This window comes from Streptomyces sp. NPDC015032, from assembly GCF_043080425.1.
Classification (GTDB): domain Bacteria; phylum Actinomycetota; class Actinomycetes; order Streptomycetales; family Streptomycetaceae; genus Streptomyces.
Genome location: NZ_JBIBVN010000013.1, coordinates 78,134 through 193,476 on the forward strand (window position 1 = coordinate 78,134; position 115,343 = coordinate 193,476).

Consider the following 115,343-nt stretch of genomic DNA (forward strand, 5'->3'; position numbering starts at 1 on the left):
CTTCCCGCCATGGCTGCACACCCGCGATCACCACCGCGACACACCGCGCTCGCGGGCAGACCACCCGCCGGCCGCTTTTGCCGGGGGCTCAGCCCGATCTGCACCGGCGACCGGAAAGGCCCTCACGACGCGACGCCTTCCCGCCATGGCTGCACACCCGCGATCACCACCGCGACACACCGCGCTCGCGGGCAGACCACCCGCCGGCCGCTTTTGCCGGGGGCTCAGCCCGTTTCTGTGACCGGCCCCCCGGCCCCGCCCGCCCGCCATCCCCGGCGGCGCCCTCTGGGCAGCACGAACGCGAGGAAGGCGACGAGCACCGTGACCCCGGCCGCCCCGCCGGCCACGGCCAGCGCACGGTTGCGTGCCTCCGGCGGGTCGAGCGGCGGGACGGTTGGGGCCGGGGCATTCCGCGTTCCGGACGGGGACTGTGCGCGTTCCTCGGGAAGTACGGCGGAGAGCGCCCGCACCGGATCGACGATCCCCAGCCCGATGCCGGGGTCCGGCGTGTCACCCACGGCCCCGTAGGCCGTGGACTCCAGCCGGTGCGCGAGCTGCTCGGCGGTCAGCCGGGGGTGGTAGGAGAGGACCAGGGCCGCCGTACCGGCCACGAAGGCGCCGGCCACCGAGTCGCCGCGGCCGGTGAACTGGCCGCGGCCGCCCGGCCCCGGCCCCACCACCGAGACGCCGGGAGCGCTCAGCCTGGGCTGTGAACGCCGCCCCTTCTCCGTGCCCGGCGCTTCCGGCATGCCGCCCGGCCCCACCGAGGAGACGGCGAGCACCCCGGGCAGCGCCGCCGGATAGGCGGGCCCGTTCTCCGCCTGGGATGCCCCCGCCCCGCTCTCCCACTCCCGCGCCGAGGCGGGCGCCACCACCAGAGCACCGGCCTTCTGTGCGGCGCGGACGGCGTCCTTCAGCTGCTGTGGCGCGGAAGGGACGCTCAGCGCCACATGGACGATCTGCGCCCCGGATTCGGTGGCCGCCCTGATCCCCTTGGCCAGCGCCTCGGGCGTGGTCGCGCCATGTTTACTGGTGGCCCGCACCGCGATCACCTCGGCCTCCGGGGCCACCCCGGCCGCTTTGAGACCCTGCTGCTGCCTGCCCGCGACGATGCCGGCGAGGAATGTGCCGTGTCCGACGCAGTCGTCCCGCACGGTGCCGCCCGCCACCACATCCGGGCCTCCGGTGACCCGGCCGTCCAGCGCCGGTACCCGGCGCAGATCCGCTCCGGTACCGACGACGGCGACCTTCACCCCCGCGCCCCGGCTGAGTTCCCAGGCTCTGTCGATCCCCAGGAAGCTCTGCGCCCAAGGGACTTGGGCCGATTTCTTGGCGGACCCCGGAGTGCACGGGCGGCCGTCGGCGACAGTGGCGGGCATTCCCGGCAACGAGGGGCTGTCCGCGTCCCCCGCCGCACCGGCGGGAGCCGCGGTGCCGGGTATCAGGAGCAGAGCGGCCAGTGCTGCCGGTCCGAGTGCGCGGGACACCGAGGACCTCGAAGATCGCATGCGCCGATGGTAGCGACGCTCCCCGTACCACCGGTACCTGCCCCGGAACGTCCCGAACCGGTGCTCCGGCGGCGCCGGAACGCCGACCACCATGGCGGGCGACCTGCGGCAACAGGCATGATGGCCACAGCAGTTCCCCACGCCCTACATGCCGCGCGTCTTTGCCCCGTATCTACGGCGCAGGGGTCCGGGAGGTCAGAACGTGTCACGCCAGATGCTCACCGTCGCCGCCGACGGGACGGGCGACCACCGCACCGTCGGGGAGGCCGTCGCCAGGGCCCGTGCCGGAGCGGTCGTCAGGATCGCTCCGGGACGGTACGAGGAGAGCCTGACGATCTCGGCCGCGATCACCCTGACCGCTGCCGAGGGCGAGGGGACGGTGGAGCTGGCGCCGCGGCGCGGGACGGCGCTGACGCTCACCAGGGACGCGGTGATGGTCAGGGACCTCGTGCTGCGCGGGCACGACGACGAACTGCCCGTGGTCGACGCGCCGCGCGGGCAGCTCGCGATGGACCGGTGCGACATCCACGGTTCGGCCTGGTCGGCGCTCTTCGCGCGGGACGGCGGGTCGCTGGCGCTGCGTCAGTGCCGGATCAGCAACCCGGTGGGCGCCGGTGTGGTGTCCACCTCCTCGGCCGAGAGCTTCCTCGAGAACTGCGTCGTCGAACACCTTGGGACATCCGCCGTGGTGGCCGGTGAGCGGGGCAGGATCACCGCGCGCTTCAGCCGGCTCAGGGACACCAAGGGCAACGGCGTCCTCACCAACGGGCAGGCGCACGTCCTCCTGGAGGAATGCGCGATATCGGCGACCGGCAAGCCGGGCGTCGCCGTCGAGGAGGAGAGTTCGGTCAGGATGGTGCGCGGCACGGTCCGCAAGGCCGTCGTCGGCGTGTTCGTGAACAGCGCCGGACTGGTCGTCCTGGAGGACGTCGCCGTCAGCGATGTCACCGGGCACGGGTTCGTCCTGGGCGGCGGCAGTTCACCGACGCTGACCCGGTGCAGTACCGAACGGACCAGCGGGCACGGCCTGCTGGTGACCGAGCGCAGCCGCGGTACGTTCGAGGAGTGCGTGTTCGCCACCGCCGAGGAACCCGCTGTACGGGTCACCGGCTTCTCCTCACCGGTGCTGACGGACACCGCCGTCCATGACTCCAAGGGCATCGGTGTGCTGCTCGACGAGGATTCGGCCGCCGAGTTCAACCGCCTTGAGGTGCGCGACAGCGCCGGGTCCGGAATCGTGATCCGCAGCGGCGCCAACCCGCTGCTGCTGCGGGCCACGGTCACCGGGGCAGGCGCACACGGCGTGGAGGTCGTCAAGGACGGCAGGGGGCGGCTGGAGGAGAGCGTCGTCGAGCGGTCGGGCGACTCGGCGGTCCATGTCTCGGGCCACGGCAACCTGTTCGTGGGCAAGGGCCGGCTGCGCTCCTCCGCCGGGGCCGGAATCCACATCGGGGCGCTCGGCGTGCTCACACTGCGGGACACCGAGGTGGAGGAGTCCGGTGGCGCGGGCATCCACATCGCGGCCGAGGGCGAACTGGCGGCCGTGCGCGCCGTGTTGAAGGGGGCCGCCGAGCACGGCGTACTGGTCGCCGCGGGCGCCCGCGCCTCCCTCAACGGCTGCGAGGTGACCGGTTCGGGCGCCGACGGCATACGGGTGGAGGGCACCGACGCCGTGTCGCTGACCGGCTGCACCGTCCGCGCCAACCGGGGCAGCGGAGTGCGCCAGACGGTGCCCGGCGACCGGCTCGCCGTCGAGGGGCTGGCCAGTGCGGAGAACGGTGCCCCGGACGCCTGGGGCACCGCGGAGGACGCGGGGGCGGCGGGCGACGGGCGGCTGCCCGGCGGAGCGGCCCCGGCGGCGGCCGAAACCCGGTCCGGTGCGGGCCCGGTGGCCGAGCTGGAGTCGCTGATCGGCCTCGACGAGGTCAAACAGCAGGTGCTGACGCTGATCAACCTCAACCGGATGGCGCAGCGCAGGGCGAGCATCGGCATGCCCGCTCCGCCGATGAGCCGCCATCTGGTCTTCGCGGGCCCGCCCGGCACCGGCAAGACCACCGTCGCCCGGCTGTACGGCTCCATCCTCGCCTCGCTCGGCGTGCTGCGTTCCGGACATCTGGTGGAGGTCTCGCGTGCCGACCTGGTGGCACAGATCATCGGTGGGACGGCCATCAAGACCACCGAGACTTTCAACAAGGCGCTGGGCGGGGTGCTGTTCGTCGACGAGGCGTACACCCTGCTCTCCGACGGCGGCGGCAGTGGCGCCGACTTCGGGCGCGAGGCGATCGACACCCTGGTGAAGCTGATGGAGGACCACCGCGAGGACGTGGTGGTGGTGGCGGCCGGATATCCGAAGGAGATGACGGACTTCCTGGCGTCCAACCCGGGTCTCGCCTCGCGTTTCACCCGCAGCGTCGAGTTCAGCGACTACACCTCCAACGAGCTGGTCACGATCGTGGAGCGGATGTGCACCGGCCACCACTACGAGCTGGATCCGGCGGCGCGGGCGGCACTGCTCACCCGCTTCGAGCAGATTCCCCGCGACGCGGGCTTCGGCAACGGCCGTACCGCCCGCAAGGTCTTCGAGGAGATGGTGGACCGGCAGGCGTCCCGGCTGGCCGCCCTGCCGGAGGCCGGCGAGCGGGAGCTGGCCGTGCTGACCGCGGAGGACGTGGGCGTCCCGGCGGGCGGCGCGCAGAAGGACGGGCAGGGCGAGGATCCGCTGCTGCGGCTGGACGCCCTGGTGGGCCTCGCGGCCGTCAAGCGCGAGGTGGGCGACCTGGTCAATCTGCTCGCCACCGCGCGCCGGAGGAAGGAGGCCGGGCTGCCCGCGCCCAGGATCAGCAACCATCTGGTCTTCGCGGGCCCGCCCGGCACCGGCAAGACGACGGTGGCGCGGCTCTACGGCGAACTGCTGGCCTCCCTGGGCGTACTGCCGCGCGGCCAGCTCGTCGAGGTCTCACGTGCGGACCTGGTGGGCCGCTATGTCGGGCACACCGCGCAGCTGACCCGAGAGGTGTTCGAACGGGCTTTGGGAGGCGTCCTGTTCATCGACGAGGCGTACACCCTGACGCCTCGCTCGGGCGCCGGTTCCTCAGACTTCGGCCAGGAGGCGGTGGAGACACTGCTGAAGCTGATGGAGGACCACCGCGACGAGATGGTGGTGATCGTGGCGGGGTACACCGCGGAGATGAACCGGTTCCTGGGCTCCAATCCGGGTCTCGACTCACGCTTCCCGCGGCGTATCGAGTTCCCCGACTACTCCTCGGACGAACTGGTCACGATCGTCCGCATGCACGCGGCCGACAACGGCTACGAGTGCGCGCCCGGCACGGCCAACGCGCTGCGGGAGCACTTCGACGGCATCCCCAGGGAGGCGACGTTCGGCAACGCCCGGCTGGCCCGGCAGACGCTGGAGCAGATGATGACCCATCAGGCGGGACGGCTGAGCGCCATCGCGGTACCGAGCCTGGACGACCTGCGGCTGCTCCTCCCCGAGGACCTCTCCCCACGCTGAGGTCGAACGAGGCCCGGGGCCGCGTACTCGACGAGCCGATCCGGCCCAGGTGAACTGCGGGTCCCCGGCCGGGGGTTCTGTCGCGACGCCCACAAGGTTGCGTCGCACCCTGGTCGGGGTGCCGATGCCGAGGGCGGCGTTTGGCCGACTGGTGCCGGCGCCACCACCAGCGCAGGACGACTGGCCCCGCCGCCCGTGCGGGCGCGCTCCCGCCGGACGTGCTGCCCGCCGCCTGAGCCCGTCCCTCCGGGCGTCCGGCACGGATGCTTAGGATGACGCCGTGAACACGGTGAGCGGAACAGGGGCCGAGTCCGAACACGGGCCGCCGGGCAAGGTGCAGCCGCGGCAGCTGATCGTCACGGTCTACGGGCTGTACGCGCGCGACACCGGCGGCTGGATGTCCGTGGCCTCGCTGATCCAGCTGCTCGACGGCCTCGGTGTCGAGGGGCCGACCGTACGGTCTTCGGTCTCCCGGCTGAAGCGCGCCGGACTGCTCGAAGCCGAATCGGTGTCCGGCGCGGCCGGTTACCGGATCTCGCCCGAGACCGAGCGGATGCTGCGCGACGGCGATCCGCGCATCTTCGCGGCCCGAAGGGCCACCGTGGACGAGGGCTGGGTGCTGGTCGTCTTCTCCGTGCCCGAGTCCGAGCGCGCCAAGCGGCACACCCTGCGCACCCAGCTGACCCGCCTCGGCTTCGGTTCGGTGTCCGCCGGGGTGTGGATCGCACCGGGGCATGTCCACGGAGAGGCGGAGGACATGCTGGCCCGGCACGGGCTGCGCTCGTACGCCGATCTCTTCCGGGCCGACTATCTCGCCGTCGCCGGGGACAAGGGCGAGGACGGGCACGGGGATCTGCCCGCGAAGGTGCGTTCCTGGTGGGACACCGCCCGGCTGCAGCAGCTGTACGTCGAATTCCTCGCGGCACACCGGCCGGCGGCCGCGCGGATCGCGGGCGGCTGCCGGGTGACGGACAGTGAGGCGTTCACGACCTACATCAGGGTCCTCACCGACTGGCGCCGGCTCGTCTATCTCGACCCCGGCGTCGCGCGCGAACTGCTGCCGGCCGAGTGGAGCGGAACCGAGGCGTCCGAACTCTTCGACGAGCTGCACACCCGGCTGGCCGGTCCCGCCCATCGGCATGTCGAACGGGTCCGGTCCGGCTGATCCGCCACGCGGCCGGGGCCGGTCGTCCCCGGCCCGGCGGTTCAGCGAGCGGTCGACCGTACGATCGTGAACACCGCACCCTCCGGGTCCGCCACGGTCGCCACCCGGCCGCCCGTCCCCTCCCGGGGCGGCTGCAGGACGTATCCGCCGATTTCCACCACGCGGTGCGCTGCCTCGTCGGTGTCGTCGACCTCGAAGTACGTCATCCAGTGGGGACCGCGGTCGCGCGGCAGGGCATGGCCGACGCCGTGCAGCGAGGCCACCGGACGACCGTGCAGGTGGAGGGTCTGGTAGTCGAAGTCGGCCGAGACGACCGCCTCCGCCTCGTAGCCGAAAACCGTCTGGTAGAACTTGCAGACCGTTGAGGTCTCGCGGGTCATCAGCTCGTTCCAGACCGGTGTGCCGTGGGTCCCCGCGAGGGCCGTGCCCAGGTGCGCGGCGGCCTGCCAGATCCCGAAGACCGCGCCGCTGGGGTCGGAGGCGATGGCGAGCCGGCCCGCGTCACCCCTGTCACCCGAGTCGAGCGGCCCGACGGCGACGGTGCCGCCGCAGGAGCGGATCACTTCCGCCGTGGCATCGGCGTCGTCGGTGGCCAGATAGGTCGTCCAGGCGACCTGCAGATGGCGGTCGAGCGGCAGTTGCCCGATGCCCGCGACCACTTTTCCGTCGATCAGCGCCCGGACGTAGGGGCCCAGCTGGTCCGGACCCGGCACGAACTCCCAGCCGAACAGGCGGGAGTAGAAGTCCTGGGTCGTGCTCAGGCCGTGCACGAGCAGACTCACCCAGCAAGGTGTTCCGGGCGTGCGCCGGGCGGCAGCCTCGGTCATCGTCACTCTCTCCTCGGACCATCGTGGTGGCCGTACGGGGGGAACGGGGCCGGTGTGCCGTCATGCGGTACAGGATGTGTGCGCCCCGTGCAGATGTTGCACCACCCGGCCCACGATGTGCCCCGGCCGCGCCGCACTTTCCGGGATCTCGACGGAGGGCCACCGTTTTGGCGAGAAACGTCCTCTTCGGCGTTGTTACGGGTGGGGAGCTCGCTGCGCGAGGATGGCACTCATGAAGCCCATCATCACGACATCCGAATACGCGAGCGAGTCGGCGGGGCCACGTCCGCCGGTGCTCCTGGACGTACGTTGGCAGCTGGGCGGCCCGCACGGCCGTCCCGACTACGAGGCCGGGCACATTCCCGGGGCGGTCTTCGTCGATCTGGACGCGGAACTTGCCGGTCCGGCAGGCCGAGGAGGCCGTCATCCGCTGCCCGATCCGGAGGAATTCGGTGCGGTGATGCGCCGGGCCGGTGTCTCCCGGGACACTCCGGTGGTCGTGTACGACGGCGGCCAGGGCTGGGCGGCGGCCCGCGCGTGGTGGCTGCTGCGCTGGACGGGACACGAGGACGTCCGGGTCCTGGACGGCGGTCTCGTGGCCTGGAAGGACGCGAAGGGGGCGCTCCAGACGGAGGTCCCGGCACCGGCCGAGGGCGACTTCCGGCCGGTTCCCGGCGCACTTCCGCTGCTGGACGCGGACGGGGCGGCGGCGCTGGCCCGCTCGGGTCTGCTGCTCGACGCGCGGGCCGCGGAACGATACCGGGGCGATGTGGAGCCGGTCGACCGGGTGGGCGGCCACATTCCTGGCGCGGTGTCGGCACCGACTTCCGAGAACACGGGGGACGATGGCCGGTTCCTGCCCGCCCCGTCGCTGGCGGCACGCTTCAAGGACCTCGGTGCGGACCGGGCGCCGGAGATCGGCGTCTACTGCGGTTCCGGTGTCTCCGGCACCCATGAGGTGCTCGCCCTGGCCGTAGCCGGGATCCCCGCGGCGCTGTACGCGGGCTCCTGGTCCGAGTGGTCCGCCGACGAGTCCCGCCCGGTCGCCAAGGGCCCCGACCCCCGGTAACGGGATCCGCGCCGACCGCCGGGACCGGAACCGCCCCAACGGAATCCGGGCACACGTAACAGGGGCGGCACGCATGGCACGCACGGCGCATCGGGGCGATACGACACGAGGGCCCGTGCGCAGCGGCGTACGGGCCCTTGTCATCCTGTGGTCGCCTGCCTCAGTCCTGCTTCTTACGGCGCGTACCGAAGACGATCTCGTCCCAGCTCGGCACGGCCGCCCGGCGGCCCGGCCGGACACCGTCCGCCTCGGCCTGGCGGTCCGTCGTCCCGGTCAGCCGGTCGCGATGACCGGCCACGGCCCGTGGCATCAGTACGTCCGCATAGGCAGAACCGGCGCCCGCGGAGGCGGCGGCCGGCGGTTCGTCGGCCTCCGGCTCCTGTGCGGCCGGTTCGATGGCGGGCGGCTCGGGCGGTGCGGGACGCTCCGGCACCACCATGTCGCCGCGGAAGCTCGGTACGGCCTCCAGCAGACTGGTCAGCGAATCACGCTCGCCGGCCGAGATGCCACCGATGTATTCCTCGGGCTCGGGCACGGGGGCCGGGGCCGTGGGCCGCTCCATCTGGCGGTCCAGGGCTCGGTCCAGCGGCCGGTCGCGGGGCAGCCGGGCGATCCGGGGCACGAACGGGAAGCTCGGCTCGGGCGCGGCGACGTCATCGGTCTCACCGATCAGCGAACGCGCCTCGTCGTCCACCGCCTGGACCAGTCGGCGCGGCGCGTCGTACGTCCAGCTCGCCGAGTGCGGCTCACCCGCGACCCGGTAGACCAGCAGCACCTCCCAGGTGCCGTCGTCACGGCGCCAGGAGTCCCATTGGACGGTCTCCTTGTCGGCGCCGCGCAGCAGCAGCCGTTCCTGCACCGCCTCGCCGAGCTGGGGGCCGGTGTTCTCGCCGGGACGGCGTACGGGAGTCTTCCGGGCCCGCTCGGCCATGAAGGCGCGCTCCGCGAGCACGGGGCCCTCGAAGCGGCGGACACGGTCGACCGGAATCCCGGCGAACTGAGCGACCTCCTCCGCGGAGGCGCCGGCTCGTATCCGCGCCTGGATGTCGCGGGGGCGGAGGTGGCTCTCCACCTCGATCTCGATCTGGCCGAGCCGCGCGCGGTCGTTGCGCACGGCGGCTCGCAGCCGCTCGTCGATCGGAAGCGTGTACTCCGTGCTGTCCGCAGCCTTGAGCACCAGTCGTGTGCCGTCGTTGGAGACGGCCACGACACGCAGTTCGGGCATGGGGACCTCCCGGGTGGTGCCTGCCGACGTCACGTGCGTCGCTGCTTCCGCTAGTCGAGTGTGGCCTGCCCGGGTGCAGCCTGCCACAACATTGCCGTGTTACCCGGCGTGTCGGGCGTGAGCCCTTGATCGCCGGTATGACACGGTGACCTATTGTGCAACACAAAGTGACCGATGGTCACCTCGTGTAGCCAGTCCCCGTGCGATGACGTGGCGCCGCCGGATCGAGTGCCTCCTTCGGCCCCCTCCCGAAGATCCCGGACACCCATGGTGGGAGTCCGGCCCCAGGGCTCGCCACAGTACTCCATTCGGGCCATGTGGGTGGACCGCCGCGCCGCCGAACTTCTCGTGAGGTGCGGGAGTTGAGTCACTCCATGGGGTGCGGGATGCCCTTCGTGCGTGTCCTGCTTCACAGAATCTCCTGAAGTGGAACTATTCGCTTCGCTCAAATGTCCCTTCCTGTTGCATGGTGGGAGAGATGTCAATCAAGGGCTGGAAATGGTACAGAAGCCGGAAAGTGACATAGAACCCAAAGAAAGGCGTATAGACCTGAGCGTGCCTCAGGTGGCGGGCAGCGCCGTGGCGGCAGTCGCGGCAGCGGTGGCGGCCTCGCAGCTGGGTGTGTACGGAACGATCCTCGGCGCCGGGGTCATGAGCGTCGTCGCCACTTGTGGCGGTTCGGTCTTCCAGCACTTCTTCCGCCGCACGGGGGAGCAGATCCGCGAGGTGACGGTCCAGGCGAAGCAGCCGGGCCGTGAGGTGACCGTGCACACGCGGGAGACCGGAGCCGCGCGGGCCCCGGGGCGATCGGCGGCCGGAACACCCGACGGAGCCACGGACGCCACCATGATGATGCGCGCCGTGGACGCCACGGCCGCGCGGGACGAGACGGACGCCACGACCGTGCTGCGCAACGTGACGGACGACCCGGACCGTACCCGGCTGCTCAGGCCGCTCGGCGGGACCCCCTCACTCGCGACGACCCCTCCGGACCCGGACGAGGAGTTCTCCACAGCCACCACCCACGGCACCCGCATCCGCGGCTGGAAGCGGTCGGCGCTCGCAGCGGTCGTGGTCTTCGCCGTGACGATGGCCGGGATCACCACGTTCGAGCTGGTCTCCGGCAACGGCCTGAGCGGTGGCCGGGGAACCACCGTCGGCTCCGTCGTACGCGGCGGGGAGCGGGGCTCCGGGGCGGACGACCCGGCACCGCCGGCCGGCACCGACCCCGGCCGGGAGCAGAGCCCGGGGCAGGGGAGTGGCGCGACGCCCGGTACGGAGCCGCAGGGCGGGCAGAGCCGGAACCCGGACTCCGGCCAGGGCGGCCACTCCTCGGCGGACCCGGTCCCCAGCACCACGCCGTCCGATGGCACCGGCGCCCGGACGAGCCCGTCCCCGGAGGTCACGCCCTCCCCGTCGGCGCCCGGTGACGGCGGCGGCTCGAACCCCGTGGGTCCGGGCGACGCCCCGGCCCAGGGCGACCACGCCACCACGGGCACGGGCACGGGAACCGGGCAGTGAACGGCGCGGCGCTCAGTCGCCCAGCACCCGGCGCAGATAGTCGTTGCCGAAGAGCCGGCCCGGGTCCAGCCGGTCGCGTACGGCGGTGAACTCGCCGAACCGCGGGTATACCCCGGCGAGGTACTCGGCGTCGCGGGTGTTGACCTTGCCCCAGTGCGGGCGGCCGGCATGGGCGGTCATGATCCGCTCCACCGCGGTGAAGTACGCCTGGTAGGGCGTGCCCCGGTACAGATGGACGGCGATGTACGCGCTCTCCCGGCCCGAGGCCGTGGAGAGCGCGATGTCGTCCGCGGGGGCGGTACGGACCTCCACCGGGAAGCTGATCCGCAGCGGCGAACGCTCGACCATGGCCTTGACCTCGCGCAGCGCCTCCACGGCGGCCTCGCGCGGCAGCGCGTACTCCATCTCCACGAATCGGACCCGGCGCGGACTGGTGAAGACCTTGTACGGGATGTCGGTGTACGTACGGGCCGACAGGGCGCGACTGGAGAGTTTGGCGATCGACGGAATGGTGGCGGGCACCGCCCGGCCGAGGGAGCACGCCACCTGGAAGATCCCGTTGGAGAGGAGCTCGTCCTCGATCCAGCCGCTGACCTTTCCGGGCGGGGCGGCGGGGCCCGCGCTGCGGTTGTTGCGCTTGGTGTTGCAGTTGCCGGTGTGCGGGAACCAGTAGAATTCGAAGTGCTCGTTCTCGGCGACCAGCTCGTCGAACCCCGCCGTGACCCGGTCGAAGGTCATCGGCTCCTCACGCGCCGTCAGCAGGAAGATCGGTTCCACCGCGAAGGTGATCGCCGTGACAACGCCCAGGGCGCCGAGCCCGATCCGGGCGACGGCGAAGATGTCGGGGTTCTCCTTCTCCGAACAGGTCAGCACCGTGCCGTCGGCCGTGACCAGTTCGAGGGCGCGGATCTGCGCGGATATGGACGCCGAGTCGCGGCCGGTGCCATGGGTGCCGGTCGAGGTGGCGCCGGCGACCGTCTGCTCCATGATGTCGCCCATGTTGGTGAGCGACAGGCCCTCCCGGGCCAGGGCGGCGTTCAGCCGCTTCAGCGGGGTGCCGGCCTCGACGGTCACCGTCATCGCCTCGCGGTCGATCTCCCGGATGCCGGTGAGCAGATCCGGGCGGATCAGCACACCGTCGGTGGCCGCCGTCGCCGTGAAGGAGTGCCCGGTGCCGACCGGCTTGACCCGCAGACCGTCCTCGGACGCCCGGCGCAGCACCTCGGCGAGTTCCGCCACCGAGGCGGGGGACACCGCCCGTACCGGACGGGCGCTGACATTCCCCGCCCAGTTACGCCACGCGTTCGTCGTCGTCCGTGCGGTGTCGGTCATCTTCCCCGCGTCCTTCCGTAGGAACCGGCCCGCTGAGCCGGCGGTATCCCAGGAACGCCACCGCGGCCGCGAGCGCTCCCGCCACGGCGGGCACCGCGTACCCCGCCTCGGCCCCGGACGCGTCGACCACCCAGCCGGCGGCCGAGGAGCCGAGCGCCACACCGACGGCGAGCCCGGTGCTGGTCCAGGTCATGCCCTCGGTCAGTTTCGTGCGCGGTACGTGCTGCTCGACGAGGGCCATGGTGGTGACCATCGTCGGTGCGATGGCGAGGCCCGCGACAAAGAGCGCCACGGCCAGAAACGGGAGGTCCCCGGCCAGTTGGAGGGGGATCATACTCACGGCCATCGCGCACACACCCACCAGCCACCGGACGGACGCCTTCCCCGTGAGGCGCAGCAGGCCGAAGACAGCTCCGGCCAGGCAGGAACCCAGCGCGTACACGGCCAGCACGAGGCTCGCCGCGGCCTTGTGGCCCTGCTCCTCGGCGAAGGCCACCGTGACCACGTCGACCGCCCCGAAGATCGCACCCGTCGCCACGAATGTCACCACGAGCACCTGGAGGCCCCGGGCGCGCAGCGCGGTGCCGCCGGTGTGCTGCGCGCGCGGATGCGGCACCGGCTCGGTGGCGCGCTGCGCGGTCAGCCAGCAGACACCGACCAGCAGGAACCCGGCCGCGAGGAGCGGCCCCGCCTCCGGGAACCAGGCGGTGGACAGACCGATCGAGATGATGGGCCCGAAGATGAAGCACACCTCGTCGACGATCGACTCCCACGAGTACGCGGTGTGCAGTTGCTGCGGCGAACCGCGGTAGATCTCCGCCCAGCGCGCCCGGATCATCGAACCCACGCTGGGGACGCAGCCCGCGCCCGCCGCGAAGAGGAAGAGCGACCAGTCCGGCAGCCGTTGCTGCGCGCAGATCAGGAGACCGGCCACCGCCGCCAGCGCGACGAGGGTGGCGGGACGCAGGACGCGGCGCTGTCCGTGCCGGTCGACGAGCCGGGAGATCTGCGGCCCGATCACCGCCGCCGACATCGCCAGCGTCGCGGAGAGCGCGCCGGCGAGCCCGTAGCGGCCGGTGAGCTGCGAAACCATGGTCACCACACCGATGCCCATCATGGACAACGGCATCCGGCCGAGAAATCCGGCCGCCGAGAACCCCTTGGTGCCGGGGGCGGCGAATATCGCGCGGTAGGGACTGGGCAAGGAAGGCTCCGGAACAGCGTGATCGCACGCGCCTGTAATGCATGAATGTGGCCGGTACAGCTTACGGTCGGGGTGGTCGGTCCGACAGCGGGCCGGGTGGGGTAATCGATGTCGGTGGGAGCGCTGTCCGAGACGAGTGGCAGGATCGGTGTCATGTCCGATCTGCGCGATCCCGCTCCCTACGACGCCCTACTGCTGCTCTCCTTCGGCGGCCCCGAAGGCCCGGACGACGTGGTCCCGTTCCTGACGAATGTGACCCGTGGCCGCGGCATCCCCGAGGAGCGGCTGAAGGAGGTCGGCAAGCACTACTTCCTGTTCGGCGGCGTCAGCCCGATCAACGCCCAGAACAGAGCCCTGCTGGAGGCGCTGCGCAAGGACTTCGCCGAGCACGGACTCGACCTGCCGGTGTACTGGGGCAACCGCAACTGGGCGCCGTACCTCACGGACACCCTGCGCGAGATGGTCACAGACGGACACCGCCGCATCGCCGTACTCGCCACCAGCGCCTACGCCTCCTATTCGGGCTGTCGGCAGTACCGCGAGAACCTTGCCGAGTCGATGGCGGTCCTGGAGGCCGAGGGGCTGCCCGTGCCCCGGGTCGACAAGCTCCGGCACTACTTCAACCATCCCGGATTCGTACGGCCCATGGTGGACGGCGTGCTCGCCTCCCTGGCCGACCTCCCCGAGGACGTGCGGGCCGGGGCGCACCTCGCCTTCACCACGCACTCCATCCCCACCTCCGCCGCCGACACCTCTGGCCCCGTTGAGGAGCACGGCCAGGGCGGTGCCTATGTCGCCGAGCATCTGGACGTCGCCCGCCTGGTCGTCGACGCGGTGCGCGAGGAGACCGGCGTCGAGTACCCCTGGCAGCTCGTCTACCAGTCGCGCAGCGGCGCCCCGCACATCCCGTGGCTGGAGCCCGACATCTGCGACCACCTGGAGACGTTGCACGGCGAAGGTGTCCCCGCCGTGGTGATGGCCCCCATCGGGTTCGTCTCGGACCACATGGAAGTGCTGTACGACCTCGACACGGAGGCCACCGCGAAGGCCGCCGAGCTCGGACTTCCGGTGCGCAGGTCCGCAACCGTGGGCGCCGATCCGCGATTCGCCGCGGCCGTGCGCGAACTGGTGCTGGAGCGCGCCGCCACCGAACAGGGGCGTGGAGCGCAGCGGTGCGCGCTGGGAACGCTCGGCCCGAGTCATGACCTCTGCCCGGTCGGCTGCTGTCCGGCCCGGGCCCTCAAGCCCGCTGCCGCGGGCGCCGACAGCCCGTACGCATAGCCCGTCGTCCGCCTGGAGACCTGGAGCGCCGTGACCGACCCGAACCTGTCCGAACTGCTCGACCTCGCCCTGGAGGCCGCGCGCCGCGCCGGTGCGCTGCTGCGCGACGGCCGCCCCGCCGACCTGGGGGTGGCCGCGACCAAGTCCAGCCCGATCGACGTCGTCACCGAGATGGACATCGCCGCCGAGAAGCTGATCACCGGCTTCCTCACCGAGCGGCGCCGGCAGGACGGTTTCCTCGGTGAGGAAGGCGCCAGCGCGGAGGGCAGCAGTGGTATCCGCTGGGTCATCGACCCGCTCGACGGCACCGTGAACTACCTGTACGGACTGCCCACGTGGGCCGTCTCCATCGCCGCCGAGCGGGACGGCGAGCGGGTCGTCGGCGTGGTGGAGGCCCCGATGCGCCGTGAGACGTACCGGGCGGTGCTCGGCGGCGGCGCGTACGCGGTCGGCGGTGTGTACGGCGAGGGCACCGCGCTGCGCTGCCGGCCTGCGCCGCCGCTCGACCAGGCGCTCGTCTCGACCGGTTTCAATTATGTCGGCCATGTGCGTGCCCACCAGGCGGACGTGGCCCAGCAGCTGATCCCGCGGCTGCGCGACATCCGGCGCAGCGGCTCCGCCGCAGTCGACCTCTGCGATGTGGCCGCGGGGCGGCTCGACGGCTACTACGAGCGCGGGCTCCACCCGTGGGACCTGGCGGCCGGCGATCTCATCGCCCGCGAGGCGGGGGCGTACACCGGCGGCCGTCCGGGGCTGCCCGCCGACGGTGACCTGACGATCGCCGCGACACCGGGTGTCTTCGAGCCGCTGCAGGCCCTGCTGGAGGAGCTGGGCGCCTGGCACGACTAGGGAGCCCCCGTCCGGGCCCCTCCGGCACGCGAGAGGGCCCCTGACGCCGGATGCGGCATCAGGGGCCCACAAGTGGTTCAGACGCGCGTGGCGCCGATCTCGACGCCGTGCTCGGCGGCGAGGCGGTGCAGGTCGTCCAGCTCGCCCTGCTCGACATCCGCGAGGAAGTCGTCGCCCGTCTCGCGAGCTTTCGTGAGGTCGGACTCGGTCGTCTTGATGCGTTGCAGCAGACCTGCGGTGAAAGCGTCCATAATGCGCCCCCTCATCGTGGGTCGGTGGCACGGGGGTGTGCCCGGGTTTCCCTCCGCACGGAGGCGGTAGGGCGGGTGATCACGCACTCTCCGGGGACGGAGTGGCCGGTGGCGCGCCACATTCAAGGCGTGATCGCGGGTGTGCATGCGTCCTCCCCGGCACCGAGCTCGGAGAAACCTCAACCGGCCCGGAAATCCCGTGGCTTCCCCGGGGGTCCCGGCCGGCCAGCGCCGCCTTACCGCCGGTTTATACGCGTTGCGGGCAGGATGGAGCAGCACAGACCGATGCCGATGAGCGGCCCGCATCGCGGACCGTGAGCGCATCGTGACATTCCGAAGTTTCCACGTTCTGAAGTTTCTAGGGAAGGAAAGCGCCGTGCGCGTACTCGTCGTGGAGGACGAGCAGCTGCTCGCCGATGCGGTGGCCACCGGATTGCGCCGTGAGGCCATGGCCGTCGATGTCGTGTACGACGGAGCCGCGGCCGTGGAGCGCATCGAGGTCAACGACTACGACGTCGTGGTGCTGGACCGGGACCTCCCCCTGGTGCACGGCGACGACGTCTGCCGCCGGATCGTCCAGCTGGGCATGCCCACCCGGGTGCTCATGCTCACCGCGTCCGGGGACGTCAGCGACCGGGTGGAGGGCCTGGAGCTGGGCGCCGACGACTATCTGCCCAAGCCGTTCGCCTTCAGCGAGCTCACCGCGCGGGTCAGGGCGCTGGGCCGGCGCACGACGGTGGCGTTGCCGCCCGTCCTGGAGCGCGCCGGAATCAAGCTCGACCCCAACCGCCGCGAGGTCTTCCGGGGCGAGGCGGAGATCCAGCTCGCGCCGAAGGAATTCGCCGTACTGGAGGTGCTGATGCGCAGCGAGGGCGCGGTCGTCTCGGCCGAGCAGCTGCTGGAGAAGGCCTGGGACGAGAACACCGACCCGTTCACCAATGTCGTCCGGGTGACCGTCATGACGCTGCGGCGCAAACTCGGCGAGCCGCCGGTGATCGTCACCGTGCCCGGTTCCGGGTACCGGATCTGACGGCCGATGCCCACCGTCCCGGCGCCGCCGACAGCGCCCCCGAAGCCCACCTGGGCGCCCAAGCAGCAGGAGCCGCCCTACTGGCTGCGTCCGACCATCCGGATACGGCTCACGCTGCTGTACGGCGGCATGTTCCTGATCGCGGGCATCCTGCTCCTCTCGATCATCTACATGCTGGCCGCCCAGGCCCTCCATGTCGGCAGCGAGCTGCCGTTCAAGATCGTGAGCGGCCAGCTCACCAGTGACGTCTGCAACTTCAACGGCGTGTCCACAGCGGACGCCGTCAACGCGGCCATGAACACCTGCGTCAACCACCAGCGCCAGCAGGCGCTGGACACCCTCCTGAACCGGTCGCTGCTGGCTCTGGTCGGCCTCAGCGTCATCGCCTTCGCCTTCGGCTTCGCCATGGCGGGCCGGGTGCTCTCCCCGCTGGGCCGGATCACCCGCACGGCCCGCCAGGTGGCCGGAACCGATCTGTCCCGCCGGATCGAGCTGGACGGCCCGGACGACGAGCTGAAGGAGCTCGCCGACACCTTCGACGAGATGCTCGACCGCCTGGAGCGCGCCTTCACGGCTCAGCAGCGGTTCGTCGGAAACGCGTCGCACGAGCTGCGCACCCCGCTCGCGATCAATCGCACGCTGCTGGAGGTCCATCTCTCCGATCCCCAGGCCCCGCCGGAGCTCAAGCAGCTCGGCAAGACCCTGCTGGCCACCAACGAACGCAGTGAGCAGCTGGTCGAGGGCCTGCTGCTGCTCGCCCGCAGTGACAACCAGATCGTCGAGCGCAAAGCCGTCGACCTGGCCGAGGTGGCCTCGCGGGCGATCGACCAGACGCGAGGCGAGGCAGAGGAGCGAGGCGTGGAGATCCGCGGCGAGCGGGCCCCCGCCGTCGTCCAGGGCAACGGCGTCCTGCTGGAGCGGATCGCGCTGAACCTCGTGCAGAACGCCGTGCGCTACAACGTCCCGGAGCAGGGCTGGGTGGAGGTGACGACCGAGCTGCAGTCCGGCCACGCCGTGCTGGTGGTCACGAACACGGGCCCCGTGGTGCCCGCGTACGAGATCGACAACCTCTTCGAGCCCTTCAGGCGGCTGCGTACGGAGCGAACGGGCAGCGACAAGGGGGTCGGGCTCGGCCTGTCGATCGCGCGGTCCGTGGCGCGCGCTCACGGCGGACGTATCCTCGCGGAACCCCGTGAGGGCGGTGGCCTTGTGATGCGTGTCTCACTGCCGGTCTGACGGTCCGGACGGGGGCGATCCGCAGGCGCATCACTTTGTTCGCTTTGAGCGGAATTTTCGGGACCTGAACCCGGAATGGCCGTGTGTGATCGATCACAGAGTCGAATCGGGGGGCGCCAACGCTCCGTGATCAGGGTCTTCGCCGGAAAACCCGCAAAAGTCGGGGTTTTCGGGGCCAGATATCACGGGAAGTACACGGGGTGGCGCCCGTGAAGCGCGACACCGGGACCGTGTACGGTCCCCATCGCCACCTAAGCAGATCGCTCGCGAGCGGTCCTTTTGGGTGTCGATTGAGTAACAGACCTTGATGTGAGGCAAAATCTCCGCCTCGGGTCGGGCACAAGTCCGGCCTCTCACGCGTTACGAGCGCTGAGACACCGCAGACACCCAGAGGGGGAGAGCGACATGGCAACGGATTACGACACCCCACGCAAGACCGATGACGACGTCGACCAGGACAGCCTTGAAGAGCTCAAGGCGCGCCGGAGCGACAAGACGGCGTCCGCCGTCGACGTCGACGAATTCGACGCGGCCGAAGGACTGGAGCTGCCTGGCGCGGACCTGTCCAACGAAGAGCTGGCCGTAAGGGTCCTGCCCAAGCAAGCCGACGAGTTCACGTGCATGAGCTGCTTCCTCGTGCACCACAGGAGCCAGCTGGCACGGGAGAGGAACGGCCAGCCGATCTGCCGCGACTGCGACTAGGTCGAGCCGACCGTGGCAGGCGACACACCGTTCCGGAAGCGACGCTTGCGGCGCAGAAGGTCGTCGGAGGCGAATCAGGGCGGTACAGGCCCGGCAGAAGGCGTAGCAGCGCCTGCCGAGCGGTCCGCCCTGCCACCCTCCCCGGGTGAGCGGGACGACGAGCGGGGCCTGTCGGCCTCGCTCGAAGCAGTCACGGCAATCGAAGTGCATGAGCATGAAGAGCGTGAAGAGGTCGACACGGCCGATGGGGCCGGACAGGTCGACAGGACGGAGCCCGCGCCCGGGACAGGCCGTCTGAGTTCAGTGAAACGGGGAGCACGCAAGGGCGGGGAGAGCGCCAGGGCCGCGATCGGTCATATCGCCGACCTGATCATCGAGAACGCTCCCCGCATCCCCGTGCGCGATCTCGCGACCCTGCGCAAGCAGTTCCCGGGCCTCGGGCCCGAGGAACTGGCCGACAAGCTCATCGCGGGAGCGGGCAGAGCCACCGCCACCGTCGGCGCCGGTATCGGCGCGGCGGCCATGTTGCCCGTACCGCCCGCCATGCTCGCCGAGCTGACGGCGGAGATCACCGGAGTGGCCGCGATCGAGATGAAGCTCGTCGCCGAGCTGCACGAGGTCTACGGGCTGCGCCCACCGGGCGGGATCGCCCAGCGCTCCGGCGCCTACCTCACCTCCTGGACGGAGGAGCGCGGCATCGACGTCGGTCACCCCACGACGGTCAACGCGGCGCTGGGCGGCCAGATGAAACGTGAGCTGCGCCAGCAGATCATGAAGCGCATGGCGCGCGATCTGCCGAACCTCGTCCCGTTCATGGTCGGCGCCGTCGTCGGTGCGACGATGAACCGGCGCGACACCAGAAAGCTGGCCGAGCGGGTCAGGAAGGACCTGCGCAAGCGCCAGATCTCCTGGGACCGGCTTCCGCAGCTGCCGCCGCTGGAGCGGCCGGCCGCGCCGCGCAAGGGCCTGCCGGGCGAGCCGGAGAGCTAAGGGCTGTCCCGTAATCCCTGGCGGGCGCACGACGTCAGCCAGGGATTACGGGACAGCCCTTAGGGCCTCTCGTTCGGATCATGCCGGGCTCGCGGGGGCTGTGTGCCTCAGGCCCGTACCGCACCGAGTGCCGCGACCAGGGCCTGCGGCTCGCGGGTCGACAGATAGACGTACGGCGTCGGGTCCTGCGGGTCGGTGACCTCCACCCGGACCGCCGTCGGGATGTAGCTGCGCAGCAGCATGAACGCGCGGGTGTCCGCCTTGTACGAGCGCCACGCGCGCGCCTCGTCCGCGTCCAGCACCTCGGCCTCGCCGAGCGCCGTCACCGGAATCCGCGCGTCACCGGCCACCAGGGCGCCCGCGACCACACGGATCCTGGCCGAACCGTACGAGCTCACCGCGGCCGCCGACAGGGCCGTACCGACCACCAGGCCGGCCAGCAGCGGCAGGGTGCCGAGCGGCAGCAGCATCAGGGCGCAGGCGATGCCGACCAGGAAGGCGATGAGCCACCACGAGCGGGGCGCAGTCAGTCGTTCGTCGAAAGGCGGGGTGGAAGGCTGCATGCACCCAAGCTTGGCACGGCGCGACCCGCGGGTGGCCGCGCGGGTAAGGTCTGCGCCTGTGAGTGGAACATCTGCGGCTCTGAAGCCCCCGGTCGGCGCGGTGAAACCGGTCCGGCACCCCGAAGCCCCGGCGCCCGGCGAACTCCTCGGCGCGCACTACGAACACTGTTTCGGCTGCGGTGAGGGACAGCAGCACGGGCTGCACCTCCAGGCGCGGGCCGGTGAGGGCGTCAGCGTCACCGCCGAGTTCACCGTGAAGGCAGCCCATCAGGGTGCCCCGGGGCTGGCGCACGGGGGCATTCTGACCACCGCGCTGGACGAGACGCTCGGCTCGCTGAACTGGCTGCTGCGGGTGATCGCGGTGACCGGACGGCTGGAGACCGATTTCGTGCGTCCGGTGCCGGTGGACACCGTGCTGCACCTCGACGCCGAGATCACCGCGGTGCACGGCCGGAAGCTCTACTCCCGGGCGACCGGCCGGATCGGCGGGCCGGACGGGCCCGTGGCGGTCCGAGCCGAGGCCCTTTTCATCGAGGTCAAGGTCGACCACTTCATCGAGAACGGCCGCCCGGCCGAGATCCAGGCCGCGATGGCCGACCCGGACCAGGCCAAGCGTGCCCGTGCGTTCGAGGTGAACCCCTGATGCGCCGTCCCGTGGACGTACTGATCCGCCGTGTCGACCCCGAGGTGCCGATTCCGGCCTATGGGCATCCCGGCGACGCCGGGGCCGATCTGGTGACCACCGAGGCCGCCGAACTGGCCCCGGGCGAGCGAGCGGTGCTGCCCACCGGAGTGTCGATCGCGCTGCCCGACGGGTATGCCGCGTTCGTTCACCCGCGGTCCGGCCTCGCCGCACGCTGCGGAGTCGCCCTCGTGAATGCCCCGGGGACGGTTGATGCCGGGTACCGTGGAGAGATCAAGGTGATCGTCGTCAATCTCGACCCGCGCGAGCCCGTGCGGTTCGAGCGGTTCGACCGGATTGCCCAACTGGTCGTACAGCAGGTCGAGAAGGTTCGCTTCCACGAGGTGGCGGAGCTGCCCGGTTCGGCCCGCGGCGACGGAGGGTTCGGATCCACCGGAGGTCATGCTTCCGGTGATGTTGATGGCGTCAGGGGCGGGATCACCCAGGGCGGGAACAGCTACGCTTCGGTCGTACCCGACCGGGAAGGACAGTGACGTGTTCGGACGTCGCAAGAAGAGTGGTTCCGCCGAGGACGCGGCGGACGAAGCGCGCGAGGCCGAGCAGGTCGTCGACGAGCTCGATGACGCCGATGGGGCCGATAGCGGCTCGCGTCGGGTGAATCTTCCGCCGGCGCCGCGGCCGGACGGACCGTGGGACATCACCGAGGTCTCCCAGCCCGGCGAGGGCCGGGTCGACCTGGGCGGCATCTTCGTGCCCGGTGTCGAGGGCATGGAGCTGCGTGTCGAGGTGGCCGGTGACGCGATCGTCGCCGCGACCGTGGTGCTGCGCGACAGCGCCATCCAGCTGCAGGCCTTCGCCGCCCCCAAGAAGGAGGGCATCTGGGGTGAGGTCCGCGAGGAGATCGCCGGGGGCATCACCCAGCAGGGCGGGATCATCGACGAGGTCGAGGGCCCGCTGGGCTGGGAGCTCCGTGCCCAGGTCCCCGTACAGCTCCCGGACGGGACGAACGGCGTGCAGCTGGTGCGCTTCGTCGGCGTCGACGGGCCGCGCTGGTTCCTGCGCGGAGTGATCTCCGGCCAGGGCGCCGTGCAGCCGGAGGCGGCGGGGCTGCTGGAGACGGTCTTCCGGGACACCGTGGTCGTCCGTGGCGAGGGCCCGATGGCGCCGCGCGACCCGATCGTCCTCAAGCTTCCCAACGACGCCCAGATGATGCCCGAGGGCGTCCAGCAGGAGAGCCAGGAGGGCTCGAAGTTCTCCGGTGGCATGGGCCAGCTCCAGCGCGGGCCCGAGATCACCGAGGTGCGCTGAGACCAGACGCGCCGAACCGAGGTGCGCTGAGCAGGTACGGGCTGCCGCCCGGCACAGCTGAAGGCCGGTGGGCCGTATCCCCTTCCCAGGGGGTGCGGCCCACCGGCCTTTTCGCATGCCGTCCAGGGCCCGGGACGAACTCCCCGGGCGCACGGCAGGAGCGCGTAAGGGGCGCGTATGGGGCACGTATATGCGCCGTCAAGGGCCTGCCCCTGCCCGTAAGGAAGCCATCAACACAGGCCAAGACGGCCGAAACGCGAGGTTTGCTCAAGCAGTCAGTGATTCCGAACCTCATCTAGGAGCACACGATGGCCGACGTGGCCTTCGTCGTCACCACGATCGCGGTGTTCGCGTTGGTGGCTCTCATCGCCAAGGGGGTGGCCAAGCTGTGACCGCCGAAAACGTCGTCGGCCTCGTCGTGGCCGTCGCCCTGCTGGGCTATCTCATCCTCGCCCTTCTGTACCCGGAGAGGTTCTGAGCCCGAAATGAGCCCCGTCCTCGCTGGTGTGCTCCAGGTCCTCGCGCTCGTTGCGGCGCTGGGGCTGGCGTACCGACCGCTCGGCGACTACATGGCCGGCGTCTACTCCTCGAAGAAGCACCTGCGCGTCGAGAAGTGGATGTACAAGGCCATCGGTGCCGATCCGAACACGGAGATGCGCTGGCCCGCGTATCTGCGTGGTGTGCTCGCCTTCTCCGCGGTGAGTGTTCTCTTCCTGTATCTGCTGCAGCGGCTCCAGGGCAGTCTGCCCGGATCGCTCGGCTTCTCCTCGATCGACCCCGACCAGGCGTTCAACACGGCGGCGTCGTTCGTCGCGAACACCAACTGGCAGTCGTACTACGGCGAGCAGGCCATGGGCCATGTCGTACAGACCGGCGGCCTCGCGGTGCAGAACTTCGTCTCGGCCGCCGTCGGCATCGCTGTCGCGGTGGCGCTGGTACGGGGCTTCGCCCGCTCCCGCACGGGTGAGCTGGGCAATTTCTGGTCCGACCTGGTGCGCGGCACCGTACGGATCCTGCTGCCCATTGCCGTGGTCGGCGCGCTGGTGCTGGTCGCCTGCGGCGCCATCCAGAACTTCTCCGGCATTCACGAGGTCGGCCAGTTCATGGGCGGTTCGCAGCAGTGGAACGGCGGCGCCGTGGCCTCCCAGGAGGTCATCAAGGAGCTGGGCACGAACGGCGGCGGCTACTTCAACGCCAACGCGGCCCACCCGTTCGAGAACCCCAACGGGCTGTCCAACCTGTTCGAGATCTTCCTGATCCTGCTCATACCGTCGGCGCTGACGCGGACGTTCGGCCGGATGGTCGGCTCGCTCAAGCAGGGTTACGCGATCCTGGCGGCGATGGGCGTCATCTGGCTCGGCTTCACCTCCCTGATGATGTGGACCGAGTTCGCCCACCACGGGCCCGCCTTCGACGTCGCGGGCGGGGCGATGGAGGGCAAGGAGACCCGGTTCGGCATCGCCGGCTCGTCGATCTTCGCCGTGGCCACCACGCTGACCTCGACCGGTGCGGTGAACTCCTTCCACTCCTCGTACACGGGATTCGGCGGCGGGATCACGATGCTGGGCATGCAGCTCGGCGAGATCGCGCCCGGTGGTGTCGGCTCCGGCCTCTACGGCATGCTGATCATGGCGATCATCGCGGTGTTCATCGCGGGTCTGATGGTCGGCCGCACACCCGAGTACCTCGGCAAGAAGATCGGCACCCGCGAGATCAAGCTCGCGGCCTGCTACATCCTGATCACCCCGACGCTGGTGCTCTGCTTCACCGCCGCGGCGATGGCGCTGCCCACCCCGCCCCACTCGATGACCAACACCGGTGCGCACGGATTCTCCGAGGTGCTGTACGCGTACACCTCGGGCGCGAACAACAACGGTTCGGCGTTCGCCGGGCTGAACGCGGACACGCAGTGGTTCAACACGACGATCGGTCTCGCGATGCTGCTGGGCCGGTTCCTGCCGATGGTGTTCGTGCTCGCGCTGGCGGGTTCGCTCGCCGAGCAGAAGCCCGTGCCGGCGACCGTGGGAACCCTGGGCACGCACAAGCCGCTCTTCAGCGGGCTGCTGGTCGGCACCATTCTCATCATCACCGGGCTGACCTACTTCCCGGCCCTGGCGCTGGGGCCGCTGGCCGAAGGGCTGGCGTCATGACCACTCGTACGAAGCAAGAGGACTCGATGTCCACTGTCACCCCCACCCGGGCACCGCACCAGGACACGCCCACGGCTCACCAGAGCGAAGGACGTGTGGGCGGGGGCCTGTTCGACCCCAAGCAGCTGCTCAAGTCCTTCCCCGACGCGGTACGCAAGCTCGACCCCCGGGTGATGGTCAAGTCCCCGGTGATGTTCGTGGTGCTGATCGGTTCGGTGTTCACCACCGTGCTGGCGTGCCTGGATCCCGGCGACTGGTTCGGCTGGGCGATCGCGGTCTGGCTGTGGCTGACCACGATCTTCGCCAACCTGGCGGAGGCGGTCGCCGAGGGGCGCGGCAAGGCGCAGGCCGACACCCTGCGCAAGGCCAAGACCGACACCGTGGCCCGGCGGATGATCGGCAGGAACGAGGAGCGGGTGCCGGGCACCGAGCTCCGCGTCGGCGATCTGGTGGTCTGCGAGGCCGGAGACATCATCCCTGGTGACGGAGACGTCGTCGAGGGCGTGGCGAGCGTGGACGAGTCCGCGATCACGGGTGAGTCGGCGCCGGTCATCCGGGAGTCCGGCGGCGACCGCAGTGCCGTCACCGGGGGCACGAAGGTGCTCTCCGACCGCATCGTCGTCAAGATCACGACCAAGCCCGGCGAGACGTTCATCGACCGGATGATCGCCCTGGTCGAGGGTGCCGCCCGGCAGAAGACGCCCAACGAGATCGCGTTGAACATCCTGCTGGCGTCGCTCACCGTCGTCTTCCTGCTCGCCGTCGTCACCCTCCAGCCCTTCGCGGTCTACGCAGGCCAGAAGCAGTCGTTGATCGTGCTGACCGCCCTGCTGGTCTGCCTGATCCCGACGACGATCGGCGCCCTGCTCTCCGCGATCGGCATCGCCGGTATGGACCGGCTGGTGCAGCGCAACGTGCTCGCCATGTCGGGGCGGGCCGTGGAGGCCGCCGGGGACGTCTCGACCCTGCTCCTCGACAAGACCGGCACCATCACGCTCGGCAACCGGCAGGCCGCCGAGTTCGTCCCCGTCCAGGGCACGACCGAGGCCGAACTCGCGGACGCGGCCCAGCTGTCCTCACTGGCCGACGAAACGCCCGAGGGCCGCTCGATCGTTGTGCTCGCCAAGGAGAAGTACGGGCTGCGCGAACGCCACCAGGGCGAGCTGCGGCAGGCCGAGTGGGTCGCGTTCACCGCCCAGACGCGCATGTCCGGCGTGGATGCCGACGGACGCAAGGTCCGCAAGGGCGCGACCGGTTCGGTCGTCGCCTGGGTCAAGGAGCGCGGCGGCAGCGTCTCACCGGACACGCAGGTGCTCACCGACAGGATCGCCGAGGCCGGCGGCACGCCGCTGCTGGTTGCTCTGGAGGACGAGCACGGCGCCCGTGTCCTGGGCGTCATCCACCTCAAGGACGTCGTCAAGGAGGGCATGCGGGAGCGGTTCGACGAGCTGCGCCGCATGGGCATCAAGACGGTCATGATCACGGGCGACAACCCGCTGACCGCGAAGGCCATCGCCCAGGAGGCTGGGGTCGACGACTTCCTCGCCGAGGCCACCCCCGAGGACAAGATGGCCCTCATCAAGCGGGAGCAGGCGGGCGGCAAGCTGGTCGCGATGACGGGTGACGGCACCAACGACGCGCCCGCGCTGGCCCAGGCGGATGTCGGCGTGGCCATGAACACCGGAACCTCGGCCGCCAAGGAGGCCGGGAACATGGTGGACCTGGACTCCAACCCGACCAAGCTGATCGAGATCGTCGAGATCGGCAAGCAACTGCTCATCACCCGTGGCGCGCTGACGACCTTCTCGATCGCCAACGACGTCGCGAAGTACTTCGCGATCATCCCGGCGATGTTCGCGGTGGTCTATCCCGGCCTGGACAAGCTCAACATCATGCAGTTGTCCTCGCCCCAGTCCGCGATCCTGTCCGCCGTCGTCTTCAACGCGCTGATCATCGTCGCACTGGTCCCGCTCGCCCTGAAGGGCGTGCGCTACCGGCCCAGCAGCGCCGACTCGATGCTCCGGCGCAACCTCGGGATCTACGGACTCGGCGGCCTGGTCGCCCCGTTCATCGGCATCAAGATCATCGACCTGATCATCTCCCACATCCCCGGAATCGGCTGACCTGCCATGAACAACTCCGTAGCAAACACCGTCCGGTTGCTCTGGGCCGGGCTGCGCGCCCTGCTCGTCCTCACCGTCGTCTGCGGCGTGCTCTACCCGCTCGCCGTCACCGGTGTCGCCCAGGGCGTCTTCCCCGGCAAGGCCAACGGCTCAGAGATCACCGCGAACGGCAAGGTCGTCGGCTCCGAACTCATCGGCCAGCGCTACGACCTGCCGCTGAAGAAGGGGCAGCAGACCGCGGCCCCGGACCTCAGGTGGTTCCAGCCGCGCCCGTCCAACGGCCTCGGCACCAACAGCGTCAACACCCAGTACCAGTTGATCCTCTCCGGCGCGACCAACCGCTCCGGCGACAACAAGGAACTCATCGACTGGGTCACCGCCGCCAAGGCCGCCGTCGTCAAGGACAACTCCGTCCCCGGCCACCCCGTCAGCCCCGCCGACGTGCCGGCCGACGCCGTCACCTCCTCGGGCTCCGGCCTCGACCCCGCCATCTCCCCGGAGTACGCACGGCTCCAGGTGCGCCGCGTCGCCGAGCGCAACCATCTCGATGTCGCCCAGGTGGAGAAGCTCGTCGAGCAGCACACGGACGGCCGGATCCTCGGTTTCGTGGGAGAGCCGCGGGTCAACGTCCTCCAGCTCAACATCGCCCTCAAGCAGTTGGTGAACGAGGGCTGAGGGACTTTCAGCGGGCTCGGGCGAGCCTGACGGCACCTCGGTGCCGTCAGGCTCCCCGGCGTTCCGGTCCGACCCGAACGAGAGGTCCTAGGAGGCCGGCGCGCCCAGGCTGCCCGGGTAGAGGTACTTCGCGGGCGGGATGACCGTGCTGTCCACCCAGGCCCCGAAGAAGCCCTTGAGGTCCTTGCCCGAGACCTTCGCGGCCAGCGCCTCGAACTGCCGGAAGGAGGCGTTGCTGTACGCGTGGTCATGGGTCCAGGCTTTGAGCGTCGCGAAGAACGCGTCGTCACCGACCGTGCGCCGCAGGGCGTGCAGCATCATGGAACCCTTGAAGTACAGGGCGCTGTCCAGCTCCTTGCCCCGGCCCGGGTCGTAGAGCTTGGTCGACCAGAACGACGGATCGTTCTTGTTGGCCTCGACCTCGGACAGGTAGTAGCCCTTGTCGAGGTCGGCGCCCTTGTGCTCCTCCCACAGCTGCCCGGCGTACTGGGCGAAGCACTCCGCGACGCAGCCGTCCCGCCAGTCCTTGAACGACACGCTGTCGCCGAACCACTGGTGGGCGTTCTCGTGGACCACCGAGCCGTCGAAGAGTGTGGAGCCGTACATGGGGCGGCTCTGCGTCTCCAGGGCGAGGGGGCCGTTGGTGGGTTCCTTCGTGGCACCGACGACGATGGCGCCCGCCGAGGAGAAGGGGTACGGGCCGAACTTCGCGGTCAGGAAGTCCAGGATCTCCGTCTGCTCGGCCTCCGCGTCCGGGTCGATGACGGCGTCGGGGCTGTATGCCGTGATGACCGGCGTACCGGCGGCCGTCTTCCCCTGGTGGACGGTGAACTTGTCGATGGCGACCGTGCTGAGGTACGTCGCCATCGGGCTGTCCTCGGACCAGCGGAAGGTCTTCCTGCCGTTCTCGACGCTCTCCGGGCCGGGCAGGCCGTTGCCGATGACGGACCAGCCGTCGGGCACCGTCGCGGTGAGGGCGAAGGTGGCCTTGTCGGAGGGATGGTCGTTGGCGGGGTACCAGGAGGTCGCGGAGTGCGGTTCGCCGGCCACGTACGCGCCGCCGTTCTTCAGGGTGTGCCAGCCCTCGGCGTCGGGCTTGCCGGCGTACGTCACCCGGACCGTGAACGTCGAGCCCTTCACGACCGGGCGGGCCGGGGTGATGACCAGTTTGTGGGCGCCGGACCGGGAGAACGCCTTCGCCGGGGTGCCGTCCACCGAGACCGAGGCCACCGTGAAGCCCTTGAGGTCCATGCTGAAGCGGTCCAGGCCGGTCAGGGCACGGGCAGTGACGGTGGTGTCGCCGTCCAGGCGGTCGGTGCGTGCCGGGTCGTAGGCGATGCGGACGTCGTAGTGCGACACGTCGTAGCCGGAGTTGCCGTCGTCGGGGAAGTACGGGTCACCGATGCCCGGACCGCCGATGGCGGCCGAGGCGGGGACGGTGGCGAGCAGGGAGCCGCTCACAACCGCGGCCACGAGGGCGGCAGCGGTCCTGCGGCGTCGGTTCAGCAGTTTGCGCATGTCTCTTTCCTGGGACGGGGGTCAGTGCCGGGGAGCGGTGGCGGCGAGTTTCCACACCACGCCGACGAGGGCGTTCGTGCTGGTCGTCTCCGTCTTCGGGTCCACGTTGGCGAGGTCGTCGCACGCCTGGTGGATGCAGTCCGAGATGCCGGTGCTGAAACCGGACGACGGGATGCCGGCGTTTCCGAACGACTCGTGGTCCGAACCGCCGACGCCGATGTCGAACGTGGGGATGTCCCGCTCGGCGAACCATGCCTCGAACGCCTGTTGGGCCTCGGTCTCGCCGTGCTCGTCGTCGTGGACCACGAGCCACTGCTGGGTGTTCTTGCTGCCCGCCTGGTCGAAGTTGAGATATACGTCGATCCTGTCGCGCTCGGCCGCGGAGAGCTTCCCGACGTAGTCCGCCGAGCCGATCAGCCCCGGCTCCTCCGCGCCCCACCATGCGAACCGGAGGTGCCGCTGCGGCTTCAGCCCCGACTTGGCCACCTGGAGGGCGGTGGCCAGGACCGCGGCCGAGCCCGAGCCGTTGTCGTTGATTCCCGGGCCCTCCGCGACGCTGTCGAGATGCGCGCCGGTCAGCAGCACATGGTCCTGGTCGCCGCCCGGCCAGTCGGCGATCAGGTTGTTGCCGGTGGCGCCCTTGTACATGAAGGGGACCAGCTTCGTGCGGAATCCCGCCCGGTCCAGGGCGCTCTTCACATACGCCACCGAGTCCGCGTACCCCTTCGTGCCGTGCGCGCGGTTGCCGCCGTTGCGGTCGGCGATGTCCTGCAGTGCGCGCAGATGGGGCATCACCTGCTGTTCGGAGACGGTGGGTGCCGGTGCTTCTCCGGCGGCGGTGGCGGCCGGTGCCGCAGAGAGGGTCAGGGATATCCCGAGGGCTCCGGCGGCCAGCCCGGGAAGACTCTTCCGTAATGTCATAAGCACCCTTTCAAGGACGGGGCACTCGCCCCGGTGGACCTTGGTCAGGCTGGTTGGCCGGTGTCAGGAAGTTGTCAGGAAGCGGTATTCCTTCGATGGGGGAGCCGCCGGGGCGGCCGGCCCCCGGTTCCGACGGGCCGTCAAGTCCGTACCCCACGTCCGCATCCGGTTCCGGGAGAGCCCCTGCGGCGGCCCGGCACCACACCGGGGCCGTCCGGACTCCCGATCAGCACCCGCCGGCCATTGCCCAGCCCCCGGTCGCATGCACATACTGGCGGCCGACGGGACCGAGCACGCACGGGGGAGAGACATGTACGGGGGAGAGGCATGACCGACAACACGGGCCGGACGAGCACCGGCGGGCAGGGCGGCGCCGCAGTCGTCGAGGACCCGGCCCGCGGACCCATGGTCCGGGTCGAGGACCTGCACCGCTCGTACGGTTCCGGCGCCGGGGCCGTGCACGCGCTGCGCGGGGTGTCGTTCGAGGTGCCGCGCGGCGAGCTGGTCGCGCTCAAGGGCCGCTCGGGCTCCGGCAAGACCACACTCCTCAACCTGGTCGGCGGCCTCGACAGCCCCGACGGCGGCCGGATCACCGTCGACGGTACGGACCTCGCCGACCTCGGCGAGAACGAGCTCCTGGAGCTGCGCCGGGACCGGATCGGCTTCATCTTCCAGTCGTTCGGTCTGATCCCGATCCTGACCGCCGCGGAGAACGTCGGGGTACCCATGCGGCTGCGCAAGGCGGACTCGCGCGAGCGCGAGGACCGGGTGGCGCTGCTGCTCTCCATGGTCGGCCTCGCCGACCACGCCGCTCAGCGCCCCGGAGAGCTCTCCGGCGGCCAGCAGCAGCGCGTTGCGATCGCCCGCGCGCTGGCCAACCGTCCCGCGCTGCTGATCGCGGACGAGCCGACGGGGCAGCTCGACGCGGAGACCGGGCTCGCGGTGATGGAGCTGCTGCGGGCGGTGGTGCGGAGCGAGGGCGTCACCGCACTGGTCGCGACGCACGACGCGCAGCTGCTGGGGCTCGCGGACCGGGTGCTGGAACTGAGCGACGGGCACATCGTCGAGCACGAGTAGCGGGCGGGGCGGCATGGGAGCGGGGGAGGAGGCCGGGCTCGCCCGGATGGGCGCGAAATCGCCGGACCGGCCCACCGGGCCCCGGCCCGGGCGGCGGAATCCCGCAGGGGCGGTCCGCCGGGCGTCGTCATGCCGCGAGACCGGCCTGCCGATCGCGCGCCCGGGCGTCAGAATCCTGTCAATTCGGTCCCCCACCCCACCCCACGTCCTCTATGTCGGGAATCCTCGGGGTAGCTTCGAACCGGCTGCCGCATCGGCCGCAGCCGGTTCAGAGAAGACAATGGGGCCATGGCACGCGGCAAGCTTCGGATCTACCTGGGTGCAGCACCCGGCGTCGGCAAGACGTACGCGATGCTCTCCGAGGCCCACCGGCGCGTGGAGCGGGGCACCGACTGCGTCGTCGCCTTCGTGGAGCACCACGACCGCCCGCGCACCGAGGTCATGCTGCACGGCCTGGAGCAGATCCGGCGGCGCGAGATCGAGTACCGCTCGACCGTCTTCACCGAGATGGACGTCGACGCGGTACTGGAGCGCGCCCCGGCCGTCGCCCTGGTGGACGAATTGGCGCACACCAATGTGCCGGGCTCCCGCAACGCCAAACGCTGGCAGGACGTCGAAGAGCTCCTCCAGGCCGGCATAGACGTGATCTCCACCGTCAACATCCAGCACCTGGAGTCGCTCGGCGACGTCGTCGAGGCGATAACCGGCGTACGCCAGCGCGAGACGGTCCCCGACGAGGTCGTCCGCAGGGCCGACCAGCTCGAACTCGTCGACATGTCGCCCCAGGCCCTGCGCCGCCGGATGGCCCACGGCAACATCTACAAGCCGGACCGGATCGACGCGTCGCTGTCCAACTACTTCCGCCCGGGAAACCTGACCGCCCTGCGCGAACTGGCCCTTCTCTGGGTCGCCGACCGGGTCGACGAATACCTTCAGCAGTACCGCGGCGAGCACAACATCCGCACCACCTGGCAGGCCCGCGAACGCATCGTCGTCGGACTCACCGGCGGCCCCGAGGGCCGAACGCTCATCCGCCGCGCGTCCCGCATGGCGGCCAAGGGCTCCGGCAGCGAGATCCTCGCCGTCTACATCGCCCGCAGCGACGGACTGACCGCCGCCTCGCCCAAGGAACTCGCCGTCCAGCGCACCCTCGTGGAGGACCTCGGCGGCACGTTCCACCACGTCATCGGCGACGACATACCGTCGGCGCTCCTCGAATTCGCCCGTGGGGTGAACGCCACGCAGATCGTCCTCGGCTCCAGCCGCCGCAAGGCCTGGCAGTACATCTACGGACCGGGCGTGGGCGCCACGGTCGCCCGTGAGTCCGGCCCCGACCTCGACGTCCACATCGTCACCCACGAGGAGGTCGCCAAGGGCCGCGGGCTGCCCATCGCCCGCGGCGCCCGGCTGGGCAGGGTCCGGATCATCTGGGGCTGGCTGGTCGGCGTCGGCGGCCCGGCCCTTCTCACGCTGCTCCTGATCGGCGTGGACAGCGGCCCCGGGCTCGCCAACGACGTCCTGCTCTTCCTCTTCATGACCGTAGCGGCGGCCCTGATCGGCGGGCTGCTGCCCGCCCTCGCCTCGGCCGCCGCCGGCTCGCTGCTGCTGAACTACTGGTTCACCCCGCCCACGCATACGCTGACCGTCCAGGACCCGGAGAACTTCGTCGCCATCCTGATCTTCTTCGCGGTGGCCGTCTCGGTCGCCTCGGTCGTCGATCTGGCGGCCCGCCGCACGCACCAGGCGGCCCGGCTGCGGGCCGAGTCGGAGATCCTCTCCTTCCTGGCGGGCAGTGTGCTGCGCGGCGAGACCACCCTGGACGCGCTCCTGGACCGGGTCCGCGAGACCTTCGGCATGGAGTCCGTCGCCCTGCTGGAGCGGCAGAGCGACGTCGATCCGTGGACCTGCGCCGGGAGCGTCGGGCCGGCCCCGGTGGCCCGGCCGGAGGACGCCGACGTGGACATGCCGGTCGGCGACCACATGGCGCTGGCGCTCTCCGGCCGGGTGCTGCCCGCGGAGGACCGCCGGGTGCTCGGCGCGTTCGCCGCCCAGGCCGCCGTCGTACTGGACCGGCAGCGCCTGGTCGGCCAGGCGGAGGAGGCCCGGCGGCTCGCCGAGGGGAACCGGATCAGGACGGCGCTGCTCGCCGCGGTCAGCCACGATCTGCGTACCCCGCTCGCCGCCATCAAGGCCGCCGTCAGCTCCCTGCGCTCCGACGACGTCGCCTGGTCCGACGAGGACGAGGCCGAACTCCTGGAGGGCATCGAGAACGGCGCAGACCGCCTCGACCACCTCGTGGGCAACCTCCTGGACATGTCCAGGCTGCAGACCGGTACCGTCACGCCGCTGATCCGCGAGATAGACCTCGACGAGGTGGTCCCGATGGCGCTCGGAGGCGTCCCCGAGGGCAGCGTGGACCTGGACATCCCCGAGACGCTGCCGATGGTCGACGTCGACCCCGGGCTGCTGGAGCGGGCCGTCGCCAACATCGTCGAGAACGCGGTCAAGTACAGCCCCTACGGCGAACGCGTCATCGTCTCCGCCAGTGCGCTCGGCTCACGCGTCGAACTGCGGGTGGCCGATCGTGGTCCCGGCGTCCCCGAAGACGCCAAGGAGCGCATCTTCGAGCCCTTCCAGCGCTACGGCGACGCTCCGCGCGGCGCGGGCGTCGGACTGGGCCTCGCCGTCGCCCGCGGCTTCGTGGAGTCCATGGGCGGCACCCTGGACGCCGAGGACACCCCCGGCGGCGGCCTCACCATGGTGCTGACGCTCAGGGCGGCATCGGGATACGTTCCGGTCAGCCCCGACCTGCCCGCGCGGGTCACCTCATGACCTCGCAGGTCACCTCATGATCTCCGCAACGTTCCGGGAGATCGCCGTACAGCAGAAAGGCAGGGCCCCCATGACCCGGGTGCTTGTGGTCGACGACGAGCCGCAGATCGTACGCGCCCTCGTGATCAACCTGAAGGCACGCAAGTACGAGGTGGACGCCGCGCCCGACGGCGCGACCGCCCTTCAGCTCGCCGCCGCCCGCCACCCCGACGTGGTCGTCCTCGACCTCGGACTGCCCGACATGGACGGCGTCGAGGTGATCAAGGGGCTGCGCGGCTGGACCCGGGTGCCGATCCTGGTGCTCTCCGCCCGCCACACCTCCGACGAGAAGGTCGAGGCCCTGGACGCCGGCGCCGACGACTACGTCACCAAGCCGTTCGGCATGGACGAACTGCTGGCCCGGCTGCGCGCCTCCGTCCGCCGCGCCGAACCCGTCGGCCAGCACGGCTCCGACGACATCGTGACCGTCGAGACCGAGGGGTTCACCGTCGACCTGGCGGCCAAGAAGGTCCACCGCGAGGGCCGCGACGTACGGCTCACCCCCACCGAGTGGCACCTGCTGGAGGTCCTGGTCCGCAACAGCGGCCGCCTCGTCAGCCAGAAGCAGCTGCTCCAGGAGGTCTGGGGGCCCTCGTACGGCACCGAGACCAACTACCTGCGGGTCTACATGGCACAGCTGAGGCGCAAGCTGGAGGCAGACCCGTCGCACCCGCGGCACTTCGTCACCGAGCCGGGGATGGGCTACCGCTTCGAGCGCGGCTGAACGGGCCGCGCCCGGTAGCGCTCACCAGCGGCAGCACCCACGGCCGGCAGCGTTCATGTCCTTGCGCCGCCGGGCGGCCCCGTGACGTATTCCCCGCCTCGCGGGGCGGCCCTGCTCCGTAACCCCGGTGAGCAACCCGGTCGAGTGAGACCCGGGGCGCCCGCTCGGGGCACAGGAGACCGGTACCCTTCGGTTATGAGTGCTGTTCCTCGATCCGAGAAGCCCGGCAAGGCGGCGAAGCCGTCCGGCCGCTTCCGGCGGATGCTCGACCGGCTGTCCAGTTCCCAGGAGGACCTGGAGTCCGAGGAGCTGCAGGAGGACGCGCAGGCGTCGGGGTGCACGCGGATCTCCGAGTGCACCGACCGGCAGATCGTGAAGGTGACTGGTACGTTGCGGACCGTCACCCTGCGACCGCGTGCCGGAGTGCCCGCCCTGGAGGCGGAGCTCTTCGACGGCACCGCGCCGCTGGACGTGGTCTGGCTGGGCCGGCGTTCCATCGTGGGCATAGAACCGGGGCGCAAGCTGATCGCCTCGGGCCGGATCGCCATGAGCCATGGACGCCGGGTGCTGTTCAACCCCAAATACGAACTCCGACCGTTCGGCAAGGAGTAGCCGGTGACGTCTCTGGACAAGCCGACGTCCGACACGGACCGCACCAACCACACCGACCAGCAGGAGGCTGACGCGAAGGCGGTCACCGAGGCAGTACTCTTCGAGGCATTCGGCGGTGTCCGGGGGATGCTGGAGACAGTTCTTCCCGGAGTGCTCTTCGCCACGATCTTCACCATCAACAAGGACCTGCACCTCTCGGCCATCGCGGCCCTGGTGGTTTCCCTGGTCCTCGCCGCGGTACGGCTGATCCGCAGGGACACCGTCAAGCACGCCTTCAGCGGTGTCTTCGGCGTGGCCTTCGGTGTGGTCTTCGCGATGATGACCGGCAATGCCAAGGACTTCTATCTGCCGGGCATGCTCTACACGCTCGGCCTGGCGCTCGCCTACCTGATCACCACCCTCGCGGGGGTGCCACTGATCGGTCTGATCCTGGGCCCGCTGTTCAAGGAGAACCTCTCCTGGCGCACCAGGAACCCCGGCCGCAAGAAGGCGTACGCCAAGGCCAGTTACGCCTGGGGCCTGATCCTGCTCACCAAGTGCGCGATCCTCTTCCCGCTGTACTGGTGGGCCGACACCACGCAGCTCGGCTGGATCCTGGTCGCGCTGAAGATTCCCCCGTTCCTGCTCGCGGTCTATCTGACCTGGGTCTTCCTTGCCAAGGCGCCGCCGCCCATCGATGTCTTCGCCGAGATGGAGGCGCAGGAGCAGGCCGAGAAGGCCCGCAAGGCGGAAGCGGCCGCCGCCGCGGCGAGCCAGCAGGAATACTGAACCGCCCTGGACAGACGGAAGGGCCCGGAACCGTGACAAAGTGACACAGTTCCGGGCTCTTCCGTCTGTCCAGGGCCATTCCGGTCAGTCGCCGGAGTCTCAGAGCCTGTCGGGTGACCTCTGATCGGGATCGAAGGTCACCCGACAGGCTCTCAGTCGTCCGAGTCGCCCCGGCGCACCGACAGCAGGTCCTCCAGCTGCTCCTCGCGCGCCTGCGCGGCCACGAAGAGCAGCTCGTCACCGGCCTCCAGCGTCTCGTCGGTGCTCGGAGTCAGCACGCGCTGCCCGCGGATGATGGTGACCAGCGAGGTGTCGTCGGGCCAGGCCACTTCGCCCACCTGGGTGCCGGCCAGCGCCGACTCCGGGGGCAGTGTCAGCTCGACCAGGTTGGCGTCGCCGTGGCTGAAGCGCAGCAGCCGGACCAGATCGCCGACGCTCACCGCCTCCTCGACCAGGGCCGACATCAGACGGGGCGTGGAAACCGCCACATCGACTCCCCATGCCTCGTTGAACAGCCACTCGTTCTTGGGGTTGTTGACCCGGGCGACGACCCTCGGTACGCCGTATTCGGTCTTCGCGAGCAGGGAGACGACCAGATTCACCTTGTCGTCGCCGGTCGCGGCGATCACGACGCTGCAGCGTTGCAGCGCCGCCTCGTCGAGCGAGGTGATCTCGCAGGCGTCCGCCAGCAGCCACTCGGCCATCGGCACCCGTTCCACGGAAATGGCCGTCGGCGCCTTGTCGACGAGCAGCACCTCGTGCCCGTTCTCCAGCAGTTCGCCCGCGATGGAACGGCCCACCGCGCCGGCCCCGGCAATCGCGACACGCATCAGTGACCGCCCTCCTCAGGACCCTCGGCGAAGGCCGCCTCGACCTTCGCGATCTCGTCCGTACGCATCATCACGTGGACCAGGTCGCCCTCCTGCAGAACCGTCTGCGAGGTGGGCAGTATGGCTTCGCCCAACCGGGTGAGGAACGCCACGCGGACGCCTGTCTCCTCCTGCAGCGTGCTGATCTTGTGGCCGATCCAGGACGGGGTGGTGTGCACCTCCGCGAGCTGCACGCCGCCGCTCGGGTCCCGCCACAGCGGCTCGGCGCCCGAGGGCAGCAGTCGCCGCAGCATCTGATCGGCGGTCCAGCGCACCGTGGCGACCGTGGGGATGCCGAGGCGCTGGTAGACCTCGGCGCGCCGGGGGTCGTAGATCCGCGCCGCGACATTCTCGATGCCGAACATCTCGCGGGCGACCCGGGCGGCGATGATGTTCGAGTTGTCGCCGCTGCTCACCGCGGCGAACGCACCGGCCTCCTCGATCCCCGCCTCACGAAGGGTGTCCTGGTCGAAGCCGACACCGGTGACGCGCCGCCCGCCGAAGCCGGACCCGAGACGCCGGAACGCGGTCGGGTCCTGATCGACGACGGCGACCGTGTGCCCCTGCTGCTCCAGGGTCTGCGCGAGAGCGGCTCCTACTCGCCCGCAGCCCATGATGACGATGTGCACCTTGCGCCTACCTCGCTGTCCTGATCGTCCGGCTGACCTGCGAAAACACCCTGCTCACACTTCTTCCTCAGCTTGCCGGGCAAACAACGGGGCAACGGTTTGCCCCGTCGCCCAGGATGAGCTTATGCGGCCGGGAGTGCGAGGCCTCATCCGAGTGCGCCCTCGCCACGCCCTCGCCACGCCCGCGATGCGGACGGGGAGGGCCGTCGGCTGCGACCCCGGGAAACGGACTCTTGAACGCCACGAGGGCAGACATCTAACATGTCAGTTCATGGAGACCTTGCGCCCCGTCCGACGGACCCTGCTGCGGGACACCGCCTACGTGGCGATCCGTGACGCCATCGTCCGCGGCGACATCCCGCCCGGTGCCCCGGTCCGCGACGCCGACCTCGCCGAACGTCTCGGCCTGTCCCGGGCCCCGGTCCGCGACGCGCTGTCCCGGCTCTCCGGCGAGGGCCTCGTCGAGTCCAAGCCGCAGAGCTACACACGGGTGACCCGCCTGGTGCCGCGTGACGTACGGGACGCGGCGGCGGTCGTACAGGCCATGCAGGAACTGGCCGCCAGGACCGCCGTACCCCTCCTCACGGATCCGGACATCACCGCGATGCGGGAGGCGAACGACCGCTTCCGGGACGCGACCCGCCGCGGTGACGTGGCGGACGCGCTGCATGCCGACGACCGGCTCCACGACGTCCTCGTCAACGCCTGCGGGAACCGTGCCGTGGCCGCCACCATCGAGCGCTACACCCCCTTGATCCGGCGCCTGGAGTGGCGGCGGTTCGGCACGGCGAGTGCGGCGCACGGCTCGGCGGAGCTGCACGACCGGCTGATCGAGGCGTGCGCGGGGCGCGATGCCGACGCGGCGGCCCGGGTCACCGCCGAGATCTGGCGGGCGCTCGAAGAACTCGCCGACGATCCGGCCGCCGAGCCCTCCGGCGATTCGCGCACCGGTCCGGCCGCCGATACGTCCGACGAGCGGTTCCAGGCCGCCGGCCCGAGCACGGCTGGAGGTACTCCCGGACGTACCGGCCGGGGTCGTGGCTCCGCCAGTCCGAGCGGCGGCCGGACACCCGCGGACGTCCAGGCCGGACCGAGCACCGACTGAGAGGCCCGCGGACGCCCCGACGGCCATCGCCCCCATCACCGCCACCACCACCCACGTCACCACACCACCCCCGGCCCAAGGGAGCTTCCGTGACACCCCAGACCCCGCCTTCTCGTTCCTCCGCCTCCGCCTCTTCCCTGTCCCCGTCCCCGTCCTCCTTCCCCTCCCTCTCCTCCTACGACCGCTACCCCCTCCTGTTCGGCCCTTCTCCCGTCCACCGTCTGGACCGGCTCACCGACCACCTCGGCGGCGCCGCCGTCTGGGCCAAGCGGGAGGACTGCAACTCCGGCATCGCCTACGGCGGCAACAAGACCCGCAAGCTCGAATACCTCGTAGCCGACGCCCTGGCGAAGGGCTGCGACACGCTCGTATCGATCGGCGGCGTCCAGTCCAACCACACCCGCCAGGTCGCGGCGGTCGCCGCCCGTGCCGGCCTCAAGTGCGTACTCATCCAGGAGAGCTGGGTCGAGTGGCCCGACGCCGTCTACGACAAGGTCGGCAACATCCTGATCAGCCGCCTGGCCGGTGCCGATGTCCGCCTGGTGCGCGCCGGGTTCGGTATCGGTGTCAAGGAGAGCTGGGAGCAGGCGCTGCGCGAGGTCGAGGAGGGGGGCGGCAAGCCGTACGCCATCCCCGCCGGTGCGTCCGACCATCCGCTCGGCGGGCTCGGTTTCGCCCATTGGGCGTACGAGGTCGCCGAGCAGGAGCGCGCGCTCGGTGTGTTCTTCGACACCGTGATCGTCTGCTCGGTGACCGGTTCCACCCAGGCCGGGATGGTCGCGGGCTTCGCCGCGCTCGAAGAGGCGGGCGGCCGCTCGCGCCGTGTGCTGGGCATCGACGCCTCGGCCGAACCCGCCCGTACGCGTGCGCAGGTCGCCCGGATCGCGGCCGGTACCGCACGGCTCATCGGGGTGCGCCGTGAGCTCACCGCGGACGACGTCGAACTGGACGAGCGCTACCACGCGGGTACGTACGGCATCCCCGACGACGCCACCCTCGACGCGATGCGGCTCGCCGCCCGCACCGAGGGCATGATCACCGACCCCGTGTACGAGGGAAAGTCGATGGCGGGGACGGTCGACCTCGTCGCGCGCGGCGAGATCGACCGCGAATCCACCGTTCTTTACGCCCACCTCGGCGGCCAGCCTGCGCTCAATGGTTACAGCAGCTTGTTCGCGGATGCCTGAGTGCAAGGATTTCGTTAAGGATTTTGTGGCTTTTTCGGCCGAGCGCAGGACATTGCAGGGCCGCGAGGGTGGTGGGTCTGCGCCTTCCATACGAAACGCTTACGATCCTCTGCGTGTCCAAACTGACCGACCTGCCCAAACGGATTCTGATCGGACGGGCGCTGCGCAGCGACAAGCTGGGAGAAACGCTCCTCCCCAAGCGCATCGCACTTCCGGTCTTCGCATCCGACCCGCTTTCATCGGTGGCGTACGCACCAGGAGAAGTTCTCCTGGTGCTTTCCGTCGCGGGCGTGTCGGCTTACAACTTCAGCCCCTGGATCGCACTCGCCGTCGTGGTGCTGATGTTCACGGTCGTTGCCTCCTACCGGCAGAACGTGCACGCCTACCCGAGCGGTGGTGGTGACTACGAGGTCGCCACCACCAACCTGGGACCCAAGGCCGGGCTCACCGTGGCCAGTGCGTTGCTCGTCGACTACGTGCTGACCGTCGCCGTGTCGATCGCCTCCGGGGTGGAGAACCTCGGGTCCGCGATCCCGTTCGTCGTCGAACACAAGACGGCGTGCGCGATCGCGGCCATCGTGCTGCTGACGCTGATGAACCTGCGTGGTGTCAAGGAGTCCGGCAAGCTCTTCGCCATCCCCACGTACCTCTTCGTGGCCGGCGTCTTCATCATGATCACCTGGGGTGCGTTCCGGGGCCTGGTCCTCGGCGACACCATGCACGCCCCGACCTCGGGCTACGAGATCAGGGCCGAGCACGAGGGGCTGGCCGGCTTCGCACTGGTCTTCCTGCTGCTGCGGGCGTTCTCCTCCGGATGCGCCGCTCTCACCGGCGTCGAGGCGATCAGCAACGGCGTGCCCGCCTTCCGCAAGCCGAAGAGCAAGAACGCGGCGACCACCCTCGCGATGATGGGCCTGCTGGCCGTCACCATGTTCTGCGGCATCATCGGCCTGGCCATGGCCACCGATGTGAAGATGGCGGAGAACCCGGCCAGGGACCTGATCAACAACGGTGTCCCGGTCGGCTCCGGATACGTCCAGGATCCGGTGATCTCACAGGTCGCGGCCGCCGTCTTCGGCGAAGGCACGTTCTTCTTCGTCGTTCTCGCGGCGGCCACCGCACTCGTTCTCTTCCTGGCCGCCAACACCGCGTACAACGGCTTCCCGCTGCTCGGCTCGATCCTCGCCCAGGACCGCTACCTGCCGCGCCAGCTCCACACCCGCGGTGACCGGCTGGCCTTCTCCAACGGCATCGTGCTGCTGGCGGGCGCGGCGATCCTGCTGACCTGGGTCTACGGAGCGGACTCGACCCGGCTCATCCAGCTCTACATCGTCGGCGTCTTCGTCTCCTTCACCCTCAGCCAGATCGGCATGGTCCGGCACTGGAACCGTCACCTGGCGACGGAGAAGGACCCGGCCAAACGCCGCCACATGGTGCGCTCCCGCGCGATCAACACCTTCGGCGCCTTCTTCACCGGCCTGGTGCTCGTCGTGGTGCTCGCCACCAAGTTCACCCACGGCGCCTGGGTCGCGCTGCTCGGCATGGTGATCTTCTACGGGACGATGACCGCGATCCGCAGGCACTACGACCGCGTCGCCGAGGAGATCGCGGCGGAGGAGACCCCGCCCGACGAGACGATGCGGCCCTCCAGGGTCCACTCGATCGTCCTGGTCTCCAAGCTCCACCGGCCCACGCTGCGCGCCCTCGCCTACGCCAAGCTGATCCGCTCCGACCGCCTGGAGGCGCTCTCCATCAGCGTCGACGCGGCCGAGACCAAGGCGCTCAAGGCGGACTGGGAGCGGCGCGGCATCGACATCCCGCTGAAGATCCTCGACTCCCCGTACCGAGAGGTGACCCGCCCGGTCATCGACTACGTGAAGGGCTTGCGCCGGGACAGCCCGCGCGACGTCGTGAGCGTGTACATCCCGGAGTACGTGGTCGGCCACTGGTACGAACACCTCCTCCACAACCAGAGCGCCCTGCGTCTGAAGGGGCGGCTGCTGTTCACTCCGGGCGTGATGGTGACCTCCGTGCCGTACCAGCTGGAGTCCTCCGAGGCGGCCAAGAAGCGCGCCAGGAAGCGCGCCGAGTGGAACGCACCGGGCTCGGTGCGCCGCGGACCCGTGGAGCGCAGGCCCAAGGAACCAGCCAACCGGGGCTGACCTGCCGACAAGGGCGAGCGCACCCGCCCGCCCGAGCACGTGGTAAGCGGCCGGATGACACCCACGTAAACTCGTAGGTTGTTGTCCGGCCGTTTTCCCCTGATCTCTGGAGCCACCCCCTCATGCAGAACGAACCCACGTCGTCGCTGGTCGGGGAGGAGTACGAGGTCGAGGTCGGGCCCGTCGCACACGGCGGCCACTGCATCGCCCGCACCCCGGAGGGCAGGGTCCTCTTCGTACGGCACACACTGCCCGGCGAGAAGGTCGTCGCCAAGGTCACCGAGGGCGAGAGCGACTCCCGCTTCCTGCGCGCCGACGCGGTACGGATCGTCGAGGCGTCCAAGGACCGCGTCGAGGCTCCCTGCCCGTACGCGGGCCCCGGCAAGTGCGGCGGCTGCGACTGGCAGCACGCCAAGCCCGGCGCCCAGCGCAGGCTCAAGGGCGAGGTGATCGCCGAACAGCTCCAGCGCCTCGCGGGCCTCACCCCCGAGGAGGCGGGCTGGGACGGCACCGTCATGCCGGCCGAGGGCGACAAGCTCCCGGCGGGCGAGGTCCCGGCCTGGCGCACCCGGGTCCAGTACGCCATCGACGAGGAGGGCCGGGTCGGCCTGCGCAAGCACCGCTCGCACGACGTGGAGCCCATCGAGCGCTGCCTGATCGCGGCCCCCGGTGTCACCGAGCTGGGCGTCGAGAAGCGGGAATGGCCCGGCATGGCGTCGGTGGAAGCCATCGCCGCCACCGGCTCCCACGACCGCCAGGTCATCCTCACCCCGAGGCCGGGCGGCCGACTGCCCCTCGTCGAGCTCGACAAGCCCGTCTCGGTGATGCGCGTCGACGAGCGCGACGGCGGCGTCCACCGGGTGCACGGCCGCGCCTTCGTCCGCGAGCGCGCCGACGACCGCACCTACCGGGTCGGCTCGGGCGGCTTCTGGCAGGTCCACCCGCAGGCCGCCAACACCCTCGTCCGCGCCGTCATGCAGGGCCTGCTGCCCCGCAAGGGCGACACCGCGCTCGATCTCTACTGCGGCGTCGGCCTGTTCGCGGGCGCCCTCGGCCAGCGCATCGGTGAGAAGGGCGCGGTCCTCGGCATCGAGTCCGGCAAGCGGGCCGTCGAGGATGCCCGGCACAACCTGAAGGACCTGGAGCGAGTCCGCATCGAGCACGGCAAGGTCGACCAGATCCTGCCGCGCACCGGCATCACCGAGACCGACCTGATCGTCCTCGACCCCCCGCGCGCAGGCGCCGGCAAGCAGACGGTCAAGCGCCTGACGGGCCTGGGCGCCCGCCGCATCGCCTACGTGGCGTGCGACCCGGCGGCCCTGGCGCGTGACCTGGCGTACTTCCGGGAGGGCGGGTACAGGGTGCGGACGCTGCGGGCGTTCGATCTGTTTCCGATGACGCACCATGTGGAGTGCGTTGCCATCCTCGAACCGGCCGCGAAGGGGTCCTGACCTGCGGTTTTTGTGCGTGCGCATTATGTGCGGTGTGGGCGTTACGGGCGATATCTTGACGCTCATTTGACGCTCGTTCTGATGGAGTGTCAGGCAATCTGTTGGGCAGGTCGGGCCCCGTCAGGGGGCGTAGACCGATGGGGCGCCGAGGGTAGGCGACGCTGAGCGTAGACCTACTGAGCCCTGCTGGTCAGATGCCCCGGAAGAGACCAGACAGCGCCATGAGCTGGCCTCGCTGCCGGCGAAGGTCCTGGAACCTGGACGGCAGGGGACTGGTGCTCGGCCAAGGGCGCCGCCGAGGCGGGCCGCCCCGTGCCGCGCGCGGTAACCGTCGTGCACGCCGCCGTCAACCGCCCGCACCGCAACCCGTACCGGCTTGCCTACGCGGCGGCCCGCGCCCATCTCGCCGGACCCCACTACTCAGACATGCTCCGCCGTGCTGGGCTGAGCGTGCACCACAGTCGCCCGAACCTCGGCGCTCGCGCCCTCGTCGACGCCGGCGTCTTCCTACACGGCACAGCCCAGGAGATCGCAGCCGGACTGGCCGAATACGGCCGTGCGGGCGTGGACGAAGTTGTCGTCAACGTCGCGGGCGTGTATTCCGACCATGGCCGAGAGGACGCCGTACGAGACCTCCGGGACATTCTGACGGCGTGCTGCGAGGCGGAGAGCTGATACACGATCGGGTGCGGCGACACGGGCGGACCGCAGGGGCCGAGCTCCGCCGCACGCAGGGAGGAGAGGCACCCCGGTGCCCGACGACATCGCCCGCTGGCTGACCGAGCACGCCCGCCCGCTGGACACGCTGACCCCAGGTGCGCCCACCGACGACCTGAAGCCGCTGGGGGTGAAGCTGCGCGGTGCCCGGATCGTCGGTCTCGGCGAATCCACCCATGGCACCGCTGAGTTCTTCCGGCTGAAGCACCGGATCACGGAGTTCCTGGTACGCGAGGAGGGGTTCACCACCTTTGCCATGGAGGCCAGCGAGTCCGCCGCCCGCGCCGTGGACGGATACGTCCGGCACGGCGTCGGCGACCCCGCGCGCCTCGTCGTCCGGCTCGGCTTCTGGACCTGGCGCACCCAGGAGATGGTCGACCTCGTCGAGTGGCTCCGCGCACACAACCGGGAACTCCCCGAGGAGCGCCGGGTCCGCTTCGTCGGCATCGACCCGCAGCGCGGCGCCGACTCGGTCGAGGCCGTCACGGCCTTCCTGCGCGGACACGCGCCCGAACGGGAGGAGGACGCCCGTGCCCTGGAGGTCCTGGTCCACGCCCGCCCCGGCTCGCGCCCCGACCCCGAACAGGGGCTCCGGCACCGCGCCGAGGAGGTCGCCCGCCACCTCGCCGACCACGACGACGCCGACGACGACGTCGTGGAGCACGCTCGGATCCTCGTCCGCGCCGCCGACCTCGTGACCCGCTCGCTCGACCAGTCCGCGAGTGAGGAGAGCGCCTTCGCCGTCCGCGACCGCGCCATGGCCGACGCCGTCGCCCGCCTCGTGGACGACGATCCGACGGCCCGGGTCATGGTCTGGGCGCACAACGGCCACCTCGCGAAGGGCACGTACGGGGACCGGGTCACCGCGCTCGGCAGCAGGCTCCGTGAGCGGTACGGCGATCGCTACTACGCCCTGGCCCTGCTCTTCGGCGAGGGCTCCTTCCTCGCCCGCAGGGGCGACGACCTCCAGGCTCCTCCCGTACGGCACCGCATCGGCACCGGAACCCGGTCCATCGAGGCACGGTTCGCCGACGCCCTGAAGGGCGACTATTACATCGACCTGCGCTGCACCGCCCCCTGGCTGCACGCGCCGCAGGCACAGCGCAGCTTCGGCGCCAACGTGCCGCGGTTCTCCTACCGGTTCCACACTGCGCCGCTCGTACCGGCGAAGGACTACGACGGCATCGTTTTCGTTGCCCGCTCGACCTGCTCCCACCCGCTGCCGCAGGCTGAGGAATGAGGGTGGACCCTGCTCATGGCCACATCTCCAGCAGGGCGTTCAGTGTCAGCTTCCACATCGGGTCGGCCCCCGTCCCGAAGGCGGCGGCGAGCGTGTACCCGGCGGTGGCGTCGTTGGGCTCCACGCGCTCTTCGCTCTTCGCCCCCTCCCACTCGGCGCTGACCGTCCCGTCCCCGGTCGACGTGAAGATGCCGAGGAGACAGCCGTCGTGCAGCAGACGGCTGGTGCCCAGGGAGTCCGGCACCAGCTCAGCGGAGCATTGCTCAGGGGTGTTTACAGGCCCATCCCGGCGTGCGTGGAGCCAGGCCGGGTCCGGGTCATGACTGGCTGGCCATTTTTGTTCGTTGCTTCTGGGAAGCATGCCGGGACAGCATTCGGCGCGTGTTCGATGACGGGGATGACGTAACAGAGCAGCCTGTCCGGCGTTCGAAGATCGCCGACTTGGCCGACTGGCCTGCTCCCGAGGTGCGGCCGATACCGCGTGAGGCCCTGGATCCGGCTTCTGCGACCGGGGCGGCCAGTACCTGGATATACGACGCAGCGGGCCGCCGCAGCTCCCTGACGACCTCGGGCCGCATGCTCACCTTCGAGCGTGACATGGCCGGCCAGGAGATCGCACGCCACATCGGCGACACCGTCACCCTGGCTTCCCAGTACGACGTGGTGGGTCGCCTCACCAGCCAACAAGTCACTGGTGCGGGCCGCAGCATTCAGCGCCGGGACTACACCTACCGCGCCGACGGCAACTTGGTGGCACTCACCGACCAGCTCGTCGGCACCCGTACCTTCGACCTCGACGCGGCCGGCCACGTCACCGGTGTCCACGCGGCCGATTGGACCGAGCGCTACGCCTACGACGAGGCAGGCAACCAGAGCGAGGCATCCTGGCCGGCTTCGCACCCCGGCCAGCTTCGCACCCCGGCCAGGAGGCGCTCGGCAGACGCGAGTACACCGGCACGACCATCAAACGCGCGGGCAACTCCGCTACGAACACGACGCCCTCGGCCGCATCACCATTCGCCGGAGGACGCGCCTCTCTCGTAAACCGGACACCTGGCGCTACGAATGGGACGCCGAGGATCGTATGCGCTCGGTCACCACGCCGGACGGGGTGGTGTGGCGCTATCACTACGACGCCCTCGGTCGTCGCGTGGCCAAGTTCTGTTTCGCCGCTGACGGTGAAACAGTCGTTGAACAGGTGCACTTTACATGGGACGGTACGACGCTGTGCGAACAGACGACCGGGTCACACGCGCTACCTAACCCTGTGACTCTTACCTGGGACCATGATGGCCTGCGACCCATATGTCAGACGGAACGCATTACTGCAGACCAGACCTCGCGGAGCGAGATCGACTCCCGCTTCTTCGCCATCATTACCGACCTCGTCGGTGCGCCCAGCCAACTCGTCGACGAAAGAGGCGATGTTACGTGGCACACCCGTAGCACTCTGTGGGGCGCTACGGCCTGGACAGCGACAAGCTCGGCGTACACGCCGTTGCGCTTCCCCGGTCAGTACTTCGACTCGGAAACAGGAATCCACTACAACTACTTCCGCCACTATGGCCCCGAATCCGCCTGTTACCTCACCGCTGACCCCCTAGGACTGGCGCCGTCACCGAACCCCGCGACTTACGTAAGCAACCCCCATGGGTGGAGTGATCCGCTGGGTCTTGCACCACGATGCCTGAACGAAACCGGTAAGGAAGGCAAGCAGACAAATGAGAACTTCATCGCTGGTTCAGCTGAAGCGGAACGGCTTGCTGATCGGTTGCGCGGCGAATCAGCGGGGTCCATGTTCAATGAGGACGGATGGCTCACCCCGCAGGCAAGAGCAGAATCTCGGCACGTCATCCCAGGCGAGCGCATCGGGAATCCTGCCGTGCGTGAGCTCATGACCGCTGACGGCAGCGACCTCAGTGATTGGGGCAAGTACACCACCAAGACCCACCAGTCGCCTTATGGGGACTTCCAGGTCCATTATTACTACAACCCCGAGACCGGCAGACTTCTCAACTATGACTACAAGGTCATCATGAATAGAAGGTGATGCACTTGCGTGCTCGATTTACATTTCCGCAGACCTCGGACTCTCGGATTCTCCAAGGCATTGACTCACTCAAGGAGGGGCTGGAATACGTGGTCCTCGAAGTTTTCGCACAATACGGAAAAGGTGCACTGTTCCGGGTTGAGGTAGCCGGGGGAGACAGTGCACTTTTCGACAGTAGGGCCTTCGTAGTGACATCGCATGCCCTGCCGCCGACCTGGAAATATTTTCAGTACGAGACAGGATCTTTTGCTTTGTGTCCGGAATCATGGAATCAACTGGGCTTCTGGGATTCGTACTATGATCGCGAGCCGCACGCGGTTGAGGTTTACGAGACGGAGAAGCGAAAAATTTTGTCCGCTTCGTGATGTTCTCCCGGTCGTGGGCGCGGTTCGCGTCGATATGTGGGCCCGGACTCTCGGCCTGCGCCGACAGCGGCCGAGGGCCTCGTTCCCACAGCCACTGGATCTGCTGTGGCAGCGAGGATCCGAGTATCTCCGCGTAAGCCGGCGGCTGGACGAAGTCGGCTGGGCCGGCGGCTCCGGGCGCAGCTTGCTCTCCGCCTCTGTTCCACAGCCATCGCAGCCTGGTAGGCAGAGGAGAGGCCAGCATCTCCTGGCGCTCGTCCGCGACCTGAAAGATCGTCAGATCATCCGGGCATCCCGTAGGTGCTGCCGTGCAGCAGCCGCACCTCACGCGAACGTGTGAAACCACCACGCCCCGTAAAAGCCGCCCGCCCCCGTAGCAACGGGCGAAGAACCGTTCCGCAGGTCAACTCCAGCCTTGAACGGCCGCACAATCCCATCCTCAGCGCATGCCATCGTGTGCGCCGGGCGCCACCGCGCCCACCCCACCAACCGAAAGCGAGGCATCGTGACGAAGTCCATCGCCTGCTGGACCGCGGCAGCGGCATGCGCCCTGCTCGCCCTCACCGGAACCGCCGAAGCCTCAGACGCCGCCATGGCCAAGCCCAAGGCGTGGTACTCCACCGCCGTCTGTGGTGTCGAAAAGATCGGAAGCGGCGACCACGGAAAGGAGCAGCTCAAGGGCACCGGAAAGGGAAAGAGCAAGTCGGAGGCCGAGAAGACCGCCCAGCGAGATGTACAAGCCCAGATCAGCAAGAAGTACGGAAAGGGGTACCGGGCGCACCACTGCACCTTCCGCAGCTCCAGGCGGTAGGCCCCCGCGTCCGTGGAAACACGTGAACAACAGAGAACGTAAGAAGCTGCCGAAGCGGCTTGCCGCGGCTGCCGGTGGCGGACACGTCGGACTTCTCCAGCGACTCCTCGCCCAAGGGGCCGATCCCGACACCCGCGACCCCGACGGAGCCACACCGCTCTACCTCGCCGCCGTCCAAGGCGAAAACCGCTGTGCCGAGCTGCTCCTGGCGGCCGGGGCCTTGCCCAACGCCGAATCCCGAGGATGGCGCAGCGGACTACCACTCGCCGCAGCCGCTGCCAAAGCGAACCTGCCCCTCGTCGAGCTGCTGCTACGCCATGGAGCCGACCCGCACCTTCGGGAGTCGGGGGGCGGCTCGGCGCTCGACTGGGCACAGGGCTGGAGCGACGACACCGAGCAGCGGCAAGCCGTCCTGGACCGGCTGCGCAACCTCACCGTTTGAGCCGTCCCCACCGGACGGCCGGCACCTCCGGTTTGCCGAGTGCTGCTGGGGGTGCCCCTATTTGTTTCGTCGATCCTGTCACCGCCGCCCATGCCACCGACTGGACCGAGCGCTATACGTACGACGCGGCAGGCAACCAGGCCGAAGCCTCCTGGCTCATGCTTCCGTGGGGTACACGCTCGCCGCGGCCTTCGGTGCCGGTGCCGGTGCTGGTGCCGAGCCGATGTGAAGCTCACAGGTCAAGTCGGACGAAATGACTGGTTTCCGGGTCGTCGGCAGGAGCACTGAGCCGTCGGGCGGTCCAGTCGGACTTCACATCGGTGAGAGGTAGAAGTTCACTCGACACCGCTGACCTCGGCCAGCCTGCGACCTCATGCGCCTTGGCCCGGCCTCCGTTGGTGCTCTGGCTACCCAGGGCCACGGAGACCCCTCAGCGCGGTCCGACTCCCTTGCGCCTTCGCTGCCTTGGCAGGCTGCCCGGCCCGTCCTGTTCAGCCCATGGGAACTCGCCCGCCAGCATCCTGGACCAGAGTCCCAGCTCCAGGCCGCCGGTTCTCTCTGCGCCAACCCGCTTTCTGCGCCTGGCTGTTCCGCGCCGAGGGTGGCCCGCCCCGTGCATGAAGGGTGCCCGGCCGGCCCCGCTCAGAGTTCTGGGCTGTCGTCGGCGGGAGTCCGGGGGCGGGGGGTAGGGACCTCGCGCTGCGTGCTCATGCCGTCCGTGTTCACGCTCACACGGATTGCTCCGGGGGCGGTGGGGGACTGCTGGATGGTAAGGCCGTACTGGCTGACGCCTGCCGTCCGGCAGGGCGTATCGAGGAGGTCGGCCACGACGCGCTGGGTGTCGGCAATCTGCTCAGCGGGGCAGTGCCGCAGCCGGAGCTCGGCGGCGACGACGCGCTGGGTGCAGCGGACCGTATCGAGGCCCGCCGGCATGCAGACGTACATGTATGCCTCCACTCCTGCGGAGACGGCCGGAGGAAGATTTTCGGCCGCTTGGCCTAATCCACTTGGCCCGGTAACCGTTGCGCATGTTGCCGCCCGAGCGTGATCCGCGCCCGCCGACCCGGCCGGCCCGCCGGACGACCCGCCGCCGGGGCGGGAGGCAGTCGAACGCTCCGAGCGGGTCGAGGCGGCGGACGAGGCACAAGGCCGCCGGCAGCAGCGGATACTGCAAGCCCGTCACCCACGAGGTGACACTGCTGTCGATCTCTTCCTGCGTCCAGCCGGTGATGCCGGGCAACAGGCCGTCCAGCGGCCCGCCGACCGGTTTCGGCACACCACTGGCCCGGAACCGGCCCCCCTCCCGGCCCTGACGCGCCGGCCTGGGGCTGCTCCTGGGTGTGCGGCGCTGAGCCTTGCGGATCAGGACGCTACTCACGCTTGTCGCGGCATGCAATATCACATTGAAGCCTTTCTGAACCAGCGTCAGCCATCCTGTGCAAGTTGACGATCGAGCCCGGGTCGTACGAGGCGTTCCACGGTGGGGTCCTCCCGCCTCGGCCACTCGGTGCCGCCCGATCGTTTCACGAAGCTGACCTGTGGAGACTCGACATCATCCGGGCCGACGCGATCGAGATCGGGATGGGGGGCCAGGTCTGCACGGAAATGAAAGCGCAACAGCCGAGCCCGTCACAGCTATTGACAGCGCTTCGCCGCGAAGTACTCAATATGCAACACAGGTCAACTTCTTCCAACATGGCGCGCGGCGGATGGAGCCGCCGGGAGCGCTCCGCCCGGCACATTCCACACCCCACGGCTGGGCGGTTGAGGTCGGCCGTCCCCGGAACGAGGAGCGCCCCCACTCGAAAGGATCGATCACACATGCGTCGATTAGCCTGTGCACTATCCGCCGTACTGGCAACGGTCGCCGCCGCGGCAGCCCTGCCTGCCTCCCCCGCGGCGGCGGGGTCGGTGGCAGGGCCCTACGTGCTCGAAGTCGAGAACATGTCGCTGACCAACTTCGCGACGGAGACCGTGGACCACACCTGGAACGGCAGCTCGGTCGACAAGGTCACCTACGCCCGAGGCGCGTCGGGACAGACGAGCACCGCCAGGACAGCCTTCAACGGCGCCGACGGGACGTACGACCTCATCACGCGCTACAACGGCAAGACCGCGAACGGAGTGACGTACAAGCTCTCCGTTAACTCCACCCAGGTGGATTCCTGGCCGTCGTCCCTGCGCTACGGCCGTGACTACGCCGACCCGGTGAACATCGACACCCGGACGTCGAGCAAGGTCACGCTCAAGCCCGGTGACGTCATCGAGCTGACGGCCACCTCTGCCGACGACGTGCCGCGCGTCGACAGGATCACGATCCAGGCCCACGTCGGTCCACCGACCAGCACACTGACCATCAACTCGCCGAACACGACGCTGAACGACGGCTTCGACTGGGGCAAGAACCGGGCCCTTGGCATGACCTTCCACCCGGGCAACCCGATGATGGGGCACGAACCGGAGTGGTGGCGCCTCAAGAACTCCACCCACACCTCGGTGACCCCCGGCTACTGGGGTGCGTACACCAACCGGGAGTCCTTCTACAACCGGGACATCTCCCACCAGTCCGACGGCGCGCACGCGCTCGGCCTGGATGCCGAGACCTTCAACATGCTGAGGACCTTCGCCGACGACGCCGACGATCCGGACCAGAACGGCTGGCCGCTGTGGGCACACAGTTCGTACGGCGCCATGTACTACATCGACGGCACCGGGTTCCGGGAGTTGCCGTCACCGTTCAACCTGATGGCCAAGGCGTACAAGCAGTATCAGTGGACGGGCAATTCGGACTGGATCAACGATCCGACCCTCTCCGCATACTACGACTCGACGATGGGTCAGTTCCTGACCGACCACGAGGTGGTGTGGAACGACGCGAACCCGTCCAGTGAGCAGCCGGTCTCGAAGAAGCAGCCCGGGGAGTACACGGCAACGTACTTCGAGTTCCCGAACGAGAACCTGGTCTCGGCGGCCGACTCGCTCGGCTACCAGTACCAGTCGATGCTGGCCTACTCGGAGATCCTGAAGGCGAAGGGCGACACCGCCAACAGCTCGAAGTGGGCCGACCGGGCCCAACGGGTGCGCGACGACTTCGAGTCGAAATGGTGGGACGCGTCGAACAACCGGTACTTCCGCGGCAAGGACGCGGCCGGCACGGGCTACAGCAGCTGGGGCCACGAGGCCAGCTTCCTGATGATGCTGACCGGGCTGGGCGACCACGGCGCCAGGACCAACAGCTACCTGGACTTCATCGCCGCCAACGACGACGACCTGAACGTCGAGGCGACCTCCTACCTGCCGGAGATGTACTACCAGTACAACCGGTCCGCGGAGGGCTGGGCCTGGCTCAAGAAGCTCATGACCGGCCGCGACAGCTACCCGGAGATCTCGTTCCTCGCGGTCAGCAGCGTCATCGACGGCATGATGGGTGTTCAGCCGGACGCCCCGCACGACACGGTGGCCACCGTCCCCCGGCTGACCTCCGAGACGCCGTGGGTGGAGATCGACCACCTCAAGGTCGGTGACAACGACCTCAAGCTCAAGCACACCGGTACGACGGCCTCCACGCTGACCAACAACTCCGGCGGCACCGTTACCTGGGAGGCCCAGTTCTACGGAACCCCCTCCACGATCACCGTGAACGGTGTCGCGCAGACGCCGCAGACCAAGTCGCTCTACGGCAAGACGGTCTCCTACGTGACCGTCCCGGTGGCCGCCGGCGCGTCCGTGACCGCGAGCGCCGGCACCACGGTCGGCGACACCACGGCCCCCAGCGTGCCGACCGGCCTGACGGCCGGCAACGTGACCTCGAACAGCGTGGACCTGAAGTGGACGGCCTCGACCGACGACGTCGGTGTGACCGGCTACCAGATCTACCGGGGCACCACGCTGGTCGGCTCGTCCGCGGGCACGAGCTTCACCGCCACGGGGCTGTCGGCCTCGACGCCGTACTCGTTCACCGTCAAGGCGGTGGACGCCGCCCAGAACGCCTCCGACGCCAGCATCGCCGTCTCCGTCACCACCACCGCGAGCGGGAACGGACAGACGGTCGATCTGAGTGATCTCACCTGGAGCGACGCCCGGAGCGACTTCGGCACCCTGCGCAAGGACCGGAGCGTCGACGGGAACCCGATCAGGCTGAACGGCACGGCGTACGCCAAGGGCGTCGGCACGCACGCCAACAGCACCGTCACGTACACCCTGAATGGCGCCTACTCGCGGTTCCATTCGGACGTGGGCGTCGATGACGAGGTCAGCGCGAACTCGACCGTCAGGTTCGAAGTCTGGGGCGATGGCACCAAGTTGTACGAGACTCCGGAGGTGATGACGTCGGCGAGCCCGACCCGGTCCGTCGACGTCAGCGTCAAGGGCGTGAAGTCCCTGGTCCTGAAGGTGACCGACGGGGGCGACGGCATCAACAGCGACCACGCCGACTGGGCGGGCGCCAAGCTGCTGCCGTAACGCCCGACCCCTGTCGCAGGCGACACCGCAGGGACGGCGGCGGGGCCGGCCGGGAATCCGGTCGGCCCCACCCGAGGAGCGGCCGCGGAGCTTGGGTCATTCTCCGGCCGGGGAGAAGACGGCCGGCATCATCACATGCACCCGACTCCGGCGGGCCCGTCGTGACAGGAACCGTCAGCTGCTACTGAATTTGAATGCGTGATGTCGGCGTGTTCATGGGCAGGCGTTCATGGCCAGGCCGGTGCCCGCGAGGCAGCCGTCGGCCAGGTGTGGGCGGTACTGGATCTTCTTGAGGCTGCGCTTGGCGGCGGTGGCCGGCTGGCCGAGGTTTGCGGCGGCGAGGTTGCCGATGGTGCGATCGCCGTCCTGGCGCACCCTCGGCACCTGACCGGGTCCATCAAGATCACCGACAGAGTCGTGGTCGGGTGTGTGGGCCAAGCGAAGCTTCATGGGCCGCAAGCTGTTCGGCCGTTCCCATGAATGCTGGGCTGGCGTTGGCTGGCAACTTCGCGATGACCATGGCGATGGCGTCTTCTGCGGTTGCGGCCGGACCGACTGATTCGGTGCGTAGAGGGCCGGAAACCCAGTAGCCACCACCCTTGGCGGGCTGGATGTATGGGATGTCCCATGTCCAGCGGGGTTCGGTGCAGCGGCTGAAGTGCAGTTCTCCCATGCCCGTCCAGGGGAAGAGCTGCCGTAGGCGAGGCTCCCGGCAGGTGGCGACGATGAGTTCGTCGCGGACTCGCCCGTCTCGGCGAACGGCCTGCCAGCCTGCTTCCGTGATCTCGTGGCCTGTGGGTGGCTGGACATTCGTGCCTTGGTCATCAAGGGGCATGGGTGTCTTCCTCCTGGCGAGAGTGATTCGTCCGGCGGCTGACTTCGGCTGCGTAGGCGGCCCAGTCTCCAGCGGCGGCCCGCTGCCATTTAACGGCGACGGTGATGTCGATGCCGAGGGTGCGGGCGAGGACCGCGGCGGGCAGTTCGGTGGCGAGCTGGAACAGGACGGTCGAGCGGGCTTCCGCGAGCCGGATGCCGAGTTTGCGGAGCCTCTCGTCCATGGCCCAGGCGCTGATCGGTCGGCCGGGCTGTCCACCGGGAAAGAGCCAGGGTGACTCTGTCCGGCCGAGGACGGCATGGCTGCGGCGGGCCGCGACCTGCTGCCGGGCCAGGTCACGAACCGGGCGTCACGCAACTACGCCGAAGCCCTGACCCCTGACCCCTGACCAGCAAGTTACGGGACAACCCTTAGGTCAGCAGCAAGGCGCGTGAAGAAACGTTTGCCAATATTGAAGCAACCAATAGGCGATGCCGACTTTCTGACGTCTCGCGTCCTGCGATCGATGGGAGACCCGAGATGAAACCGCATATGGCGAAGGGCAGCCGGCCTCGGCCTCGGTCGGCGGTCCCGGGCCGTCTGTCCGGCTGGGCCCCGGCCACAGCACTCCTCCTGGCCGTGACGACGTCCTGCACCGGCTCCGCACCGGGAAACGGTGCCGTCGCGGTCGGAAAGCCCGGTACGGCCGGAGTGGGGGATCGGCTGTTCCCGGCGCTCGGCAATGGCGGCTATGACGTGGTGCACTACGGGCTGACGCTGGATTACGCGCCCGAGACCAACCACCTGAAGGGCACGGCGGTCATCACAGCGCGGGCCACCCAGGACCTGAGCCGCTTCAACCTCGACCTGTCAGGGCTGCGGGTACGCACCGCCACGGTGCAAAGCGCCAAGGCCCAAGTCGCCCGCTCGGGCGACGAGTTGGTCGTGACACCGGCGAATACGGTGAGGAACCGCGAAGTCTTCGAGACCGTCGTCACCTACGACGGCACACCGCGCACGCTCAAGGGCGACGACGGAGGCACGGAAGGCTGGATGGAGACCGACGACGGCTCGACGGCCCTGGGGCAGCCGTCCGGCTCCATGACCTGGTTCCCGGGCAACCATCACCCGTCGGACAAGGCCACATACGACACCACGGTCACCGTGCCCAAGGACGAGGACGGCCACCCCTACGACGTGATCAGCAACGGCAAGCTGATCACGGAGGAGGACAAGGGTAAAACGGTGACCCGGCACTGGCGCACCGAGGAGCCCATGGCCGGCTACCTCGCCCACGTCTCCGTCGGCTACTTCGAGATCCACAAGGGCCGGACGGACGATGACGTGCCCGTCTACGTTGCCATCGACCCCGACGAGGCCGAAGACGCCGCCGATGTTGCAGACCTGGTGCCCGAGATCGTCGACTGGGCCGGCAAACGCTTCGGTCCCTACCCCTTCTCCTCGACCGGTGCCATCGTCGATCACCTGCCCGGGCTCGACTACGCCCTGGAGACCCAGACCAGGCCCTACTTCGGCGAGGCGCCCGAAGAGGCGCTGCTCGTGCACGAACTGGCACACCAGTGGTTCGGCAACTCCGTCACCCCGCGCCAGTGGAAGGACATATGGCTCAGCGAGGGTCTGGCCACCTACGCGGAGTGGCTCTGGGAGGAGGAGCGGGGCAACAGGAGCACCACGGAGGTCTTCGAGGACTTCTACGACGGCACGGACGCCGAGAGCGAGGGCATCTGGGCGTTCCCGCCGGCGGACCCGCCCAGCGGAGGGCATGTCTCCGACCCGCCCGTCTACGGACGCGGTGCCATGGTCGTGCACAAGGTGCGCAAGGCCGTCGGCGACGAGACCTTCTTCGACATTCTTCGTACCTGGACCCGGCAGCACCGGCACGGCAATGCTGACACCCGGCAGTTCATCGCCCTGTGCGAGAGCAAGTCCGGGAAGGACTTGACCGCGCTCTTCGACACCTGGCTCTTCGACAAGAAGAAGCCCTCCCGGATGTGAGGAGGGCGATCCGACGAGAGAAGAGCTCTCCTCGGGGGAAAGCCCTTCTCCAGGCGGTAGGAGACCCTGCGCAGGCGAGTACACCGACGTGATCTCGCGGTTCAGGCCGGTTTCGTCGGCATCCGGGTACAGGGACACCTCACCGTCGGACCACCGCACCAGGAAGCCGTCCGGGTGGCCGTTCTCCGTGTAGTCGCCGACGCCCAGGACGGTGGCGTGCGTCCAGAGCCGGCTGGGCTTCTTGACCTGGATCCCGCCCGGGAAACCGTTCGCCAACAGGAGGCATACGAGGCTCGGCTGCTCGGCTGCTCGGGGCACAGGAGCCCGCCCCGAGCAGCCGCCGGAGCGGCTGGCCTGCGGTGGTCAGCAGGCCAGGGCAGGCTGGGCGTTGTCGTCGAGCATGGCGGTCAGCATGGTGCGGGCGCGCGAGACCCTGGATCTGACCGTGCCCACGGGGCATGAGCTGGTGCGGGCCGCGTCGTCGTACGGCAGGTCCAGCACTTGTGTCAGGAGGAACGCTTCGCGACGTTCGTCCGGCAGCGATTCGACCAGGGCCATCAGGGCAATTCCCTCATCGAAGCCGGGCAGGCCGCGCGGCTGGCTGCGCTCTGCGGCGCTCTGCCAGTCGGCGGTATCGGCCAGCCGGGGCCGGGACGTAGCGCGTCGGATGCTGTCGACCACGGCTCGGCGAGCGATGGTCAGCAGCCAGGCACGTGCCGAACCGCGGCCTTCGAAAAGATGGACCGTGCTCATGGCGCGCAGGAAGGTCTCCTGCACCAGGTCATCGGCTCCTTGGGGGTCGTCGGCGAGGTAGGTCACGTATCGCCGTACATCGCTGTGGAGTGCGAGGAAGACGCGCTCGAATGCGTCGCCGTCGCCGGATGCGGCGTCGACGGCCCACGCGGTGACATCGTCATCCGTCACCGCACGTCGCAGGACAGGGGTCATCAGAACTGCGGGTCCTTCCGGGAAACCCGGACAGGGCGTAGTGAGCAGGTACGCCTCGGATCCGGGAAGAGGGAGAGCCGCCCGCACCACAGGGACACGGGCGTACGCCGGCGGCAGGGGCGCGGCCGACGTGATCCGGCTGTCAGTGGACAGCGATTCCCTGCGGTGGACCCCGGGTCGCGAGCGTGTGGACGAGCAGACGCAGCCGCGGGCGTCTTCCCGAGCGATCGACGGGAGGCGTGGGCGGAGCGGCGGGGAGGGGACGCAACGCACTGAGCAGTGACAGAGGAATGTGGACGCGGTCCGCCACGGCCCTCAAGATCTGGAATGCTGCTCGCTCGCCGCGCGCGAGCCACAGCCCGCACAGAACCGCCGCTGTCGCGTGAGCCGCGAGCATGCCCCAGGAAGCAGTGCCGGTCATCGCTCCCATGTCGTGCAGGGGCTGCGCCGCCTGAGTGCTGTGGGACGCGTGTCCGAGCGCGGCGATGGCGGAGGAGCCGCCTTCGAGCCGGGGCAGCTGGATGCTGTCGGTGAGACCGGCCTGCGCGGCGACGTCGTAGGCCCGCGCCGCTGCCTCGGAGTCCCGGTGCGGGCCACAGAGCAGGGCATCCGCCCATCTCAGCGCCAGGGCGGGACTGCCAGCCGGGTTCGGTTCGGCCTGCTGCGCCGTCTGGACCAGCGTGAAGGCACCGTGAAGTCCCGCCTGCGCCGCGACGGTGAGAGCAACGACGGTGACCTGGCCCCGCTCTCTGCCGGCGACGAGCCACCCCAGTCCGCCGACGCCACCCACACACAGGCTCAAGGCCCACCAGGGGAGTGGCTCACCCGACATGAGGACGTGACCGCAGGCAGCCAGCGCCACGCACACGGTCGCGAACAACGCGGACCGTGCGGCGCGAAATTGCCACCCCACCGACATGGCACCCGATACTGGCATTCTTCGCGAGACACCTCCGTGCCGGGGTCCCTGCATCGACACCGGGGGGACCTCCTGCGCCCCTGCCGGAGGGGAGCCCGCCGAACGAGGAGAACCCAACGGCAGCGAATCCCGTACCTGTGACCCCGACTTCCGCAACCACCTTGCGAATGAGCAGTCGTACGGCGGCGTCTTCTGGTTCCCGCCGTGTTGTGAGTTTCGGGAGCACGCGGTGCACGTCGACGGGCGATGCCTTGTGGCCGAGGGCCGAGGAGTCGGGCGGCGGCCGGCTCTGCGGCGGTGCAGCCGGCCTCCGCGACGGCGGCGCGGATCCCGGCGTGGCGTACGGGGCCTGTGACGCTGCTCACTCCGCGGCCGTGGAACTCCGGGCCCTGCGCCTTCGACTTCTGGACTGCGACGAGCTGTTCCCTCACGGCTCGCGTCGAGAAAGTGGAGGAACGCTCTGTGCACCAGTCGGCAGGCCCCGTGCCCCGGGCAACGATCGCCCGGTTCGTCCCACCGCCCGCACTGTGCGGATTCCTGTTGCTCCTCGGGGTGCTTTTCGTGGGCGCCTACGCCGTGGGGGCCGCGGTGGGGCCGGTCTCGCCTGGAATGCACGGCCCCGGGATCACCGGCGACTCGCCGAACGGCGAGGGCGACGAGGACATGCCCATGCACCACGGAGGCGGGCACCGGTGACAGCTGATGCGGTGCCTACGGCGATCGTGACGGACATCGCCGTCGGAGGCATGACCTGTGCGGCGTGCGTCAGACGGGTCGAGCGCAAGCTCGGAAAGCTGGACGGCGTCACGGCGGAGGTGAACCTGGCCACGGGACGGGCCCGGGTCAGCCACCCTGCTCGGGTGACCGCCGATGAACTGACCTCGGCCGTGGCAGCCGCGGGGTACACGGCACAACTGGTGACGCCGCCGGCGGAGGAACAGCCGGCGCGAACCGAAGACTCCGCGGAGGCTGCCGCCGGCCAGGAGCGTGAGCGGCTGGTCATCACCGCGGCGCTGTCCCTGCCCGTGCTCGTCCTGTCGATGGCCCCCGCGTTGCAGTTCGACAACTGGCAGTGGCTGTGCTTCGTCCTCGCCGCACCGGTCGCCGCTTGGGGGGCCTGGCCATTCCATCAGCGAGCGCTGAGCGGCCTGCGTCACACCAACGCGACCATGGACACGCTCGTCTCCCTCGGTGTGGTGGCGTCCTTCTGCTGGTCGGCGTACGCGCTGTTCCTGGGCGGAGCCGGTGAGCCGGGTATGCGCATGCCCTTCAGCCTGGTGCCCTCCTCCTCCGACGGGATGGCGCACGTCTATCTCGAAGCAACGGTGGGCGTACCGCTGTTCGTTCTGGCAGGCCGATTCCTGGAGGGCCGGGCACGCCGCGGGACCGGTGCGGCGCTGCGCTCGCTGGCGCAGCTCGCCGCGAAGGAGGTGACGGTCCGCCGCCACGGCTCGGATGAACTGCTGCCGATCGAACGCCTCCGGGTCGGCGAGGTGTTCGTGGTCCGTCCCGGCGAACGCGTCGCCACCGACGGCGAAGTGACCGAGGGCAGCTCTGCCGTCGACCTGTCCCTCGTCACCGGCGAGTCCGAGCCCGTCGAGGTCGGCCCGGGAGCGACCGTGACCGGGGGATCCGTCAACGTGGGCGGTCTGCTCCTGGTCCGCGCCACAGCGGTTGGCGCCGACACGCAGCTCGCCCGCATCACGAAACTCGTGACGGACGCCCAGGCGGGCAAGGCGCGTGCGCAGCGGCTGGCCGACACGGTCGCGGGCGTCTTCGTCCCGGTCGTCCTGGCGCTGGCCGCCACGACGCTCGGCTTCTGGCTCGGCGCCGACGCCGACCCGCAGGCCGCGATCACCGCAGCTGTGGCGGTCCTCGTCGTCGCCTGCCCGTGTGCCCTGGGGCTCGCGACGCCGACCGCGCTGATGGCGGCCACCGGGCGCGGCGCCCGGCTGGGTGTGCTGGTGAGCGGTCCGCAGGCGTTGGAGGGACTCCAGCATGTCGACACCGTGGTGCTCGACAAGACCGGGACCCTCACCTCGGGGCATATGAGCGTGGGGCGGGTCACGGCCGTGTCCGGCGGACACGGCGTGAACGAAGTCTTCCGGCTCGCGGGAGCCGTCGAACAGGGCTCGGAACATCCGCTGGGGCGCGCGATCGCGGCCCACGCGCGCCGAGTGACCGGGGACGGTTCCCTGCCCGCCGTGTCCGAGTTCCGGGCCGCCGCAGGGCACGGTGTGAGCGGACGTGTGGACGGGCACCGGGTGGAGGTGCTGGCGCCCGACAGCGCGGATCTGCCCGCGGCCCTGCGGACCGCCCGGGAGCGGGCGGACGAATCGGCCCGCACCACGGTCCTGGTCCGCGTGGACGGCTCGGCGGTGGCGCTCATCGAGGTGGCCGATCTCGTCCGCCCCGGCAGCTACCGCGCCGTCGACCGCCTGCGCAGGCTCGGTGTACGGCCGGTGCTGGCCACGGGTGACCGGGCCGCAGTCGCGCGAGCGGTGGCCGAGGACCTCGGCATCGCGGAGGTCCATGCCCGCTGTACTCCTCAGGACAAGGCCGAACTGGTACGCAGGCTCCGGGCCGAAGGCAGGCGTGTCGCCGTCGTCGGGGATGGTGTCAACGACGCGGCCGCACTCGCGGGCGCGGACCTGGGCATCGCGATGGGCACCGGGACCGACGCGGCGATCGGCGCCGCCGACGTCACCCTCGTGCGCAGCGACATCGAGGCCCTCGCGGACGCGGTCCGGCTGGCCCGCCACACCCTGGGCACCATCCGCGTCAACCTCGTGTGGGCCTTCGGCTACAACGCCGTGACCATGCCACTGGCCATGGTCGGCCTGCTCAACCCCATGGTCGCCGCCGTCGCCATGTCCCTCAGCTCGGTCCTCGTCGTGGCCAACAGTCTGCGGCTGCGCACCTGGCAGCCGTCGCCGGCGCGGCAGCCCCGTTCCCGGCCCGCCGCGCGGGGCGTCCTGTGACGCGTCCGCCCGGCCCGGCGGCCGCGGCCGCTGCCACCGCGAACCTCATACCGTCCAACCCTCCTCAGTGGAGCGTGCGCTCATGAAGAACCTCTACCGGCGTCCCGGTCTCCGCCGTACGCGGGAGGCGCTCGGTACCGGTGCGGTCGCCGCAGTCGCCTCCGTCCTCGCCCTCGGCGGCCTTTCCGGCTGGACAGCCACCGGATACGCGGGCAGCCCCGCAAGGATCGAGGTGCAGGAGTCCCGCGTGCTGCTTCCGGTGATCCCTGGAAGCAGCACCAACGCCTACTTCCGGATCGTCAATACCGGCGGGGCGCCGGACCGGCTCCGTTCGGTCAGCTCCCCCTCCGTCGCGGCGGGCATCGAACTGACCGAGCACCGCATGAACGCGACGTCCGGGGCCTACCGCGAACGAACGGAGACCATCAGCGTTCCGGCGTACGGGGAGGTCGGCATGTCCCCCTTCGGGACGGCTGTGACCCTTCCCGCCGAAGAGACATGGCGGCCCGGGGACCGCATCACGTTCACCCTCGAATTCGAACGGACCGGCCGAGTCACCGTCGACGCCGTCGTCAGGCCGGTCACTCTGGGGACCACCTCCTGAAACGTCGCCGGGATCGCCCCGGCTGCCGTCGGCGTCCTTGGAGCCGGCGGCTCCCGGGGGGCGGCGGCGGGCCGCTCGGAGGGCCGCTGATACCGCCTGCCGGGGCCGCGTACAAGAGATTCGCGGCGTCTCTCCTGGGGCGATGGGGTGTGCTCGGCTGTGGCGCCCGCCCACGGCCACTCGCACGCCCGGTCGGACTTTTTCGGCCGCGGCGGGAACTCGGGCGGAGAGCCGTTCGACCCTTGATACGAAGCGGCCACTGACCTGTACGGGCCGCAGCCTCAGGGGGACGCGTGGACGAGACGTCGAAGTCCGGTCTCCGTGTCAGCAGGGCTGGGAGGAAGTCGTGATGCAGTCGACCGGTGAGCGGTTCGCCGCGATACGGGACGAGTTCGGCCCCGACTCGCTTGCGCGGGTGGAGGAGATGATGGCGCCGGGAGGGCTGCCGAGGCATCCACTGCAGGCGGGCGCGAAGTGGATTCTGCCGGGGATATCGCAGAAGCCCTGGCACGATCCGAGGAACGATCCGTCCGTCGCGTCGCTCGTCGACGCCTTGGAGGGTGCCCACAGCGCGATCAGGGCGGAGCACGAGAGGGCCTGGCAGACGAAGCGTGAGGTCTTCTCCGACTACGAGCACTACGCGATACGGCAGGACGACTGGCAGTCTCTCCACCTGTATCGGGACGGGGAACTCATCGCGGATTCCGCCACGGTCGCTCCCACCGCGTTCGACATCATCAAGAATGTCGCCGTCGGTGATGAACTCATCTGTCCTCTTCTGGAAAGCCACTTCTCGACGCTGCTGCCGGGTTCGCGCATCGCTCCACACTGCGATCTGTGGAACTTCAGCATCAATCTCCATTTCGCTGTCGACATCCCGAACGACTGCGACATCACCGTTGCCGGTGAGACGCGTGCCTGGGAGGAAGGCCGCTGTCTGCTTTTCGACTACTCCTTCGAACATCACGCGGAGAACCGGGGGGCTCGCCCGCGAACCTGTCTTCTGGTCGATCTCTGGCATCCGGAGACGACCGTCCCCGAGCGGCAGGCGCTGACCGTCCTGGTGACGGAGGTACGGAAGCTGCTGGAAGAAAGGTGATCCCCGGGGTCGCACCGCACCCGGACGGACCGGTGCCAGGCGCACACCACCGCCACTGAAGGCCCCTCCGGCTGCCGCACGCACCTCTGCGGCCCGGCTCCGCACTCGTCGGGTTTTCCCGCAGACCCCACCGTTCGCCGGGCCGTCACCGGAACACCGGCCGGCTTTCCCATGACCGCTTCGTTCTGCGCCCCACAGCCGGGACGAGGTTCGGCATGGCCGCAGGGCTCCTTTCCAGGCCGCCCGCGACTCACCACGTCATCCATCGAGCTCTTCATTCCGAGAGGGAACGATCATGTCCGCGACCACTGCTGAGCACGCAGCAGCACGACGGCGCCTCGGCCTTCCGGTGGTCGTCCTCGCGTCGGCCCAGCTCGTCATCTCGCTCGACTACAGCATCGTCTACGTGGCACTGCCGGACATCGGCGCCGGCCTCGGGTTCTCCGGCCACGACCTGCAGTGGGTGGTCAGCGCGTACGTCGTCACCACCGGGGGCTTCCTGCTGCTCGGCGGACGTGCGGCGGATCTCCTGGGACGCCGGAGAATGTTCGTCCTCGCCACGGCGATATACGCGCTCTCGTCGTTGGCCGGCGGCCTCGCGCAGTCTCCCTGGCTCCTGCTCGCGGTACGCGCCGCCCAGGGAATCGGTGGCTCCCTGTTGTTCCCGGCCACGCTGTCGCTCATCAACACCACCTACGCGGAAGGGCCGGTACGCAACCGGGCGCTCGCGATCTGGGGTGCAGCCGGCGCGGGTGGGCTGTGCTTCGGGTCCCTCCTCGGCGGTGTACTGGTCCATGGATTCGGCTGGCCGTCGGTGTTCATGGTCAATGTGCCGATAGCTTCGGCGCTCGCCGTCCTCGGGCGCATGCTCTTCGCCGCGGACCCGCCCCGGGACCGCACCCGGCGCTTCGATGCCGCGGGGGCGCTCGCGGCCACCGCGGGACTCACACTGCTCGTCTTCCTCCTGGTGTACGCCCCCGCGGCGGGGTGGACGCGCCCCGCCGCCCTGACGGCCGGAGCCGCGGGGGTCATCTGCCTCGGCCTGTTCGTCGTCATCGAGATGCGGACACGCGATCCCCTGATGCCCGTCCGGCTCTTCCGTCACCGCGGGCTGGTCGCGGCCACGGGGGTGGCGGCGCTGTTCAGCGCGACGTTCAGCTCGCTCCCGTACTTCCTGACGCTCTACTTCCAGGCGGTGCGCGGCTACGACGCGTTCGTCACGGGGCTCTGCTTCCTCGTCCCGGCGGTCGTCGTCGCGGTCGGCACACAGACCGGGGCCCGTGCCGTGCCGCTGTTCGGAATGCGGCGCCTGCTGGTCGGTGGGCTGGGGCTCGGCGCCGCCGGTGCTCTCGCCCTGGTGCCGGGTGTGGCCGCGAACGGCTCCTATCCGGCGCTGCTGCCAGGGATCGTGCTGATGAGCATTGGGCAGGGCGCCGCGTGGACGGCCGTGTGGATCGCCGCCGCCTCGGGCGTGGCACCGGGCGACCAGGGCATCGCCTCCGGGATCACGTCCACCGCCCTTCAGGTGGGGGGCGCCGTCGGTCTCGCCCTGCTCGTCGCGGCGGCTTCCGGTATCGGGCAGGAGTCGTCCGTCCCGGCTCTCGTCGACGGCATCCGGACGGCGCTGGTGTTCACCTCCGGGGCGCTGGCGCTCGGTTCGTTCGCCGCCCTGGTGATCCGCCGCAAAGACGCCTCGTAGGCGCTCCGCTCTCACCCGGCCCGACTCGGCCCCACCGACACCGCTTCCCCAGGAGAACCGTGTCCGCGACCTCCGCCGACCAGCCGCAAAGCCGTTCACCTTTCCGCCCGGACAGAAGGAGCATCACCATGCGCATCACCGATCACGCCGGCAGGCCCATCGGCGCCTCCGTCGAGGACTTCGACCACACCACGGCCTCGCCGAGCGACATCGCGGCCCTGAAGGAGACCGTCTACCGCCGGAAGATCGCCGTCCTGAAGGGCCAGGAGCTGTCGCCCCGTTCGTTCCTGGAGCTGGGCCGCCGACTGGGCCGCCCGGAGACGTACTACGAACCGATGTACCACCACCCCGAGGTGACCGAGGTGTTCGTGTCGTCGAACGTCCTGGACAACGGGAAGCAGATCGGCGTACCCAGGACGGGCAAGTTCTGGCACGCCGACTACCAGTTCATGCCCGACCCGTTCGGGATCACCCTGATCTACCCGAAGGTCATACCCGAGAGGAACCGCGGCACCTACTTCATCGACATGGGAGCGGCGTACGAGAAGCTGCCCGGGGAACTCAAGCAGGAGATCGCGGAAACCCGGTGCCGTCACTCGGTGCGCAAGTACTTCAAGATCCGCCCCCACGACGTCTACCGGCCCCTGTCGGAGATCATCGACGAGGTGGAGCGGAAGACGCCCGCCGTCCTCCAGCCGACCCTCTTCACCCACCCGATGACCGGTGAGACGGTGCTCTACCTCAGCGAGGGCTTCACCGTCGGCATCGAGAACGCACAGGGCGAGCCGCTCGACGAGGCGCTGCTCCAGCGGCTCTTCGAGGCGACCGGGCAGCTCGATGGGACCTTCGAGCACGAGAACATCCATCTCCAGAGCTTCGAGAAGGGCGACCTGCTCGTCTGGGACAACCGCAGCCTCATCCACTGTGCCCGGCACACCACCACGCCCGAGCCCACCGTCTCGTACCGCGTCACCGTCCACGACGAGCGCAAGCTGCACGACGGTCTGGAAGCGGCATGACACAGGCCATCGGGCACAGCGCCGACGCCCGCCCCGAGCAGACCTTCGCCACGGACACGGAATTGCTGACCCGGGTGCTCGCACCGTACAAGGACCACTGCCGTTACCTGCTCACCGCGGAGGTCTCCGGGCTTCCCGACGGGTTGTCCCGGGTCCGGGCTTCGTTCGCAATCGCGGAGTCCTGCTACATCGACGACACCGGCCACCTGAACTCGGTGGAGGTGAACATCGCCTACAACCAGATGATGTATTACCTCGTCGCCAAGTCGGTGAAGGAACAGCTGCTGACCGGGTTCGAGTCCTGGACGCTGGAGGACTTCTGGCGCCATCAGCTGCCGGACATCCTCATCGCACGGTTCGCCTCCCGCTTCCAACGCCCGGTGAACCCGCGGGACTTCTCCGGTGAATTGGAGTTCAGCTCCGTCGACCTGCGCTCTCCCGGCGGCAGTCCGCTCCTCATGGCCACCACCGCCTACCGCTACTGGGACACCGAGGGCGGCCGCTGCGACGGCCACGCCACCCTCGCCTTCGTCAACATCGACTGACCCGACGCCCGCCCCGTCACGGGCACGCACAGGACGGACACCTGCCATGGTCTCCCACCACGCCCCGCAGCCGGGCCCCCGGCTGCACCACCAGCTCGCGACGCTCGCCGACACCGCCCGGTTTCACGCCGAACGACAGCCGGACACGCCGGCGGTCATCTGCCAGGACACCACACTCACCTATGCGGCACTACACCGGGAAAGCAGCCGCACCGCGCAGGCGCTGCGCGCCGCCGGTCTCGCCGCCGGCGATCGGGTCGCCTACCTGGGCAAGGAGTCGGAGCAGTACTACGAGATCCTCTTCGCCTGCGCCAAGACCGGTGCCGTCCTCGTCCCGGTGAACTGGCGGCTGACCTCGCCGGAGGTCGGCCACATACTCCGGGACTCGGGGACCAGACTGCTCTTTGTCGAAGAGGAGTTCCGGCCTGTCGTCGACGGCATGCCGATCGCACCGCCGGAGCATGTCATCGTGCTCGACGCGGCCGGTGGCTACGGCGACTGGAAAGCCGCGTACCCGGGGGCCGACGAGCCGTACGCCGCGACGCGCGACACCCCTGTGGCCCAGCTCTACACCAGCGGAACCACCGGACTGCCGAAGGGCGTCGTGCTGGCCCACCGCAGCTTCTTCGCCATCGCGGACGCCATGGCCGAGGCAGAGGTCGACTGGATCGACTGGCGGGTTGGTGACCTCGCGCTCGTCGGCATCCCCGGCTTCCACATCGGCGGCCTGTGGTGGGCCACCCAGAACTTCAATGCCGGCACCACGGTCGTGGCGATGCGCGCCTTCGACGCGGCCCAGGCCGTCGACCTGATCCACCGGCTCGGTATCACCACCGCCTGCGTGGTCCCGGCCATGCTGCGGATGATGCTGACCCGGCCGGGCGTCACACCGGCCGACTTCGCGACACTGCGCAAGATCGTCTACGGCGGTTCACCGATCTCCGAGACCCTGCTGGAACAGAGCCTGGCAGTGTTCCGCTGCGAGTTCGCCCAGATCTACGGACTCACGGAAACCGGCAACACGGCGGCGTGCCTGCCGCCGGCCGTCCACGAGCCGGGATCGCCCCTCATGCAGGCTGCGGGCCGCCCCTACCCCGGCGTACGCGTGCAGGTGATCGACGACCGGGGCACCCCGCTGCCGCCCGGTGCCGTGGGCGAGGTCTACCTGGCCACACCGGCGCACATGGTGGAGTACTGGGGACTCCCGGACAAGACCGCCGAGACGCTCGTCGACGGCTGGATCCGCACCGGGGACGCCGGCTTCGTCGACGAGGACGGCTACGTGTTCATCCGTGACCGCATCAAGGACACGATCCTCGTGGCCGGGGAGAACGTCTACCCGGCGGAGATCGAGAACGTGCTGGAGCACCACCCCGGCGTGGCCGAAGCAGTGGTCGTCGGCGCGCCGGACGACCGATGGGGCGAGTACGTCCACGCCTTCATCGTCGCCGCCGAGGACAGGCCGACCCCTCGCCCCCGCGACCTGCACACCTTCCTCACCCCCCGGCTGGCCGCGTTCAAGCTGCCCGCGAAGTACGAGTTCATCGACCACGTTCCGCGCAACCCCAGCGGGAAGATCCTGCGCCGCGAACTGCGGGACCGGTTCTGGGACGGATCGGGCCGCAAGGTCAACTGACCCCCGCCGCCCGCAGTGCGAAAAGACCCGCCGCCCGCGGTGCGAAAAGACCCGCCGCCCGCGGTGCGAAAAGACCCGCCGCCCGCAGCGCGAAGAGAGAGGACCACCATGCCCGCTGCCCTCACCTCCCGACAGTTCCGCGCCGATCTCGCGGAACTCCTCCACCAGGAGCCCGAGGAGGTCGACCTCGACGAGCACCCCGTCGATGCCGGGCTCGACTCCCTCCGTGTCATCACGTTGGTCGAACGCTGGCAGGCGTACGGCATCGACGTCTCCTTCATCGATCTGGCCGAACAGCCCTCCTTCAGGCACTGGTGGCGGCTTCTGGACGAACGGCAGGAAGAAAGAAGAGGGACGGCATGACGACGCCCGACAGCGACCGCCTCCACCATCCGCTGCTCGGAGCGCAGGAGGGCATCTGGACCGGCCACCAGCTCGACACCGGCAGTCCCGCCTACAACACGGCCGAGTACGTGGTGATCGAAGGCCCGGTACGCGAGGAGCTGTTCGAGACCGCGCTGCGCCGGGCGGTCGACGAGACCGAGGCCCTGCACTGCGTCTTCTCGGCCGACGGCGAGGGCCGCCCCCGGCAGGTCGACACCCCGACACCCGAGTGGCGCCTCCACACCGCCGACGTCTCCGAGGCACCCGACCCGGAGGCCGAGGCGCTCCGCTGGATCGACGCGGACATCGCACGCCCCGTCGACCTGGCCCGTGGCCCGCTGTTCGGGCACGCCCTGTTCCGCCTCGCCGCCGACCGCTGTCTCTGGTACCACCGCGTCCACCACGTCGCCCTGGACGGCTTCGGCCTCTCCCTGGTCGCACGGCGCGTGGCCGATCTCTACACCGCCCTCGCCACCGGCGAGGCCGTCGGCCCGAGCGGCTTCGGAACCCTCGCGTCGGTACGCGAGGAGGAGGCCGCCTACCGGGCATCGGAGCACTTCGCCCGCGACCGGGAACACTGGATGCACCGGTACGCCGACCGCCCCGCGGTGGCCACACCGGCGGCCCGGTCGGCCCTGCCTGCGGCCTCCTTCCACCGGGACGCCGAAGACCTGGACGCCGGGACCACCGCGGCGCTCCGGGCCACGGCACGCGCCCTCGCGGTGTCCTGGTCGGAAGTCCTGCTCGCGGTCACCGCCGCCCATCTTCACCGCGTCACCGGGGCTCCGGAGATCGTGCTGAGCGTCCCGGCGATGGGACGGTTCGGCTCCGTGTCCCTGCGCGTACCCGCCATGGTCCGCAACGTACTGCCGCTGCGACTGGCCGTCGGCGCGCAGGACAGCCTGCGCACACTGGTCGGCGCGGTCTCCCGCGAAATGCGTTCCGCCCTGCCCCACCAGCGTTACCGCTACGAGCAGATCCGACGCGACCTGCGACTGGTGGGCGCAGGGCGACGGCTCTCCGGCCCGGGTGTGAACATCATGCCGTTCGCCTACGACCTCCGGTTCGCCGGACACCGCAGCACGGTGCAGAACGTCTCGGCCGGCCCCGTGGACGACCTCGCCTTCAATGTGTACGACCGCTCCGAGGGCGCCTCCCTGCACTTCGCCGTGGACGGGAACCCCGAGCTCTACACCGCCGCGGAGGTCGCCGGCCACCGGCGGGCCCTGTTCGACCTGCTGACGGAAGCCGTCGCAGAGCCCGACCGCCCCGTCGGCGCCCTTCCCTCCGCCTCGGCGACGTGTTCCAGCGGGGTCCGTGTGCTGGACGGAGACCCGCTTCCCTCCCCACCGCGCCCCGTGCTCTCCCTGATCGCCGACCACGCGGCGCGCCGCGGCAGTGCGGTGGCCGTGGAGGAGGGCGACCGGAGCATCGGGTACGCCGCACTCTTCGGCGAGGCACGCCGGACCGCCCGGCTGCTCGCCGACCACGGGGTGCGGCGCGGCGACCTGGTGGCCGTCGCGCTGCCGCGCGGCACAGCGGCGGTGACCGTCCTGCTGGGCACCATGGCCGCGGGCGCCGTCTACTGCCCCCTCGACCCGACCGCCCCGGCGGACCGGACCGCCACCCTGCTCACCTCCGCGGGACCCGGCCTCGTCGTCACCACACAGCCGTACGCCCACCTCTTCCCGGACCGGGAGGTTCTGCTGCTCGACGGCGCGCGGGAGATTCCGCCGACGGGCCCCGCACCGTCCGCCGATGCTGCCAACAGCGTCCCGTCCGCCCCCGGGGCCGGGGAACCGGCCTACGTCATCCACACGTCCGGTTCCACCGGGCAGCCCAAAGGCGTCGAGGTGGGGCACGGGGCACTGGCCCACTTCGTCGCCGGCGCCGGTCTCCGCTACGGACTGAACCGGGCCGACCGCGTCCTGCAGTTCGCCCCACTGCACTTCGACACCAGCATCGAGGAGATCTTCCTGACCCTGTGCTCGGGCGCCACGCTGGTGATCAGGCCGCAGGACATGACGGACTCGATTCCGCACTTCCTGACCGAGTGCGAGCGCCTGGGCATCAGCGTTCTCGACCTGCCGACCGCGTACTGGCACGAACTCGCCTACGCCGTGTCCACCGGAGCGGGCTCCCTGCCGGGCGCCGTGCACACCGTCGTCATCGGCGGTGAGGCCGCGCTGCCCGAACGGGCCGCCCGCTGGCGCAAGGCGGTCGGCTCAACCGTCCGGCTCCTGAACACCTATGGGCCGACCGAGGCGACTGTCGTCGCCACCGTCGCCGACCTGCATGACGCGGCCCTCGCCGCCGACGACACACCGGTGGGCCGCCCCCTGCCGGGCGGCCGGGCGGCTGTCGTGGACGGGGAGCTCCATCTGCTGGGTCCCGCTCTCGGCAACGGCTACCGCAACCGGCCGGAGGAGACCGCGGAGCGCTTCGCCCCGCTGGAGTGCCTGCCCGGCTCCCCGCCCGCCTACCGCACCGGCGACCTCGTGGAGGTGGGCGAGGACGGACTCCTGCGCTATCTCGGCCGCGCGGACGACGAGTTCAAGATCAGCGGTCACCGCGTCCAGCCGGCCGAAGTGGAGAGCGCCCTGCTCTCCCACCCCGGCATCGGCGACGCCGCCGTGGTCGGTCAGGCGCTGCCCGACGGCACGCGCAGGCTCACCGCCCATCTCGTACCCGCCGGACCAAAGCCCGGCGCGGCAGGGATTCGCGACCACCTCCGGGCCCGGCTGCCCGCGCCGTTGATCCCCACGTCCATCACGTTCCTGCCCCGCCTGCCCCGTACCGCGTCGGGCAAGACGGACCGTGCCGCACTCCTCGCCCGGCTGCCTTCGCAGCCGGACGGTGCCGGGGACACCGGAGGCGACCTCGGCCTGGAGGCCACCGTCACCGGGGTCTGGCGCCAGGTGCTCGCGGCACCGGACCTCACCGCGCACGACGACGTATTCGAACGCGGAGCCCAGTCCCTGCAGGCCATCCAGGCCGCCAACCGCCTGGCCGCGGAGCTGGGCAGGGAGGTGAAGGTCGCCTGGCTCTTCCAGTACGCCACCCCCGCCGGACTCGCCGGCTTCCTCGGCTCCGGCGCTCTCGCGCCCAGCCCCGCCCGCTCCGTGCTGCCCGCCTCCCTGGCAGCCGACACCGACCTCGATCCGGAGATCCGCCCAGGACACGGAAACCCCCGTCGGCCTCCCCGGCGGGTTCTTCTCACCGGAGCAACGGGATTCGTGGGCACCCACCTCCTCGCGCGGCTCCTGCGGTCGACGGACGCGGAGGTGGTGTGCGCCGTCAGGGGCAAGACGTCCGAGGACGCCCTGGCGCGCGTGCATGCCACCCTCGAAGCCGCCGGAGTGGCGCTGTCACAGAAACAGCGCCGGCGTGTCACCGCCCTCCCGGCGGACCTGGCCCTGCCAGGACTGGGCCTGCGCCAGGAGCAGTTGACCGAACTCGGATCCAGCTGCGACGCGATCGTCCACAACGGGGCGGCGGTCGGCGTCGTCCGCGACTACGTCACACTCCGGCCGGCCAACACCGAATCCACCCGCTGCCTGCTGCGGCTGGCCGCCCCGCGCGGCATACCGCTGCACTACGTCTCCACGCTCTCGGTCGGCCCGCCGCGCGCGCTGCGAGAGGAATTCCCGGAGGAGTTCCTCGAAGCGCACGAGGGACTGCGCTACGGCTACCAGCAGTCCAAGTGGGCATCCGAGCGCCTCCTGGAGCAGGCCGCCGACCGGGGCCTCCCCGTCACGGTGCACCGGCTGGGCCGCGTGGTCGGCCCGGTCGCCACGGGGGCGGTGAACCGCCAGGACTTCCTGTGGACCGTGCTGCGAGCCGGAGTACCGGCAGGGATCGTGCCCGACCTCTTCACGGAGGAGTCCTGGATCCCGGTCGACCGTGCCGCGGCCGAGATCGTGGCGGTCGGTCCCGGCGCGGACCACCGGAACGCTGTGGTCCACCACCACGCCGGGACCCCCGTGCTCCAGGACGACCTGCACCGCTGGCTGGCGGAGTACGGCTACCCGGTCGAGGTCCTTCCCCTGGACATCTGGCGGGAGCGGATACCCCGGGACTCGGCGGACGCCGCCGCGGTCCTCGCCTTCTTCGACTCCCTGCCTCCGGGGCCGGGCCGACCGGACGCGGACCTCGCCCTCGCGACCGTACGGGCGGACAACGTACGGGAGAGCCTGGCGTCGGCCGACGGCCCGCTGCCTCCCGATCATCCGGCCATCGACCGGGCCGCCTTCTTCCGACAACTGGATCACTGCGTGGCCACCGGCGCACTGCCCCCTCCACCGGCTCCCTCCACGGCGTCCGCGGATTCCCCGCAGCACCCGGGAACTCGGTCCGGGCACCGCCCGACTCCTGATACGAACCCCGGTCAACGGCCGGCCTCATGCTAGGAGCACACATGTCCACCAAGCGGCTCGCCGCCCTCGGACTGACAGCCGTCGTCGGACTCGCGACCGCCGGATGCGCGGAGTCATCGGCCGAGAAGACGACGCAAGCCGGGCAGCCCGCCGCGTCCTCGGCCGCCGGCTACCCGGTGACGTTGGAGAACTGCGGGGTGAAGCAGACCTTCACCAAGGCCCCCAGCAGAGTGGTCGTCATGAACGGCGCTTCCGTCGCCGAGGTCTCCACCCTGCTGGCGCTGGGACTTGAGGACCGCATCGTCGTCAACCAGCAGAGCTACGGCAGGTCCGAAGTGCCCGGCCGCGCCGACGCGATCAAGGCCCTGCCCAAGGGGGACATCGAGCTCAACGACGCGTTCGACATCCCCCGCGAGGCGATGCTCGGCCAACGTCCCGACCTGGTCCTGTCCACCACCGCGTACGGATTCGACGCCAAGAACGGCTTCGCCACCCGCGACCAGCTCAAGGACGTGGGCGCCAACACCTATATCTCACCGCAGGGCTGCGACCAGGACACCTCCAAGATGACGATCGCGGACAGCCGGACCCTGCTCCGGGACATGGGCAAGGTCTTCGGCGTCAGCGACCGGGCCGAGAAGCTGATCGCCGAGTCCGACAAACGCATCGCGGAGATCTCGGAGAAGGTCAAGGGCGAGAAGAAGCCCAAGGTCATGGTCCTCTTCTCCAACATGACCATGGGAGGCAACGACTTCAGCTCCGTCGTCGCCCAGGGCATCTACAACGACATCCTGGCCAAGGCAGGCGCCACCAACGCCTTCGAGTCGGCCTCCAAGACCTCCTTCGCGGACCTGAGCAAGGAGAAGGTCGCCGCCACCGACGTGGACGCCCTCGTCGTCATCAGCTACAACGACCCCGACCCCACGGCCTACGCCAAGAAGCTGCTCAAGGAGTTCCCCCAGTGGTCGGCGGCGAAGAACGACGCGTACGTGGTGCTGTCCGACTCGGTCTACCTCGGACCGAGCAACGACGTGGCGGTGGAGAAGATCGCCAAGACGCTCCACCCCGACGCGCTCTGACCGGTCTGCGCCTCTCCCTCGGCGTCGCCGTTCTGCTCGCCGCGCTGATCGCCGCCATGATCACGGCGATCAGCATCGGCGCGGTCACCGTACCGGTGGCGGACGTCTGGAGCATCGTGGCCCATCACCTGACGGGCCGCGGTGCGGTCGCCGACCCGGCACTGGACCAGATCGTGTGGAGCTTCCGCACGCCCCGGGTCCTCCTCGCGGCTCTCGCGGGAGCCGGCCTGGCGGTGGCCGGAGCCGTCCTCCAGACACTGGTCTCCAACCCCCTGGCCGATCCCACCGTGCTCGGCTTCTCCCACGGAGCGTCCTTCGGCGCGGTCCTGGTCATCACGCTGGGCGGGATCGGGATCGGCGGAGTGGGCGTCGCGGGGGCCGCGTTCCTGGGCGCTCTCGCCACCGGCGCGGTGGTCTTCGCCCTGGGGCGGCGTCGCGGGCGCCTGGCTCCCACGCGCCTCGTCCTCGCAGGCGTGGCAGTCGGCTACGTACTGCTGTCGGCGACGAGCTTCGTGCAGCTCTGGGCGACGCCCACCGAACTGCGGACAGTGATGTTCTGGATGCTGGGCAGCGTCGCCGGCGCCCAGTGGGAACAACTGCCCGTGGTCGCGACCGTTGTACTGACCTGCACCGCTCTGCTCGGCCTGTTCGGGCGGCAGCTGAACGCCGTCCTGGCAGGCGACGAGTCGGCGACCGCCCTGGGCGTGGACGTCAACCGCCTGCGCGCCCTGCTGCTGGTCATCACCGCGCTGCTCACCGGTTCGGTCATCGCGGTGGCCGGCGGCATCGGTTTCGTCGGGCTGATGATCCCGCACCTCGTGCGCCTGACCGTGGGGGCGGACCACCGGCGCCTGCTCCCGCTCACCGCGCTGCTCGGCGCCGTCTACCTCGTGCTCGTCGACCTCCTCTCCCGCACGGTCATCCGGCCGAACGAACTGCCGTTGGGCATCCTCACCGCCCTGCTCGGCGCACCGTTCTTCGTATGGCTGCTGCGCCGCAACAAGGGCTTGGACACCGTATGAGGCTCACCGTCGACCAGGTGCACGTCGAGCTGGACGGGACACCTGTCCTCCACGGGGTCGATCTGGAAGTCCTGCCGGGCTCGGTCGTCGGCCTCGTCGGCCCCAACGGCAGCGGCAAGTCCACCCTGCTCCGCGCGGTCTACCGGTCGCTCCGCCCCACCAGCGGGGCCGTCAGAGTCGGTGACGACGATGTCTGGAGCCTCACGCCCCGTACCGCGGCCCGCCGCACCGCTGCCGTCCTCCAGGACGCGGCGGGCAGCACCGGAGGTATGTCGGTGACCGAGATCGTGGCACTGGGCCGCACACCCCATCACGGTCTGATCGGACGCGAAGGCCCGGACGACCGACGCGCCGTCGCCGACGCGATCGACCGCTGCGGGATACGCCACTTCGCCCAGCGGGAGTACGCGTCCCTGTCCGGGGGCGAACGCCAACGCGTCCTGCTCGCCCGCGCACTGGCGCAGGAGCCCCGCCTGCTGGTCCTGGACGAACTGACCAATCACCTCGACATCCGCGCCCGGTTCGAACTGCTCGACCTGATCCGCTCGACCGGCGTGAGCACCCTGGCCGTCCTGCACGACCTCGACCTGGCCGCCCGCCTCTGCGACCTGATCGTCGTCCTCGACCGCGGCACGGTGGTGGCCGCCGGACCGGTGCTCGACGTCCTCGCACCGAAAGTGATGAGGGACGTCTTCGGCGTCGAAGCCTGTACAACCCGCCACGACGACGGTGTCGTCCGCATCGCCTACGCGGCCCAGCCCCTGGCGGCAACGCCGTTCAGTTAGGCGGAGAGGTCGTGTGTCAAGGCTGGTGAACGAGGCAGCGGAGCTGCGCCAGAAGAGGTCTGTCACTCCGAGACCTGGCCGCGTCGGTGATCGGGGCCGTGTTCGGTCCGGTCACGGCTGGCGAGCCGGAGTACGCCCGCCGCCTGACGGTGAACCTGCGGGCCGGGATGCTGCTGCCGGGCGACCGGAACTTCGCCTCCGCCGCTCGGCTGAATCAGCTGGCCGCCACCGGCACCGATCTGCTCGCGCGGGCATGGTTTCTCCACGCCGTCCGTTGGCAGTACTTGACGGGCAGAACTGGCAACGCGATCGTGCGCGGGCTCGCTGGTCAGCCAGCGCCTTGTACGTGGTGGTGACGCACGGGTTCCTGGAGGACCGCACGTGCCGCGTCGAAATCGGCGAGTCTCGCCGCGACTGTGGCCACCGCGAGCCGTTCAGGCAGGGCCGCGGAGAATTTCAGGCCGTGCACGGCGCGGCGGTCGACGTCCGGGAGTACCAGAGGCTCGCCGTTGCCCGCGGACTCACGGCTTGCACGCCACATGCCGGGAGTCAGGTCTTCGCGCAGGCGCACATAGCAGTCCGTCGGCCGTTGGACCGGATCGGCGATCGAAGGCAGCGTCGCTGCAAGTGTCGCGTTCGCGCGATAACCGGCCCAGGTCCACCAGCGGACGTCGTTGCCGTGGCGGGCCACCAGAGTGGCTTCCGGGTGAACGAGTTCGTGGGCCTCCTCTTCTCGCCATTCGGCAAGACACACCTCGGCCCGGCGTGTGAGTGAGACCGGGGGGTCGGTCCCCAACAGGACCTCCCGCATCGCGCGCGTGAGGGTGTACGAGAGACCGACAAGTGAGCCGCTGTTCCACTTGGCGACTCCACCGCCGTCGGCCGGCTCGACAAAGGCCCGTTTTCGGGTCCAGTCGATGAACGTCACCTGCCAGCTGCGCCCTCCGAGCAGGAGCCGACGGGGACCCGGGCGTTCCTCGGTCAGTACGGAGGGGTCCATCTGCCCGATCTCGGTGCGTCCGGAGAGGACGGTGAACTGCGGGGGAGCGGTGAAGGACGCGGTCAGCTCGATGAAGTGCCGTCGGCCGAAGCGCTTTTCCGCCTCGGGCCCGATGAACAGGAGGCCCTCGTCCGAGTCGAGGAAGCCCTGGTTCGTCAGATGGCGCACGATCGGTTCCGCCGACAGGTCGAAGGGAGCCAGCCCGTTCCACTGCTCGGGCCACAACCGGTCACCCATCCGCTGTTCCTGCAGGGTGACGGCGAGCAGTTGCTGGGCCACCAGGTGGCGCGGCTCGGGCGGCGGGGTCACCGGCTCGACCCAGCCCTTGCCCCAGAGCAGAAGTAGCGCCGCCGCCTGGAGGAAGGCGTCCTTCCCGGTGGCGAGGAACAGGCAGTTGCGCGTGCTGCCGGGCCGCCGCCCCGTACGCCCGATGCGTTGCAGGAACGAGGCGACACTGCTGGGTGAGTCGATCTGGATGACACGGTCCAGGTCACCTACATCGATGCCCAGTTCCAGCGTGGACGTGGACACGATGACGCAGTCGCGGGCCTCGGCGAAGGCCTGCTCGGACCTGGCTCGCTCCGCTGCCGACAGCGATGCGTGCGAGAGGAACACCGTGACTTCGCGCTCGCGCAGTGCAGCGCCCAACTGCTCGACCTGCCGTCGGGAATCACAGAACACCAGCCTCTTCTCACCCCGGTGCAACGCCGTGATCAGCTTGGCGGCGTTTTCCAGGGAGCCGACATAGTCCAGCTCCACTTCGCCGGGTGGGGGAGCCTGGGACGTGTTGCGGTCGGACACATCGGGGGCGATGACGCGAGCCGGTCTCTTCCCAGCCCCCGAACCCTGCAGCCAGGTGAGCAGGTGCTCGGGATTGCCGACGGTCGCCGACAGCCCGATCCGCTGGATGGGGTGTCCGACGACCCGTTGCAGGCGCTCCAGCACCGCGAGCAGATGCCAGCCACGGTCGTCGCCCGCGAAGGCGTGGACCTCGTCCACGACCACCGCACGCACACCTCCCAGAAGGTGTGCGTGATCGGTCTTGACGCCGATGAGCATGGCTTCCAGCGACTCCGGCGTGGTGAGCAGGATGTCCGGCCGTTCGCTGCGGATGCGCTGCCGCTGCGACTCCCTGGTGTCGCCGTGCCACAGCGCGGCGCGGCGGCCGAGCCATTGGGCATATCCGTCGATACGCGTCACGAGGTTGTTGAGCAGCGCTTTGAGCGGACACAGATACAGGACGGAGGTTCCGGTCCAGCGCTGCTCCGACATGACCGACAGGATCGGCAGACAGGCGGCTTCGGTCTTTCCACCGGCGGTGGGGGCGAGGAGAACGGCGTCCTCGCCGTCCATCAGCGGGTGAATCGCCGCCCGTTGCATCGGTCGCAGATCCGGCCAGCCCAGGGTGTTCACCACGTGATGGAGAACGACCGGGTCGAGCCGGTCCACCGGGTCGTCCGAGGGAAGGAGCCCCACCATCACAGGTCCAGTTCGATGTCGTCGGCCGAGCGGTCGGCCGCCGCGTTCCGCTCGACATCGTTGAGTTCGCTGCCGTTCACCGTCAGCTTGTAGTCCTGCCGCGGGTCGAAGTCGTCGAACTGGTCGACGCGGTCGAGCACATCACCCACCAACTTCTTCAGGTAGAGCCGTGGTGCCACGCCCACCTTGCCGCCGAGCGCGCCGCCGACCGCCCGTGCGAGGTCCGCGACATACGCGTCGTCCGCGAGCGCTCTGACGCGGTCGGGGGCTGTGGCACCTGCCGCGTAGAGGTCGCGGATGGTCAGGCCGAGATGCACCAACGAGTCCTGGGTGAAACCGGGCAGCCTCAACTGCACCGCACGGGGATTGTCGAAACGCGGGTCGGTGGTGAAGTCGGTGGCCAGGCGCTGCGCGAGCGGGGCCAGGCGCTGTACGCCCTGTTGTCCGTCGTAGAAGGCGGGGGTCCCGGTGATCACCAGGTAGAGGCCGGGGAAGCGGCCGGAGTGCACCTCGTCGATGAGCTGACGCAAGGCGTTGAGTGCCTTGTCCCGTGCGTCGGATCGCACCCGCTGGAGCGTCTCCACCTCGTCCAGCACGACGAACAGCCCGCGGTGCCCCGAATCGCGCAGCACGGTCAACAGCCCTTGCAGAAAGCCCAGAGCGCCGAAGTGGTCGAGATCGCCCCGGACTCCGGCCGACCGCCGGGCAGCGGCTGCCACATGCGGCTGGCCGCCGAGCCAGGCGAGCACCGCCGCAGCGGTCGCCTCGTCGCCCTCGGAGAGAGCGGCCCGGTATCCCCGCAACGCGGTCGCGAAGGAGGGGGCGTGCCGGGAGACTTCAGCCAGCCTGGCGGTGAGCAGGGTCTCCACCTCACCGGCCAGTTCCCCCTCGGTGGCCCCGGCCGCCAGGGCGTCCTCCTCCAGCGCGTAGAACCAGGCGTCCACGATCGGCCTGAGCGCACTCGGGGGGAAGCTCGCCGTCGTGAGCCGCTCGGTGAGCCTTCGGTAAATGGTCTCCAGTTTGTGCAGAGGGGTTTCGGTCTCCGAGACCTGGATCTCGGAGACCGCGAAGCCCAGACGTTTGGCCCGCTCGCCCAGCCATCGGGTGAAGAACGTCTTGCCGGAGCCGTACTCCCCTCGGACGGCTTTGAACACCGCCCCGCCCGAGGCAACCGCGTCGAGCTCGGCGTCAAGTGCTGCCTCGAACCGGTCGAGGCCCGTGGCCAGCAGGTCAAGTCCACTGTGAGGCACGGCCCCGCGGCGCAGCGCGTCGACGACCGCCCGCCGACGGACGGCCGATGCGGGGGAAGAGGGATTCGGCTTCAGTGAACTCACCGTGACATTCTCTCACTCCGCATGATCGAGGCCCGGACCGACGGCTGTGTGAAACACTCACGGGGTGTTGCTGACCTACGTCGATGAGTCGTACGACCGAGACCATTACTGGATGGTCGCTCTCGTGGTCGCGGAGAAGCATTTACGACCGCTGCACAAAGCCCTCGACTCCGTGGTGGCCAAGGCGGCCGATCACTATCCCGTCGACCGTCATGCTGAACTGCACGGCCATGCCCTGGTGCAGGCCAGGGACGACTGGACGCGGATGGGGAACAAGGGGCACAACATGGTGCGCGCCCGCATCGGGGTGTACGCGGACGCGATGAAGGCGATCGGCGCACATGACGTACAGGTCATCATCCGTGGGCTCGACCTGAAGGCGGCCGGAGCGCGACGCACTGACGACTGCCCGCCGCCCCATGAGACGGTACTGCGGCATCTGCTGGAGCAGATCTGCGCACACGTGCAGGTGCGGGACGAACTGGCGCTGGTGATCGCGGACGAGATCGACGGAGCGAATGACCACCGACGTCACTTCCGCGACTACCAGCAGGCGGGCACGGGCGAGAGCGTCAGCAACACGCTGCCGTGTCTCGTCGACACCATTCACTTTGCGCCGTCGGAGGCGAGCCGCCTGCTGCAGGCGGCCGACCTGATCGCCTACCTGCACCGGCGGCTGGCCAGCGGCCAGGACAGAGATCCCCGGGCGCGTCGCACCAACGAGAAGCTGTGGTCCTACGTAGCTCCCCGGGTCGCTCATCAGCACTGCTGGATTCCGGAGCAGTCCGCCGGCCCACTCGCCTCTCCCGTGCCGACGCATCAGGGCTGAGCAGCACAAAGGCCCCGCTTCCGCGGGGCCTGAGGCGAACCGGGCGTCGATTTCTGGAGACGTCCCTGAGACCGAGGCTAGCACGCCAGGACGCGGCACGGCTGCCCCCGTGAACGCAGTGCGCCCCCTTCTCAGCCCAGACCGAACTGGTCCCGCAGAAGCCCCTGGTGAAGGCGCAGGGTGCGCCCGTCGGGCAGGGTCTCCAGGACCTGCACCCCGTCGTAGTTGAGCAGCTGGCGCAGGACCGCCGCGAAGCCGTCCGCACGGCCGACCGGGAAGTCGACGCGTTGTGCCAGCGCCGTCACCGGCAGGGTCCCCCCGGCATCGGCGAGCTCCTGTACGGCCTGCCGGAACCTGTCCAGCTCGCGCTCGCGCGGCTTGCGGGCCAGGAGCTCCACCTGGTCCTGGAAGGCCGCCGAGGCGAAGAGCGCGGCGACCAGCATCTCCGTCTGCGTGCGCAGCTCCGGGGTGACCAGGGCGTCCGTGGTCTCGTCCGACGGGACGATCACGACGTCGAAGAGGGAATCGTGTGTCCGGGCCAGTTCGGCCTGCGTCTTCGACGGTGCCTGCCGTACCGGCTTCCTGGAAGGGGGCGCGACGCCGGATGGGGCCGGTACGGGTGCGGGAGCAGGCGCGCGTTCGTCCAGGAACCACCACGGGGGCCGCTGGTCGCCCAGCTCCCGCCAATCCTTGGGCGGTGTCGCTCCGAAGGGCAGGAAAGCGAGGACGGGGATGGCGAACTCCGCAAGGGAGGCACCGCCGTGGTAGCCGGCCTTGTGCGCGGTGTAGCGGGAATCGGCGTCCCAGAGGGCCACGATCGACGCACCGGGGTCGGGCCAGACCACCCGTGGGCCGGCCAGCACCACCTCCGTCGCGCCGGGCTTCCTGTCCGGCAGGCGGTGGCGGGCCGATTCCGGAGTGTCCGCGCCGACCTTCGTGCCGTGCCGGTCCACGACGTGCCCGTGGTCGCTGGTGATCAGGACCGCCATGCCCTGGGCTGCGGCAACCCTCAGCAGGTCGACGAGACCGGGGATGTCCGCAGCCCGCCACGCCCCGTCGCCGAGCTTCTGTTCCTTGGCCAGACGATCGTCGATGGCGTTCAGGACGACTGCCACATGGGTGCGTCCGTCGGCCAGTGCGTCACCGAGACCGGGGCCGAAAGTCTCTCCGGCGCTCGCGGCGCGTAGGTCGTCCTTGTGGAACACGGCCGCCTGAGCGCCGCCCCACAGTTTCTGCTGAGGGAAGAGCCGCTTCTCGTCCGCCTGGGCCCCCTTCATCAGCCGCCCGGCGAACAACGACGTACGAGAGACAGCGGTGAGGGTCGGCAGGGCGGCGGCCATGGCCCGACGGCGCGGCTCGCCTTCCCTGACCGGGTCGAACTCGGCCCACGAGGAGCGGAGTTCCTCGCCCAGCTCGGTGGCGATCGCCGCACTCATGCCGTCCAGGACAAGCAGCAGAACGCGTCGACTGTCCGTGCCTCGGACCACGGGCTGTACGACCCGGTCGAGGAAGGACTCCACGGTGAGCATGGATCCGGGGTGCGTGCCCGCTGCGGTCCAGGTGGCCAATGACCGCGCGAAGTGCCGGTCGATCTCATGCCGTCGTTCCCGGACGTGCGCCCCCAGTTTGTCGTACGCGGAGCGCAGGACGGGGTCCGGGTCTCCGCCGGCCTCGATGTGTTCCAGGGCTTGATCCACCCACCCGGTCTCCGAAAGATGGCGCCTTATCCCGTCACCTGTCGAGTCACACGCCACGGAGGGTTCGCCGGCGAGCCACTGTGCCAGGCGCCCGCCCATCCGGGCCCTGCGAATGCGGGATCGGGCGTCGGGATCCTCGGCACGCCGGTGATCGTCCAGGTCGCGGATGGCTTCGGCCAAGGGGCCGGGGCGCCGGTCTTCGAGAGCCCGCCCCACCGCAGTGAAGCGCGCTTCCAGTCCCAGGGGAAGCAAGGGACTGGCCTGGGCGGCGGACTCGGCCCCGAACTGCCGGACCAGGGAGGACGCCCGGTCCAGGATGGTGTCGCTGGTCCGGCGTGCCTCCCGGGCCTCGTCGTTCTCCCCGTCCCGGTCTCGGGTGGCAGCGGTCAGCAGTACACTCGCGTATTCCTCGCAGGCACGTCCGAATGAGGACGCCAGGGCATCGAGCTGCTCTCCGGAGGGCAAGGACTGCTCGCCGAACCAGCGTTCGGCGCGGCCTCGCGCCCGGTAGACGTCGGCGTCGGGCGCCGCGTGCAGCCACAGTGCGCCGCACACCAGCCCGAATGCCACGGCGTCCGCGCCATGATCGGCCTCGACCAGAGCCAACAGGGCCTCGCCTGCCAGTCCCGCCTGGTCCGCTTCACCGAGGAACTCCCGCAGACCGGCCCGTTCGGGCCCCCGCAGTTCCAGCAGTCGTTCAGGGCCACCGGGACTCAAGGACCAGCCAAGAAGGGCGCGGGTGTCGAGGGCGTCCGCTGCTCCGGTCACCGGCCGTCCACCCGACTCGGTGTCGTACCTGCCGAGCCTGAGACGGCGCAGAGCAAGTGCGGAGAGGGCTTTCTGCCGGGACAGCACACCACCCGCGAGCGGGGGCCAGCCACCGGGAGGAGTCGCGTCCAGCAGGGCTTCCGCGGCCCAGTTGGCGTTCTTGAGCCGGGTGTCGACCTGTTCGGCACCGAAGGCCTCGCGTACCACGTCCCAGCTGTCGAGCGTGTCGATGCGCTTCTTGTGGGCGCGGGCCAGGATCGCGGGGTCGAGCTCGCTCTGTTCGCGGTCCGTCAGCACGACGAGCACAGCGGGGCCGCCGGAACGAGAGTCCTGAACTGCGGTCTGCTCACCGAGGTGGTCCAGAAGGAGTTCGTGTACTGCCAACGGGGAGGGGGCCACAGCGATACGGGCTGTGCGGCCGTCGCCCCACGCGGGTTCGGCGGGACCGTCCCACTGGGGCGCGGAGCGCAGCAGGACCGCACGGCGACGCCCGGTACCGGTGAGGGAGGCGGCCAGCGATGTCTGGGACGACAGGTACTGGGTGATGGTGGCGGCAGTCAGCCGCGTGGTCACCTGCATGGAGCTCATGATTCGACGACCCGCCAAGTGATCTCGACTGCCGCACCGGGCTCACGTGCGGCCAGCTCAGCGATTTCCGCCTGCAGTTCCGCCACGGCACGCGAGGCTGTGGTGCGGCCCCCTCCCGACCGCTGCACCCGCGAGCCGCCGGAAGCCGGTGCGGGAGCGCGGTCGGTGGGGACGGGAGGGTGACTGGTGTCCGTGTTCAGCGGCACCTGGTTGGCGCTCGGTGCGGCGGGAGCGGGCGGCGGGGGAGTGGCTGCGGCGCGGTTGCGCTTGATCAGTGCGAGGACTTCGCGCTGGGTGCGGGCCAAGGCGTCCGGCAGGGGGCTGGTCCGCTGGTCGTCACCTGCCGCGTTGCGCAGGGAGTCCAGCAGAGCCTGTCCCTCGGGGCCTTCGTTGGTGGCCAGCTCAAGTGTGGTCCAGGATGCGTCGGTCAAGGCCCTGGCCACGTCCTTGGCCTGGGTGATCGACGAGCCGAAACGGTCCGCGCCGACCTGCCCGAGGTCGAAGGCCGCCAACGCGTCCACCGTCTTCTTCGCACCGGCCGCGCCCTGCCCTGCTGTCCGGGTCAGGGTTTTGAGTAGTTCGACGGACCGCCGGGCGAGCGGGAGCCGCCCCGATTCATCGGTGGCGTCGAGCTGGAGGAATCCTGCGTGCTCCTCCAGCTTCGTGACGAGAGCGACCGCGTAGTCCTCGTGAAGGCGTGCCTGCTCGATGATCTGACGGGCGAACTGGTTGACCATGCGCCCGCGTCGCAGGGTGGGAGCGGGCTTCCCGAAGATTGTCTCGAAGCGCAGGCGTGCTGTCTCCCAGCCCTCCTCCGATGGCCGCGGCTGGCTGCGCAGCGTGTCGACGTCCTTGATCTGCGACAGCTCGGGTGCGGGGTCGAGCGGCATGCCACCGCGCACCCACACCCGGTCGTCCATCTCGGCGAACGAGGCGACGACGAGCCGGGTGAGGAAGTCGGGGAGTCCGCGCGGCTGCGGCAGGTCGGTCCAGTCGGTCAGCGTGATCACGGAGAGGTCGCCGGTGACGCCGCGCTCGCGGGCCAGCTGCCGGAAGTGGTCGGCCCAGTACAGGGACAGCTCGAAGTAGGCCTCCTTCTGCTGTCCCAGGCGGAGCGGACCGGCGATGCGCTGGAGGAGCTTGCGGTCCTGGGCCGGGACCTCGGTCCGTCCGTCGCGCGCCTCGGCGGCTGCCTGGATGTGGGGGAAGACCTTGCGGGCGTCGGCCGCCTTCAGAGGGATGCCGGTGTTGTCGGGATCCAGGTCGGGATGGTCGGGGAACTGGTCCGCCAGGAGCTTGCCCGCGACGTGCCGCAGACCGTCGCGCAGGGACTGGCCCATGGAGAAGACCAGTCCGTCGACGTCGCGCAGCGACTGGAGGTGGTCGCCGAAACCCAGCTCCACATCGGTGGGCTTCTTCTCGGCCAGACCGTACGCCTGCTTGAAGGCTGCCTTCACGTTCTTCAGCAGGGACTCGCGCTGGGTTTCCAGCAGGCCCTTGGCGCGGGCGCGGTTGTCCGCGTTGAGGTGGCCGGCGTACTGGCTGTCGAAACGCTGCCCGTCGGAGAGCGCCTTGTCGATCACCACCAGACGGCAGAAGTCGGTGTACCGCTGCGCGGAGAGATGAGCCGGCAGCCAGGCGACCGTACGGGAACGCTCGCCCTGGAGCTGCTTCTCGCGAAGTCGGCGCATGCGCTCCACGTCCTCGGCGGTCCCGTACTCGCTCTCGTCGTACGGAAGGTCGACGACGATCCGCCACAGGCCGTCCTCCTGTGGCATCAGCTCGTGGTCGGGCAGCTCCTCCTCGTCGGCGACATTCCCGAAGACGACTTCGGCGCTGCGGCTGGTGCCGCGCCAGTCGAAGTTCACCCGGCTCGTCAGCTGCCCGTGCTCCAGCACGAGTTCCTCGGACAGGATCCGCTTCGCCAGTGCCTGGCGGTTGCCCGGGTTGTCGTTGACCTTTGCGTTGGCGATGACCGAGTCGACGTCCACGCCGGTCAGTTCGAGGCGTACACCCGGGTTGGCGTCGGTGCCGGTCTCCTTGATCTCCGGGAAACGGCCCGCCCATTCGGCGACCTTGTTCTTCAGGATGCCGTACTCGCGCCCCGGGATGGGGGCGACGACGGAACCGTAGTTGAGGGCGGAGAGGCGGCGGATCGTGAGGTCGGCGAGCGCGGGGACACTGGGCGCGAGAGCGGACAGCAGCAGGGTACCGACGATCCGGTTGTCACCGACGAAGGTCTTCACCCGGCCGCGCAGGTCCGGGTCGGTGATGCTGTCGGGGCCGCGGTGGGTGTACTGCTCGACGTCCTCCTCGGACACGTTGTACGTGCCGAGCAGATACGGTCGGAGCTTGGTGCGGTAGAGCTTGTCGGCCGCCTCGAAGACGACCTTGAGGCTGTCGGTGAAGGGCTTGTCGCCGCCCGCCGTGATCAGCGGGTAGAGGTCGCCCACCGGGATCAGGTCGCCGAGCCGCAGCTCGTCACGGTGGTCGGCGAGCAGCTGGCCCATCAGCTTCATACCCGTCCGGTTCCGCTGGAGCGCGGAGGAGACATGGACCAGGGTGTCCATGAAGGCCGGCGAGAAGGGGTACGTCAGCCGGAAGCTCTCCTCGTCGGCGCCCACCCCGTCGGTACCCCGGTCCGAGCCCAGCAGGGTGTCCCACACCTCCTGGCGGACCTTGCGGGTCTTCTCGAACTCGGCGTTGACGAGCGCCGCCGACTCCGGGTCCTTGGGGGTCAGCAGCCGGGCGTGCGCGACCTGGGGGAGGTTGCGGTCCTCCAGCGTGATCTTGTCGAAGCGGCCGGACGCCAGGTTGAGGGTGTCCTGGATGGACGATTCGGCCGCTCCCGACACCTCCTCGCCCACGAGCTCCCGCAGGTCGCGCTGGCGGGCGATGAAGGACACCACGGGGACGGCACGGCGGGCGTCGCCGCCCTCCACGAAGTTGGTGATCTTGCTGGCTTCGCGGGCGACGAACTTCTGGTCGTGGATGAGAGTGGCAAGCCAAAGGATCAGCTCGTCCATGAAGAGGATCAGACCGTCGTAGCCGAGAGACTTGGCGTGCTCGGCGATGACGGACAGGCCCGCGTCCAGGGAGATGAACCCGTGTTCGTCCTCCGCGGCGTTCTTCGTGAACCCGGGAAGGAGGTTGGTGCTCGCGTCCTCGACGAGACGGGCCCGCAGCTCGGCCGGGGTGGACGGGCTGACCAGGTTGAGCGCCTGGCCGGACTCGTGCACCTCCTCGGCGGCGAGCGCCGTGTCCAGGAGGCCCGGCTCCCAGGCGAAAGCCTCGCCCCACTCGTCATCGTCGTCCGCCGTGTCGGGGTCCGAGGACGCCAGGCCGTCGATGATGAAACGGTCCCCGTGACGCTCGCGCAGAGAGCGGATGTTGTCGAAGAGCGCGTCCGTCCGGTACACCTGCGGCGTCGGCGCCTCGGGGCGCACCTTCTTCACGTGGCTGACGTAGCCGCCCAGGACCCGCTGCTCCAGCGCCTTGGCCCCGAGCATGTGGTACGGCACGAGCAGGAAGTTCTTCCCGGCCGTGCCGAGCCAGGCGTGCTTGGTCAGTACGGGGTCGAGATCGTCACGGGACCTGGCGGCGGGGCTGCCGCTGAGCAGGGCGTGCAGCACCGCCATGAAGTGCGACTTACCGGAACCGAACGAGCCGTGCAGATAGGCCGCCTTGGACGTGTGACCGTCCAGTGCCGCCTTGATCAGCCCCAGCGCCTCGTCGAAGTTGTCCCGCAGCCGCTCCGTGACCACGTAGTCCCGCAGAGCACGCTCGGCGCCCTCCCGGGTCGTCGCCTCCGAGAGCTGGAGGACGAAGTCCGAGGTCGAGAGGGACTCCTTGATGTCGATGACATCGCGGAGCAGGGGCGGCTGCTGGGCCATGGGCGGGTCTCACTCTCCGGCGGGCGGTGGCAAGGGTGCCGTCCGATCGTATGGCGTAGGTACGACAACGGACCAATACTTCCGCAATCACCGGATCAAGCGGGAACGGCCGCCTTGGCCCCTGTCTCCGGATGGACGAGCGAGCGCAGCTTCTCGCGGGTCTCCGGATCCGTGGAGTAGATCATCGTCCCGACCATGCCCCGGGTCAGCAGTACCTTGTACGTGTTGCGGATGAGCCGGTTGACTTCGGCGTCAGGGGTCGCCTTGGTGAAGATCGGGTCCTTCGAAGCGGTGCGGTCCACCACCCACTGGTCGGTGCGCCACACCAGGTCCGGTCCCATGATCACGCCCGACCAGTCGTACTCGAAGCCCTGGGCGGTGTACACACAGCCCACCTGGCCGAAACCGGCCGGATCGTTGGCCCAGAGCGGTGCCGACGGGGCGCCGAACAGGGACCGGTCGCCGGGCACGTTCCAGGGCCGCGACCAGTCGCCGATGACGACGTCGCGGGGCAGCTCGGACATCTCCGGTGTGATCCTCGTGGTCCATTTCCAGCAGTACCCGGCCGCCATGCGCGCGCTGTACTTCTTCCCCTCGCCCTCTTCGCGGCGGGCGACGAGGAAGTCCTCCAGCTGCTGCGGGCTGTCGGCGGTCAGCAGCTCCACCTTGCCGTCCGGCTCCCAGACAATCGGCCCGTCGCCCTCGAGACCGAGCAGGTTCGCGACCCACTTCACGTAGGCCTCGCTGCCGCCGCAGCGGAACTGGCTGTCCAGCTCCACCACGACGCAGTCGAGGCCCTGCGCGGTGGCGGCGTCCTTGATCTGCTCCTTCGTCCCCATCTCGCCGGGGCGCACCACCTGGTGCTGGTCGAGCAGGAACACCGGCACCCGGGCCGCGTCGATCAGCTCCGCCACCTGCGGGCGGTCGGTGCGCAGAGCGGCCCTGGTGTAGCGGTTGGCGGACGTCTTGCGGAGCCGGTGCGCCTCGTCGCAGATGAGGACGTCGAGGTCGTTGGGTTCGGCGGCCATGAAGCTGTTGAAGTACTTGAACAGCTGCTGCACCTCGGGCTTTCGGGCGCCGGCGATCTTGCGCATGGTCTTGGTGAACGAAGCCGAACCGGTCGCGTGCAAGGCGGTGTCACCGCGCCGGTACAGCTCACCGAGGAGCGAGAGCGCGATGACACTCTTGCCGGAACCGGGCCCGCCGGTCACCACGACCACCTGCTTGTGGTTCGACCGCTTCGCCTTGCGCACCGCCGACAGCACCAGCTCGTAGGCGATCCGCTGCTCGTCGAGGAGGATGAACTGCTCGCGGTCGCGGACCTCGGCCGCCGCGACGGCCATCAGCTGCTTCGACGGGCGCGTCCTGCCCTGGACGAGCAGATCGGCCGCCCCCGCCCCGGTCTTGGGCGCGAGCCGCGAACGCAGGAAGTCGAGGAACGCCCCGCGCTGCTCGGCGGTGTACATACGGCCCTGGAGGTCCTCCGGGACCTCACGCAGGGAGCTGATGCCGAACTCCGTCGCGTTGTGCAGGAACGCCACTCCGGCGACCGACTCCGGCGCCCGCTCCAGCGCACCGTTGAACGAGAGCAGATAGGAGCAGTAGCCACGGACCTGCTCGATCGGATTGAGCACGGGACGCGGATACGCGTCTATCCGGCACAGAAGGGGATCCTCCTCCTCGGCGAAGGCCTGGCTCCACTGCTTGAGCTCGACCACCACGTACGACGGCTCGCCGGTCGACGGGTGGACCCCGGCCAGTATCACGTCGGCGCGCTTGCTGGTCAGGGGGAGGGTGTACTCGATCAGCATCTCGACGTCGTCGAGTCCGGCGTCGAGCAGCGCGCCGGTGAGAGCGGGAAGGCTGCGCTCCCAGGAACGCACCTCGGACGCTCCGGGCCGGTGGCCGTGCGCGTGCCGGAAGTTCTCCATCAGGTGCAGCGCCAGCGTCCCTTCGAGGTTGCGGGCGGCGACGGTCGCGGCGGACTCACGGAACAGCAAGGAATGCCCCCAGGCAGCACGAAGTAGCTCGTGCGGGTGGGGGCATGTCCTCTTCAGTCCGCTGACGCGGAACGGAAGCCCGTCGGGCCGCAGATGATCTCGTTCATCCTAGGACAGGGGGCGGATCGGGCGACGGGGGTTTCGGGCGGCGGGGCGGGCTCGGGCGAGCCCGTGCGGACGCGGCGGGTGTCTGCGCGGCCGGAGCGCCGGGCCGTGGTGCACGGCCGATGCCCGGCAGGCCGGACGGTGATCAGATCTTGTGCCGGCTGCGTGCGTTCACCTCGGCGAGCTGGGCGCTCAGCAACTCGTCCCGGCTGGGGGGTCGTACGCGGGCGGGGTCCGCGTCCCACTCGCGGCCTCCGCCGAGCGGGCGGAGCTGGAGGTAGGGGCCCTGGTGTCCCATCACCATCCCTACCCGGCCGCTCCCGCTGTCGAGCACGGTCGCCCCGACGGCGGGGACGCCGTCGTCCGTTGTCACCTGGCCGTTCCGTTCCGGATCACGGCGGCCAGGGCCAGCGCGACGGGAGCGGAACAGACGCCGAGGTGGACGAGGGCGTAACGGACCTCGCCCGTGCGCTGCGCCTCGCGCTCCTCGCCGTGCGCGGCAGCCTGCCCGTGCGGGTGGATGACGTCGGCCCAGGGAGTACGGACATCCATGGCGGGCAACTGGATGCCGGCCTGGCTGAGGGCGGCGGCGAGGGTGTCGCGGGCTTCGAGAGCCTCCGTGGTCCTGGCCGTCTCCATCCACCGTTCGACCGGTGGTACGGGAACGTCGGCGCCGCGAGTGGGTCCGTCAGGCGATGTCCGGCGGGGGAGGGACGGCCTGGGTGTCATGGTGGCTTCCTTCGGTTGGTCGCTGCGCGGATTCTCCGCTCGACCGCAGAGCGTCAACTGCTCGGCGTGAGGGGGTTGGTGGTGATGATGGCCCCAGCTCGGGCAGGACTCACCGCAGGAAGGTGCTGCTTCCCGGGCGGAAGTCACAAGTTCCACACGTTCCACGGAGGACCGGTTGAGGGTGACGTTCCTCGGTTCCGGCCGTTGACTTCACGTCGAAGGTCACCGTCTGCGAGACGGTTTTACAGGTGGGTTACCGAGAAGATGGGTAGCCTGCCGAGCCTGGGGGTGAGTCGTGGATGTCGAGATGAAGGTCGAGGGACAACTCGGTGCCATCACGTTGTCTGCCTTGCAGGAAGTGCTCGGCAGCCTGAATCGGTTACTCAAGGGCATGGGGGGCGGCGCGGAGTGGAGCCTCGCCGGGTTGGACGAAGGCAGTGCGCTCGTCGCGGTCCGCCCTCAGGACAGCGGTGACGCAGATGTCGGCCGCCGCCTGCTCTGCGTCGTCAGGGAGTTGGAGGAGCGCCCTGAGATCCCCTCGCTCGAAGACGAAACGACAGTCCGCAGGGTTGCTGCCCTGACGGGTTTGGTCGGGAAGCGCGGAGTGGCGGGACTGCGGGTACGTACGGGTCGTCTCTCGCCGTGGTCCCAGGCAGCCTCGTTGTCGCCGACCGTCCGGCTCAACGCCTTGCAAGCGCTCGACATCAAGGCAAGGGCGCGCAGTTCATTCCGGGGGCGGTTGGACAAGGTCAACTTGAGGGGGCGAACCCCGGAGTTCTCGCTGTTCAACGAAGCCCGAGGGTTGGCGCTGCGCTGCAATACGGCAGATGAGGAGGTAATCGAGCAGGTGAAGCTGCACGTGGGGGAGATCGTGACGGCTCGGGGGGACCTGGCACGAAACGCCAGGCACCAGCCAGTCCACCTTCGGGTGGATCAGCTGAAGGTGGTGGAGACCTCGCGCCGGCAGGTGAGCGTGGAGGATTGGGCAGGTGCTTCGCCGGGTTGGACGGGCGGTCTCAGCTCTGTCGAGTTCCGTGCGTCGACAGCGCGACGCGGACGCGTGTGAGGCCTTCCGCTGAACTGGACGGGCAGACGAGCCTGCTGATTCCTGGGCAGAAGGGGCTCAGGGTGATCACCGGCGACGGATCCGCCTCCTGAGCTCTGCCTTCTGTGCTCCGTGTGACGCGCCGGTTCGGGGCCTCGGGGCGGGCGGCCGGGGCCAGGGTCTCGGGCAGACGAATAATCACCGGCTCGCCGTCCCGGCTTCCGGGTCGGGTGACTTCCTTCGGCTGCTCTTTCGCGGATTCTCCTGCCTGCTCACACGCCCTTGGCTACGGTGCGTGAGGGGCTGCTCGAGAGAATGGCCCAGCGCTTGGGCAGGGCTCGACGGGGTCGAGAGTGTTCTTCCCCCGGTGGGTGAGGCAAGTTCCACACGTTTCACGGAGGGCGCGATGCCGACGAGGCGGGCGGTCACAGGCCGCAGCAGGGAACCACGGGCACGGTTCGCGGAGGAGTTGCGACTGCTGCGCACCGCGCGCGGCGACAGTCTGCGGCAGCTCGGCGAACGGCTGGGCTGGGACTGGTCGCTGTTCGGCAAGATGGAGAAGGGCGAGACGGTCGGCGGCCCGGAGGTGGTGCAGGCACTGGACCACTACTACGGGACGCCGGGGCTGCTGCTGGCGCTGTGGGAGCTGGCGATCAGCGACCAGACGCAGTTCAGGGAGCGGTACCGGCGGTACATGGCGCTGGAGGCAGAGGCGACGAGCTTGTGGCACTTCGCGGTGAGCGTGCTGCCGGGGCTGTTGCAGACGCCGGGGTACGCGCGGGAGGTGCTGGCCGCGGGTGGGATCAAGGAGCCCGAGCTGACGCAGCAGGTGGAGGCTCGGATGGGGCGGCGAGAGCTGCTGGAGGGTGCAGGCGCGCCCCCATTCCGGACGATTGTGTCGGAGGCGGTGCTCCGGACGCAGTTGCGTGACGCCGGTGAATGGCGAGGGCAGTTGGAGCACCTGGGTCGGGTGGGGGAGCGGGGCGAAGTCACGGTTCAGGTCCTGCCGTTCAGTGCGGGGCCGTACGGACTGGACAGCACCGATGTCTGGTTCCTCCGCCTGGCTGGCGGGCGTACCGTCGCCTACACGGAGAACGCCTACAAGGGCGAACTCATTGAGGCGGACGGGCCGGTTGAGCGGCTGCAACGTGCCTACGATGCGGTACGTGACTTGGCCTTGCCCCCTGCCGAGTCACGGAAGTTCATCCTGCGCATGTTGGAGGAAGTACCTTGCAATCCCTCGACCTGAGCGCCGTTAGCTGGCGCAAGAGCTCCTACAGCAACTCGGACGGTGGTGCGTGCGTGGAGGTCTCCGGCGACTTCGCCGCTGTTGTGCCGGTGCGTGACAGCAAGCATCCGAGCGGACCCGCGCTGACATTCGCGGCGGACGGCTGGTCGTCCTTCGTCTCCGCCGTAAAGAGTGGCGTGCTGGGCGTCTGAGGCGCGGATTGCGCAAGACGGCCCCCGCTGGTCAGCGGGGGCCGTCGGTGTCTTCGTGTGCGGCCTACTTCTTCTTGGCGCCCCGCTTGGTGGCGACCGGGCGCCAGGCACGCAGGTCGTCGTCTGTGAGACCGTGCTCGCCCTGGATCATCTGACGGTCGCCTCGGAAGAAGGAGGCGGGGGAGGCGCCGAAGGCTGCGTCGAACTCGTCGTGCCACTGATCCAGCCAGGGCTGGAGCTCCAGCAGCCCTGCGACGAACGGGGTCAGTTCCTCGGTTGTCAGTGCCTCATGGGAGGCGATGTACGCGTCGAGTGCGTACGCCTGCTCGCGGTGATCCCAGCCGGCCCAGCCGTATAGCTCAGGGGTGGCGGCATTGCTCTGCCCGTACGAGACGAACCGCTCCTTGGACACATCGAGTTTCCCGCGCGCCTTCCAGAGCGAGCCGCGCAGGAAGTCGGCCGAGGTGTACTTCGGCGGTACGGGGATGCTGTCCCGGATCCTGCGCTTGGCCAGCTCGTCAGGAGCGGCGTCCTCCTGCCGCTGGAGGTCCCACACGTGTTCCCAGTCCGCGCGCTTCTTGAGCCCAGAGGGCTTGTAGCGCAGGGCGGCGAGGAACGGCACGTGTTCGCCGGTCATCAGCTCGGCCACGACGAGGTGGAGTTCCTTGTGCGGCTCGTAGATCTTCGCGACGGAGACGAAGTCCTCGTCGCGGGAGAGCGCGTCGGTGAGACGGGAGAGGGTGACGAGGGCGGGCAAGTCGTTCTCGTCGAACCAGTGATTCCGGTTCTCGATCCGGTCCAGCAACCACGAGCGGAGGGCCTTTTGCTGGAGAGCGTCCCACCCTTCGGTGGCCCAGCGACGCTTGTACTCGGGGCGTTCCACCATGCCGATGGCACGGCTCGACTCGATAGCGTCGATGCGCTTCTGGATCACCTTGCGGTAGGCGGCGGGCCAGCGGGCGGGGATCTCGGTGATCTGCGTGGCCCCGTGACGGTTGAACCACTCGCTACTAGCCTCGCCGGCCGCGACTCGGCGGGCGAGTACGATCTCGAACGCGCGCTCGCCGAGGGCGATTTCGGGGATTTCAGTGGAGTCGGGACCGTCAGGGATCCACAGGTCGTCTGGATGCAGGCAATAGAGGGAGTAGACCTGCCAATCCAGCTCCTCCTGGAGAGCGATCATGCGTGCGCGTGAGCAATTCCAGCTGCCTTTAGCCGCGCGGAGGAGAGGCAGTGTCGGGGTATCTGCGGCAACGAGTGTTGTAGTTGTCGATGTTTGCGAGAGGTTCTCAATCGCTCGGGCAACTTGGGTTGGGCCCGTTGTGGGGAGCGGGAGCTGCTCTACGTTACCCCCGGTGAACTGGTAAAAATCCTCAAAAGGGACGGTGCTCTGGCGTGCCCCTTGTGAATCTACTGTGCTACCTGCGTTATGGCTGACCTGTTTAAGCCAAAAGCATGCAGTCGAGCTGTTGAGGATACCGAGAAGGCTGAAGTGGTCTTCTTCGGTAGCGGAAGCAGGCAGCTTGACGACTGGAGCGGACCGATTGAATACCTTTCCTCCGCGATCAAGTACGAAGTGGTTATGTGTCGCGATGAAAGAATATGGAATCGACCACGGGTGAGCTGTGCCATTCTTGGGGAGGCGGTGCCATTCCCACCAGGAGAGCCCGGATTGGAGGTAATTTCCCTTACTGCCAGCTGTGCGATGCCACAAGAATGACCTCAGCGGCCAAAAATGCCTGACGAATGATGTGTTGAGTTCCGCCAAAGGCAGAAGCTTTCGATCTGCGTCGTAGGGCATGGCCATAAATTCTTTGTCGCTGAATCCCCATTCGCGGGCGTGGTCACCGCGATGGCTCTCTAGAGCATGGAGCTCGCGAGCCTTGGTTGCCAGTGGGCCTGATGCGGGTAGCGTGAAAGCTTCATCGGCATGGGTGTCACCGTCGAATCCGACGCCCCAGGTCCTCGCGGCAAGAGTTGTAGTAGCGGCGGATTCGATTGCGTCTCTGACATCGCCAGCCCCGCCCCCGGTTAGGCTCCAAGGGTGGGTTGAGAGCAGAGCCTGGTCGATGTCTTGCGTGCTTACCCAAGGCGATTCACTGCTCGGTGCATCTATCTGCTGTACAATTGCGCCCCACACATGGCCCTCCGCAGGGTTTGGCGGAGTGGAAGGCTCACCAAGAATGCTCATCACGGTGCGGATCGTAGAGTAACGTTTGCCGCCAATTCGTGGTCGCCCCACCAGAATTACAGTGGGTGTTCCGTGTCCGGGGATGTAGGCACCTGACGTGTCAATAATTTCCGTCAGTTCAATCTCGTTCGTAAAAAAATCTTCGATCAGGCGCTTGCCGAATTTGCGCTTCATGAATGAGCTTGCCGTAATTTGTCCAACGTGTCCTAGGCGTCGATCTCCAGATCCATCGCGCAAGGCCAAATCGAAGAAGCGCTCGGCGAATGGCACAGAAAAGCTGTACAAACCGAAGCAGCTCTTGTAGAGATTCCTGTACACCTCGCTGAGGCTCTTGTCTGTGACTTGAATGTAAGGCGGATTCCCGACCACTACGTGGTACCGCCCCGACAGGAGGATGTCTCCGTGTTCCTGCACATCCTCTGTCTCGTACTTGAAGTCGGCCAGCTCGTCCGCGCCCTCTTCCTCCAAGTCGTCAAACAGATTCCCCTGCTTGTGTCGCCGCTTGATCAGCGAGTCCCCCACCGCCAAGTGAATAGGCCACTCGCACCCCGCAGCCTCCCCCAGCGTCCGCACCCCACTGGCCGCCATAGCCGCCACCAGCAACCGGAACCGCGCCACCGCCACCGCGAACGGGTTCAGGTCCACCCCGTGCACCGAGTCCAGCGCAGCCCGTACCCGTTCGTGCCGGTCCTTCCCCGGCTGCCCGTCCGCCCACAGCTTCACCAGCCGCCGGAAGGCGCCCAGCACGAAGTGCCCCGACCCGCACGTCGGGTCGATCATCTTCAGCTCTGCGTACCCGAACTCACGTACCGCAGGGTCCATCGTCCGGTTGAGGATGAACTCCTCCACGAACTCCGGGGTCTGGAGCAGCGCGTACGTCTTCCGGGCCGCCTCGCTGAGGTCCTGGTACAGGTCGCCCAGGAAGCGTGTGTCCCAGCCCTTCGTGCCGTCGCCGTCGTCCTCCAGTGGGTCCGTGAAGTCGTGGACCAGCTCGCCCACCTCGTCCCGGCCGCGCCAGAAGTCGACCAGGTCGCGGGCTCCGTCGTGGGACAGCGGGATCTGGAACAGCGGGTTGTGCTTCTTGTCGAAGAGGAGCCGGCCTGCCTGCCCGGCACCCAGTTCCTCGAACGCCGTCTCCAGCCAGCCCCGGTAGGTCGGATCCTCGGACGTCGAGACGTAGTCCTGGAACCGGGCGAGCGCCAGGTCGCGGCGGTCGTCCTCGGGGGCTGTCAGATACGGCTCGGGGATCAGCCGGTTGTCCTCGCAGAAGCGGACGAACACCGTGCCCAGCACCCACGCCACGGCGACCTGCGTGACGCGTTCGTCGAGCCAGGAGCTCCAGGTCGCCGCCGTACGCCCCAGCTTGCGGGCCCGGTCGTATTCGGCGCGCAGGCGGGTACCCACCTCCGTGACGGCCTTCACCTGCTGTGCCAGATCGGTCTCGGCCACCTTGACCTGCTGCTTCAGGTCGTCCAACAGCGCCTTGCGGTCGATCACTTGACGTCTCCCTGGTGTGCTTCGGTGCCGCCGTCAGCGACTGAGCCGGCCCGGTGGGCGTCGTCCACCCACGCGTCCGGAAGTTCGATCCACTCACCCAGCCCCGCCTGGTAAGCGACCGCGGTCTGGCCGAGCCTGGGCTCGCGGGCGGGGTCGCCCTGCGGTACGAGGAGCCACAGCCCCCGCCCGCCGTGCCGTGCCGCCTGCGCGAGCCGGTGCAGGACGCCCATCGCGTCGTACCGGGCGAACACAGCCGCGTCCGTCAGCAGGACCGGCGGCGTTGCGGCGCCGCCCTCGGCCAGCAGCTCGCGGACGCGCGGCTCGACCGTCCCCCAGGCCGTGCGCGCGTACTCCGCGAACTTTGCCGCGCTGCGGTGACCCGGCTCCGCCGCGTCCGCCTTCAGCAGGGTCTCCCACGTCGGCTTCGTCCCCGGCGGGACCAGCGCGTGCAGGGATGCGAGGAACAGTTCCGTCACCGACAGCACGTGTGCGCCGATCCGGCTGCCCGTACCGCCGAGTGCTTTTACGGCCTTGGGGGTCAGGTCCTGACGCACGGTCAGTACCCGGTAGCCGTCCTGGCGGGCCGAGGCGGTGAGGCGCTCATCGGTGCGGACAGCATTCGCCAGCACCGGATCGTCGGCGTACCGCGTCACCAGGCCCACGTCCGTCGCCCGGCGCCAGGTGCCGGTCGTCAGATAGCTGGACGCCGTGTCCATCCGGGTCGGCAGATAACGCAGCGTCCCGGTGTCCTCGCGCGTCGAGAGCGTCAGGTCGAAGCCGGCCTCGCGCAGTGCCTTCGTCAGTGGTCCGGCCGTTGGAAGGTCGTGCGTCGTGGAGCCGCGACCGTCCGGCACTACGAGTTCCGGGAAGCGGGCCCGTACCCGCTCGTGCACGTCCGCCCCGGTGATCCCCGGCTGCCGTCCCTCCGGCACTCCGGGGATCAGCCGGACCAGCCCGGCCTGGGTGAGCCGCAGGGCGCGTACGAAGTCCAGGTCCCGGGGGTAGATCTCCAGGCGCGGGGTGGCCGCCGCGTTCTCGGATGCGGCGGCCGCCAGTTCGACCAGCCTGCGTTCGTCCCACTCCACCGTGCCGGGCGGTGGGGTCAGCGCGCCCAACTCACCGAGGACCGTCGTCGCCGTGGGCAGCGTGTCCTGCTTCGCGAGGCTGCCGGCCTTCCTGCCCAGACGGGTCGCATAGTCGAGCAGACCCGGCGCCGTGGGGGTGTCCGGCGGGTCGCCCGCGGTCCCCGTGGACTCGTCGGCCTCCCGCACATCCAGGGCGAGCATGCCCGCGCCGAGGGACTCGTCGGTGGCCCTGCGGTTCGCCTGGTGCTGGAACTGGGCGCTCTCCGGGTCGAACTGTTCCAGCTCCACCACCGCGCGTACCGCCGCGAGGGCCAGAGCACGCCGCTGCTCCCGCTCGAGCAACTGGGTACCGCGCCGCAGGGCCAGGGCGTCGGCGATCTCCGAAGCCGAGGCGATCCGGCCGAGACCGGCCAGCAGATCGATGATCTCCGCGCGCAGTGCCTGCACGGTCGGATCCTTCTTCCAGCGCTTACGCTCCTCCTTGAGCATCTGGTAGATGCGCTGCGAGGTCACGCCGATGGCGCCGGCGACATCCTTCGGCCGGGGCCAGACACCGATGTCCGGGAGTGCCCCGCGCTCGTTCGGCAGGCGCAGCAGCAGCCGGACCATCTCGACCTTGTTGTGATTGGCACCGTTGTTGTTCAGCTCCGGTACCAGGATCGTGGCGAGGGCATCGAGGCTGACCGAGCGGAGCGCCGCCCCGGGCAGACCGGACGTGCCGGCGCCCGTGGCGAGGGCGTCGAGGACGGTGGCCTCACGGGCGGTCAGCTGAGCGATCTCCTCCTTGGCCTCGGCCCGGCCCCGGGGAGTGAGCGGAGACACCGGCGTCTCACTGAGCAGCTCACCCCACTCACGCTGGCGGCGCTGCACCTCCCCACGGGTCTTGGCGCCCAGCCCCGGCGCGTTGACGAGCTTGCGACGGCTGTAGTCCAGGAGCCCGCCGACCGTGGTGATGCCCAGGCCGTACAGGACGGACTGGGCGGCCTCGGTGAGACCCGCGGTCGACAGGTGGGTGTCACGCGTGACCTGCTTGGCCAGCTGGTCACGCTGCTGCTCCGCGGTGAGCGGCTCGGCGTCCGCGATGGTCGGCCGGCCGTCGTCGGAAGCCACGGTGGCGGCTTCGGCGCGCCGGGAACGGCTGGATGGAACGGCCTGTGAGGCGTCCAGGAAGATCTTCCGCCAGGCGTCCCGCATCGGCTTCAGCTCGGGGAACCGCTTGGCCGCGTCACGGTGCAGTGCCCTCTGGAAGAAGGCGACCAGGCCGTCGCGTACCGCCGGTTCGAACGCGTCGGCCGCGAGAGTCGGGAACGGGAACTCCCCGCTGTCCGTCTGGCGGGGCAGGACCGAGCCATCGCCCCACCGGGGCAGCTCACGCGAGGCCATCTGGTGCAGGGTGACGGCGACCGCGTACCGCTCCGCGTGAGAGTCGTAGGCGGTGCGGGTCAGGGTGCCGATGAACGGGTCGAGGTAGCCCTCCGTCCCCGCCTCGTAGTCCTTCGCCGGGTAACCGGCCAGCGAGAAGTCGATGAGGACCAGCTCGCGGGTGCGGTTGGGACGGACCCGGATGGCGATGTTGTCCGGCTTGATGTCCCGGTGCCAGACACTCTCGCCCTCCAGGAAGTCCACCGCGCCGAAGAGGTAGTCGCCGTATGCCTCCAGCTGGTCGATCGGGAGGCGTCCGCGGTCCCGGAGCTGGCGGGCGACCGTCTCCTCACGGGCCCGGGTGCGGCTGCCGCCGCTCGACTTGGCGCCCTCCGCCGCGTCGTCCCGTTCGTCGCCCACGTACTCCAGGACCAGGAGCGTGCGGCCCGCGATGCGCAGCGGCTCGGGTTCGACGAGCCGGATCACCCGGGAGTCGGGACGGAGGCGGCCCATGACCTGCGCCTCATGGGCCAGGATCTCGCCCCGGCTGTCGGACAGGGCCGCCTTGAGGACGGCCAGCGGCCGGTTCCCGCGTGCCTCGGCCTCCAGGTCGCGCACCAGGAACGCGCGGCTCGTCGAGCCCGTACCGAGGCGGCGGCGGACCTCCCAGCGCCCGCCGAGGACGTCCCCCGCGACGGCTTCGAGCGGGTCCTTCTCCGGCGCCTCGGGTGCGGTCGGGGAAGCTGGGGCGGTCAGTGTGTCCTCGACCAGCTCCAGCATCTCCAGGAACTCGTCGACCGTGGACAGCCGCCGCTCCACGAGGTACGCGGTGGCCGCCTGCACCAGGTCGTCGATGTCCTCGGACAGTCCGTCCACCAGGGAACTGGGACGCAGCCCCTCACCGGCCTCCAAGCGGGCCAGCAGCTCGGCCTGGCTCGCGGCCGGTGCCTTTCCGGTGACCAGGAGATAGGTGAGGACGCCGAGGCCGTACACGTCCATGTACACAGGGTCGGCGTTCGGCGCGCGCAGCTCGGGCGCCAGGTAGGCGTCGGAGTCCTCCGCCAGGTGCGTGGTGGACAGGGCGGTCGGTGCAAGCCGGGCCATGTTCGTCGCGGCGCGGCCCGAGCCGCTGCGCTGGGTGGCGATCTGCCAGTCGGAGATCTGCAGATGAGGAGCGAGCCAGGCGGCTTCCTCGCCCATCGCCTGTTCCCGTGGGCCGCGGTCGCGGGGGACGACGTGCACGGAGTGCGCGGCCAGCGCCCGGTGGTAGATCCGGCTGGAGTGGGCGGACCGCATCGTCTCGGCGAGCTGCCGTACGAGTGCCATGCGGCCGAGGATGTCGAGCTTGTCGCCGTACTGGAGCAGGTACTCGTCCAGGCGCAGGGTCTGCGGGTGGTAGTCGAAGATCAGCGCCGGCCCGGCCGTGTGCCCCGACGGGTTGTACTGCTTGAGCTGCACCGCACCCACGTGCTGGAACCGCTGCAGTACGGCGGCCTCGCGCCGAGCGGCGTTCTCCACCGACTTGCGGATCGTGGCGTCCGAGCCGCGCTCCCGGAGGTAGATGCGGACGCGGGCGGACTCCGGCAGCTCGGTGTGCTCGGCCAGGTAGTCGGCCCAGGTCGGACCGGTGTCGAACGACTTCCGCTTCAGCTCGTACGGACCGACCTTGTACTCGGCCTCGCTCTTGCGAATGCCTACGCGGGTGAGTGCGGCCTTGATCTCGCGGGAGCCGATCGCCGTGATGCGGCGTCGTTCGTCGCTCGGCGGCTGCTTCAGCATGTCGACCAGCTGGTCGACGCTGTACACGCCGTTCTGGTCGTGGGCGGGCAGCCGGATGTGCAGGGAGCCCTCGGTGAAGCAGACGGCCTCGCCCACCCAGACCCGCTTGCCGTTCTGACCGAGCAGGCCAGCCAGCTCCTTGGCCTTCTTGTCGACCAGGTGCAGCGGGTTGCCGTGCGGGACGCGGCGGCCGTTGGGTGTCGTCTGGACCCAGGTGCCGTTCTCACTGGCGAGGGAACCGTGCCAGTTCTTCAGCTCGATCATGCAGACGCCGCCGGGAGCGATGACGAGCAGGTCCACCTCGCGCACGTGGCCGCTGTTCGCGGTGAAGGTGAAGTTCGACCAGGCACGCCACGGGTCGGCGTCCGGCAGCTTCTCCCGGATGGCCTTCAGCCCACGCCGCTCATGGTCGAACTCCGACTCGGTGACCGTGGTCCACCGGCCTTCTCGCATGCGCTGTCCCCACCCATTGGATTCCGTGTCCCCGTGGTCACGCCCGGTCGGCCCGCACGGTCGAGCGCGCGGACGACGGAGGCCCCCCTGGGAGAAATCCTAACGTCGGGTTCGCAGACGGAGGCAAGGACAGGCGACTGCGGCGATACCGGTTCGCATCCGATCAGGTTCCGCCCCAGGACACCACGGCCTCAGGACGGGGACGGTTCGGGGCTGAGGCTCTCCCTGCCGATCCGATTGCCGTTCTGGTAGATCGTGACGGTGTCCCCGTCGATGCGGTAGCTGTACGGACCGTTACGTGCTTCGTAACCGTCCGAGGTCTTCTTGGCGGGCATGGCGATTCCCGGCTCGCGGTGATCGCTGAACTCACCGAAGTAGTACAGACTTCCGCCGCTCGTGCGACAGAGCGTGATCTGCTTGTTCTTCGTGCGAAACGCTGTGACCAACTCCGCCCCGTCGCCCGAAGGGATGGCGTTGGCGATCCGGCCGGGGCAGGGAGCGGCCGTCGACGACGTACCGCCGGAGCCGGAGCCATCGCTGTCCGGCATGAGAAGTGACTGGCAGCCTCCGAACGCCAGCGGCAGCACGAAGAACGCGACGACCAGCCCGAGGCAGCCCCAGCCGCAGCCTTTGCCGCTGGTGGACCGCTTCGGCGGCCGGTAGGAAGGAGGACGGTACGGGGGCGTGTACGGCGGAGCCGGGGCAGGTGGTGGCGGGGCGGGGGTGGGGGTGGGGGCGGCGGACGCAGGGGTGTATCCGCCGGATGCCGAGGGGTAGAACACCTCCGTCGGCACGTCGCCGCGCGACGAAGCCCGAGGGGTCGCTGTGCCCCCCGGCACAGCGGGACGCGCAGTAGTCTTCCTGGTCGTCGTCTTCCTGGGGGCTGTCGTCTTCGTCGCGGCGGTGGTCTTGGCCGCAGCCGTCTTCTTTGCGGCGGGCCTCCGTGGTGCCGGCTTCTTCGGGCCGACGGCTTTCTTCGGACCGGCAGCCTTCTTCGTCGCGGCCTTCCGGCCGGTGTCACAGCCGATACAGCGCAGGTCTTCCGGACCATTGTTCGTACCGCACTGAATACAGTTCCAGTCGCCCGACGGCCGGGCCGGGGACGGCTTCCTACCGGGTGGCTTGCTCCGTTCCGTATCGCACGCCCTACACACCTTCTCGGCAGGACCGTTGAAAACGTCGCATGCCGCGCAGCGCCAGTTGGCCCCGGCCACCGTTACTTCCCCTGTCTGCTTCGTGAGCCGGTCAGGATGCCGGTTCGGCAGCGATCCGGTCGAAGATCTCTCCGTACAGTCCCTCGGAATCCGCGTGCGCCGGCGCGTTGATCCAGTGCCGGTCATCCCGAGGAATTCGGCTGACGGTCTCTTCCTGGTTGCTGTCGTCCTCCGGGGTCACGATGCCGTACCGGACTCGCGCCTCCGTCATGAACCGCTCGGCCGAGGCCGCGTACTGGGCGGGAACATCGATGCGGACGATGACCATCCCGCCCGTTTCCGCCCCCTCCAGCCGGAACTGGAAGATCAACTGCACTTCGCCCTGATGGCCATGGGCCCTGGTCCGCAGTGAAGCGCAGCGGTCGACCGACATGTCCAGCGCGCCGAACCCGTGCCAGACGAAGGCGACATTGCCGTCGACCACGCGCACCGACGCGCCCGGAAGGTCCAGCTTCACAGGCTGTTCGCGATCGTCTCGATGATCTCGTCCATCTCGAACTCTTCGAGTCCGGCCCCCGCTTTGGACTCGAAATGCAGTGTCAGGTCCCACTCTTCGGCGATCGGGTCCTGCCACGGCTCGCCGTCGGGAGCGAACAGCACCAGACGCTTCGCGGACTGCTCCATGACCGCTGTCTGACTGCGCGCGTAGCCCCACTGCTCGAAAAGCTCGTCCATGCCGCGCGGGATGCCGGCCGGATATGTCTGAGCCGAGGTGCCGACTGTGCCCAAAGGATGGGCAGGGGCGTCCGTGAACATCACCACGACGTGCCGTCGGCGGTCGAGCCCCTTCTCCCAGGGCGAGTTGATCGCGAGAGCAAGTGCCTCGAGACCTGATTCCGGAATGTCGCCACCACCTCCGGCGTCGATGCCCCGCACGAACGTCTCGAAGTCCTTCGACTGGTCAGGCAGTACAAGGAAGTCCGTCTGCTCGATGGCATCGTCGGGATTGTCACCGAAGTCGCGAAAAGCGATGACCTTCAGACGCAGCTGACTGATCGCCTTGCCCTTCTTCGCCATCACGTCGTTGAGCCGGTCGTGGAACTGGAGCGCGCTGGTCTTCACCGTGTCCAGTACCGGAAACATGCTGCCCGTCGCGTCGATGCACAGCACGATGTCGACCGCGTACTGCAGATTGCCCTGGTACTGGTCACTGCTGCCGTTCATGGGTGTGTCTCTCCTCAAGAGGTTTGGCCTGCTTTACGAGGTCCGGCGGCGGTCGCCGAGATTGATGCGGACCCGCGATGTGCGCCCGGCCGTCGGCGTGGGCGTTTCGCCCTCCGTTTTCGCGGCGGGCGGGGACGGTGGCGGGGACGCCGCCGGGGGTGTTGCGGGTGCGGGCACTTTGCCTCGGCCCAGGTTGGCCCTGACCCGGCTGGTCCGCGTGGCAGTGCCGCCCGGCACGCCGGGGCCCGCGCTCCCGGCATCAGGCGCCGGTGGCTCCGCACTCGCCGGCTTGGCCGTACCCGGCCGCCGATGGACCAGCGCACATACCTGCGGGTCCTTGAGCGCCTTGAGATAGGTGGTCATGCGCGGCCGGTTCCTCGGCGCCGGTGCTGTCATCGCGCGGACAAGTCCCTGCATGGAGTCCGTGAGCCGCGGGTCCAGGACGAGTGACTCGCCTGCATTGACGGCGTCGGCCGGGGAGCCGTACCGGTCGCCGTACCCCGGTAGTGCCCCCGTCAGGTAGTAGTGCGTCATCAGGCCCAGGGCGAAGACGTCCACCGCCGTCGTCAGGTGCTCAGGCTGCACCGCCTCGTCCTCCTGCACGTACCGGCGCCACTCCGGCGCCCCGTACAACGAGTCCCCGGCGACGTCCTGGCGGCCCGGCGGACGACCCGATACGTACGAGTCGTCGAAGTCGATCAGCTTCGCCGAGTAGAACGTGACTCCCTCGCGTTTCTGGACCAGAACATTGAGGGGCTTGAGGTCACCGTGCACCACATCGATCTCATGGAGGAGTTGGAGACTCAGCGCGAGTGTCTTCAGCAACACTGCCTTCTGCCGTGGCTCCAGCGCCTGGGGCTTCTCGAGACTGGAGGTGTCGATCCGCTCGGTGACCTTGTAGTACGTGCTTCCCTCGTGGAAGAAGTCTGTGGCCAGCACCAGATTGCCGCCGCCCCGGGCGTCCGGGCGCAGCCGTTTCATGATGCCGCGGTGCCGGTCCTCGAACTCCTGGCAGACCTCGAGCCGGATCCGACGGCTGGCGGCACTCGCGGTCGATCCCTCGCGCGGACGTTTGGGTTCGAGGAAGCGCTTCAGGAAGTACTGATGGCCGTCCTTCTCGGCGAACGCCCACATGCATTTGCCGCCGTTGGCGTTGGTCGGCTCGCTGACCACCCGGTATCCCGCGATCTCATCGCCCTGCTTCATGCCTGCTCCTCCTGCGACGCCGGCATGTATGCCTCGTACCTGGCGCGGTAGTCATGCCAGGTGCCGTCCTGCCAGGCCCGTACGGCGGGGGCCGGGTCCGCACCTGTGGGCCGGTTCTTCCGGCAGAACCCGGAGATGAGTTCTTGGCGCGCGCCGAACCGGGACCGCAACTGCGCGAAGTCCTTGTAGCCGAGGGCGACGAGGCCGAGGGAGGCGTCATCGGCGGTGTAGGCCTGTACCTCCCTGCGGATCAGATCGGCCCACTCCGTCTCGCTGCTCGCGTTCTGCAGGGTGGACAGCAGGGTGTTCTCGAAGTCCGCCGGGGTGTGGACGTACCCGAAGAACCCGTCTGTGGCTGTCACCAGGACACAGGGCAACGAGAACTCGAAGCCGTGCTCCTCCACGAAGAAGTCCCGGTCCGCGCAGACGACGTTGGTCATCGGCGGGTCCGAACGCAGCAGTTCCAGTGCGTCGCTCTCCTCGGTGTGGTCCCGGGTAAGTACCTGGAGGCCGGACTCCGGGTCCATGAGATAGGCACGGGAATCTCCGGCCCACAGGGCCCGGCCCTCCAATCGGCTATCCGGCTGCAGCCGGTATTCGATGGCGGCCAGCGTGGTCGGCAGCTGACGACGCATCCGGCCGGCGATCTTGCTGCGCCGTTGCGGTGCCCGCTCATGGAAGAAGTCCAAGTGACTCTTCAAGTAATCGGGGTCGGCTGTTTCCCCGGTTGCAGTCACCTCCTGGAACCAGCAGTCCATGGCGAGCCGGGCGACGCGCGATCCCACCCATGCGCCCGTCCGCTGGGCACCGTCCGGGGCCTGCCAAGCGGGCGAGGATCCGGAGCCCCCCGAACCGTCGAAGACACCGATCACTCCTCGTTGCGTCACCAGGTGGTGGGCGACGAGAGGCTCGGCATCCTCGCCGCGTCCCGGTACGCGCTCCGTCCACACGCTCATGGTGTGGAGCCCAGGCCCGCCGAGGCCCCAGATCATCCAGGGAACGGGCGGCGTCGTCCTGGCAATAGCGGCCGGTTGCTGCGGCGCCGGGCTGTCCAGTGAGGTTGAGGGCGGAAGTGGCGAGCCGCCGTCATCGAGCCGAGGCCCTGTTGCTTCCCCCCGCATGCCGATGCCGTCGAGGGGTGCGGGGAAGCTTCCAGACCGCGTCCGGCGGCCTTCTCCCGAGGACGGTGATGACGGTCGGGCAACTGCACCGCGGCCGATGGCAGGGACCCAGGCATCGCCACGTCCCTCGTACGGTGTGGTCATCCTGAATCGCCGCCGTCCGTGCCGAGCCGTCGCTTCGCCGTGCCGCGCACCCGACTCACCCGTTTGGGTTGCTCGGCAGCCGGGGTGGTGGTCTCGTGAGGGCTTCCGGCTCCGGCAGGACGTGCCGATCCCGAAAGGCGTGAAGGCTTGGCCGTGCCACGTGTGTCCGAGACCGGAGGGCGGGCACGGGAGGGTCCCGAGTCTTCGTCCTTCGACGGCCTCATCGGCGCATCGGGGGGCACCGGCTCGTCCTCCGGCGGAGCCGGTGACCTGGGCGTCACGACCTCACCACGCAGGGGTGCCTTCCGCGGGCCCCGAGGCACCGTCGCCCCCGACGCATCTCCGCGACGGCCCGCGGCGCCCGACGACGGGCGGTCCGTCCCCTCCGCCGTCCCGAGACCCGATGACAGAGCACCCCGCAGCCGTCCTCGCCGTACCCCGCCGAACAGGCGGTCGTCACCTCCGAGGATTCCGTCCAGCACTGCTCTCTCGAGTTCCGTCTGCTCGAAAGGCTCGCGGTCCCCGTCCCCCCGCTCCAGCACCATCCGCAGTGCATTGAGACGCGCTTCCCGCTGATCGGCCTCGCCCTTCTCGATCCAGGTGAGCGCAGCGCGCGGGCCCTCTCGTTCCATGATCTCGGCAATAATGCCTTCGACGCCCTCGTCCCGCATCAGGTCCAGGTGTCGCCTGCGCCGCATGCCGTCGAGTCGCGTTTCCCGTACGACATCGCGGAACTCCCTGCCGCTGGTGGCGATTTCTTCCTCGTCGACGAGCAGTTCCACATGGAGGCCGCGCAGCAATACTGCCGAGTCACCCCGGAATCCACTCACCGAGGCATTCAACGCCCGCTCAGCCTCATGGAATTCGGCGATGTCGTACTCTCGCGCCACCTCTCGCAGCATCTTGCGCAGATGCCCGTAGAGTGCTCCGCTCATGTCCCGGATGCCCCGCGCCACGATCTCGGCCGGTTCGGCCACTCGGCATACGACATCGACCCTGCTGCGGAACGAGAAGGTGGCGTCCCTGCTGAGAAGCGGGATATCCAGGATCAGACGGTGCTCTGACAGATCCACGGTGTACACGCTCTGGTAGGAACCGAACCGGGCGGCCGGAATCTCCTCGCCCGGAAGGACTGTCAGAGCGGCACCTTTGTCGGGCACCAGGACGAGCGCCCGCCCAGGGACCGGAGGGCGCAGCGGGTTGACGAGCCGCCAGCGCGGGACCGGCTGGCGGTCCAGCACGGGGTCGTAGGTAAGTTCCATCACCGTTCTCCTCTCAGTGCTCAAGGGCGCGGGCCAGGTCCTCGGCATGAGCGGAGGGACGTTCCCGGTCGGTGGCCCACTTCATGAGCCACCAGTGCAGCCGCTCCCGGTGCTTCCCCGGGAGACGTGCAATGTCGAGCATCAGCGTGCGCAGGGATGGCTGAGCCTCCGGGCACACGTTCGTGCAGGTATCGACCCATCCGCGCAGTGCCTCGAATGCCGGCTCCTGCACGGGCTTGCGAGCGAGGGCTCGGCCCCAGAGCTCGGCCAGGGCCCGGCGGTGGTGCGGCAGAACACTCAGCAACAACGGAACCCCGTCGATGGCACCCTCTGTGCCTGTTCCACCCGGCACGGACGAGGTGTACGGCGTCGATACCGCGAAGACGAAGGCAGAGAGCGTCTTGAGGACCATGGGCGAGGTGTCCCGCGGTTGGGACCAGTCAAGGTACGCGCCCAGCACTTCGGTCGTGAGCCCTTGGTGGAGCAGGTGTACTCCGCCCCAGGCGACGGGAGTCAGTGTCCCCCAGTCGTCGCCTCGGTCCAGCGCCCTACGCAGCACGTCCAGAGCCCGGTCGGGGGAGTTACGTCCGAAGAGTCCCCCTACTGCTGTGGCGGCAGTGCTTGCCAGCCGCCGCTCGTGCGCCGAGTGGCCACCGCGTGCCCACTCGTGGAGCAGCTCCCAGACCGGTTCTGCCGTGGCGGGTGCCGATCCCGCCACGCCGATGGCGGTCGCTGCGGCCTGCCGCACGGGCCACGACGTGCTGCCTGCCCAGGACTTCACGAAGCGATGCACTGCGAAGTGGAAGTCTGCCCGTGCCAACACCCCGCCCGCGACGGCCGCCTGCGCCCTGACCTGCAGATCGGAGTGGCCGAGCAGTCGGCGCAGCCACTGGAGCACCGCTTCGCGGCGCCCGTCCAGTGTCGTCCACGCGTAGGTGAGCACCACTTGGGCCAACAACGCACTGCGGAAGCGCACGCGCGGAGGCCCGGGTTGTTCCCCCGGACCGGGGAACAGAAGCTCGATCCAGGGCTGATCCTGCAGCAGCCGGTTCCGGAAACGCACGTCCGGAGGAGCAGGTTCCTCGGGTGACAGGAGCTGGCGGAGTCGGATCGCGGCATCGGCGACGGTCAGATAGCCGCTGTTCTCCAGCACGGCGACCGCGAGTGCGAAGGCGATGGTGTCCGGCTCATGATGAGTGCGGAACCATGTATAGACCTGGTCGCTGGGATCACGTAGCGCGGTGACAGCCGCCCCTAGATCCCCGCCGGCCCTCATCACCGATGCCAGCCGGACCGCGTGGGCAGCCAGAGGCCGTTCCCGCAGAGCAGCGACCGCCCCCGAGGAGTCCAGTAGCGCGATCAACTCGGCACGGCGGTCGGCGTCGCCGCTGTGCCCGAGTACCGCGCGCTCCAGAACGGCCAGTGGATCCACCGGGCTCAGCTGGTGCCATGCAAGGTCGTCGCCGCCGGGGCCGGAGACCATCACCTCCAGATCGGGGCCGCCGATGAGTACGAGATGAGCCCCAGCTGCCCGCAGCTTCGACGCCGCACGCGCTAGCCCCCGCGATGACAGCCCGGTCAAGTGGCTGTCCAGCACGGCGAGAGAGCCACTCCGTTCTGCGGGGGGCTCCCAGGTAGGGGAAGCGATCGACGCGGCATCGAGAAGACGGTGGCAGCCGCCGTCCGATGCGCTGTTCAGCGTCAGCGCCTCGGCAAGCAGGTTGACGGCAGCGGCTGTACGTCCGCTGCCGGGCGCTCCGGTCAACACGAGAAGATGCCGCTCGCACAAGGCGTCCAGCGCCTCGTCGTAGCGCTCCGGCTGCACATAAAGATCCGTGTACTCGGTGATCTCGTCCTCGGCCAGAAGCACCGCATCCGTTGCTCCGAGCCGAGCCGAAGGACCGGGCCAACCGTTGGTATGGAATCCTCCGCCGAAGCTCACCGAGTCGTTGAAAAGCGCGAGCGTGCCGATTCTGGTCCCGGACGCGTCCGCATTCAACCGCTCAGCGATGAGGTCGGCGATGGCTCCGGCGCGCAGCGCCTCGGTCCTCTCTGCTTCACTCTCGCCGCTGCCCGCGGCTAATGACCTCAGCGCGTCCGACTCGCTGACCGGGCCGTCCTCGTCCACCGTGCCGTCGGCGGCCGTGGATTTGGTCGACGCGTGCTTCAGGCCCTCCCGGGCAGGATGGGACTCACTGATGTTGTGCACCGCCTCGTCCGGCAGTGGTTTGTCGCTCATGAACGTTCAGCCCGTCAGGAGATGTTCCAGTCGCCCTGTACCTCGACCTTTTCGTTGAAGACCTGGGCGTTCTTGATCACGGCTGCGTTCACCTGGCTGCGGCCCCCCTGGGCGGCCACAGCGTCGTCGACGGTGCTCCGAATCTCGGCCTCGAAGTCCCGATCACGGAGCATGTGCGCCAGTAGCATGCGCGTGAGCTCCTCCTGGGCGGCTGTGTCTCCCGGGCGCTGCTGCACCCGATCAAGGGCGCCTTCAGCATCGGTGTCACCCCGAAAGCGGGCCCGCAGCCGCTCGACGAGCCGGGCGCCGCCGCCCCAACCCGCACGGCCTGCTTCCTGGCCGGCGGTCTCCAGCGCCCCTTTGACGACCAGAGCCACCCCGGCAACGGCGACAGCAGTGATCGGATCCATATTCTCCCCGTTTTCAGCAGACAGGGGTCCGACCCTAGAGGATGCGGAGCCTGGACGTGATCCCGTTTTCGTGCCTGACCGGAAATGGTCAGGAGCGGTGGCTGATAGGCGGTGGAGGGACGGAGTCCGACGAGGGGCGTCCTCTGTGTGGTCGACGTTCTGTCCGTGTCCTTATCGGCGCAGGCGATCGGCACAAAGACCACTGGCCGTAGGCCGCGCAAGTCGACCGAGCGGCCCGAGGCCGCGACCGTGGCCAGGCCCTTCGGGCCCTGTGGAGACTTGTCCATGGCCAGGAAACACATACACGCAGGGAGCTGTGTCGTACGGAACAACTGAGCCAGCAGGGCGACAACGCGGGCCACCAGGTCCGCTTTCACCATCGCCTGGTGAATCTCGCCCTCGCCTTTGGGCTGGGAGTGTGTACCGGACCGCCTACTGGTACGACGCCCTCGGGCATTGCATGCATGGGTGGGGAGGGCGGGCGCTCCGACGCGAGTAAATCGTGCCCATCTCCCCCCAACGCGTGTACTCTGCACGGAATTTGCTAGCGTGCATGGAGCGAAGGTGTCCACATGGACGACCGACGTACGGGGAAGGGTTCAGCACATGGCATGGGACGAATGGGAACAACTCAAGAACAACGCCGCGGAGAAGTACTCCGCACACATGCAGCTCAACCAGATTCCCGCCGACGGGGGCGGCGGCGCGGCTGACGGTGACCTGGTCGTGCACGACGACGAACTGGGGAAGATGGGCAACACGGCGTACGAACTGCGTCAGAAGTTCGGCACGGACAGCGACTTCGCCCGTCCCAGTACGTTCACCGCGTCGATCGACCTGTTCAACGACGGTCTCGACATGGGTTCCGCGCTGACCGAGCTGCATGATGCGTGGAACACCCAGACCGCGACGTTGAAGGAAGCGTGTGCGCACATCTCGAATCACTTCGACTTCACGCGCGCGCAGCATTCCAAGGACGAAGTCCATGTCGATACGGCGATGAGGAACGCGGGCGGCGACCTGATGTCCGTGTCGAAGATCAACGACTACATCAATTAGCTTCGCAGAACGATCAGTGACTGAAAGCTACTGGGGCCGGGCGGCGGATGACAGCGGAAACGATGACAGCGCAGGAACTCACCGATCTGCGTCTGGGCACGTTGGACACCGCGGTGTCCGACTGGGAAAAGATGCACACGAAGCTCGAGACGCTGGCCACCGGGGAGGGCGGTGGTACGAGCGCCAAAGGTCTTCGGACACAGGCGGACGCCGCCGACTGGAGGGGGGCCAATGCCACCATCTCCAAGGAGTTCGTCACCAAGATCGCTGTCGAGTTCCAGGACGTGGCCGCCCAGGCGAAGAGCGTGCTCGGCATCCTGCGCGACGCCAGCGCTGCGTTCAAGAAACACAAGGCAGCACTGCGGACAGTCATTGACGACGTCGCCAAGACCAACATCTACATCAACGCCAAGGGCGGTGCTGTCGCCTCCGTCCCCTCGGGCGCGGCGGCCGGCGACGGTGACATCCACACGCCGAGCGACGAGGAACTCGCCGTCGCGGAGCGCCGGGTGAAGCGGGTGCTCAGAGAAGCGAGCGAGACCGACCGCATCGCCGCGCGGGCGTTGCGCGCGCTCGCGAAGAACAAGTACGACTTCACCGGCGACGGACCGGGCGGGCTCAAGGAGGCCGACGACCGCCAGGGCAAGGCGGATGCCGACTACTGGGCGAAGAAGGCCCGGGAGACCAACCCCGGGGAGTGGAGCGACGAGGACATTGCGCGCTTCAACGAGACCCTGAGGTACCAGCGCGACAACCCGGGCTTCAGCGAGCGGTTCGCCACCACGCTCGGCGCCGAGGGTACGCTTCAGTTCTGGCGGGACATGGCGGCCCCGCCCGGCGGCGCGGTCGAGGGCGACCGGGCCAAGGCCCTCGCCGAGGTCCAGACCAACCTGAGCATGACGCTGGCCACTGCGACGCACAGCGACAGCCCCGCCATGGAGACCTGGAAGCGCGAGGTGATCGCGGCCGGCGACAAGCCGTTCCCGATCCAGGGACTGCCGATGGGCCCCAACGGCTTCCAGGTCATGAGCAGCCTCATGGGCAAGGGCAGGTTCGACGACGAGTTCCTCAACGACTACGGCAAGGGCCTGCTGAAGTACGAGCGTGGGTTCCCCGGGGACCCGGAGGTCGCCTGGCGCGACACGACCGACCTCAACTACCCGCCCACGGACGAGCCCAACGACCCGTTCGCCGGCTTCATGGAAGGCCTCGGACACAACCCCAAGGCGTCGCTGGAGTTCTTCAACGACTCGACGACGGTGGGCGGCAAGGACCTCGACAACTGGGACTACCTGGTGGCCAAGGGCGACGACGCCCGCGAGTGGCCGCCGGGCGAGGACGGTCAGCCGCTGGGGCACGACGCCCTGGGGCACGCGCTGGAATCGGCGACGATCGGTGTGCCGTACGACTCCGACGCGACACCGCCGAAGCACTCGGCAGGCAGCGCGGACCTGGTCAACCGGATCGTCGCGGAGTACGGCAAGAACCACGACCGCCTCGACGGCTCCCCGCTGAGCGACAGCCTCGGCAACATCACGGCCGAGTACATGCGTGACGTTCAGAACGGGATAAGCGGGAACGACCCGTTCGAGACGTACGGCAGCAACGCCAACCTGGGCTCCTCGGGCCTGCAGGACGGGCGACTGAAGGATTTCCTCGCCGCGGTGGGCAAGGACCCCGATGCCTATGGGGCGATCATCAACTCCCAGCAGGCGGTCACCACCGAGCTCATCAACGATGCCTACCACGACAAGGCGAGGTACGACGAGCTCTCGACAGAGATCGGAAACCGCGTCAGCCCCGGCGCCGAGATCGCGGGGATCATGGCGGAGTCCCGTACCCAGGCCGTCTACGACGACAAGATCGCCTCCGACGAGGAGTTCAACAAGGGCCTGGAGACCGCGGACAAGTGGGCGGACCGCGCCATCGACATGGGGCTGTCCAAGCTTCCGGTCGCGGGGGACGTCGCCGGAATCGTCATCGGGGACATCAAGGAGGCGGTCGTGGACCACTACACCCGCGACTCCAGCGACGAGGCCGGGCAGGAGCGGAGCGACTTCCTGGAGAGCCAGCGGACCAGGTCCGCGGATGCCGTGTACGACGCCACGTATCAGGCGGCCATCGCAGCCGGGACCGACCCGGACAACGCCAAGAGCCAGGCCAATGCCGCCTCCCGCGAAGTCAGGCTGGGCTATGGCATGGGCCGCCAGCGGGCAGGGAGCTGAGGAGGATCGTGCGGAACGATGCGACGGCAATGCCGTCGGGCGGTAATAAGCGGAGGAAGATCGTGTTCGCCGCTCTGGGCGCTGTCGTGGTTGCTGGAGTGGGCATCGCCCTCTTCCTGCCGGACCAGAAGCCGGCCCTCTCCGTACCCGACCGCGTATGCGCGGAAGCGGTGCCCAGCACCCACGTGAAGGCCCTACTGCCTGAAAAGGGTGAGACCTTCGAGGAGAAGCGCGCTGTCAACTTCATGCCTGATGTGTCGAAGGGGCTGGGGATGTGCGATCTGTCCGGCGGAGGGAGAACTCTCGGGGTCAGGTACAGCAGGCTCCAGGACCCCAAGTACAACCGAGAATGGGTGCAGCGAAATGCGTCGAAGCCCGGCAACACCCCGATCTCGCTCGGCCCGGCCGGAGGGTACATCAATCGCTACAGCGCTGCGCTGTTCGTCGACTGTCCGTACGCGAAGGGGCGTACGGATCTCCTGAGTGTCTCGGTTGGCATCGGAGGTGTCCCCGAGACCGAGGACAGAGCCATGATGGCGGAGCTCTCCGCGCTGGCGGCCGACGTCGCCCGCGTGGTCGCCCGCGACGTGGAACGCTGCGAGGGCGCTGCCGACCTCCCCGACGGCGACCCGAAGGCCGGCTGAGGGCGGACGCCGCGCAAGTGACTCACGGCTCATGGGGTCCATGAGCGTGGGGTCACCGACGCCCGTGCCGAACCGGTGCCGCCCCGGCCGGACGCACTCCGCTGCCCGGATGGATCGGACTCCGGTGGCCGGGGACTCCTTCTCACCGCAGGGCTTGCCGCCTGCCGGGAATGCCCCCTCCGGTCCAACGGCCCCGGCACGACGGTGTGGGCCGAGTGTGCGCTCATGCTTCCCATGTGATCGTGCTGACCAGTCCGGGCGCTGAAATTCGGACATCACGTCCAGGTGGGGGCGCGGGTCGGGAACAATGGACCGACGATGACATTCCAGACCTCCCACCCCGTCCAGCCCTCTCAGCCGTCCGAGCCCGCCGCCACGCCCCCCGCCGACTACACCCCCTTCGCCCACCTCACCGTCCCCAACGCTCACCTCTACCGCCAGGTGATGCGCACCTTCCTCGTCGCCAAGGAGCGGTTCGCCGTGCACCTGCGGCCCGAGGAGGTGCACGCCGCCCTGGACGCGGGGAGCCGGCCCGCCGATGCCGAGGCGGTGGTGAAGGCGCTGGACAGCCTCGTCGCCTGGGGGAATCTGCGGGCCGATCCGGACCACGCGCGGGTGACGGCGGTCGAGGACTTCTACCGCAGGCGGTTCATCTACCAGCTCACGCGGGCCGGTGAGGCGACCGAGGCGGCGCTGGGGACGTACGACGAGGTGCTGGGGCGGCGCGGGGAGCTTCAGGCGGTCGCGCTGTACGACATCGTCACGCAGTTGCGGGCGTTGCTGGTGATCGCGGCGCAGGACGAGCCGGATCCGGCGAAGGCTCACGTAGCCCTGTCCGTGCTGACCGCGCGCTTCACCGACCTCGCTGACAACGCCCGTGCCTTCATGGGGTCGCTCCAGCGCACCATCGATCTGCACGATGTCGAGGTCGAGGCGTTCCTCGCGTACAAGGACCGGCTGATCCAGTATCTGGAGCGGTTCATCCAGGACCTGATCACCCTGGGTGGGCGGATCGCGCTGCTGATCGGGGAGTTGGAGGACCAGGGACGGGTGGGGCCGCTGCTGCGGCTTGCCGCCGCCCGGGAAGCTGCCGACGCCGCTCCCGAGGACGCCGAGCACGCGGAGGCGGTCGCGTACGAGCGGTGGACGGGCCGGTGGTCGGGGCTCGCGCAGTGGTTCGTGTCGGGGGAGGGGCGGGAGTCGCAGGCCCGGCTGCTGCGGGGGCGCGCGCTCGGGTCGATTCCGCAGCTCCTGGCCGTCGTACGGCAGCTGAACGAGCGGCGGGCCGGTCGTTCCGACCGTTCGGCCGACTTCCGCACGCTGGCGCGGTGGTTCGCCCAGGCGCCGGACGACGCGGCGCGGCACCGGCTGTGGCGTGTGGCGTTCGGGCTGTATCCGTCGCGGCATCTCACCGTCGACGGCGACACCCTCGCCGAGCGGACGGCCGCGCCCGAGCCGGCCGCGACGCCGTGGGCCGAGTCGCGCCCCCTGCGGATCAGCCCTCAGCTGCGCCGTACCGGCAGCTATGAACGGCGCGGCAAACCGCGCCGGGTGGCCGACCGGGGGGAGGCGAAGCGCAGGCTCGCCGAGATCGCAGCGCGGCAGGCGGGGGAGGTCAAGGAGGCCCGGGAGCAGCTCGCGACGGGCGGGCCGGTGCGGCTGTCCCGGCTGGGAGAGCTCGACCCGCTCGCCTTCCAGCTGTTCCTGCGCCTGCTCGGCGACGCCCTCGCCACCTGGCGGCCGGAGACGACGACCACCGCGGCCACCAGCGGGGACGGCTCCATGGAGATCCGGCTGACCGCGCTCGACGACGGTTCGACGGCCGAAGTGCGCACACCCGACGGGGTGTTCAGCGGGCCCGACCATTTGATCGACATCATCGACCTCGCGGCTCAGGCCCGGTCCGGTCCGCCCGTTGTCGCTCCCGGGCCCGCCCCGGTGGAGTCCGGGCCGGTCAGCGGTTTGAAGGAGGGGCTGTGACCGGTCCACTCGCGGAGATCCTCGACGGCCAGCGCGAGGCTGATCTCCAGCGCGCCGCGCGCGCTTTGCTGAAGGAACCGCTGCTCACCGCCGACGGGCCGTACGCCGACGAGTTCAGGCTGGTGCGACGGCACACCGCCGAACTGCGCGAGTGGTTCGAGCGCAATGTCGGCTGGACGCTGCGCACGGACGCCGACGCCGCGCGGCTGCGCAAGACGCCGGGCACCCTCACCGACGCCACGCATCCCGCCCGCGAGGCCGCCCGGGCCGCGCTGCCCTTCACCCGGCGCCGTTATGTCCTGCTCTGCCTGACGCTGGCCGCGCTGGAG

The 115,343-nt window shown here is 69.4% G+C and carries 91 protein-coding genes and 2 pseudogenes (1 of these 93 cut by a window edge); 57 read left to right on the plus strand and 36 right to left on the minus strand.

The window, feature by feature from the left end; genetic code table 11:
* Window positions 1–224 precede the first annotated feature (224 nt).
* Window positions 225–1,508: a S8 family serine peptidase gene (locus ACF08M_RS20090; RefSeq protein ID WP_392186602.1), complete on the minus strand. Its 1,284-nt coding sequence runs from the start codon at window positions 1,506–1,508 to the stop codon at window positions 225–227.
* A gap of 214 nt (window positions 1,509–1,722) precedes the next feature.
* Between ACF08M_RS20090 and ACF08M_RS20095 the strand changes: the two genes are divergently transcribed.
* Window positions 1,723–5,022 (plus strand): right-handed parallel beta-helix repeat-containing protein, encoded by a 3,300-nt coding sequence (locus ACF08M_RS20095; protein WP_392186701.1) that lies wholly within the window; start codon window positions 1,723–1,725, stop codon window positions 5,020–5,022.
* A gap of 280 nt (window positions 5,023–5,302) precedes the next feature.
* A complete protein-coding gene (locus ACF08M_RS20100; protein WP_392186603.1) occupies window positions 5,303–6,187 on the plus strand; it encodes a PaaX family transcriptional regulator C-terminal domain-containing protein in 885 nt (294 codons plus the stop codon).
* A gap of 41 nt (window positions 6,188–6,228) precedes the next feature.
* Here the strand turns inward: ACF08M_RS20100 and ACF08M_RS20105 are convergent, their stop codons facing one another.
* On the minus strand, window positions 6,229–7,014 hold the full coding sequence (locus ACF08M_RS20105; protein ID WP_392186604.1) for a VOC family protein: 786 nt from the start codon (window positions 7,012–7,014) through the stop codon (window positions 6,229–6,231).
* Window positions 7,015–7,246: 232 nt separating this feature from the next.
* Here ACF08M_RS20105 and ACF08M_RS20110 point away from each other — a divergent pair, with 232 nt between their 5' ends.
* Window positions 7,247–8,083 carry a sulfurtransferase gene (locus ACF08M_RS20110; protein WP_392186605.1) on the plus strand — a complete coding sequence of 279 codons (837 nt, stop codon included), beginning with the start codon at window positions 7,247–7,249 and terminating at the stop codon, window positions 8,081–8,083.
* Window positions 8,084–8,243: 160 nt separating this feature from the next.
* Here ACF08M_RS20110 and sepH read toward each other — a convergent pair whose 3' ends face one another.
* Window positions 8,244–9,308 carry a septation protein SepH gene (sepH, locus tag ACF08M_RS20115; RefSeq protein WP_392186606.1) on the minus strand — a complete coding sequence of 355 codons (1,065 nt, stop codon included), beginning with the start codon at window positions 9,306–9,308 and terminating at the stop codon, window positions 8,244–8,246.
* Between the two features lie 498 nt (window positions 9,309–9,806).
* Here sepH and ACF08M_RS20120 point away from each other — a divergent pair, with 498 nt between their 5' ends.
* Entirely contained in the window at window positions 9,807–10,829 is a 1,023-nt protein-coding gene (locus ACF08M_RS20120) for a hypothetical protein (RefSeq protein WP_392186607.1), read from the plus strand.
* A gap of 12 nt (window positions 10,830–10,841) precedes the next feature.
* On the opposite strand, the gene ACF08M_RS20125 is transcribed toward ACF08M_RS20120, so the two are convergent.
* Window positions 10,842–12,161, minus strand: coding sequence for a D-arabinono-1,4-lactone oxidase (locus tag ACF08M_RS20125; protein WP_392186608.1), 1,320 nt, complete (start codon window positions 12,159–12,161; stop codon window positions 10,842–10,844).
* A complete protein-coding gene (locus tag ACF08M_RS20130; protein WP_392186609.1) occupies window positions 12,121–13,365 on the minus strand; it encodes an MFS transporter in 1,245 nt (414 codons plus the stop codon). Before ACF08M_RS20130 ends, ACF08M_RS20125 begins: the two co-directional genes overlap by 41 nt.
* 153 nt (window positions 13,366–13,518) lie before the next feature.
* On the opposite strand from ACF08M_RS20130, the gene ACF08M_RS20135 reads away from it, so the two are divergent.
* Together ACF08M_RS20135 and ACF08M_RS20140 are read left to right on the plus strand one after the other, a co-directional pair.
* Window positions 13,519–14,646: a ferrochelatase gene (locus ACF08M_RS20135; protein WP_392186610.1), complete on the plus strand. Its 1,128-nt coding sequence runs from the start codon at window positions 13,519–13,521 to the stop codon at window positions 14,644–14,646.
* 30 nt (window positions 14,647–14,676) lie between these two features.
* Window positions 14,677–15,495, plus strand: coding sequence for an inositol monophosphatase family protein (locus tag ACF08M_RS20140; protein ID WP_392186611.1), 819 nt, complete (start codon window positions 14,677–14,679; stop codon window positions 15,493–15,495).
* A gap of 77 nt (window positions 15,496–15,572) precedes the next feature.
* Here ACF08M_RS20140 and ACF08M_RS20145 read toward each other — a convergent pair whose 3' ends face one another.
* A complete protein-coding gene (locus tag ACF08M_RS20145) occupies window positions 15,573–15,746 on the minus strand; it encodes a hypothetical protein (protein ID WP_362203673.1) in 174 nt (57 codons plus the stop codon).
* A 376-nt stretch (window positions 15,747–16,122) separates the two neighbouring features.
* Here ACF08M_RS20145 and ACF08M_RS20150 point away from each other — a divergent pair, with 376 nt between their 5' ends.
* The 4 genes from ACF08M_RS20150 to ACF08M_RS20165 all read left to right on the plus strand — a co-directional run bounded on the left by ACF08M_RS20150 (window position 16,123) and on the right by ACF08M_RS20165 (window position 19,704).
* Window positions 16,123–16,776 (plus strand): response regulator transcription factor, encoded by a 654-nt coding sequence (locus ACF08M_RS20150; RefSeq protein WP_392186612.1) that lies wholly within the window; start codon window positions 16,123–16,125, stop codon window positions 16,774–16,776.
* A gap of 6 nt (window positions 16,777–16,782) precedes the next feature.
* On the plus strand, window positions 16,783–18,012 hold the full coding sequence (locus ACF08M_RS20155) for a sensor histidine kinase (RefSeq protein ID WP_392186613.1): 1,230 nt from the start codon (window positions 16,783–16,785) through the stop codon (window positions 18,010–18,012).
* A 405-nt stretch (window positions 18,013–18,417) separates the two neighbouring features.
* Complete coding sequence (locus tag ACF08M_RS20160; RefSeq protein WP_392186614.1) at window positions 18,418–18,714, plus strand: DUF4193 domain-containing protein; 297 nt, start codon at window positions 18,418–18,420, stop codon at window positions 18,712–18,714.
* A gap of 12 nt (window positions 18,715–18,726) precedes the next feature.
* Complete coding sequence (locus ACF08M_RS20165; RefSeq protein ID WP_392186615.1) at window positions 18,727–19,704, plus strand: hypothetical protein; 978 nt, start codon at window positions 18,727–18,729, stop codon at window positions 19,702–19,704.
* Between the two features lie 107 nt (window positions 19,705–19,811).
* On the opposite strand, the gene ACF08M_RS20170 is transcribed toward ACF08M_RS20165, so the two are convergent.
* On the minus strand, window positions 19,812–20,267 hold the full coding sequence (locus ACF08M_RS20170; protein ID WP_392186616.1) for a DUF3093 domain-containing protein: 456 nt from the start codon (window positions 20,265–20,267) through the stop codon (window positions 19,812–19,814).
* A gap of 58 nt (window positions 20,268–20,325) precedes the next feature.
* Here ACF08M_RS20170 and ACF08M_RS20175 point away from each other — a divergent pair, with 58 nt between their 5' ends.
* From ACF08M_RS20175 to ACF08M_RS20205, 7 genes are all read left to right on the plus strand, one after another.
* Entirely contained in the window at window positions 20,326–20,910 is a 585-nt protein-coding gene (locus tag ACF08M_RS20175) for a PaaI family thioesterase (RefSeq protein ID WP_392186617.1), read from the plus strand.
* A complete protein-coding gene (gene dut, locus ACF08M_RS20180; RefSeq protein ID WP_392186618.1) occupies window positions 20,910–21,443 on the plus strand; it encodes a dUTP diphosphatase in 534 nt (177 codons plus the stop codon). Before ACF08M_RS20175 ends, dut begins: the two co-directional genes overlap by 1 nt.
* Before the next feature lies 1 nt (window position 21,444).
* The gene (locus tag ACF08M_RS20185) at window positions 21,445–22,218 is read left to right on the plus strand and encodes a DUF3710 domain-containing protein (RefSeq protein ID WP_392186619.1); all 774 of its coding nucleotides are present in this window, start codon (window positions 21,445–21,447) and stop codon (window positions 22,216–22,218) included.
* 388 nt (window positions 22,219–22,606) lie between these two features.
* Window positions 22,607–22,696: a K(+)-transporting ATPase subunit F gene (gene kdpF / locus ACF08M_RS20190; RefSeq protein ID WP_351084850.1), complete on the plus strand. Its 90-nt coding sequence runs from the start codon at window positions 22,607–22,609 to the stop codon at window positions 22,694–22,696.
* A gap of 7 nt (window positions 22,697–22,703) precedes the next feature.
* Window positions 22,704–24,368: a potassium-transporting ATPase subunit KdpA gene (gene kdpA, locus ACF08M_RS20195; protein WP_392186620.1), complete on the plus strand. Its 1,665-nt coding sequence runs from the start codon at window positions 22,704–22,706 to the stop codon at window positions 24,366–24,368.
* Entirely contained in the window at window positions 24,365–26,491 is a 2,127-nt protein-coding gene (gene kdpB, locus ACF08M_RS20200; RefSeq protein WP_392186621.1) for a potassium-transporting ATPase subunit KdpB, read from the plus strand. Before kdpA ends, kdpB begins: the two co-directional genes overlap by 4 nt.
* 6 nt (window positions 26,492–26,497) lie before the next feature.
* Window positions 26,498–27,166 carry a potassium-transporting ATPase subunit C gene (locus ACF08M_RS20205; protein WP_392186622.1) on the plus strand — a complete coding sequence of 223 codons (669 nt, stop codon included), beginning with the start codon at window positions 26,498–26,500 and terminating at the stop codon, window positions 27,164–27,166.
* Between the two features lie 87 nt (window positions 27,167–27,253).
* Here ACF08M_RS20205 and ACF08M_RS20210 read toward each other — a convergent pair whose 3' ends face one another.
* Both ACF08M_RS20210 and ACF08M_RS20215 read right to left on the minus strand, forming a co-directional pair.
* Window positions 27,254–28,684: a M1 family metallopeptidase gene (locus ACF08M_RS20210; protein ID WP_392186623.1), complete on the minus strand. Its 1,431-nt coding sequence runs from the start codon at window positions 28,682–28,684 to the stop codon at window positions 27,254–27,256.
* A gap of 21 nt (window positions 28,685–28,705) precedes the next feature.
* On the minus strand, window positions 28,706–29,605 hold the full coding sequence (locus ACF08M_RS20215) for a M20/M25/M40 family metallo-hydrolase (protein WP_392186624.1): 900 nt from the start codon (window positions 29,603–29,605) through the stop codon (window positions 28,706–28,708).
* A gap of 327 nt (window positions 29,606–29,932) precedes the next feature.
* Between ACF08M_RS20215 and ACF08M_RS20220 the strand changes: the two genes are divergently transcribed.
* The 5 genes from ACF08M_RS20220 (at window position 29,933) to ACF08M_RS20240 (ending at window position 35,657) form a co-directional block, all read left to right on the plus strand.
* On the plus strand, window positions 29,933–30,682 hold the full coding sequence (locus tag ACF08M_RS20220; RefSeq protein WP_392186625.1) for an ABC transporter ATP-binding protein: 750 nt from the start codon (window positions 29,933–29,935) through the stop codon (window positions 30,680–30,682).
* Between the two features lie 288 nt (window positions 30,683–30,970).
* Window positions 30,971–33,514 carry an ATP-binding protein gene (locus tag ACF08M_RS20225; protein WP_392186626.1) on the plus strand — a complete coding sequence of 848 codons (2,544 nt, stop codon included), beginning with the start codon at window positions 30,971–30,973 and terminating at the stop codon, window positions 33,512–33,514.
* A gap of 70 nt (window positions 33,515–33,584) precedes the next feature.
* On the plus strand, window positions 33,585–34,277 hold the full coding sequence (locus ACF08M_RS20230; RefSeq protein ID WP_389803690.1) for a response regulator: 693 nt from the start codon (window positions 33,585–33,587) through the stop codon (window positions 34,275–34,277).
* A gap of 195 nt (window positions 34,278–34,472) precedes the next feature.
* Window positions 34,473–34,889: an OB-fold nucleic acid binding domain-containing protein gene (locus ACF08M_RS20235; RefSeq protein ID WP_392186627.1), complete on the plus strand. Its 417-nt coding sequence runs from the start codon at window positions 34,473–34,475 to the stop codon at window positions 34,887–34,889.
* A gap of 3 nt (window positions 34,890–34,892) precedes the next feature.
* Window positions 34,893–35,657, plus strand: coding sequence for a DUF3159 domain-containing protein (locus ACF08M_RS20240; protein WP_392186628.1), 765 nt, complete (start codon window positions 34,893–34,895; stop codon window positions 35,655–35,657).
* A gap of 152 nt (window positions 35,658–35,809) precedes the next feature.
* Here the strand turns inward: ACF08M_RS20240 and ACF08M_RS20245 are convergent, their stop codons facing one another.
* Entirely contained in the window at window positions 35,810–36,487 is a 678-nt protein-coding gene (locus tag ACF08M_RS20245) for a potassium channel family protein (protein WP_392186629.1), read from the minus strand.
* The gene (locus ACF08M_RS20250) at window positions 36,487–37,155 is read right to left on the minus strand and encodes a TrkA family potassium uptake protein (protein WP_124721011.1); all 669 of its coding nucleotides are present in this window, start codon (window positions 37,153–37,155) and stop codon (window positions 36,487–36,489) included. The genes ACF08M_RS20245 and ACF08M_RS20250 overlap by 1 nt, the downstream gene beginning before the upstream one ends.
* 271 nt (window positions 37,156–37,426) lie before the next feature.
* Here ACF08M_RS20250 and ACF08M_RS20255 point away from each other — a divergent pair, with 271 nt between their 5' ends.
* From ACF08M_RS20255 to ACF08M_RS20280, 6 genes are all read left to right on the plus strand, one after another.
* Entirely contained in the window at window positions 37,427–38,260 is an 834-nt protein-coding gene (locus ACF08M_RS20255; RefSeq protein WP_392186630.1) for a GntR family transcriptional regulator, read from the plus strand.
* 137 nt (window positions 38,261–38,397) lie between these two features.
* Window positions 38,398–39,447 carry a 1-aminocyclopropane-1-carboxylate deaminase gene (locus ACF08M_RS20260; protein WP_392186702.1) on the plus strand — a complete coding sequence of 350 codons (1,050 nt, stop codon included), beginning with the start codon at window positions 38,398–38,400 and terminating at the stop codon, window positions 39,445–39,447.
* 113 nt (window positions 39,448–39,560) lie between these two features.
* Window positions 39,561–41,609, plus strand: a complete 2,049-nt coding sequence (locus ACF08M_RS20265; protein WP_392186631.1) for an APC family permease — start codon at window positions 39,561–39,563, stop codon at window positions 41,607–41,609.
* A 122-nt stretch (window positions 41,610–41,731) separates the two neighbouring features.
* Window positions 41,732–43,060: a class I SAM-dependent RNA methyltransferase gene (locus ACF08M_RS20270; RefSeq protein ID WP_392186632.1), complete on the plus strand. Its 1,329-nt coding sequence runs from the start codon at window positions 41,732–41,734 to the stop codon at window positions 43,058–43,060.
* Window positions 43,061–43,372: 312 nt separating this feature from the next.
* Window positions 43,373–43,735 (plus strand): hypothetical protein, encoded by a 363-nt coding sequence (locus tag ACF08M_RS20275; protein WP_392186633.1) that lies wholly within the window; start codon window positions 43,373–43,375, stop codon window positions 43,733–43,735.
* 76 nt (window positions 43,736–43,811) lie between these two features.
* Entirely contained in the window at window positions 43,812–45,017 is a 1,206-nt protein-coding gene (locus tag ACF08M_RS20280; protein WP_392186634.1) for an erythromycin esterase family protein, read from the plus strand.
* Window positions 45,018–45,030: 13 nt separating this feature from the next.
* Here ACF08M_RS20280 and ACF08M_RS20285 read toward each other — a convergent pair whose 3' ends face one another.
* On the minus strand, window positions 45,031–45,261 hold the full coding sequence (locus ACF08M_RS20285; protein ID WP_392186635.1) for a hypothetical protein: 231 nt from the start codon (window positions 45,259–45,261) through the stop codon (window positions 45,031–45,033).
* Window positions 45,262–45,524: 263 nt separating this feature from the next.
* Between ACF08M_RS20285 and ACF08M_RS20290 the strand changes: the two are divergent.
* The 4 genes and pseudogenes from ACF08M_RS20290 to ACF08M_RS20305 form a co-directional block, all read left to right on the plus strand.
* Window positions 45,525–46,716: pseudogene (locus ACF08M_RS20290) on the plus strand (RHS repeat-associated core domain-containing protein); the annotation flags it as partial.
* 440 nt (window positions 46,717–47,156) lie between these two features.
* Window positions 47,157–47,432 carry a hypothetical protein gene (locus ACF08M_RS20295; protein WP_392186636.1) on the plus strand — a complete coding sequence of 92 codons (276 nt, stop codon included), beginning with the start codon at window positions 47,157–47,159 and terminating at the stop codon, window positions 47,430–47,432.
* A gap of 505 nt (window positions 47,433–47,937) precedes the next feature.
* Window positions 47,938–48,243, plus strand: coding sequence for a hypothetical protein (locus tag ACF08M_RS20300; RefSeq protein ID WP_392186637.1), 306 nt, complete (start codon window positions 47,938–47,940; stop codon window positions 48,241–48,243).
* Between the two features lie 22 nt (window positions 48,244–48,265).
* The gene (locus ACF08M_RS20305) at window positions 48,266–48,685 is read left to right on the plus strand and encodes an ankyrin repeat domain-containing protein (protein ID WP_392186638.1); all 420 of its coding nucleotides are present in this window, start codon (window positions 48,266–48,268) and stop codon (window positions 48,683–48,685) included.
* 642 nt (window positions 48,686–49,327) lie between these two features.
* Here ACF08M_RS20305 and ACF08M_RS20310 read toward each other — a convergent pair.
* Window positions 49,328–49,630 carry a hypothetical protein gene (locus tag ACF08M_RS20310; RefSeq protein WP_392186639.1) on the minus strand — a complete coding sequence of 101 codons (303 nt, stop codon included), beginning with the start codon at window positions 49,628–49,630 and terminating at the stop codon, window positions 49,328–49,330.
* A 966-nt stretch (window positions 49,631–50,596) separates the two neighbouring features.
* Between ACF08M_RS20310 and ACF08M_RS20315 the strand changes: the two genes are divergently transcribed.
* A complete protein-coding gene (locus ACF08M_RS20315; RefSeq protein ID WP_392186640.1) occupies window positions 50,597–53,146 on the plus strand; it encodes an NPCBM/NEW2 domain-containing protein in 2,550 nt (849 codons plus the stop codon).
* Window positions 53,147–53,359: 213 nt separating this feature from the next.
* Here ACF08M_RS20315 and ACF08M_RS20320 read toward each other — a convergent pair whose 3' ends face one another.
* The 3 genes from ACF08M_RS20320 to ACF08M_RS20330 are packed head-to-tail and all read right to left on the minus strand — an operon-like array spanning window position 53,360 to window position 54,204.
* Window positions 53,360–53,596: a hypothetical protein gene (locus ACF08M_RS20320; RefSeq protein WP_392186706.1), complete on the minus strand. Its 237-nt coding sequence runs from the start codon at window positions 53,594–53,596 to the stop codon at window positions 53,360–53,362.
* Window positions 53,550–53,981, minus strand: coding sequence for a DUF6193 family natural product biosynthesis protein (locus ACF08M_RS20325; RefSeq protein WP_392186641.1), 432 nt, complete (start codon window positions 53,979–53,981; stop codon window positions 53,550–53,552). The genes ACF08M_RS20320 and ACF08M_RS20325 overlap by 47 nt, the downstream gene beginning before the upstream one ends.
* The gene (locus ACF08M_RS20330; RefSeq protein WP_392186642.1) at window positions 53,971–54,204 is read right to left on the minus strand and encodes a hypothetical protein; all 234 of its coding nucleotides are present in this window, start codon (window positions 54,202–54,204) and stop codon (window positions 53,971–53,973) included. The genes ACF08M_RS20325 and ACF08M_RS20330 overlap by 11 nt, the downstream gene beginning before the upstream one ends.
* Before the next feature lie 296 nt (window positions 54,205–54,500).
* On the opposite strand from ACF08M_RS20330, the gene ACF08M_RS20335 reads away from it, so the two are divergent.
* Window positions 54,501–55,976: a M1 family metallopeptidase gene (locus ACF08M_RS20335; protein WP_392186643.1), complete on the plus strand. Its 1,476-nt coding sequence runs from the start codon at window positions 54,501–54,503 to the stop codon at window positions 55,974–55,976.
* Window positions 55,977–56,339: 363 nt separating this feature from the next.
* On the opposite strand, the gene ACF08M_RS20340 is transcribed toward ACF08M_RS20335, so the two are convergent.
* Together ACF08M_RS20340 and ACF08M_RS20345 are read right to left on the minus strand one after the other, a co-directional pair.
* Complete coding sequence (locus ACF08M_RS20340; protein WP_392186644.1) at window positions 56,340–56,924, minus strand: sigma-70 family RNA polymerase sigma factor; 585 nt, start codon at window positions 56,922–56,924, stop codon at window positions 56,340–56,342.
* Window positions 56,925–57,066: 142 nt separating this feature from the next.
* Window positions 57,067–57,726, minus strand: coding sequence for a hypothetical protein (locus ACF08M_RS20345; RefSeq protein WP_392186645.1), 660 nt, complete (start codon window positions 57,724–57,726; stop codon window positions 57,067–57,069).
* A gap of 579 nt (window positions 57,727–58,305) precedes the next feature.
* Here ACF08M_RS20345 and ACF08M_RS20350 point away from each other — a divergent pair.
* The 14 genes from ACF08M_RS20350 (at window position 58,306) to ACF08M_RS20415 (ending at window position 75,428) form a co-directional block, all read left to right on the plus strand.
* Window positions 58,306–58,539: a hypothetical protein gene (locus ACF08M_RS20350; RefSeq protein ID WP_392186646.1), complete on the plus strand. Its 234-nt coding sequence runs from the start codon at window positions 58,306–58,308 to the stop codon at window positions 58,537–58,539.
* Window positions 58,536–60,824 (plus strand): heavy metal translocating P-type ATPase, encoded by a 2,289-nt coding sequence (locus ACF08M_RS20355; RefSeq protein WP_392186647.1) that lies wholly within the window; start codon window positions 58,536–58,538, stop codon window positions 60,822–60,824. Before ACF08M_RS20350 ends, ACF08M_RS20355 begins: the two co-directional genes overlap by 4 nt.
* 82 nt (window positions 60,825–60,906) lie before the next feature.
* Window positions 60,907–61,428, plus strand: coding sequence for a copper chaperone PCu(A)C (locus ACF08M_RS20360; RefSeq protein ID WP_392186648.1), 522 nt, complete (start codon window positions 60,907–60,909; stop codon window positions 61,426–61,428).
* A 349-nt stretch (window positions 61,429–61,777) separates the two neighbouring features.
* On the plus strand, window positions 61,778–62,527 hold the full coding sequence (locus ACF08M_RS20365) for an aspartyl/asparaginyl beta-hydroxylase domain-containing protein (protein ID WP_392186649.1): 750 nt from the start codon (window positions 61,778–61,780) through the stop codon (window positions 62,525–62,527).
* Between the two features lie 295 nt (window positions 62,528–62,822).
* On the plus strand, window positions 62,823–64,226 hold the full coding sequence (locus ACF08M_RS20370; protein ID WP_392186650.1) for an MFS transporter: 1,404 nt from the start codon (window positions 62,823–62,825) through the stop codon (window positions 64,224–64,226).
* A 128-nt stretch (window positions 64,227–64,354) separates the two neighbouring features.
* Complete coding sequence (locus ACF08M_RS20375) at window positions 64,355–65,245, plus strand: TauD/TfdA dioxygenase family protein (RefSeq protein WP_392186651.1); 891 nt, start codon at window positions 64,355–64,357, stop codon at window positions 65,243–65,245.
* A complete protein-coding gene (locus ACF08M_RS20380; protein WP_392186652.1) occupies window positions 65,242–65,790 on the plus strand; it encodes an FcoT family thioesterase in 549 nt (182 codons plus the stop codon). The genes ACF08M_RS20375 and ACF08M_RS20380 overlap by 4 nt, the downstream gene beginning before the upstream one ends.
* A 46-nt stretch (window positions 65,791–65,836) precedes the next feature.
* On the plus strand, window positions 65,837–67,426 hold the full coding sequence (locus ACF08M_RS20385) for a long-chain-fatty-acid--CoA ligase (RefSeq protein WP_392186653.1): 1,590 nt from the start codon (window positions 65,837–65,839) through the stop codon (window positions 67,424–67,426).
* Between the two features lie 108 nt (window positions 67,427–67,534).
* A complete protein-coding gene (locus tag ACF08M_RS20390; RefSeq protein ID WP_392186654.1) occupies window positions 67,535–67,789 on the plus strand; it encodes a phosphopantetheine-binding protein in 255 nt (84 codons plus the stop codon).
* Window positions 67,786–72,219: an amino acid adenylation domain-containing protein gene (locus tag ACF08M_RS20395; protein ID WP_392186655.1), complete on the plus strand. Its 4,434-nt coding sequence runs from the start codon at window positions 67,786–67,788 to the stop codon at window positions 72,217–72,219. The genes ACF08M_RS20390 and ACF08M_RS20395 overlap by 4 nt, the downstream gene beginning before the upstream one ends.
* A gap of 8 nt (window positions 72,220–72,227) precedes the next feature.
* Window positions 72,228–73,265 carry an ABC transporter substrate-binding protein gene (locus ACF08M_RS20400; protein WP_392186656.1) on the plus strand — a complete coding sequence of 346 codons (1,038 nt, stop codon included), beginning with the start codon at window positions 72,228–72,230 and terminating at the stop codon, window positions 73,263–73,265.
* A 56-nt stretch (window positions 73,266–73,321) separates the two neighbouring features.
* The gene (locus ACF08M_RS20405) at window positions 73,322–74,287 is read left to right on the plus strand and encodes a FecCD family ABC transporter permease (RefSeq protein WP_392186657.1); all 966 of its coding nucleotides are present in this window, start codon (window positions 73,322–73,324) and stop codon (window positions 74,285–74,287) included.
* Entirely contained in the window at window positions 74,284–75,072 is a 789-nt protein-coding gene (locus tag ACF08M_RS20410) for an ABC transporter ATP-binding protein (RefSeq protein ID WP_392186658.1), read from the plus strand. The genes ACF08M_RS20405 and ACF08M_RS20410 overlap by 4 nt, the downstream gene beginning before the upstream one ends.
* 98 nt (window positions 75,073–75,170) lie before the next feature.
* On the plus strand, window positions 75,171–75,428 hold the full coding sequence (locus tag ACF08M_RS20415; RefSeq protein WP_392186659.1) for a hypothetical protein: 258 nt from the start codon (window positions 75,171–75,173) through the stop codon (window positions 75,426–75,428).
* On the opposite strand, the gene ACF08M_RS20420 is transcribed toward ACF08M_RS20415, so the two are convergent.
* Both ACF08M_RS20420 and brxD read right to left on the minus strand, forming a co-directional pair.
* Window positions 75,401–77,551: a DEAD/DEAH box helicase gene (locus tag ACF08M_RS20420; RefSeq protein ID WP_392186660.1), complete on the minus strand. Its 2,151-nt coding sequence runs from the start codon at window positions 77,549–77,551 to the stop codon at window positions 75,401–75,403. The two genes, ACF08M_RS20415 and ACF08M_RS20420, sit on opposite strands and share 28 nt — an antisense overlap.
* Window positions 77,551–78,885: a BREX system ATP-binding protein BrxD gene (brxD, locus tag ACF08M_RS20425; RefSeq protein ID WP_392186661.1), complete on the minus strand. Its 1,335-nt coding sequence runs from the start codon at window positions 78,883–78,885 to the stop codon at window positions 77,551–77,553. Before brxD ends, ACF08M_RS20420 begins: the two co-directional genes overlap by 1 nt.
* A 64-nt stretch (window positions 78,886–78,949) precedes the next feature.
* Between brxD and ACF08M_RS20430 the strand changes: the two genes are divergently transcribed.
* Window positions 78,950–79,714 (plus strand): DUF3800 domain-containing protein, encoded by a 765-nt coding sequence (locus ACF08M_RS20430; protein WP_392186662.1) that lies wholly within the window; start codon window positions 78,950–78,952, stop codon window positions 79,712–79,714.
* A 131-nt stretch (window positions 79,715–79,845) separates the two neighbouring features.
* On the opposite strand, the gene pglZ is transcribed toward ACF08M_RS20430, so the two are convergent.
* The 5 genes from pglZ to ACF08M_RS20455 all read right to left on the minus strand — a co-directional run bounded on the left by pglZ (window position 79,846) and on the right by ACF08M_RS20455 (window position 89,494).
* Window positions 79,846–82,758, minus strand: a complete 2,913-nt coding sequence (gene pglZ / locus ACF08M_RS20435) for a BREX-2 system phosphatase PglZ (RefSeq protein WP_392186663.1) — start codon at window positions 82,756–82,758, stop codon at window positions 79,846–79,848.
* Between the two features lie 5 nt (window positions 82,759–82,763).
* Complete coding sequence (locus ACF08M_RS20440) at window positions 82,764–86,660, minus strand: phage resistance protein (RefSeq protein ID WP_392186664.1); 3,897 nt, start codon at window positions 86,658–86,660, stop codon at window positions 82,764–82,766.
* 95 nt (window positions 86,661–86,755) lie between these two features.
* Window positions 86,756–88,660 (minus strand): DNA/RNA helicase domain-containing protein, encoded by a 1,905-nt coding sequence (locus tag ACF08M_RS20445; RefSeq protein WP_392186665.1) that lies wholly within the window; start codon window positions 88,658–88,660, stop codon window positions 86,756–86,758.
* Between the two features lie 250 nt (window positions 88,661–88,910).
* Window positions 88,911–89,138 carry a hypothetical protein gene (locus ACF08M_RS20450; RefSeq protein ID WP_392186707.1) on the minus strand — a complete coding sequence of 76 codons (228 nt, stop codon included), beginning with the start codon at window positions 89,136–89,138 and terminating at the stop codon, window positions 88,911–88,913.
* Window positions 89,135–89,494 carry a hypothetical protein gene (locus ACF08M_RS20455; protein WP_392186666.1) on the minus strand — a complete coding sequence of 120 codons (360 nt, stop codon included), beginning with the start codon at window positions 89,492–89,494 and terminating at the stop codon, window positions 89,135–89,137. The genes ACF08M_RS20450 and ACF08M_RS20455 overlap by 4 nt, the downstream gene beginning before the upstream one ends.
* A gap of 295 nt (window positions 89,495–89,789) precedes the next feature.
* Here ACF08M_RS20455 and ACF08M_RS20460 point away from each other — a divergent pair, with 295 nt between their 5' ends.
* From ACF08M_RS20460 to ACF08M_RS20470, 3 genes are all read left to right on the plus strand, one after another.
* Complete coding sequence (locus ACF08M_RS20460) at window positions 89,790–90,560, plus strand: hypothetical protein (RefSeq protein WP_392186667.1); 771 nt, start codon at window positions 89,790–89,792, stop codon at window positions 90,558–90,560.
* Window positions 90,561–90,945: 385 nt separating this feature from the next.
* The gene (locus ACF08M_RS20465; protein ID WP_392186668.1) at window positions 90,946–91,788 is read left to right on the plus strand and encodes a helix-turn-helix domain-containing protein; all 843 of its coding nucleotides are present in this window, start codon (window positions 90,946–90,948) and stop codon (window positions 91,786–91,788) included.
* Window positions 91,770–91,979 (plus strand): DUF397 domain-containing protein, encoded by a 210-nt coding sequence (locus tag ACF08M_RS20470; protein WP_392186669.1) that lies wholly within the window; start codon window positions 91,770–91,772, stop codon window positions 91,977–91,979. Before ACF08M_RS20465 ends, ACF08M_RS20470 begins: the two co-directional genes overlap by 19 nt.
* A 64-nt stretch (window positions 91,980–92,043) precedes the next feature.
* On the opposite strand, the gene pglX is transcribed toward ACF08M_RS20470, so the two are convergent.
* The 11 genes and pseudogenes from pglX to ACF08M_RS20525 all read right to left on the minus strand — a co-directional run.
* The gene (gene pglX, locus ACF08M_RS20475) at window positions 92,044–95,667 is read right to left on the minus strand and encodes a BREX-2 system adenine-specific DNA-methyltransferase PglX (RefSeq protein WP_392186670.1); all 3,624 of its coding nucleotides are present in this window, start codon (window positions 95,665–95,667) and stop codon (window positions 92,044–92,046) included.
* A complete protein-coding gene (gene pglW / locus ACF08M_RS20480; RefSeq protein ID WP_392186671.1) occupies window positions 95,664–100,346 on the minus strand; it encodes a BREX system serine/threonine kinase PglW in 4,683 nt (1,560 codons plus the stop codon). Before pglW ends, pglX begins: the two co-directional genes overlap by 4 nt.
* Window positions 100,347–100,537: 191 nt before the next feature.
* Entirely contained in the window at window positions 100,538–101,140 is a 603-nt protein-coding gene (locus ACF08M_RS20485; protein ID WP_392186672.1) for a hypothetical protein, read from the minus strand.
* A 451-nt stretch (window positions 101,141–101,591) separates the two neighbouring features.
* Window positions 101,592–102,017, minus strand: coding sequence for a hypothetical protein (locus tag ACF08M_RS20490; RefSeq protein ID WP_392186673.1), 426 nt, complete (start codon window positions 102,015–102,017; stop codon window positions 101,592–101,594).
* Window positions 102,014–102,724 (minus strand): vWA domain-containing protein, encoded by a 711-nt coding sequence (locus tag ACF08M_RS20495; protein ID WP_392186674.1) that lies wholly within the window; start codon window positions 102,722–102,724, stop codon window positions 102,014–102,016. Before ACF08M_RS20495 ends, ACF08M_RS20490 begins: the two co-directional genes overlap by 4 nt.
* A gap of 33 nt (window positions 102,725–102,757) precedes the next feature.
* Complete coding sequence (locus ACF08M_RS20500; RefSeq protein WP_392186675.1) at window positions 102,758–103,930, minus strand: protein kinase; 1,173 nt, start codon at window positions 103,928–103,930, stop codon at window positions 102,758–102,760.
* Window positions 103,927–104,886 (minus strand): serine/threonine protein phosphatase, encoded by a 960-nt coding sequence (locus ACF08M_RS20505; RefSeq protein WP_392186676.1) that lies wholly within the window; start codon window positions 104,884–104,886, stop codon window positions 103,927–103,929. Before ACF08M_RS20505 ends, ACF08M_RS20500 begins: the two co-directional genes overlap by 4 nt.
* 305 nt (window positions 104,887–105,191) lie before the next feature.
* Entirely contained in the window at window positions 105,192–106,457 is a 1,266-nt protein-coding gene (locus ACF08M_RS20510) for a hypothetical protein (RefSeq protein ID WP_392186677.1), read from the minus strand.
* 13 nt (window positions 106,458–106,470) lie between these two features.
* Window positions 106,471–108,696: a hypothetical protein gene (locus tag ACF08M_RS20515; protein WP_392186678.1), complete on the minus strand. Its 2,226-nt coding sequence runs from the start codon at window positions 108,694–108,696 to the stop codon at window positions 106,471–106,473.
* 14 nt (window positions 108,697–108,710) lie between these two features.
* The gene (locus ACF08M_RS20520; protein ID WP_392186679.1) at window positions 108,711–109,106 is read right to left on the minus strand and encodes a hypothetical protein; all 396 of its coding nucleotides are present in this window, start codon (window positions 109,104–109,106) and stop codon (window positions 108,711–108,713) included.
* Between the two features lie 287 nt (window positions 109,107–109,393).
* Window positions 109,394–109,678, minus strand: a pseudogene (locus ACF08M_RS20525) (N-6 DNA methylase); the annotation flags it as partial.
* A gap of 34 nt (window positions 109,679–109,712) precedes the next feature.
* On the opposite strand from ACF08M_RS20525, the gene ACF08M_RS20530 reads away from it, so the two are divergent.
* The 5 genes from ACF08M_RS20530 to ACF08M_RS20550 all read left to right on the plus strand — a co-directional run.
* The gene (locus ACF08M_RS20530; RefSeq protein ID WP_392186703.1) at window positions 109,713–110,165 is read left to right on the plus strand and encodes a hypothetical protein; all 453 of its coding nucleotides are present in this window, start codon (window positions 109,713–109,715) and stop codon (window positions 110,163–110,165) included.
* A 62-nt stretch (window positions 110,166–110,227) separates the two neighbouring features.
* Window positions 110,228–112,390 (plus strand): hypothetical protein, encoded by a 2,163-nt coding sequence (locus tag ACF08M_RS20535; RefSeq protein ID WP_392186680.1) that lies wholly within the window; start codon window positions 110,228–110,230, stop codon window positions 112,388–112,390.
* 8 nt (window positions 112,391–112,398) lie between these two features.
* The gene (locus ACF08M_RS20540) at window positions 112,399–113,034 is read left to right on the plus strand and encodes a hypothetical protein (RefSeq protein WP_392186681.1); all 636 of its coding nucleotides are present in this window, start codon (window positions 112,399–112,401) and stop codon (window positions 113,032–113,034) included.
* A gap of 318 nt (window positions 113,035–113,352) precedes the next feature.
* Entirely contained in the window at window positions 113,353–115,014 is a 1,662-nt protein-coding gene (locus ACF08M_RS20545) for a TIGR02677 family protein (protein ID WP_392186682.1), read from the plus strand.
* On the plus strand, window positions 115,011–115,343 hold the beginning of the coding sequence (locus ACF08M_RS20550; protein ID WP_392186683.1) for a TIGR02678 family protein. 924 nt of this gene lie beyond the right edge of the window; only the first 333 of its 1,257 coding nucleotides appear in the window; the start codon lies at window positions 115,011–115,013; the stop codon falls past the right edge of the window. Before ACF08M_RS20545 ends, ACF08M_RS20550 begins: the two co-directional genes overlap by 4 nt.

What these genes read in the sequence shown, in the direction of transcription:
- ACF08M_RS20090 (WP_392186602.1), bottom strand. Translation starts at nt 1,508, where the DNA reads ATGCGATCTTCGAGGTCCTCGGTGTCCCGCGCACTCGGACCGGCAGCA.
- ACF08M_RS20095 (WP_392186701.1), top strand. Translation starts at nt 1,723, where the DNA reads ATGCTCACCGTCGCCGCCGACGGGACGGGCGACCACCGCACCGTCGGG.
- ACF08M_RS20105 (WP_392186604.1), bottom strand. Translation starts at nt 7,014, where the DNA reads ATGACCGAGGCTGCCGCCCGGCGCACGCCCGGAACACCTTGCTGGGTG.
- ACF08M_RS20110 (WP_392186605.1), top strand. Translation starts at nt 7,247, where the DNA reads ATGAAGCCCATCATCACGACATCCGAATACGCGAGCGAGTCGGCGGGG.
- sepH (WP_392186606.1), bottom strand. Translation starts at nt 9,308, where the DNA reads ATGCCCGAACTGCGTGTCGTGGCCGTCTCCAACGACGGCACACGACTG.
- ACF08M_RS20120 (WP_392186607.1), top strand. Translation starts at nt 9,807, where the DNA reads ATGGTACAGAAGCCGGAAAGTGACATAGAACCCAAAGAAAGGCGTATA.
- ACF08M_RS20125 (WP_392186608.1), bottom strand. Translation starts at nt 12,161, where the DNA reads ATGACCGACACCGCACGGACGACGACGAACGCGTGGCGTAACTGGGCG.
- ACF08M_RS20135 (WP_392186610.1), top strand. Translation starts at nt 13,519, where the DNA reads ATGTCCGATCTGCGCGATCCCGCTCCCTACGACGCCCTACTGCTGCTC.
- ACF08M_RS20145 (WP_362203673.1), bottom strand. Translation starts at nt 15,746, where the DNA reads ATGGACGCTTTCACCGCAGGTCTGCTGCAACGCATCAAGACGACCGAG.
- ACF08M_RS20155 (WP_392186613.1), top strand. Translation starts at nt 16,783, where the DNA reads ATGCCCACCGTCCCGGCGCCGCCGACAGCGCCCCCGAAGCCCACCTGG.
- ACF08M_RS20160 (WP_392186614.1), top strand. Translation starts at nt 18,418, where the DNA reads ATGGCAACGGATTACGACACCCCACGCAAGACCGATGACGACGTCGAC.
- ACF08M_RS20170 (WP_392186616.1), bottom strand. Translation starts at nt 20,267, where the DNA reads ATGCAGCCTTCCACCCCGCCTTTCGACGAACGACTGACTGCGCCCCGC.
- dut (WP_392186618.1), top strand. Translation starts at nt 20,910, where the DNA reads ATGCGCCGTCCCGTGGACGTACTGATCCGCCGTGTCGACCCCGAGGTG.
- kdpA (WP_392186620.1), top strand. Translation starts at nt 22,704, where the DNA reads ATGAGCCCCGTCCTCGCTGGTGTGCTCCAGGTCCTCGCGCTCGTTGCG.
- kdpB (WP_392186621.1), top strand. Translation starts at nt 24,365, where the DNA reads ATGACCACTCGTACGAAGCAAGAGGACTCGATGTCCACTGTCACCCCC.
- ACF08M_RS20205 (WP_392186622.1), top strand. Translation starts at nt 26,498, where the DNA reads ATGAACAACTCCGTAGCAAACACCGTCCGGTTGCTCTGGGCCGGGCTG.
- ACF08M_RS20210 (WP_392186623.1), bottom strand. Translation starts at nt 28,684, where the DNA reads ATGCGCAAACTGCTGAACCGACGCCGCAGGACCGCTGCCGCCCTCGTG.
- ACF08M_RS20215 (WP_392186624.1), bottom strand. Translation starts at nt 29,605, where the DNA reads ATGACATTACGGAAGAGTCTTCCCGGGCTGGCCGCCGGAGCCCTCGGG.
- ACF08M_RS20220 (WP_392186625.1), top strand. Translation starts at nt 29,933, where the DNA reads ATGACCGACAACACGGGCCGGACGAGCACCGGCGGGCAGGGCGGCGCC.
- ACF08M_RS20225 (WP_392186626.1), top strand. Translation starts at nt 30,971, where the DNA reads ATGGCACGCGGCAAGCTTCGGATCTACCTGGGTGCAGCACCCGGCGTC.
- ACF08M_RS20230 (WP_389803690.1), top strand. Translation starts at nt 33,585, where the DNA reads ATGACCCGGGTGCTTGTGGTCGACGACGAGCCGCAGATCGTACGCGCC.
- ACF08M_RS20235 (WP_392186627.1), top strand. Translation starts at nt 34,473, where the DNA reads ATGAGTGCTGTTCCTCGATCCGAGAAGCCCGGCAAGGCGGCGAAGCCG.
- ACF08M_RS20245 (WP_392186629.1), bottom strand. Translation starts at nt 36,487, where the DNA reads ATGCGTGTCGCGATTGCCGGGGCCGGCGCGGTGGGCCGTTCCATCGCG.
- ACF08M_RS20255 (WP_392186630.1), top strand. Translation starts at nt 37,427, where the DNA reads ATGGAGACCTTGCGCCCCGTCCGACGGACCCTGCTGCGGGACACCGCC.
- ACF08M_RS20270 (WP_392186632.1), top strand. Translation starts at nt 41,732, where the DNA reads ATGCAGAACGAACCCACGTCGTCGCTGGTCGGGGAGGAGTACGAGGTC.
- ACF08M_RS20310 (WP_392186639.1), bottom strand. Translation starts at nt 49,630, where the DNA reads ATGTACGTCTGCATGCCGGCGGGCCTCGATACGGTCCGCTGCACCCAG.
- ACF08M_RS20320 (WP_392186706.1), bottom strand. Translation starts at nt 53,596, where the DNA reads ATGAAGCTTCGCTTGGCCCACACACCCGACCACGACTCTGTCGGTGAT.
- ACF08M_RS20325 (WP_392186641.1), bottom strand. Translation starts at nt 53,981, where the DNA reads ATGCCCCTTGATGACCAAGGCACGAATGTCCAGCCACCCACAGGCCAC.
- ACF08M_RS20330 (WP_392186642.1), bottom strand. Translation starts at nt 54,204, where the DNA reads ATGGACGAGAGGCTCCGCAAACTCGGCATCCGGCTCGCGGAAGCCCGC.
- ACF08M_RS20335 (WP_392186643.1), top strand. Translation starts at nt 54,501, where the DNA reads ATGAAACCGCATATGGCGAAGGGCAGCCGGCCTCGGCCTCGGTCGGCG.
- ACF08M_RS20340 (WP_392186644.1), bottom strand. Translation starts at nt 56,924, where the DNA reads ATGACCCCTGTCCTGCGACGTGCGGTGACGGATGACGATGTCACCGCG.
- ACF08M_RS20360 (WP_392186648.1), top strand. Translation starts at nt 60,907, where the DNA reads ATGAAGAACCTCTACCGGCGTCCCGGTCTCCGCCGTACGCGGGAGGCG.
- ACF08M_RS20365 (WP_392186649.1), top strand. Translation starts at nt 61,778, where the DNA reads ATGCAGTCGACCGGTGAGCGGTTCGCCGCGATACGGGACGAGTTCGGC.
- ACF08M_RS20370 (WP_392186650.1), top strand. Translation starts at nt 62,823, where the DNA reads ATGTCCGCGACCACTGCTGAGCACGCAGCAGCACGACGGCGCCTCGGC.
- ACF08M_RS20375 (WP_392186651.1), top strand. Translation starts at nt 64,355, where the DNA reads ATGCGCATCACCGATCACGCCGGCAGGCCCATCGGCGCCTCCGTCGAG.
- ACF08M_RS20380 (WP_392186652.1), top strand. Translation starts at nt 65,242, where the DNA reads ATGACACAGGCCATCGGGCACAGCGCCGACGCCCGCCCCGAGCAGACC.
- ACF08M_RS20385 (WP_392186653.1), top strand. Translation starts at nt 65,837, where the DNA reads ATGGTCTCCCACCACGCCCCGCAGCCGGGCCCCCGGCTGCACCACCAG.
- ACF08M_RS20390 (WP_392186654.1), top strand. Translation starts at nt 67,535, where the DNA reads ATGCCCGCTGCCCTCACCTCCCGACAGTTCCGCGCCGATCTCGCGGAA.
- ACF08M_RS20395 (WP_392186655.1), top strand. Translation starts at nt 67,786, where the DNA reads ATGACGACGCCCGACAGCGACCGCCTCCACCATCCGCTGCTCGGAGCG.
- ACF08M_RS20400 (WP_392186656.1), top strand. Translation starts at nt 72,228, where the DNA reads ATGTCCACCAAGCGGCTCGCCGCCCTCGGACTGACAGCCGTCGTCGGA.
- ACF08M_RS20405 (WP_392186657.1), top strand. Translation starts at nt 73,322, where the DNA reads ATGATCACGGCGATCAGCATCGGCGCGGTCACCGTACCGGTGGCGGAC.
- ACF08M_RS20410 (WP_392186658.1), top strand. Translation starts at nt 74,284, where the DNA reads ATGAGGCTCACCGTCGACCAGGTGCACGTCGAGCTGGACGGGACACCT.
- ACF08M_RS20420 (WP_392186660.1), bottom strand. Translation starts at nt 77,551, where the DNA reads ATGGTGGGGCTCCTTCCCTCGGACGACCCGGTGGACCGGCTCGACCCG.
- pglZ (WP_392186663.1), bottom strand. Translation starts at nt 82,758, where the DNA reads ATGCAGGTGACCACGCGGCTGACTGCCGCCACCATCACCCAGTACCTG.
- ACF08M_RS20440 (WP_392186664.1), bottom strand. Translation starts at nt 86,660, where the DNA reads ATGGCCCAGCAGCCGCCCCTGCTCCGCGATGTCATCGACATCAAGGAG.
- ACF08M_RS20455 (WP_392186666.1), bottom strand. Translation starts at nt 89,494, where the DNA reads ATGACACCCAGGCCGTCCCTCCCCCGCCGGACATCGCCTGACGGACCC.
- ACF08M_RS20465 (WP_392186668.1), top strand. Translation starts at nt 90,946, where the DNA reads ATGCCGACGAGGCGGGCGGTCACAGGCCGCAGCAGGGAACCACGGGCA.
- pglW (WP_392186671.1), bottom strand. Translation starts at nt 100,346, where the DNA reads ATGCGAGAAGGCCGGTGGACCACGGTCACCGAGTCGGAGTTCGACCAT.
- ACF08M_RS20495 (WP_392186674.1), bottom strand. Translation starts at nt 102,724, where the DNA reads ATGAACGGCAGCAGTGACCAGTACCAGGGCAATCTGCAGTACGCGGTC.
- ACF08M_RS20500 (WP_392186675.1), bottom strand. Translation starts at nt 103,930, where the DNA reads ATGAAGCAGGGCGATGAGATCGCGGGATACCGGGTGGTCAGCGAGCCG.
- ACF08M_RS20505 (WP_392186676.1), bottom strand. Translation starts at nt 104,886, where the DNA reads ATGAGCGTGTGGACGGAGCGCGTACCGGGACGCGGCGAGGATGCCGAG.
- ACF08M_RS20510 (WP_392186677.1), bottom strand. Translation starts at nt 106,457, where the DNA reads ATGGAACTTACCTACGACCCCGTGCTGGACCGCCAGCCGGTCCCGCGC.
- ACF08M_RS20515 (WP_392186678.1), bottom strand. Translation starts at nt 108,696, where the DNA reads ATGAGCGACAAACCACTGCCGGACGAGGCGGTGCACAACATCAGTGAG.
- ACF08M_RS20520 (WP_392186679.1), bottom strand. Translation starts at nt 109,106, where the DNA reads ATGGATCCGATCACTGCTGTCGCCGTTGCCGGGGTGGCTCTGGTCGTC.
- ACF08M_RS20530 (WP_392186703.1), top strand. Translation starts at nt 109,713, where the DNA reads ATGGCATGGGACGAATGGGAACAACTCAAGAACAACGCCGCGGAGAAG.
- ACF08M_RS20535 (WP_392186680.1), top strand. Translation starts at nt 110,228, where the DNA reads ATGACAGCGCAGGAACTCACCGATCTGCGTCTGGGCACGTTGGACACC.
- ACF08M_RS20545 (WP_392186682.1), top strand. Translation starts at nt 113,353, where the DNA reads ATGACATTCCAGACCTCCCACCCCGTCCAGCCCTCTCAGCCGTCCGAG.